At 56.1% G+C, this 113,757-nt stretch carries 117 protein-coding genes and 1 other RNA gene (2 of these 118 running past the window's edge); 46 read left to right on the top strand and 72 right to left on the bottom strand.

Annotation, left to right across the window (positions count from 1 at the left end; genetic code table 11):
* Positions 1-183 carry the 3' portion of a hypothetical protein gene (locus tag G523_RS0116655; protein ID WP_022696204.1) on the top strand. The gene continues 30 nt to the left of window position 1, outside the view, so only the last 183 of its 213 coding nucleotides appear in the window; its start codon lies beyond the left edge, outside the window; its stop codon occupies positions 181-183.
* Positions 184-296: 113 nt separating this feature from the next.
* Entirely contained in the window at positions 297-2,255 is a 1,959-nt protein-coding gene (locus tag G523_RS0116650) for a coiled-coil domain-containing protein (RefSeq protein WP_155802872.1), read from the top strand.
* A 4-nt stretch (positions 2,256-2,259) separates the two neighbouring features.
* Here the strand turns inward: G523_RS0116650 and G523_RS0116645 are convergent, their stop codons facing one another.
* The 4 genes from G523_RS0116645 to G523_RS0116630 are packed head-to-tail and all read right to left on the bottom strand — an operon-like array spanning position 2,260 to position 5,691.
* Positions 2,260-2,865 (bottom strand): ABC-type transport auxiliary lipoprotein family protein, encoded by a 606-nt coding sequence (locus G523_RS0116645; protein WP_199285730.1) that lies wholly within the window; start codon positions 2,863-2,865, stop codon positions 2,260-2,262.
* A gap of 2 nt (positions 2,866-2,867) precedes the next feature.
* Positions 2,868-3,824 carry an MlaD family protein gene (locus G523_RS0116640; RefSeq protein WP_022696201.1) on the bottom strand — a complete coding sequence of 319 codons (957 nt, stop codon included), beginning with the start codon at positions 3,822-3,824 and terminating at the stop codon, positions 2,868-2,870.
* Between the two features lie 2 nt (positions 3,825-3,826).
* Positions 3,827-4,585 carry an ABC transporter ATP-binding protein gene (locus tag G523_RS0116635; RefSeq protein ID WP_022696200.1) on the bottom strand — a complete coding sequence of 253 codons (759 nt, stop codon included), beginning with the start codon at positions 4,583-4,585 and terminating at the stop codon, positions 3,827-3,829.
* Positions 4,582-5,691, bottom strand: a complete 1,110-nt coding sequence (locus tag G523_RS0116630; protein WP_233347319.1) for an ABC transporter permease — start codon at positions 5,689-5,691, stop codon at positions 4,582-4,584. The genes G523_RS0116635 and G523_RS0116630 overlap by 4 nt, the downstream gene beginning before the upstream one ends.
* 248 nt (positions 5,692-5,939) lie before the next feature.
* Between G523_RS0116630 and G523_RS0116625 the strand changes: the two genes are divergently transcribed.
* Together G523_RS0116625 and G523_RS0116620 are read left to right on the top strand one after the other, a co-directional pair.
* Positions 5,940-6,380: a PaaI family thioesterase gene (locus G523_RS0116625; protein WP_022696198.1), complete on the top strand. Its 441-nt coding sequence runs from the start codon at positions 5,940-5,942 to the stop codon at positions 6,378-6,380.
* A 4-nt stretch (positions 6,381-6,384) separates the two neighbouring features.
* A complete protein-coding gene (locus G523_RS0116620; RefSeq protein ID WP_022696197.1) occupies positions 6,385-6,747 on the top strand; it encodes a DUF423 domain-containing protein in 363 nt (120 codons plus the stop codon).
* A gap of 13 nt (positions 6,748-6,760) precedes the next feature.
* On the opposite strand, the gene G523_RS0116615 is transcribed toward G523_RS0116620, so the two are convergent.
* On the bottom strand, positions 6,761-7,285 hold the full coding sequence (locus G523_RS0116615; RefSeq protein WP_155802870.1) for a hypothetical protein: 525 nt from the start codon (positions 7,283-7,285) through the stop codon (positions 6,761-6,763).
* Between the two features lie 186 nt (positions 7,286-7,471).
* Between G523_RS0116615 and pip the strand changes: the two genes are divergently transcribed.
* Positions 7,472-8,446: a prolyl aminopeptidase gene (gene pip / locus G523_RS0116610; RefSeq protein WP_022696195.1), complete on the top strand. Its 975-nt coding sequence runs from the start codon at positions 7,472-7,474 to the stop codon at positions 8,444-8,446.
* A 62-nt stretch (positions 8,447-8,508) separates the two neighbouring features.
* Here pip and G523_RS0116605 read toward each other — a convergent pair whose 3' ends face one another.
* The 9 genes from G523_RS0116605 to G523_RS0116565 all read right to left on the bottom strand — a co-directional run bounded on the left by G523_RS0116605 (position 8,509) and on the right by G523_RS0116565 (position 18,866).
* Positions 8,509-10,005, bottom strand: coding sequence for a sodium-dependent transporter (locus G523_RS0116605; RefSeq protein WP_022696194.1), 1,497 nt, complete (start codon positions 10,003-10,005; stop codon positions 8,509-8,511).
* 107 nt (positions 10,006-10,112) lie between these two features.
* Positions 10,113-11,258 (bottom strand): rod shape-determining protein RodA, encoded by a 1,146-nt coding sequence (gene rodA / locus G523_RS0116600; RefSeq protein WP_022696193.1) that lies wholly within the window; start codon positions 11,256-11,258, stop codon positions 10,113-10,115.
* A complete protein-coding gene (gene mrdA / locus G523_RS0116595) occupies positions 11,258-13,183 on the bottom strand; it encodes a penicillin-binding protein 2 (protein ID WP_022696192.1) in 1,926 nt (641 codons plus the stop codon). The genes rodA and mrdA overlap by 1 nt, the downstream gene beginning before the upstream one ends.
* Entirely contained in the window at positions 13,183-13,707 is a 525-nt protein-coding gene (locus G523_RS0116590) for a hypothetical protein (RefSeq protein WP_022696191.1), read from the bottom strand. The genes mrdA and G523_RS0116590 overlap by 1 nt, the downstream gene beginning before the upstream one ends.
* Positions 13,704-14,585, bottom strand: coding sequence for a rod shape-determining protein MreC (gene mreC, locus G523_RS20540; protein ID WP_022696190.1), 882 nt, complete (start codon positions 14,583-14,585; stop codon positions 13,704-13,706). The genes G523_RS0116590 and mreC overlap by 4 nt, the downstream gene beginning before the upstream one ends.
* Positions 14,586-14,634: 49 nt before the next feature.
* A complete protein-coding gene (locus G523_RS0116580) occupies positions 14,635-15,675 on the bottom strand; it encodes a rod shape-determining protein (RefSeq protein ID WP_022696189.1) in 1,041 nt (346 codons plus the stop codon).
* A 192-nt stretch (positions 15,676-15,867) separates the two neighbouring features.
* Positions 15,868-17,403 (bottom strand): 2-isopropylmalate synthase, encoded by a 1,536-nt coding sequence (locus G523_RS0116575; protein WP_022696188.1) that lies wholly within the window; start codon positions 17,401-17,403, stop codon positions 15,868-15,870.
* A 216-nt stretch (positions 17,404-17,619) separates the two neighbouring features.
* A complete protein-coding gene (locus G523_RS19805; protein ID WP_022696187.1) occupies positions 17,620-18,378 on the bottom strand; it encodes a TVP38/TMEM64 family protein in 759 nt (252 codons plus the stop codon).
* A gap of 77 nt (positions 18,379-18,455) precedes the next feature.
* Positions 18,456-18,866: a hypothetical protein gene (locus G523_RS0116565; protein ID WP_155802868.1), complete on the bottom strand. Its 411-nt coding sequence runs from the start codon at positions 18,864-18,866 to the stop codon at positions 18,456-18,458.
* Between the two features lie 361 nt (positions 18,867-19,227).
* On the opposite strand from G523_RS0116565, the gene G523_RS0116555 reads away from it, so the two are divergent.
* Entirely contained in the window at positions 19,228-19,698 is a 471-nt protein-coding gene (locus tag G523_RS0116555; RefSeq protein ID WP_022696184.1) for a VOC family protein, read from the top strand.
* 56 nt (positions 19,699-19,754) lie between these two features.
* Here G523_RS0116555 and fumC read toward each other — a convergent pair whose 3' ends face one another.
* Positions 19,755-21,167 (bottom strand): class II fumarate hydratase, encoded by a 1,413-nt coding sequence (fumC, locus tag G523_RS0116550; protein ID WP_022696183.1) that lies wholly within the window; start codon positions 21,165-21,167, stop codon positions 19,755-19,757.
* A 145-nt stretch (positions 21,168-21,312) separates the two neighbouring features.
* Between fumC and G523_RS0116545 the strand changes: the two genes are divergently transcribed.
* A complete protein-coding gene (locus G523_RS0116545; protein ID WP_027441846.1) occupies positions 21,313-21,492 on the top strand; it encodes a CsbD family protein in 180 nt (59 codons plus the stop codon).
* An 84-nt stretch (positions 21,493-21,576) separates the two neighbouring features.
* On the top strand, positions 21,577-21,759 hold the full coding sequence (locus tag G523_RS0116540) for a hypothetical protein (protein WP_027441845.1): 183 nt from the start codon (positions 21,577-21,579) through the stop codon (positions 21,757-21,759).
* Positions 21,760-21,794: 35 nt separating this feature from the next.
* Here the strand turns inward: G523_RS0116540 and G523_RS0116535 are convergent, their stop codons facing one another.
* The 3 genes from G523_RS0116535 to G523_RS0116525 all read right to left on the bottom strand — a co-directional run bounded on the left by G523_RS0116535 (position 21,795) and on the right by G523_RS0116525 (position 24,805).
* On the bottom strand, positions 21,795-22,499 hold the full coding sequence (locus G523_RS0116535; RefSeq protein WP_022696182.1) for an RluA family pseudouridine synthase: 705 nt from the start codon (positions 22,497-22,499) through the stop codon (positions 21,795-21,797).
* A complete protein-coding gene (locus G523_RS0116530) occupies positions 22,499-23,632 on the bottom strand; it encodes a DUF2891 domain-containing protein (RefSeq protein ID WP_022696181.1) in 1,134 nt (377 codons plus the stop codon). Before G523_RS0116530 ends, G523_RS0116535 begins: the two co-directional genes overlap by 1 nt.
* 123 nt (positions 23,633-23,755) lie before the next feature.
* Positions 23,756-24,805, bottom strand: a complete 1,050-nt coding sequence (locus G523_RS0116525; protein ID WP_022696180.1) for an aspartate-semialdehyde dehydrogenase — start codon at positions 24,803-24,805, stop codon at positions 23,756-23,758.
* A gap of 333 nt (positions 24,806-25,138) precedes the next feature.
* Between G523_RS0116525 and G523_RS0116520 the strand changes: the two genes are divergently transcribed.
* Entirely contained in the window at positions 25,139-25,609 is a 471-nt protein-coding gene (locus tag G523_RS0116520; protein WP_022696179.1) for a low molecular weight protein-tyrosine-phosphatase, read from the top strand.
* Between the two features lie 49 nt (positions 25,610-25,658).
* Positions 25,659-26,981 carry an MATE family efflux transporter gene (locus G523_RS0116515; RefSeq protein WP_022696178.1) on the top strand — a complete coding sequence of 441 codons (1,323 nt, stop codon included), beginning with the start codon at positions 25,659-25,661 and terminating at the stop codon, positions 26,979-26,981.
* Here G523_RS0116515 and G523_RS0116510 read toward each other — a convergent pair.
* Positions 26,956-27,357, bottom strand: a complete 402-nt coding sequence (locus G523_RS0116510) for a Dabb family protein (protein WP_022696177.1) — start codon at positions 27,355-27,357, stop codon at positions 26,956-26,958. The two genes, G523_RS0116515 and G523_RS0116510, sit on opposite strands and share 26 nt — an antisense overlap.
* Positions 27,358-27,485: 128 nt before the next feature.
* Between G523_RS0116510 and hemH the strand changes: the two genes are divergently transcribed.
* The gene (gene hemH / locus G523_RS0116505; RefSeq protein WP_022696176.1) at positions 27,486-28,505 is read left to right on the top strand and encodes a ferrochelatase; all 1,020 of its coding nucleotides are present in this window, start codon (positions 27,486-27,488) and stop codon (positions 28,503-28,505) included.
* Between the two features lie 79 nt (positions 28,506-28,584).
* On the top strand, positions 28,585-28,806 hold the full coding sequence (locus tag G523_RS21075) for a hypothetical protein (RefSeq protein ID WP_155802866.1): 222 nt from the start codon (positions 28,585-28,587) through the stop codon (positions 28,804-28,806).
* On the opposite strand, the gene G523_RS0116495 is transcribed toward G523_RS21075, so the two are convergent.
* Entirely contained in the window at positions 28,807-29,142 is a 336-nt protein-coding gene (locus G523_RS0116495; RefSeq protein ID WP_022696174.1) for a zinc ribbon domain-containing protein YjdM, read from the bottom strand.
* Positions 29,143-29,263: 121 nt separating this feature from the next.
* Between G523_RS0116495 and G523_RS0116490 the strand changes: the two genes are divergently transcribed.
* Positions 29,264-29,650, top strand: a complete 387-nt coding sequence (locus tag G523_RS0116490; RefSeq protein WP_022696173.1) for a RusA family crossover junction endodeoxyribonuclease — start codon at positions 29,264-29,266, stop codon at positions 29,648-29,650.
* Here the strand turns inward: G523_RS0116490 and bla are convergent.
* The 3 genes from bla to G523_RS0116475 form a co-directional block, all read right to left on the bottom strand.
* Positions 29,647-30,564, bottom strand: coding sequence for a class A beta-lactamase (gene bla, locus G523_RS19800; RefSeq protein ID WP_022696172.1), 918 nt, complete (start codon positions 30,562-30,564; stop codon positions 29,647-29,649). The two genes, G523_RS0116490 and bla, sit on opposite strands and share 4 nt — an antisense overlap.
* A 91-nt stretch (positions 30,565-30,655) precedes the next feature.
* Positions 30,656-31,114: a PaaI family thioesterase gene (locus G523_RS0116480; RefSeq protein WP_022696171.1), complete on the bottom strand. Its 459-nt coding sequence runs from the start codon at positions 31,112-31,114 to the stop codon at positions 30,656-30,658.
* Between the two features lie 6 nt (positions 31,115-31,120).
* On the bottom strand, positions 31,121-31,627 hold the full coding sequence (locus tag G523_RS0116475) for an SspB family protein (protein WP_022696170.1): 507 nt from the start codon (positions 31,625-31,627) through the stop codon (positions 31,121-31,123).
* 269 nt (positions 31,628-31,896) lie between these two features.
* Between G523_RS0116475 and G523_RS0116470 the strand changes: the two genes are divergently transcribed.
* The 8 genes from G523_RS0116470 to G523_RS0116435 all read left to right on the top strand — a co-directional run bounded on the left by G523_RS0116470 (position 31,897) and on the right by G523_RS0116435 (position 39,903).
* On the top strand, positions 31,897-33,312 hold the full coding sequence (locus G523_RS0116470; RefSeq protein WP_022696169.1) for a chloride channel protein: 1,416 nt from the start codon (positions 31,897-31,899) through the stop codon (positions 33,310-33,312).
* A gap of 76 nt (positions 33,313-33,388) precedes the next feature.
* Positions 33,389-33,808, top strand: coding sequence for a hypothetical protein (locus G523_RS0116465; protein WP_022696168.1), 420 nt, complete (start codon positions 33,389-33,391; stop codon positions 33,806-33,808).
* On the top strand, positions 33,805-34,500 hold the full coding sequence (locus tag G523_RS0116460) for an HTTM domain-containing protein (protein ID WP_022696167.1): 696 nt from the start codon (positions 33,805-33,807) through the stop codon (positions 34,498-34,500). Before G523_RS0116465 ends, G523_RS0116460 begins: the two co-directional genes overlap by 4 nt.
* A gap of 98 nt (positions 34,501-34,598) precedes the next feature.
* A complete protein-coding gene (locus G523_RS0116455) occupies positions 34,599-36,926 on the top strand; it encodes an ATP-dependent helicase (protein WP_022696166.1) in 2,328 nt (775 codons plus the stop codon).
* Between the two features lie 69 nt (positions 36,927-36,995).
* Positions 36,996-37,487: a hypothetical protein gene (locus G523_RS0116450; protein WP_022696165.1), complete on the top strand. Its 492-nt coding sequence runs from the start codon at positions 36,996-36,998 to the stop codon at positions 37,485-37,487.
* 119 nt (positions 37,488-37,606) lie between these two features.
* Positions 37,607-38,080, top strand: a complete 474-nt coding sequence (locus G523_RS20750) for an REP-associated tyrosine transposase (protein WP_081648871.1) — start codon at positions 37,607-37,609, stop codon at positions 38,078-38,080.
* The gene (locus G523_RS0116440) at positions 38,001-39,137 is read left to right on the top strand and encodes a hypothetical protein (RefSeq protein WP_162141069.1); all 1,137 of its coding nucleotides are present in this window, start codon (positions 38,001-38,003) and stop codon (positions 39,135-39,137) included. Before G523_RS20750 ends, G523_RS0116440 begins: the two co-directional genes overlap by 80 nt.
* A gap of 280 nt (positions 39,138-39,417) precedes the next feature.
* The gene (locus tag G523_RS0116435; RefSeq protein WP_022696162.1) at positions 39,418-39,903 is read left to right on the top strand and encodes a DUF3291 domain-containing protein; all 486 of its coding nucleotides are present in this window, start codon (positions 39,418-39,420) and stop codon (positions 39,901-39,903) included.
* Here G523_RS0116435 and G523_RS0116430 read toward each other — a convergent pair.
* The gene (locus G523_RS0116430) at positions 39,900-40,646 is read right to left on the bottom strand and encodes a DUF2971 domain-containing protein (RefSeq protein WP_022696161.1); all 747 of its coding nucleotides are present in this window, start codon (positions 40,644-40,646) and stop codon (positions 39,900-39,902) included. The two genes, G523_RS0116435 and G523_RS0116430, sit on opposite strands and share 4 nt — an antisense overlap.
* A gap of 248 nt (positions 40,647-40,894) precedes the next feature.
* On the opposite strand from G523_RS0116430, the gene G523_RS21070 reads away from it, so the two are divergent.
* Entirely contained in the window at positions 40,895-41,425 is a 531-nt protein-coding gene (locus G523_RS21070; RefSeq protein WP_155802864.1) for a hypothetical protein, read from the top strand.
* Positions 41,426-41,435: 10 nt separating this feature from the next.
* Here G523_RS21070 and G523_RS20535 read toward each other — a convergent pair whose 3' ends face one another.
* Positions 41,436-42,314: a DUF2785 domain-containing protein gene (locus G523_RS20535; protein WP_022696159.1), complete on the bottom strand. Its 879-nt coding sequence runs from the start codon at positions 42,312-42,314 to the stop codon at positions 41,436-41,438.
* Between the two features lie 148 nt (positions 42,315-42,462).
* Here G523_RS20535 and G523_RS20530 point away from each other — a divergent pair, with 148 nt between their 5' ends.
* The 3 genes from G523_RS20530 to G523_RS0116405 all read left to right on the top strand — a co-directional run bounded on the left by G523_RS20530 (position 42,463) and on the right by G523_RS0116405 (position 46,141).
* Positions 42,463-43,194: a M23 family metallopeptidase gene (locus tag G523_RS20530; protein ID WP_022696158.1), complete on the top strand. Its 732-nt coding sequence runs from the start codon at positions 42,463-42,465 to the stop codon at positions 43,192-43,194.
* Between the two features lie 79 nt (positions 43,195-43,273).
* Positions 43,274-44,242, top strand: a complete 969-nt coding sequence (locus tag G523_RS19785) for a 50S ribosomal protein L11 methyltransferase (RefSeq protein ID WP_022696157.1) — start codon at positions 43,274-43,276, stop codon at positions 44,240-44,242.
* Between the two features lie 81 nt (positions 44,243-44,323).
* Complete coding sequence (locus tag G523_RS0116405) at positions 44,324-46,141, top strand: aminopeptidase P family protein (RefSeq protein ID WP_022696156.1); 1,818 nt, start codon at positions 44,324-44,326, stop codon at positions 46,139-46,141.
* A 9-nt stretch (positions 46,142-46,150) separates the two neighbouring features.
* Here the strand turns inward: G523_RS0116405 and ligA are convergent, their stop codons facing one another.
* The 10 genes from ligA to G523_RS0116355 all read right to left on the bottom strand — a co-directional run bounded on the left by ligA (position 46,151) and on the right by G523_RS0116355 (position 58,969).
* On the bottom strand, positions 46,151-48,589 hold the full coding sequence (gene ligA / locus G523_RS0116400; protein ID WP_022696155.1) for an NAD-dependent DNA ligase LigA: 2,439 nt from the start codon (positions 48,587-48,589) through the stop codon (positions 46,151-46,153).
* Between the two features lie 15 nt (positions 48,590-48,604).
* Positions 48,605-50,311: a DNA repair protein RecN gene (gene recN / locus G523_RS0116395; protein ID WP_022696154.1), complete on the bottom strand. Its 1,707-nt coding sequence runs from the start codon at positions 50,309-50,311 to the stop codon at positions 48,605-48,607.
* A gap of 44 nt (positions 50,312-50,355) precedes the next feature.
* A complete protein-coding gene (locus tag G523_RS0116390; RefSeq protein WP_022696153.1) occupies positions 50,356-51,180 on the bottom strand; it encodes an outer membrane protein assembly factor BamD in 825 nt (274 codons plus the stop codon).
* A 190-nt stretch (positions 51,181-51,370) separates the two neighbouring features.
* Positions 51,371-52,294 (bottom strand): UDP-3-O-acyl-N-acetylglucosamine deacetylase, encoded by a 924-nt coding sequence (gene lpxC, locus G523_RS19780; RefSeq protein ID WP_022696152.1) that lies wholly within the window; start codon positions 52,292-52,294, stop codon positions 51,371-51,373.
* Positions 52,295-52,596: 302 nt separating this feature from the next.
* Positions 52,597-54,108 carry a cell division protein FtsZ gene (ftsZ, locus tag G523_RS19775; RefSeq protein WP_022696151.1) on the bottom strand — a complete coding sequence of 504 codons (1,512 nt, stop codon included), beginning with the start codon at positions 54,106-54,108 and terminating at the stop codon, positions 52,597-52,599.
* Positions 54,109-54,198: 90 nt separating this feature from the next.
* A complete protein-coding gene (gene ftsA, locus G523_RS0116375) occupies positions 54,199-55,506 on the bottom strand; it encodes a cell division protein FtsA (protein ID WP_022696150.1) in 1,308 nt (435 codons plus the stop codon).
* Positions 55,506-56,423 (bottom strand): cell division protein FtsQ/DivIB, encoded by a 918-nt coding sequence (locus G523_RS20525; RefSeq protein ID WP_022696149.1) that lies wholly within the window; start codon positions 56,421-56,423, stop codon positions 55,506-55,508. Before G523_RS20525 ends, ftsA begins: the two co-directional genes overlap by 1 nt.
* Positions 56,411-57,322: a D-alanine--D-alanine ligase gene (locus G523_RS0116365; RefSeq protein ID WP_022696148.1), complete on the bottom strand. Its 912-nt coding sequence runs from the start codon at positions 57,320-57,322 to the stop codon at positions 56,411-56,413. The genes G523_RS20525 and G523_RS0116365 overlap by 13 nt, the downstream gene beginning before the upstream one ends.
* Positions 57,323-57,448: 126 nt before the next feature.
* Positions 57,449-58,348 carry a hypothetical protein gene (locus G523_RS0116360; RefSeq protein WP_022696147.1) on the bottom strand — a complete coding sequence of 300 codons (900 nt, stop codon included), beginning with the start codon at positions 58,346-58,348 and terminating at the stop codon, positions 57,449-57,451.
* Positions 58,349-58,441: 93 nt separating this feature from the next.
* Complete coding sequence (locus G523_RS0116355; protein ID WP_022696146.1) at positions 58,442-58,969, bottom strand: gamma carbonic anhydrase family protein; 528 nt, start codon at positions 58,967-58,969, stop codon at positions 58,442-58,444.
* Positions 58,970-59,259: 290 nt separating this feature from the next.
* On the opposite strand from G523_RS0116355, the gene G523_RS0116350 reads away from it, so the two are divergent.
* Positions 59,260-60,066 carry a PhoH family protein gene (locus tag G523_RS0116350; RefSeq protein WP_027441838.1) on the top strand — a complete coding sequence of 269 codons (807 nt, stop codon included), beginning with the start codon at positions 59,260-59,262 and terminating at the stop codon, positions 60,064-60,066.
* 141 nt (positions 60,067-60,207) lie between these two features.
* On the opposite strand, the gene G523_RS0116345 is transcribed toward G523_RS0116350, so the two are convergent.
* From G523_RS0116345 to G523_RS0116315, 7 genes are all read right to left on the bottom strand, one after another.
* Positions 60,208-62,304 (bottom strand): TonB-dependent receptor, encoded by a 2,097-nt coding sequence (locus G523_RS0116345; protein WP_022696144.1) that lies wholly within the window; start codon positions 62,302-62,304, stop codon positions 60,208-60,210.
* Positions 62,305-62,368: 64 nt separating this feature from the next.
* Positions 62,369-62,791 carry a DUF2946 family protein gene (locus tag G523_RS0116340; protein ID WP_022696143.1) on the bottom strand — a complete coding sequence of 141 codons (423 nt, stop codon included), beginning with the start codon at positions 62,789-62,791 and terminating at the stop codon, positions 62,369-62,371.
* 67 nt (positions 62,792-62,858) lie between these two features.
* Positions 62,859-66,275, bottom strand: a complete 3,417-nt coding sequence (locus tag G523_RS0116335) for a tetratricopeptide repeat protein (RefSeq protein ID WP_155802862.1) — start codon at positions 66,273-66,275, stop codon at positions 62,859-62,861.
* Positions 66,265-66,954 (bottom strand): MotE family protein, encoded by a 690-nt coding sequence (locus G523_RS0116330; RefSeq protein WP_022696141.1) that lies wholly within the window; start codon positions 66,952-66,954, stop codon positions 66,265-66,267. The genes G523_RS0116335 and G523_RS0116330 overlap by 11 nt, the downstream gene beginning before the upstream one ends.
* Positions 66,955-66,956: 2 nt before the next feature.
* Positions 66,957-67,244, bottom strand: a complete 288-nt coding sequence (locus G523_RS19765; protein WP_022696140.1) for a DUF6468 domain-containing protein — start codon at positions 67,242-67,244, stop codon at positions 66,957-66,959.
* The gene (gene fliM / locus G523_RS0116320; RefSeq protein WP_022696139.1) at positions 67,241-68,419 is read right to left on the bottom strand and encodes a flagellar motor switch protein FliM; all 1,179 of its coding nucleotides are present in this window, start codon (positions 68,417-68,419) and stop codon (positions 67,241-67,243) included. Before fliM ends, G523_RS19765 begins: the two co-directional genes overlap by 4 nt.
* An 8-nt stretch (positions 68,420-68,427) precedes the next feature.
* On the bottom strand, positions 68,428-69,099 hold the full coding sequence (locus G523_RS0116315) for a flagellar basal body-associated FliL family protein (RefSeq protein WP_022696138.1): 672 nt from the start codon (positions 69,097-69,099) through the stop codon (positions 68,428-68,430).
* 180 nt (positions 69,100-69,279) lie between these two features.
* On the opposite strand from G523_RS0116315, the gene G523_RS0116310 reads away from it, so the two are divergent.
* The 4 genes from G523_RS0116310 to flgH are packed head-to-tail and all read left to right on the top strand — an operon-like array spanning position 69,280 to position 72,343.
* Positions 69,280-70,017, top strand: a complete 738-nt coding sequence (locus G523_RS0116310; RefSeq protein ID WP_022696137.1) for a flagellar hook-basal body protein — start codon at positions 69,280-69,282, stop codon at positions 70,015-70,017.
* Positions 70,018-70,038: 21 nt separating this feature from the next.
* Positions 70,039-70,824: a flagellar basal-body rod protein FlgG gene (gene flgG / locus G523_RS0116305; RefSeq protein WP_022696136.1), complete on the top strand. Its 786-nt coding sequence runs from the start codon at positions 70,039-70,041 to the stop codon at positions 70,822-70,824.
* A gap of 8 nt (positions 70,825-70,832) precedes the next feature.
* Entirely contained in the window at positions 70,833-71,600 is a 768-nt protein-coding gene (gene flgA / locus G523_RS20520; protein WP_022696135.1) for a flagellar basal body P-ring formation chaperone FlgA, read from the top strand.
* Positions 71,601-71,602: 2 nt separating this feature from the next.
* Positions 71,603-72,343 (top strand): flagellar basal body L-ring protein FlgH, encoded by a 741-nt coding sequence (gene flgH / locus G523_RS0116295; protein WP_022696134.1) that lies wholly within the window; start codon positions 71,603-71,605, stop codon positions 72,341-72,343.
* A gap of 303 nt (positions 72,344-72,646) precedes the next feature.
* Here flgH and G523_RS0116290 read toward each other — a convergent pair whose 3' ends face one another.
* From G523_RS0116290 to G523_RS0116280, 3 genes are all read right to left on the bottom strand, one after another.
* A complete protein-coding gene (locus tag G523_RS0116290; RefSeq protein WP_022696133.1) occupies positions 72,647-73,438 on the bottom strand; it encodes a thioesterase family protein in 792 nt (263 codons plus the stop codon).
* A gap of 80 nt (positions 73,439-73,518) precedes the next feature.
* On the bottom strand, positions 73,519-73,935 hold the full coding sequence (gene dksA, locus G523_RS0116285) for an RNA polymerase-binding protein DksA (RefSeq protein ID WP_022696132.1): 417 nt from the start codon (positions 73,933-73,935) through the stop codon (positions 73,519-73,521).
* 96 nt (positions 73,936-74,031) lie between these two features.
* The gene (locus tag G523_RS0116280; RefSeq protein WP_022696131.1) at positions 74,032-74,469 is read right to left on the bottom strand and encodes a flagellar assembly protein FliX; all 438 of its coding nucleotides are present in this window, start codon (positions 74,467-74,469) and stop codon (positions 74,032-74,034) included.
* 140 nt (positions 74,470-74,609) lie between these two features.
* On the opposite strand from G523_RS0116280, the gene G523_RS0116275 reads away from it, so the two are divergent.
* From G523_RS0116275 to G523_RS19750, 4 genes are all read left to right on the top strand, one after another.
* A complete protein-coding gene (locus G523_RS0116275; protein ID WP_022696130.1) occupies positions 74,610-75,722 on the top strand; it encodes a flagellar basal body P-ring protein FlgI in 1,113 nt (370 codons plus the stop codon).
* Positions 75,723-75,724: 2 nt separating this feature from the next.
* Positions 75,725-76,030, top strand: a complete 306-nt coding sequence (locus G523_RS19755; protein WP_022696129.1) for a rod-binding protein — start codon at positions 75,725-75,727, stop codon at positions 76,028-76,030.
* 11 nt (positions 76,031-76,041) lie between these two features.
* Positions 76,042-76,485, top strand: coding sequence for a hypothetical protein (locus tag G523_RS0116265; RefSeq protein WP_022696128.1), 444 nt, complete (start codon positions 76,042-76,044; stop codon positions 76,483-76,485).
* Positions 76,486-76,629: 144 nt separating this feature from the next.
* On the top strand, positions 76,630-77,148 hold the full coding sequence (locus tag G523_RS19750) for a SixA phosphatase family protein (protein WP_022696127.1): 519 nt from the start codon (positions 76,630-76,632) through the stop codon (positions 77,146-77,148).
* Here the strand turns inward: G523_RS19750 and G523_RS0116255 are convergent.
* The gene (locus tag G523_RS0116255) at positions 77,145-77,981 is read right to left on the bottom strand and encodes a hypothetical protein (RefSeq protein ID WP_022696126.1); all 837 of its coding nucleotides are present in this window, start codon (positions 77,979-77,981) and stop codon (positions 77,145-77,147) included. The genes G523_RS19750 and G523_RS0116255 overlap by 4 nt on opposite strands.
* A 166-nt stretch (positions 77,982-78,147) precedes the next feature.
* Between G523_RS0116255 and G523_RS0116250 the strand changes: the two genes are divergently transcribed.
* Both G523_RS0116250 and G523_RS0116245 read left to right on the top strand, forming a co-directional pair.
* Complete coding sequence (locus tag G523_RS0116250; protein ID WP_022696125.1) at positions 78,148-78,618, top strand: GNAT family N-acetyltransferase; 471 nt, start codon at positions 78,148-78,150, stop codon at positions 78,616-78,618.
* A complete protein-coding gene (locus G523_RS0116245) occupies positions 78,615-80,078 on the top strand; it encodes a RimK family protein (RefSeq protein ID WP_022696124.1) in 1,464 nt (487 codons plus the stop codon). The genes G523_RS0116250 and G523_RS0116245 overlap by 4 nt, the downstream gene beginning before the upstream one ends.
* Before the next feature lie 9 nt (positions 80,079-80,087).
* Here the strand turns inward: G523_RS0116245 and G523_RS0116240 are convergent, their stop codons facing one another.
* The 5 genes from G523_RS0116240 to G523_RS0116220 all read right to left on the bottom strand — a co-directional run bounded on the left by G523_RS0116240 (position 80,088) and on the right by G523_RS0116220 (position 84,925).
* Positions 80,088-80,675 (bottom strand): hypothetical protein, encoded by a 588-nt coding sequence (locus G523_RS0116240; RefSeq protein ID WP_022696123.1) that lies wholly within the window; start codon positions 80,673-80,675, stop codon positions 80,088-80,090.
* A gap of 36 nt (positions 80,676-80,711) precedes the next feature.
* Entirely contained in the window at positions 80,712-81,509 is a 798-nt protein-coding gene (locus G523_RS0116235; RefSeq protein WP_022696122.1) for a class I SAM-dependent methyltransferase, read from the bottom strand.
* Positions 81,510-81,569: 60 nt separating this feature from the next.
* A complete protein-coding gene (murB, locus tag G523_RS0116230) occupies positions 81,570-82,511 on the bottom strand; it encodes a UDP-N-acetylmuramate dehydrogenase (protein WP_022696121.1) in 942 nt (313 codons plus the stop codon).
* Positions 82,511-83,920 carry a UDP-N-acetylmuramate--L-alanine ligase gene (murC, locus tag G523_RS0116225; RefSeq protein ID WP_022696120.1) on the bottom strand — a complete coding sequence of 470 codons (1,410 nt, stop codon included), beginning with the start codon at positions 83,918-83,920 and terminating at the stop codon, positions 82,511-82,513. The genes murB and murC overlap by 1 nt, the downstream gene beginning before the upstream one ends.
* 84 nt (positions 83,921-84,004) lie before the next feature.
* Positions 84,005-84,925 (bottom strand): hypothetical protein, encoded by a 921-nt coding sequence (locus G523_RS0116220; protein ID WP_022696119.1) that lies wholly within the window; start codon positions 84,923-84,925, stop codon positions 84,005-84,007.
* Positions 84,926-85,140: 215 nt separating this feature from the next.
* On the opposite strand from G523_RS0116220, the gene G523_RS0116215 reads away from it, so the two are divergent.
* From G523_RS0116215 to G523_RS0116200, 4 genes are all read left to right on the top strand, one after another.
* Entirely contained in the window at positions 85,141-87,621 is a 2,481-nt protein-coding gene (locus G523_RS0116215; protein WP_022696118.1) for a M1 family metallopeptidase, read from the top strand.
* A gap of 116 nt (positions 87,622-87,737) precedes the next feature.
* Positions 87,738-87,893 carry a hypothetical protein gene (locus tag G523_RS21065; RefSeq protein WP_155802860.1) on the top strand — a complete coding sequence of 52 codons (156 nt, stop codon included), beginning with the start codon at positions 87,738-87,740 and terminating at the stop codon, positions 87,891-87,893.
* Between the two features lie 94 nt (positions 87,894-87,987).
* Positions 87,988-88,887: a pentapeptide repeat-containing protein gene (locus G523_RS0116205; RefSeq protein WP_155802858.1), complete on the top strand. Its 900-nt coding sequence runs from the start codon at positions 87,988-87,990 to the stop codon at positions 88,885-88,887.
* A 4-nt stretch (positions 88,888-88,891) separates the two neighbouring features.
* Positions 88,892-89,422, top strand: a complete 531-nt coding sequence (locus tag G523_RS0116200) for a DUF6702 family protein (RefSeq protein WP_022696116.1) — start codon at positions 88,892-88,894, stop codon at positions 89,420-89,422.
* Here the strand turns inward: G523_RS0116200 and murG are convergent.
* From murG to rnpB, 11 genes are all read right to left on the bottom strand, one after another.
* Complete coding sequence (gene murG / locus G523_RS0116195) at positions 89,419-90,522, bottom strand: undecaprenyldiphospho-muramoylpentapeptide beta-N-acetylglucosaminyltransferase (RefSeq protein WP_022696115.1); 1,104 nt, start codon at positions 90,520-90,522, stop codon at positions 89,419-89,421. The two genes, G523_RS0116200 and murG, sit on opposite strands and share 4 nt — an antisense overlap.
* Positions 90,523-90,558: 36 nt before the next feature.
* Positions 90,559-91,686 (bottom strand): FtsW/RodA/SpoVE family cell cycle protein, encoded by a 1,128-nt coding sequence (locus tag G523_RS0116190; protein WP_022696114.1) that lies wholly within the window; start codon positions 91,684-91,686, stop codon positions 90,559-90,561.
* Entirely contained in the window at positions 91,683-93,104 is a 1,422-nt protein-coding gene (murD, locus tag G523_RS0116185) for a UDP-N-acetylmuramoyl-L-alanine--D-glutamate ligase (RefSeq protein WP_022696113.1), read from the bottom strand. Before murD ends, G523_RS0116190 begins: the two co-directional genes overlap by 4 nt.
* Before the next feature lie 12 nt (positions 93,105-93,116).
* Positions 93,117-94,271, bottom strand: coding sequence for a phospho-N-acetylmuramoyl-pentapeptide-transferase (mraY, locus tag G523_RS0116180; RefSeq protein WP_022696112.1), 1,155 nt, complete (start codon positions 94,269-94,271; stop codon positions 93,117-93,119).
* A complete protein-coding gene (locus G523_RS0116175) occupies positions 94,271-95,683 on the bottom strand; it encodes a UDP-N-acetylmuramoyl-tripeptide--D-alanyl-D-alanine ligase (RefSeq protein WP_022696111.1) in 1,413 nt (470 codons plus the stop codon). The genes mraY and G523_RS0116175 overlap by 1 nt, the downstream gene beginning before the upstream one ends.
* Positions 95,680-97,113 carry a UDP-N-acetylmuramoyl-L-alanyl-D-glutamate--2,6-diaminopimelate ligase gene (locus tag G523_RS0116170; RefSeq protein WP_022696110.1) on the bottom strand — a complete coding sequence of 478 codons (1,434 nt, stop codon included), beginning with the start codon at positions 97,111-97,113 and terminating at the stop codon, positions 95,680-95,682. Before G523_RS0116170 ends, G523_RS0116175 begins: the two co-directional genes overlap by 4 nt.
* Positions 97,110-98,771: a peptidoglycan D,D-transpeptidase FtsI family protein gene (locus G523_RS0116165; protein ID WP_022696109.1), complete on the bottom strand. Its 1,662-nt coding sequence runs from the start codon at positions 98,769-98,771 to the stop codon at positions 97,110-97,112. The genes G523_RS0116170 and G523_RS0116165 overlap by 4 nt, the downstream gene beginning before the upstream one ends.
* Positions 98,768-99,076, bottom strand: coding sequence for a cell division protein FtsL (gene ftsL / locus G523_RS0116160; RefSeq protein WP_022696108.1), 309 nt, complete (start codon positions 99,074-99,076; stop codon positions 98,768-98,770). The genes G523_RS0116165 and ftsL overlap by 4 nt, the downstream gene beginning before the upstream one ends.
* Positions 99,073-100,062 (bottom strand): 16S rRNA (cytosine(1402)-N(4))-methyltransferase RsmH, encoded by a 990-nt coding sequence (gene rsmH, locus G523_RS0116155; RefSeq protein ID WP_022696107.1) that lies wholly within the window; start codon positions 100,060-100,062, stop codon positions 99,073-99,075. Before rsmH ends, ftsL begins: the two co-directional genes overlap by 4 nt.
* Complete coding sequence (locus G523_RS0116150; RefSeq protein WP_022696106.1) at positions 100,062-100,538, bottom strand: division/cell wall cluster transcriptional repressor MraZ; 477 nt, start codon at positions 100,536-100,538, stop codon at positions 100,062-100,064. Before G523_RS0116150 ends, rsmH begins: the two co-directional genes overlap by 1 nt.
* Positions 100,539-100,936: 398 nt before the next feature.
* Positions 100,937-101,302: RNase P RNA component class A (rnpB, locus tag G523_RS20560), an RNA gene on the bottom strand.
* Positions 101,303-101,411: 109 nt separating this feature from the next.
* On the opposite strand from rnpB, the gene G523_RS19745 reads away from it, so the two are divergent.
* Positions 101,412-101,858 (top strand): MarR family winged helix-turn-helix transcriptional regulator, encoded by a 447-nt coding sequence (locus G523_RS19745; protein ID WP_022696105.1) that lies wholly within the window; start codon positions 101,412-101,414, stop codon positions 101,856-101,858.
* A gap of 4 nt (positions 101,859-101,862) precedes the next feature.
* Here the strand turns inward: G523_RS19745 and G523_RS19740 are convergent, their stop codons facing one another.
* A complete protein-coding gene (locus G523_RS19740; RefSeq protein ID WP_022696104.1) occupies positions 101,863-103,188 on the bottom strand; it encodes a hypothetical protein in 1,326 nt (441 codons plus the stop codon).
* Between the two features lie 272 nt (positions 103,189-103,460).
* On the opposite strand from G523_RS19740, the gene G523_RS0116135 reads away from it, so the two are divergent.
* On the top strand, positions 103,461-103,796 hold the full coding sequence (locus G523_RS0116135; RefSeq protein ID WP_022696103.1) for a glycine zipper domain-containing protein: 336 nt from the start codon (positions 103,461-103,463) through the stop codon (positions 103,794-103,796).
* Between the two features lie 171 nt (positions 103,797-103,967).
* Entirely contained in the window at positions 103,968-105,983 is a 2,016-nt protein-coding gene (locus tag G523_RS20515; RefSeq protein ID WP_051134879.1) for a gamma-glutamyl-gamma-aminobutyrate hydrolase family protein, read from the top strand.
* A gap of 57 nt (positions 105,984-106,040) precedes the next feature.
* Here the strand turns inward: G523_RS20515 and G523_RS19735 are convergent, their stop codons facing one another.
* The 6 genes from G523_RS19735 to G523_RS0116100 form a co-directional block, all read right to left on the bottom strand.
* A complete protein-coding gene (locus G523_RS19735) occupies positions 106,041-106,601 on the bottom strand; it encodes an MlaC/ttg2D family ABC transporter substrate-binding protein (protein WP_022696102.1) in 561 nt (186 codons plus the stop codon).
* A 3-nt stretch (positions 106,602-106,604) separates the two neighbouring features.
* Positions 106,605-106,823 carry a hypothetical protein gene (locus tag G523_RS0116120; RefSeq protein WP_022696101.1) on the bottom strand — a complete coding sequence of 73 codons (219 nt, stop codon included), beginning with the start codon at positions 106,821-106,823 and terminating at the stop codon, positions 106,605-106,607.
* A 153-nt stretch (positions 106,824-106,976) separates the two neighbouring features.
* Entirely contained in the window at positions 106,977-107,327 is a 351-nt protein-coding gene (locus G523_RS0116115) for a hypothetical protein (RefSeq protein ID WP_022696100.1), read from the bottom strand.
* A 52-nt stretch (positions 107,328-107,379) separates the two neighbouring features.
* On the bottom strand, positions 107,380-107,691 hold the full coding sequence (locus G523_RS19730; RefSeq protein ID WP_162141068.1) for a DUF883 family protein: 312 nt from the start codon (positions 107,689-107,691) through the stop codon (positions 107,380-107,382).
* A 73-nt stretch (positions 107,692-107,764) separates the two neighbouring features.
* Positions 107,765-108,343: an exopolysaccharide biosynthesis protein gene (locus G523_RS0116105; protein WP_027441832.1), complete on the bottom strand. Its 579-nt coding sequence runs from the start codon at positions 108,341-108,343 to the stop codon at positions 107,765-107,767.
* 108 nt (positions 108,344-108,451) lie between these two features.
* Entirely contained in the window at positions 108,452-109,243 is a 792-nt protein-coding gene (locus G523_RS0116100) for a response regulator (RefSeq protein ID WP_022696097.1), read from the bottom strand.
* Between the two features lie 167 nt (positions 109,244-109,410).
* On the opposite strand from G523_RS0116100, the gene G523_RS19725 reads away from it, so the two are divergent.
* The 3 genes from G523_RS19725 to G523_RS20510 all read left to right on the top strand — a co-directional run bounded on the left by G523_RS19725 (position 109,411) and on the right by G523_RS20510 (position 111,925).
* On the top strand, positions 109,411-109,623 hold the full coding sequence (locus G523_RS19725; protein ID WP_022696096.1) for a NepR family anti-sigma factor: 213 nt from the start codon (positions 109,411-109,413) through the stop codon (positions 109,621-109,623).
* A gap of 2 nt (positions 109,624-109,625) precedes the next feature.
* Entirely contained in the window at positions 109,626-110,213 is a 588-nt protein-coding gene (locus tag G523_RS0116085; protein ID WP_367119630.1) for a sigma-70 family RNA polymerase sigma factor, read from the top strand.
* Positions 110,214-110,302: 89 nt separating this feature from the next.
* The gene (locus tag G523_RS20510; protein ID WP_155802856.1) at positions 110,303-111,925 is read left to right on the top strand and encodes a sensor histidine kinase; all 1,623 of its coding nucleotides are present in this window, start codon (positions 110,303-110,305) and stop codon (positions 111,923-111,925) included.
* A gap of 90 nt (positions 111,926-112,015) precedes the next feature.
* Here G523_RS20510 and G523_RS21150 read toward each other — a convergent pair whose 3' ends face one another.
* The 3 genes in view from G523_RS21150 to G523_RS0116065 are tightly spaced (at most 60 nt apart) and all read right to left on the bottom strand, a layout consistent with a single transcriptional unit that may run on beyond the window.
* Positions 112,016-112,165 carry a hypothetical protein gene (locus tag G523_RS21150; protein ID WP_022696093.1) on the bottom strand — a complete coding sequence of 50 codons (150 nt, stop codon included), beginning with the start codon at positions 112,163-112,165 and terminating at the stop codon, positions 112,016-112,018.
* A 60-nt stretch (positions 112,166-112,225) separates the two neighbouring features.
* Positions 112,226-112,984 carry a metallophosphoesterase family protein gene (locus G523_RS19715; RefSeq protein WP_022696092.1) on the bottom strand — a complete coding sequence of 253 codons (759 nt, stop codon included), beginning with the start codon at positions 112,982-112,984 and terminating at the stop codon, positions 112,226-112,228.
* Positions 112,984-113,757, bottom strand: the 3' portion of a protein-coding gene (locus G523_RS0116065; RefSeq protein ID WP_022696091.1) for a diacylglycerol/lipid kinase family protein. It continues 63 nt past the right edge of the window; only the last 774 of its 837 coding nucleotides appear in the window; its start codon lies beyond the right edge, outside the window; it ends in the stop codon at positions 112,984-112,986. Before G523_RS0116065 ends, G523_RS19715 begins: the two co-directional genes overlap by 1 nt.

The following is a 113,757-nucleotide window of genomic DNA, read 5'->3' as shown; positions in this document are numbered from 1 at the left end:
GTAATCCTCGTCACCGTTCTAAGCTGGATCGGTGTTGATTACACATCGCAGCCAGACCGCTCTTCAGAGCAGCGTCAGGCCGCAAAAATCTACATGCAGACGGAAGCCCCTGTTCAGCTGATCTCTGCGCCGGTTTATCGCAAAGATACACCGCTGACACAGCACGAGCTTTTCCGGTCTTAATTCAACTCCGGCCCGCAAGCCGCAGAATCCGGACAGTTTTGTTAACACAAAATTAAAAAAATACTGTGTTTGCCGGTCGCATGATCCCGCAAAATATTGCAGTATCTGTCCCCATGTCCCAGTCGCGTGATGAAAACTATCTGAAAGCCCTTCAGGAAACTCAGGAAGAGCTTCAACAGATCCGAACAGCCGGTACCTGGATGGTTACCGCAGGCTTTGCTGCAGCCGCATTTCTGTATGTGGGTGCTGTTTTGACGGCCTGGGCCGCGATGGGCACGCAAGCTTTCCTTCTCATGAACCCGCTCTGGTTCGCAGCTGGCGGCACTATTCTGGCCGGTCCTGCGATCGCAATTATTCTCGCTGGCTTTATGGGCCGTCAGTCCATGCGCCATGCGCGCGCAAACACGCTGGTCCTGCGCGCTTCACAAATGCTGCTCATGCCAGCTGACGCGGCAAGCTCACGTATCGAGACGCTGACTGATAAAGTGCGCGAAGAAACACAGAAGGTCGATGAACTGGTTGAAACTGCTCACGCCTCACTGGTTGAGCTACGCGCCACTCTGGGCACTGAGCGTGAAGAGTTCTCAGAACTCGTCACCAAGAATACGAAAACCATTGCGAGCATGATGAACAAACTCGCAGAAGAGCGCCAAGCCCTCGGTGAGCTTTCCAGCGCCGTAGAGACACAAACTGCGGCTATTTCCGAAGCTATTCCACGTCAGGCCCGCGCCATGGCTGAGGCAGCACGCCTTGCCCAACACGAGGTCGCGCAAGCCGACAAGGCGCTGGATGACCGCCTGACGTCTCTCAACGATTCAACAATGACGCTGACCGACAAGCTGGCCGCGCTCAACGCGATGTCTGCAGATGCGGAAGCGCGCTCTGCGCGGATTAACGCTTCCGTGGAAGAGATCGAGCAACGCCTCACGGAGTCTTCCAAAACTGTTGAGACGGCCATCCGTGCGAGCGAGCTTGCGGCAACCGCCGCGACCGAGACTGGCGACGCCCTCAATTCTGCGGTCGCGAACGCGCTTGATGGTACACGCGAGGCTTCTGAGTTCATCCGCGCCCAATCACGCGAAGCCGTTCAGGAAGCCCTCAAAGGCCTTGCCGAACTCAAGACAGCTGGTCAGCAGGCCGAAGCGGCTACGCGCGCCGCAGGCGATGCTGCGCGCTCTCAAGCCGATGAAACAGAACACCGCATCATGGCGCTCTCGCAGATGCTGTATGACGCAGCAACGCGTGCGACATCGACCGCTGAAGCCGGTCTGGAACGCGCGCGCCAGCGTATTGAGCGCGCCTCTGCGTTACTGAACGGTCTGAGCGACGGAGACATTCTGTCCGCAGCGCCTGCTATGCCGGAGCCACCGGCCCAGCCTGCAGCGCCGCAGCCTCAACCGCCTGCGCCAACGCCAGTACCAGCACCGCCAGAAAATCTGCGCCGCCGCCAGCCTGATACGGATGAACCAAAGCCATCCTACGAGACGCTGGGTGAACCAGATAAGAGCACCTCTTCCATGCTCTTCTCGCAGCCAAGGCAAAAAGCTGCACCGCAAAACGATGGCGAGACGAGCGTTCAGGAACGCACTACTGCACCGGACAGCGCTGAAGCGACCAGCGAGGAAAGCTCTCTTTTCGATCTCGCTTTCGACAGTGCATCGCAGAAAGAAATGGGCCTGTCCTGGAAAGACCTTCTGGCCGGCCTGTCCTCCGATCCTGAAGAACGCGATGATGCAGCCCGCATCATTCTGAGCGAAGTCGAGGATATGGGCATCGCGCTGACTGATGCGTTCACGATGAAGGAAACGCGAAAAATTGCGGGTGCGTCACGTCGCAATGAACGTAATCGCCGCCGCGCTGTCCGCGAGTTTGCCGGATCGAAGGTTCAGGAACTGCAATACCGTATTGAAGATCAGGAACATTTCCACGCAGCTGTCGAGCGCTTTCTCTCAGAAGAAACGACGGATGCGATGCGGTCTCTGAGTGAGGCTGATCGCAGCCGCACCGCCGCTGCCAAACGCCTGACAGCCTTCCTACTTCTGGACGCTGCGTTTCACAGCCAGAACAACTAGCAGATCAGCTTTCTGACATCAGGTCGGGCAGCTCCAGAGCAACCTGATCTATCACGGCGCGAGCTGCGCGAATGAGAGCACGAGTACCTTCTGTGTCCGCTCTGCCAGTATATGGCTCGCGTCGTGTGATGAAGGTCTGGCCGACAATGCCGCCCGTGCGGCCGTTGAGAACCTCAACGCGCGCTGTGACTACGGCATCGTCCTCGCCAATGACCAGGTCTCGTACAGTCCAGTGCAGCTCATACGCCGCGCTGAGCGTCAGGCGCTCATCCACAGCCACACCTTCACTGTCAGAGGCCTGCAACGACAACCGATCCAGAAGCGCGGACTGTAAAAGGCGCGAGGCGGACTCGGTCCATTCGGCTTCCGGCAGAACGCTCAGCGCGCCGTCTTCACTCTCGTAAGCAATATTGCGGCCCAGCAGCAAAGACGATCCTTCAGGCTCGAACACGATGATATTGGCAGGCAGTGACACCAGCGCACCACTCATCGGCTGTGAGGTGCTGGTAAAACGATAAAGCGCATCCGGGACGACAGGCTCAGGAAGAACCGAGACACATCCGGCAAGCGATAGAGCCGTGAGGCTGAGAACGGTTGTCTTCAGTTTCATCATCAATCCTCTCGGTAAGGCCGCGGCTGGCCCTGAATGAAGCTCTGCGGGTTCTGCTCGACTTCGCGTGCGATACGGTCAAGGCGGCGCACGAGCGAGCGCAGATCGGTCGTCAGGCGCTGGATTTCCTGCAGGGTCTGCTCTGCGGGTTCCTCGACGGCTTCACGCACACCACGCATGCTCTCCTGTGTTTCGAGCACGGCCGTTTCAGATGTCTGGATCAGACGCCGTGCATCATCAATCAGCGCATCTGCGCTGTCGGCAATGTCTGTGAGCGCTGTCTGTATGTCAGATTCCAGAGAACCGAAACCACGTGCCGCGTCCGCAACGGCTTCACCTGCATCGGCGAGAGAGCGCAGCGCAGCCCCCGCATCCTGCATCAGCTGTTCGTCTTCAGCAAAAGCGTTTGTAATACGCTGGATATTGCCCAGCGTCTGGCGGAAGGCTTCAGCGTTCTCCGCGTCCAGCACCGCATTGAGACGCGACAGCGTCACCTGCGCATTCGCCATCAAATCCTGACCGCCCTGAAAGATTTCCTGTAGCTGGGTCTGCTCTGTTTCAAGAATAGGTGGATTAGCTGCGCTGCCCGGCATCAGATCAGCCTGAGGAGACCCCGGACGGATCTGAATGAAGGTCACACCGGTAAGGCCTGCAAAGTCCAGATAGGCCTTGGAGTCCGTTCGCACCGGCGTATCAGCGTCAACACGAATGCGCGCGATGACGTTCTCGGTATTCTCGCGATCAAGTGAGAGGCTGACAACCTCGCCGACATTAATGCCGAGATAGCGGACCTGCCCACCTTCCGACAGGCCGTTTACAGCACCTTCGAACACAACGTCGTATTCGGAAAACTCACGATCAAACTCGACCTTGCCCAGCCAGATGGTGAAGGCAATGAGTGCAGCGAAAGCAGCCAGAACTGCTGCGCCGATCAGGGCATAACTGGCACGTGTTTCCATAACTATCCTACCACCGACCGCCCGCGTGGGCCGCCAAAATATTCCTGCACCCACGGATCATCGATCCGTGAAACTTCTTCGAGCGTTCCGGTATACTTTACCCTCTTGTCGCCAAGCACCGCAATCCGGTCACATGTCGCCTTCAGCGTGTCGAGATCGTGCGTCACGAGGAAGACTGTCAGACCGAGAAGCCGACTAAGCTCACGCACGAGCGAGTCAAAACGCCCGGCTGTAATCGGGTCGAGACCCGCCGTCGGCTCGTCCAGAAAGACAAGTTCAGGATCAAGCGCGAGCGCACGCGCCATTGCCGCCCTCTTACGCATACCGCCAGACAACTCGGACGGCTTTTTGTCCGCAGCATTGAGCGGCAGGCCGGACAGGCTGATCTTGAGGTCAGCCAGATCGTGCATCAGATCATGGGAGAAGTTTGTGTGCTCTTTCATCGGCACCATAACGTTCTCGCGCACGGTGAGGTTGGAGAAGAGCGCGCCGTCCTGAAACATTACCGACCAGCGCCGCTCAATGGCCTGACGGTCTCTATCGGACAGCTCGGATAGCGTCTCGCCAAAAACGGTGACGGACCCAGCCGTGGGCGTCAGCAGACCTACAATCTCGCTCAACAGAACCGACTTGCCGCAACCGGACGGGCCGATCACGCCGATTGTTTCTCCGCGATAGATATCAAGGTCGAGGTTCTCATGAACCACATGATCGCCGAACTGGGTTTTGAGCCCGCGCACCTGAATGATCGGATCGCTCATATGCCGAGCTCCATATACATCATAGCGAAGATCGCATCGACGACGATAATCAGGAAGATGGCATGGACGACCGACGCCGTGGTCGCCTTGCCAAGCGACTGTACATCACCCTGAACAAGCAGCCCCTGACGGCAGGCAATCATCGCAACCACGAGCGCGAAAACAGGCGCCTTGGACATGCCCACCCAGAAGTTCTGGATAATCACAATCTCCTGAATGCGGGTAATGAACAGGATAGGCGAAATATCCAGCGCCACCCATGAAATCATCAGCCCGCCCAACAGGCCTGAAAGCGTCGCGCCGAATGCCAGAAGCGGCGTCATGATCAGCATGGCCAGAATACGCGGCGTCACCAGCGCTTCGATCGGATCAATGCCGAGCGTTCGCATGGCATCAATCTCCTGGCGCATCTTCATGGAGCCAATCTGCGCAGTAAACGAGGAATTCGTCCGCCCAGCCAGAAGAATACCCGTCAGCACCACGCCGAATTCACGCATGACAGCCCAGCCGACCAGTTCGACAGTGAACACTGTCGCGCCAAGCGTCTGCTGAAGCATGGTCGCGCCGATAAAGGCGATCACCATGCCGACAAAGAATGAGAGGAACGACACGATTGGCAGCGCATCCAGCCCGGCTTCTTCCATAACCGCGAACACGCTGGTCCAGCGGATTTTGTGCGGCTGCAGGAGCAGTTTGAACGTCGTCAGCATGGCTTCGCCGATAAAGCTCAGCGTGCCAACAGCCTCGTCCATGAAGTGAACGCTGCCCTTACCGACACGGGCCAGAAGATCGATGATGGAAAGTGGTTGGGACGCGACCACCTTCTCCTGACGCTCACGTCCGGATACAAGCTCCAGCAAGGCTTTGGCCTGCGCATGCTCGCCAATCAGTTGATAGGTTTTGTCGGCCTCGATGCCACCATCTTCAAGCATGGTATGGATGAGGAAAGCGCCCGCGGTATCGACAGCACCAAGCGCGCTGACATCAACACGCTGCGGCGTCGCCTCAAAACGCGCACGGCGAATCTCACGCTCCAGAGACCCGACAGTTTTTACCGTCCAGTCTCCTTCAACGTGAAGCACTGCCTCACCGTTTTGTTTGTCCACCCGGAACGCGCTCAAACTCAAAAAATCCACTTTGAAAATACGAACCCCGAAAATACGAACCCCGAAAATACGGGAATCACTGTGTCTAAACCATGTCTCTTCTACATACAGGCGAGTTTCTGCTCACAGGTGTAGTAAATTTACCAAGGGAGCGCACAGAATTCGTACACCGCATAGCTGCGGCTAAATGTATGCTTTCCCTGCGCGTCAGTCCCGTTAGTTTGCTCGAAAAAAATTGGAGGACTCCCGTGACGTTAAAAGTGCGCGCAGAGGAGATCAACGCCTTTCTGACCACGGCGTTTGGAAGCGAGAGACAAAACCCGCGTATGGAAGTTACGCGTGTCGGGGACGGCGAAGTCACCGTGCGCATGCCGTATGATGACAACATGCTGCGTCCTGGCGGCGTCATTTCTGGTCCGACACAAATGGCGCTCGCAGATTGTGCTGCTTACTTTGCGATCTTCACCCGCACGGGCATCGAACCATATGCAGTGACATCCAACCTGAACATCAATTTTCTGAACGCCTGCAAGGCTGGCAATGTGCTCGCTCAGGGCAAGGTTCTGAAAATTGGGAAAAAGCTTGCTGTCATCGAAGTTGATGTACGCGAAGAAACAATGGACGAACCGGCGAGCCACTCGATTGTGACCTACGCTCTGCCCTCAAAGAAAATGTCCGACGGGAACTGACCAGATGCTTATTCTGACACTTGGCGCGATTTGCGGATTTATCAGCGTAGCCTGCGGCGCGTTCGGCGCGCATGGTTTGAGTGATATTCTGGTCGGTGATGCGGGCGACTGGTGGGATACCGCGACGCTTTACGCCCTCACCCACTCTGTCGCGATGATAGCTATTGGCCTGAACAAGGCCCGCGCGGAACTCCTCAGAGGCCCGGCACTTGCGTTCTTTATTGGTATTCTGGTTTTCGCGGGCACGCTCTACAGCATGGCTCTCGGCGCGCCGCGCTGGCTTGGCGCTTTCACGCCGATTGGCGGCACAAGTCTTTTGATTGCATGGGCGTGGCTTGCCTTTGAAGGCTATCGCTCACGCCTTTAATCGCGCGCTTAGCTTAGGACGTTGCGACGTCCTCATTGCGCCAACGTTCAACCAGCTGGTCAGCAAGGCCGCTCATACGGTCGATCTGCTCATCAAGGCCTGAGAGCGCAATTTCAGTTTCAACGGTTACGGTAGCATCGCGTTCAGCCAGCGCATCCGCTGCGTGATTGAAAGACCGGCGACAGTCCCGCGCTGTGATCAGCGCATCTTCAAAGCTGGATACATCACCGCGAACAATTTCATTTTCTGAAGACAGAAGCGCATTTGCCTGAGCGTTGATCTCTGTCAGCTTGACGAGCGTCTGTTCTGTATCTGCCTGAAGACGGCGTTGGACATCAGCGACCGGTGCAGAGCTTGCCTGAATGACTTCCACATAGTCAGCCGCACCGCTCTCGTCGTCATTATTTCCGAACAGACTGTTAGTGATGAAGGAAACAGCATCGCGACTCTGTACCCAACCAGCGTCGGCAGCGTCGTCACTGAAGACTTCAGCTGTTTGCTGAAGGTCAGACTTCGGTCTGACTATTGAAGCTGTCATGCTGGCCGGCTGCATAGACACCGTCGCACAACTTGCGCAAAGTACTGCGAGAGCCGCGGTACCCAAAAAACGCAAAACCATATCGCCCTAAACTCTCATTTTATGTTCTGTAATGGTACAGAACTGGAATTTTTAACGCCCGTCCAGTCTTTATCTATGTTTTGACCTACTATAGGTGAAGCATGCATGAATACTAAGCCCGTTTCCCGAAGAAAACTCTTCCCGCATACAGATCCCAGACGCGCAGGTCGCCTGAGGGTTTCATCCCTTCATGAACTCTACTGGGAGGATGCCGGTCCTGTGAACGGCATTCCGGTGCTCGGTCTGCATGGCGGCCCGGGCGGTGGCGCGAGCGCTGAGATGCGCCGCTTTTTTGATCCACGCCATTATCGGGTTGTGCTGTTTGACCAGCGCGGATGCGGACGCTCTTCGCCCTATTCCTCACTTGAAGACAACACGACATGGGATCTGATCGAAGATATTGAAAAACTTCGCAAAGAACTCGGCATTGAGAAGTGGCTGGTCTTTGGTGGCTCATGGGGCTCCACGCTGTCACTGGCTTATGCGGTGACACACCCGGAGCGCGTTAGCGGCCTGCTTCTGCGCGGCATCTTCCTGCTGACACAGCGCGAGCTGCGTTGGTTCTATCAGGAAGGCGCGAGCCATATCTTCCCTGACGCCTATGACCGTTATATCGCGCCAATTCCGGAAGACGAGCGCGATAACCTGCTGGAAGCCTTCTACAAACGCCTGATGTCAGACGACAAACAAGCCCGTCTTGAAGCCGCGCGTGCATGGGCCTGCTGGGAAGGTGAAACCCTGTCTATTCGCGGGCCAGCTGTACGCCCGCCGCGCTTTGACGACAACGCCTTCGTTGACGCCTTTGCCCGTATCGAGTGCCACTATTTCCACAATGGCGGCTTTTTCGAAAAAGACGGATGGCTGCTCGATCAGGCACATATTCTGAAGGACATTCCGGGCGTGATCGTGCATGGCCGCTATGATGTTGTGACGCCAATGTCGTCAGCCTGGGCACTGCATAAAGCATGGCCTAAATCCCGCCTGGAAATCATTCCTGATGCAGGCCATTCCAGCCTTGAACCGGGCATTGTGAACGCCCTGATCAATGCGACGGAAGAGTTCCAGCAGATCCTCGGCTGACCTGAGACCGTATAACCAGATACAAAAAAGGGAGGCCTGAGCCTCCCTTTTTCTTTTTGGTATCAACCAAAGAATTTGGTGTAGATACCTGAAATCAGGATCAGCGTGATAAAGACCGGAATAATGAAGCGAAGCAGGAGCAGCACCAGCTGCAAATGTTTTCCGGTGCCGAGCTCTTTTTCCAGAATGTGCCGAGGCACGACCCATCCCGCGAAGATGCCAATCAAAGCACCGCCTAGAGGGAGCATCACTGTGCCACTCAGGAAGTCGGCATGGTCGATGAGATCACCACGGAAAATATAGGCTGTTGCAAAGGCCAACATCACCAGACCAAGGCCAATGGCCCCCTTCACACGGCCAATGGACTTCTGGTCCTCAAGCCAGGACACGCCGACCTCCAGAAGTGAAATCGCGGACGTGAATGCAGCAAACAAGGCGAGCGTGAAGAACACGGCGCCGATGAATGTTGGCATTTGTCCAAACGCAATCGGCAACGTCACAAACAGCAGGCCGGGACCGCCCGCTTCATTCAGTCCAAATGCAAAAACGATTGGAAAGATTGCAAATCCCGCAATCAGTGCGACGAAGGTATCGGCGCCTGCAACCAGACACGCATTCTTAGGAATGCTCGTCTCGCGCGTCAGATACGCACCATAGGTGAACATGACGCAGCTACCGACGCTCAAAGAGAAGAAAGCCTGACCTACGGCCGCAAGCACTGTGTTGAACGTCACCTTGGTGAAATCTGGTGTCAGCAAGAAGCTCGCTGCACCTGCAAAGTCACCAAAAATGCATGCATAAACCACAAGGCCGAGTAGCATGATAAAGAAAGCAGGCATGAGTATCTCAGCTGCTCTCTCGATCCCGCCCTTCACGCCTCGCGCCAGAATGATCACATTCAACGCAAGAAACGCTGCGGTGTAGAAAAAGATCTCAAGCTTGTTGCCGGTCGTTTCAGCAAATCGGCAACCTGAAACGTCACCAACTGTGATGTCTCTCAGAACTTCTTCACCATTCACCATCTCAGGCACTTGAGTGATCACGCCATCGCTTACGAATGCACAGGCTGAGGACAAATGTACCGTTGTGATCTGGCTATTAATTGAGGCGACTGTCTGACCAATGCTTGCATTCAGCAGCTCGGTTTCCGATGCAAAATTCGAGAATGCTCCGCTGAAACTCTGCGGGATGTAGTCAAAGACCCAGCCGGAAATGACGATGTAAAACGAAAACAGTAAGAGCGAGGCGATCGCGCCCAACCAACCCATGCCAATCCACGCTTTTGGCTTGTTCTCTTCGGTAGTGATCTTCCGGAGAGTCGCGATTGACGAACGCTGACCATGCCGGCCGAGCGCATATTCCGCCATCAGCACCGGCAAACCAAAAATCAGCACACTGATCAGGTAGATCACAATGAATGCGCTGCCGCCGTTCTCACCTGCAGTGAACGGAAAGCGCCATAAATTCCCCAGACCAACCGAGGAACCAACCGCTGCCATGATAAAACCGAATCGGGATCCCCAATGATCCGACTTACCGGCGACTACCGGACCCGCCATACTGCTACTCCGCACTCGTGGACGCAGAGGTCAGCCCTGCGTCATCCCACCGCATAACTTGCAGCGCTTCGTGAAAAGGTCAATTGGCGTTGCACGATCTTGCCCGATCAGAAGAAACCGCTGATCGAAAGATGCTTGTCTCTGTCGAGATTGGTAGCACAAATTACCGCGAAGGCGGCCATCACGGTCAACATCGCTGTCCCGCCATAAGAGATCAGCGGCAAAGGCACGCCGACAACGGGCAACATACCGCTCACCATGGCGATGTTCACAAATACATAAAACGCAATTGTAACTACAGCGCCGCTGGATGCCAGATATCCAAAATGTGAACGACTGCGACCGGCAACCATCAGCCCCAGCGCAAAGAGTGCGATCCATGCCCCTATAAGGCCGACAGACCCGACAAAGCCGAATTCTTCCGCGATCACCGTGAAGATGAAGTCGGTGTGCTGCTCGGGAATATAATCGAGCTGGCTCTGCGTACCCTGCATATAACCGCGCCCTTCCGCGCCGCCGGAACCGATCGCAATTTCAGCCTGCTGGATCTGATAGCCTGCGCCCAGCGGATCACGGCTCGGATCAATCGCCGTCAGAACGCGCTCGCGCTGATAATCCTTCAGAACGTAGAAGTAAGCGAGCGGCGCACTAAGCACGACAGCCACAAGACCGGCAATGATGATCCAGTAGCGTATGCCTGCGAAGAACATGACCGCAAACCCCGTTGCCGCCAACATGAGAGAGGTACCCAAGTCCGGCTGTCGAAAGACCAGCATGACCGGTGCACCAATCATCATTAGCGCAAAGACATGATGAAAAAACTTCACTTCGCCAGACGCACGAACCTGATGATAGAACCGCGCCAGCGCCAACAATAAGGCGAGCTTCATAAACTCCGATGGCTGCACGCGGATGGGACCAATATCCAGCCAGCGTTGGGCACCGCCGCCCATCGCGCCGAAAAACTCAACCCCGACGAGAAGCAATAATGCGCCCAGGTACCCAGTGTAGGACACAGCAGACCAGAAGCCGAGCGGCGTCATGGCCAGCGCAAACAGGAAGACGAATGCAATGCCCAGACGCACGGCATGTTTGGCTGGCAGCCCCGCTTCAATCGGGTTGGTGATCGTGGACGAATAAAGAACCGCCACACCGAAAATCCCCAGGCCCATCATAATCAGGATCATAATCCACGGCAGTCGGAACACCCGTGAGACAAAATCATCATTAGTCTGTGCAAATGATGTTGGCATCAGATCGCCTCAGTGTCTGTTGCGTTCGCCGCAATCTGGTAGGACGCGGCCCGGCCCGAATCACGCACGAAAGCCTCATGCATCAGATCACGCGCAATCGGATAGGCAGAGCTTGAGCCGCCACCATGCTCGACGACGACGGCAACCGCGTATTTGGGATTGTCATAAGGTGCAAAGCCTACGAAGAGGCCATGGTCACGTAAGCGACGTGGCAGGTCGGCGTTATCAATCACGCCTGTTACCCGCTCAGCGGCCGAGATCACGCGCACCTGCGCCGTACCCGTCTTACCAGCCATCCGGTAGCCGTTGAAGTTGATGTCACCGGCACGCAGCGCTGTACCGCCCGTTTCAGATGTCACGGCAAACATGCCCTCGCGCAGTTGCTGCATGATAGCTGCATCTGGCATTGAGCCATTTTGAGGGTTCTGAGGCACCGCATCGCCTACGCCAACCATACGCGGCATAACCGCTACGCCATCTGTTCGTGCAAGCCGCGCCGTCATCACAGCAAGCTGAAGCGGCGAAACAGTGAGATATCCCTGCCCGATGCCATAGTTCAGCGTTTCGCCATCATACCATGGCTCGTTGAAGCGACGGCGTTTCCACTCATCATTCGGAACAACGCCGCTCGCGCCGCCCGTCATGCCGAGCTCATAGCTGATGCCGAGACCAAATGTGCGCGCTTCGGCAGCAATACGCTCCGGCCCAAGGCGGCGCGCAATCTCGTAGAAATAGACGTCACACGATTTCTGGATCGCGCCCTTCAGATTGACGCTGCCATGGCCCCGACGTTCCCAGCAGTGGAAGCGACGACCGCCAAAGTCATAATGCCCCGGGCAATATACCCGCTCACTTGCATCGGTCAGTCCCGCACGCAGTGCCGCGGCACCCACAATCATCTTGAACGTCGAGCCAGGCGGATAAACGCCGTCATAAGCTTTGTGATAGAGCGGCGAAAGTTCATTCTCTCGCAGCGCGTTATAGTCCACGCTGGAGATACCGTTCACAAAATCGTTCGGATCATACGTCGGGTTAGACGCGAGGGTGAGGATATCACCCGAATTGACATCCATAAGAACCGCGGCGCCGGATTGGTCACCAAAAAGGCGGATCGCCTCTCTCTGCAGGTCTGCATCAATAGTCAGATGCACGTCCTTGCCCGGCTTTGGCGCGTTCTCGTCATCATCCAGACGACGGATAGTCCTCCCCTGCGCGTTACGGACATAGCGGTGATTGCCCGGCGTGCCACCAAGCCAATCATCCATTTCCTTCTCCACGCCCAGACGCCCTACTCGCATGTTCGGGTGCTTCAACACGCCCTGAATTCGCGAAATGCGTTGACGATCAACTTCAGGGTCCAGCCCTTCAAGCGCTGCATCGATCTCAGACTGGTTCGCACGAGCAACATATCCGACCACGTGCGCGAAATCCCGTCCGCGCGGATAGGACCGTGCATGCGATGCTTCAATGGTCACGCCCGGCAATTGCGGACGCATCACGCTGAGGCGGGTGAACTGCTCGTAAGTCAGATCGGTGAGGATCGAGACGGGAATGAAAGGCTGCTCGCGGCGGAAATTCTGGACGAGACGTTCCTGCCGTTCCGGAGACAGATCTACGACTTCAGCGATCCGCGCGAGTGTTTCTTCCAGATCAGCCAAATCTTCACGCGCAGCATACACGTTCCAGCTCGTCCGGTGCGTAGCCAGCGGTTCGCCAAAACGGTCGAAAATCAGCCCCCGACGCGGAACGCCCGGCACAAGGCTGATTTGATTGACCAGCGCGCGCGCCTCGAATTCTTCCTGATTGAGAAGCTGCAGATTGACCAGCCGACCAACGATGACGCTGGACACAAGACCACCGGCCGCGCCGGCAATAAACAGGCGACGTGTTGTATCGAGTTCTTTGACTTCGCGTTTACGGCCCATCAGTCCACTCGCTCATCTGTGGTCAGTCTGAATAATGGTCTCAGAGGGTAATATAGTAGTGCTGCGGAAAGGAACCCGCCAATAATCTCACGGGTCTCCACGCTCCCAAGGTAAGAGCCCATCAGCCAGCGGGCGAACATAAAACTCAGTACAAATCCGGAAACGTCACCGAAAAAGCGGATGATACCGGTTTTGTCTGTCAGCGCCTGCTGGCGGAATATGGATGCCGTCAGAAAGGCAACCAGCAGGATTGAAGACCAGCAGCCGACAGGCGCATCCGTTACCAAATCCATGATCAGCCCGAGCAGCGCCAACGCCCCGGCAGGACGGAAGGAGAGGCGGCTTGCCCCCCAGCCAACAGCGGCCCAGAGCGGCGCATATGGCCAGAATACATCAAGCCCGGTCGGTGCGATAAAAACCACACCGATATAGCCGACAAAAAGAACGATAATAGCTCCGATAATGAGGCGGGCCGTACTTCCAGTACGTCCCCATGCAGACGGCTTGTTCGCAAATCCGCTCATCTCTGCCCCATCTCGGCGCTTGTTTCCGGCTCGGCCTCTACCGCTTCTGGCAGCGGGTCTTCTTCCGGTGTCGGAATGGTTTGCGCTGGCAAAAGACGTACAAAATCGACAGGTGCTTCAGAGAGGGACAATTGCGCCACCCATTCTTCGCCGGAAAGAACAGCGCGTCCGATACGAAGGCCACGTGGAAACGCATTGCCTTCACCGGATGTCACAATGCTCTCGCCCTGAACGAACGGCGCCTGCTCAGGCCGGTCAATCAGTTGTCCGAATTCAGACCCCGATCCACCGGCAAGAATAGCGCGCACGCCGCTAATCTCACCCATGACAGGTACGCGGCTGTTAAAGTCGGTCACAAGAAGAATACGGGACGATCTGTTCCCGACACGAATGACACGGCCAATCACGCCCTGCGTATTCACAGCCACATGCCCGAGACGCACGCCATGCAAAGCGCCCGCATTGGCAAGACGTGTTTCAGCGAACGGACCATCAGTCTCCGTCACGACGCGGGCGGAAATACCCTGTGGCAGAGGCTCGCTCGCGAGGTTTAGAAGCTCTTCATAACGTTGGAGACGTTCCGTCATGGATGTCGCTGCGTCACGCCAGATGGCGAGTTGACGGTTTTCGACCTGCAGGCGCTCAATTTCGGCCTGAAGCTCTTCGTCATTGTTGAAATCGAACAGTGAGCCCTGACGGCTGGAAGAGGCGGACTGGACAACGATATCGTCCATGCCCGCACGCAGAGGCTGGCTCGCCCCGCGAATGCTTGGCGCGGTCTGGAACAGGACCAGAGCCAAAGCAGCGACAATCGCAACAACAACGAAGGTCCTGACGACCTGGCGCTTTGCCTTACGGTCACGCCCTAGCGTTGCCATGCTTTAAACCCTTCTGGTCTGGCCACTCATCAGGCCGGTGGTATTCAGATCAGACGTCCGGAGACAGGACGCCGCGCATCGCTGAGTAGTTCTCAAGCACTTTACCAGAACCCAGAACAACACATTTCAGCGGATCATCAGCAATCGTGACCGGCAGCTGAGTACGCTCGCGGATCACGACATCGAGGTTACGCAGAAGCGCGCCACCACCGGTCAGCACGATGCCCTTATCAACGATATCGGCAGCCAGCTCAGGAGGCATTGCTTCAAGCGCTGTTTTGACAGCGTCGATAATCGCCTGCACAGGCTCGCTCAGAGCATCAGCGACCATCGCTTCGGAAATTTCAGCTTCTTTCGGCACACCATTCATCAGGTCGCGACCTTTGATTTCCAGAGACATGCCCATAGAATCGTCAGGCGCTTTGGCTGTACCAATTTCTTTCTTGATGCGCTCGGCAGACATTTCACCGATCAGCATGTTCTCGTGACGGCGCAGGAAGTTCACGATCGCTTCGTCCATACGGTCACCACCGACGCGGACAGAGCGTGAGTAAACAATACCGCCAAGAGACAGAACGGCGACCTCAGTCGTACCACCACCAATATCTACAACCATAGAACCTGATGGCTCATCGATCGGAAGACCAGCACCGATAGCGGCGGCCATCGGCTCTTCAATCATCTCAACATGGCGGGCACCTGCCTGAAGCGCGGACTGGTGAATTGCACGGCGTTCAACTGGTGTCGCACCAGTCGGAACACAGATAATAATCAGCGGGGAAACGAAAGCGCGGCGGTTGTGAACCTTGCGGATGAAGGCCTTGATCATTTCTTCGGCAACTTCGAAGTCGGCGATCACACCGTCTTTCATCGGGCGGATGGCTTCCATCGCAATCGGCGTCTTACCGAGCATGGCCTTCGCCTGCGCACCAACCGCGTAAGGGATCTTCCGGTTACCCTCTTTGCGATAAGCCACAACCGAAGGCTCATCGATAACCACGCCCTGATTTTTTACGTAAACAAGAGTGTTCGCCGTACCAAGGTCGATGGCCATATCCGTCGACAAGAGGCCAAGAAGACTACCAAGCATATTTTACCGCCGCATTCTGCAGAGAATCACTAACCCTGCGCTTCATTCACAACACTTCCCCTTCTTTGCTTGTGCCGGTTTACAATTTGTAAAGCAAGGGGGTGTTTCTGCATAAAATCATCACAGACGGAACACATCGTTCCGCCTGCATATTTTTCAGTAATTACGGCGCTTTTAAGGCTTTAGGATTGATCAGGCGGCCATACGCTTCTGACGACGCGCTTCAAGCTTGTTCAGCGCATGCAGATAAGCTTTTGCGCTCGCACACAACGTGTCCGGATCAAATGAGCGTCCTGTCGCGACAATTCCATCCTCGGAAAGACGAACGCTGACCTCGGCCTGAGCATCCGTGCCCTGCGTGACGGCGCTCACCTGATAGAGCTCCAGAACGGCCTCGTGAGGAATGACTTCGCGGATCGCATTGAAGACGGCATCAACGGGACCATTGCCACGCGCCGTTGTCCATTTGTGCTCGCCCGCGATTTCCAGATCGATCTCGGCTGTTTGCGGACCTTCAGAACCAGCAACCACACGCAGACGCTTGAAGACGATGCGTTCACCTTCGGCTGAGAGCTGGTCATCAACCAGCGCCATGATGTCATCGTCGAAGACATGCTTCTTGCGGTCGGCCAGATCCTTGAAGCGCTTGAACGCATCGTTCAGTGCATCATCAGCCAGATCATAACCCAAGATTGCCAGCTTATCGCGGAAGGCGTGACGGCCAGAGTGCTTACCCATAACCAGAGAGGTTTCAGCAACGCCGACATCTGCCGGGTTCATGATCTCATAGGTTTGCGCATTCTTCAGCATGCCATCCTGGTGGATGCCGCTTTCGTGCGCGAACGCATTCTTACCCACAATGGCTTTGTTGTACTGAACAGGGAAACCCGTGATCTGGCTCACCATTTTCGATGCGCGGGACAGCTTGGTCGTATCAACACGTGTCGTCGCCTGAAGCGTATCGCGACGGACTTTCAGCGCCATGACAATTTCTTCCAGCGCAGCATTGCCCGCACGTTCGCCAAGACCATTGATCGCACACTCGACTTGACGCGCACCATTCGTGACGCCAGCCAGCGAGTTCGCGACGGCCAGACCAAGGTCATTATGGCAGTGCGTAGACCAGATCACTTTGTCGGAATCAGGCACAGCTTCAATGATACGGCGGAACAACGCGCCATATTCTTCCGGGTGCGCATAGCCGACCGTGTCCGGCAGGTTGATCGTCGTCGCGCCCGCCTGAATGGCAACGTCTACTGCGCGGCACAGAAAGTCGAAGTCGGAACGGGTCGCGTCTTCTGCGCTCCATTCCACGTCACCAACCAGATTGCGCGCCTGAGCAACAGAACGGCCAATGGCTTCGAGAACTGCGTTTTCACCCATTTTCAGCTTATGCTCCATGTGGAGCGGGCTGGTCGCGATGAAAGTGTGGATACGCGGGTTTGCGGCGTGCTTCACTGCTTCCGCGCAGCGATCAATATCGCCCGGCGTCGAGCGGGACAGGCCGCAAATGATCGTATCATTCTGCGATTGCTGGGCAATCTGGCGAACGCAATCAAAGTCACCCGCAGAAGCTGCCGGGAAACCAGCTTCGATCACGTCTACGCCCATCTCGCACATGAGTTCGGCCAGATCGAGCTTTTCGCGCAATGTCATGCTGGCGCCGGGTGACTGCTCACCGTCGCGCATTGTGGTGTCAAAAATTCGGATATGTGGTTCGTTTGTCATTTAGGTTCACGCTGGTTCTGAAGTTGCATCGAAACGACACCCCCTGACCGCGCGGACCCACACCGGGTCCTAGTTCAGACGCGGACAGGGGCTTGTAAGCCCCTTGAGCAGGAGAAGAAGTTCAAGAACCATATTCATGTTGCGCATAACGCAAATAATTGCCCGATAAGTCAAGAAAAATAGGCACTGAAACCCGTATTTTCCCTCAATTCGAACTTATAGAGTATTTTCTACCTTATCAGAGGTGTTTTCAGAGGAAGCTGGTGCGCATTCCTGCGCAAGATTAGATCGTGCGAACAGCATAAGCGGTATCCAGAGCAATGCCCCTGCCGCAACGGAAGCAATGGCAAATACCGGGTTGCCAGTCAGACTTTGCGCCACCGCCTGCCCGAACAATGCAATCAGGAGCGTCTTCGGAATAATGCCGATGGCTGTACCCGCGAGGAACCAGCTATACCGGGCTTCTGTCGCTCCGAACGCCATGTTCACAACAATTGCCGGCGCCGTTGGAACATTACGCACGATCATGCTGGCGATGAACACGTTGCGCCCCATAAAGCGAGACAGGCGCAGAATGGAATCACCGCCATAGCGTTGAACCAGCTTCATGCCGAAGGACCGGCCAATCCAGAACGCCATGCTGGCTGAACAGAGCGTCGCCAGCCATGAATAGGCAAAGCCCATCACTGTGCCGAAAGCGAGCACCGTCATCCCAATCAGACCAAATTGCGGCGCGCCCAGAAACGCCAGCGCACAATAGATCGCCACGACCACGAAGAACATGATCGGATTGGTTCTGTGTTCGATGAGGAAGGATTGGAGATCCCCCAACAGGCCGCGTTCAGACCCGGAGAAGAGATATGTTTTCCCGACAATCAGCAAACCGAGAACGCCCGCGAGCAGCAAAGCTGTCACGATCACCGCACGCCAGGCGGATTTATCCATTCGGTTCAGAAACTTGATAACGGGATTCATTTGCGCCCTTTGCGCCTTCCCCCGATTTTGGTCAACCGGTCAATTACATCCACGCAGTCACATCTGCGTAGATGCGATCAGGCTTCGAAATCAAAGCGGAAATCTTCCACCCATTCAAGCACGCGGCTGTTGAAGCCTTCATCGCGCAGAAAATCGACGAAGATTTCGCGCATATTCCCTGCCGTCCCGCATTGCTGAGATATGGCCCGCAGTTCCGGTACGACATCGTCATCAAATCCGGACGCGACGCGGCGCAGCGCGCTCACAGCCTGCGCGATGCGCATCGTGCCGAGCACTGTCTCGCCGTCAAAGTAAGCAACGGCCCGTTTAACTTCATTAAGGTCAGCCCGGTTCGCTCTGGCAAACTCGCTGAGCGTTGACGATACGCGGCGATCAATCCCCGCCGTCGAGCACGGATCAACAGTTGTCGCGCACCCTGCGACGACGCTCATGGCCAGCATGCCAAAGGCAGCCAGCGGAACTGACATTCTCATTTTCATGCGGCGACGCTAACGCGCGGCGGAGCGTCTGTCATCTTACAAGAATGAGAACTCTAGGACTGTTTGGACAGTTTCCAGAAAACGACCACAACGCCCACAGATACGATAATCAGCGAGGCAAATCCGACGAGTGCTGCAATCGCAAGCGGGTCTACGGTAACGTTTGGCATGAACTAGCCCTCCTAAAACCATAAAGAAGTTATGGTCTTAAAGTTGAGGCATCACAAGCCTCTAAAAATGGCCATAGCGTCGCAGCCTGAACACGATGCCTGCGGACAAAATTTGAACCATCGGCCCGCTTCTGGTGTTCTTTTAGCTGAAACGAAAAGTCTGCGATTCGGAGGGGTACATGGTCAGGGTCTGGTTCGGGAATGAAAGTCAGGGGCTGCAACGCGACCGTGACGAGTTCGTCGCCACGCTTCACACCGCCATCACCGACACTGAAGCCGCGAAACGCTTTTACTGCGAAGGCATCGGTTTTGCGGTTGTCGGCACGACCCGCCGCGACGGACGCCGCCAGACCTTTCTAAACCATACCCGCCTGCCAAGCCTGTCGCTTTGCCTCAATGAGTTTGCTGACCATCCCGACATTGAGAGGCGCGAACATATGCTTGAGATTGGCATGTGGGATCTGGAAGAGTGGCAGACGGCGCGCGACCGTATGGCGAAGCTCGGCTATCACGTCTCAGCCGAAAAGACTTCGAATCCGCATCAGATGTTTGCAGAATGGCGCGACCCGGATGGCGGCGGCATTCGCCTCACTTATACCCAGCGCCCCGCCAATACGGGCAATGGTCCGGATTTCGGTGAAAACCAGTAAAACCAAAAAAGGCGGCCCAGTGAGCCGCCTTTCTCTTAAATCGATGAAGCCAGGTCCTAGCTCGGCTTGATCATATTCGCAGGAACAACCCACTCGTCGAACTGCTCAGATGTCAGCAGGTCGAGCGCGATCGCAGCTTCTTTGAGAGTTGTGCCCTCTTTGTGAGCTTTCTTCGCAATCTTCGTAGCATTGTCATAGCCGATGTGCGGGTTGAGCGCAGTCACCAGCATGAGAGAGCGGTTCATCAGATCAGCGATATTGTCTTCTCGCGCTTCAATGCCAACGACACATTTGTCAGTGAAAGACTTACACGCATCAGAGATCAGGCGAACAGACTGGATCATGTTGTAAGCCATAACCGGCTTATAAACGTTCAGCTCGAAATGACCTTGTGAGCCGGCAACCGTCATCGTCGTGTTGTTGCCCATAACCTGCGTGCAGACCATAGTCATCGCTTCACACTGTGTCGGGTTCACCTTGCCCGGCATAATGGAAGAACCAGGCTCGTTCTCTGGCAGCGCTAGCTCCCCGAGACCTGAACGTGGACCAGAGCCCAGAAGACGAATGTCGTTCGCAATCTTGAAGAGAGACGCTGCAACCGTGTTCAGCGCGCCGTGCGCATAAACGAACGCATCATGTGCCGCGAGCGCTTCGAACTTGTTTGGTGCTGTTACGAATGGCAACTCAGTGTAGGCAGCAACTTCTTCAGCAAAAGCTTCAGCAAAACCGACTTTCGCGTTGATGCCTGTACCAACAGCCGTACCTCCCTGCGCGAGTGGCCAAAGGTGCTCAAGGCCTTCCTGTACGCGCTTAATGCCAAGGTCCATCTGCGCCACATAGCCTGAAAACTCCTGACCGAGTGTCAGAGGTGTCGCATCCTGGGTGTGCGTACGACCGATCTTGATAATGTCTTTGAACGCTTCAGCTTTATCGTTCAGCGCGTTGCGCATGTATTGCAGCGCAGGCAGAAGACGGTGATGGATTTCTTCAGCCGCAGAGATGTGCATCGCTGTCGGGAACGTGTCGTTAGACGACTGTGAACGGTTACAGTGGTCGTTCGGGTGAACAGGGTCTTTAGAACCAACCGTACCACCCATGATCTGGATCGCACGGTTTGAGATGACCTCGTTAGAGTTCATGTTGGACTGCGTACCAGAACCCGTCTGCCAGATAGAGAGCGGGAAGTGATCATCCAGCTTGTTCTCGGCAACTTCAGAAGCCGCCTTCACGATAGCGTCTGCAATCTCCGGCTCGATATTGTCGAGCTTCTTGTTCGCGAGCGCCGCTGAGCGTTTGATGATGCCAAGTGCGCGAATGACCGGCGCTGGCATTTTCTCTTCACCGATAGGAAAGTTGATCAGAGAGCGCGCTGTCTGTGCCCCGAAGAGTTTGTCTTCCGGAACTTCCAATGGACCAAAGCTGTCCGTCTCTGTGCGCATTTTATCTGATTTGCCGCCAAACAATCCCATAGGTTTGCTCCTCTCAGCCTGTGGATGAATTCGTGCGCGCTGCTTAGCGCGGCCTGATGGGGCTGGCCAGTGGAAAAACGTCGAAGTGACGGAACTTCCCGCGCTCCGCCTTGTTGGTTCTGTGTAGAAAGAAAGGACAGACACAATGGATAAAGAACATCTGAAAGGCGCAGCCAAGGAAGCCGAAGGCAAGGTAAAGGAAGCTGCCGGTAAAGCGACAGACAACAAGAAACTGGAAGCCGAAGGCGAAGTTGATCAGGCAGAAGGCAAAGCCCGTAAAGTAGGCGGTGATGTCAAAGATGCCGTGAAGGACGCCACTAAGTAACACTTACCTCCTTTGATCCACCCTGCTCTGGCCAACCGGCCAAATAGGGCGCACACTAAAGACACTGATACGGAGGGACCTAGTATGAACAAGCCAACGCCACCACAGCTCAGCCCTGAGGAACAGGAGCAAATCCGCCGCGCGGCTGAAGCGAAAAAAGCTGCCGCAGCTAAAGAGGCACGCGAGTTCGAAGAATTCACGAAAGCCTCCGAGCACAAAAAGGCTATGGACGCCAAGCGCGCCGCAGCCGCTGCTGGTAAGAAGTAAGATGAAAAGCCGGGGTTCGCCCCGGCTTTTTCATATCAGAAATCAGGCTCGGACCTGAAGCTCACCGTCTCGCCTGTTTCCGGATGCTCGAATGAGAGCTCGGTGGCATGGAGCAGCAAACGCGGTGCCGCCTCATAGGCCGGGTCTGGCGCGTAAAGCTCGTCGCCCAAGATCGGGTGCCCGATGTGGAGCGTGTGCAGGCGCAGCTGATGCGTGCGCCCCGTCTCCGGATATAGCTCCAGCAAAGTCGCGCCCCCGCCCCGTTCCAACACTTTCCAGCGCGTGACGGCCCGTTTGCCCCGCTCATAGCAGACCATCTGGCGCGGGCTATCTTCCCAGTTTTTGCGAAGTGGCACGTCAATCACGCCCTCTTCCTCGGTGACCTCGCCCCAGACGCGCGCCCGATACACTTTCTTCACTGTCCGCTCCTGAAACTGGCGCGAGATGAGAGATTTGAGCGCTTCAGTTCCCGCAAACAGGATGAGGCCCGACGTGGAATGGTCCAGCCGGTGCACCGCTGTCGCCTCCGGATAGGCATCCTTCACCCGAAACTCGAGGCAGTCCTTATGATGCAGAGGTTTGCCCTGCACCGAGAGCAGCCCGTAAGGTTTGTTGAGCACTAATACAGCATCATCTTCATAGACGACGTCCAGTGGCACATCCGGCGGATTGTATTTAAACGGCCGCTGGTTTTCCGGCGGCACATAATCATCAATCGGATTATTCCACGGGTCAGGCATTACTCTGCTGCGATACCGCGGCGCGTGGCCAGGTAAGTCGCAAAGCTCGCCAGCCAGTGACTGCCGGAATAGTGCTCGTCAGACACCGATGCGATGCCGACTTCTTTGTGTATGTCAGCGGCAGCCTGAAGCGCCGCGATACGCGGGTCATCCTCGCTCAGCGCGGACGCGATGCCTTCCAGCGCCCAGGCGCGCGAGAGGTTTACCCCATCCAGATGCACGAGCTTGCCATCAGACGCATCCAGCACCACACCAGGCTCCAGCCAGTCGCCTGCACCGTCGAGCGGAATTTCCGGCAGGAAGCTTCCTAGCCACGCTGCGAACTGGCCGCGCGGCATGATACGGCGCATCAGGTCGGCTTCCATCAGACATGGCGACAGAAAGTCCTCACCAGACGGCTCATAGCCAATCGGACAGTTGCGATCCTCGCTGAAGAAGTCGGTCGACTTTTCAACGATCAGCGTTTCAAGCTCCGTGTTGCCAACGGTGCGCGCGTAATCCAGCATCAGACCGAGCGCAAAGGCGGACTGGTTATGCGTGCCGAGACGCACGGGATAAGCGAGATTTGGCAGCCATGCAGAGAAGCGCTCGACGATTGCATCTTCCAGCGGGCGCAACGTTTCACGCCATTCGGCCAGCTGCGGATCTTCACTCTCTTCAAGTTCGGCAACGAGCTGCAAATACCAGGCAATGCCATACGGGCGTTCAAAGCCGCCGCGATCCGGGTGCGAATAATACTCCAGCTCACCGGCCAAATTCTCTGCTGTGAAAGACTGCGCCAGAGCTTCACGGATCGGCGCGGCAAACTCACTGTCCGGCTGGGTGCGCAGAATACGCGTCAGAAGCCAATGGCCGTGAACCGCCGAGTGCCAGTCAAAACAACCATAGAAGGCTGGCGTCATCTCACGCGGCGTGGCGATGTCTTCATCAGACGTCATGACATGGGAAATCTTGTTCGGGTACGGGCGATGCACACACTCGAGCGCGAGCGTGGCAAACCGTTCTTCCACCGTCTGCGGTTCTGGCAGTTCAACCATGGTCGCTTCCCCCTGTCCTGTTCCAGACGAAGATCCGTTACAGGCAGCCAGCGCAGCACTGAGGACCAGAGCGGAAACGGCTTTGTAAAACGTCATGAAACTCTCCTGAAATACGTGCCGCGAAGATAGCTATACCGGTGGCGAAATACAGCCCTCGGACGAATAAAAAACGGCAGACTTTCGCCTGCCGTTTCTTTGAATTGAATTTCGCTACTGCGCTTATTCAGGGAATCGCTTCAGAAGCACTTCACCGACCTGAATAGCGTTGAGCGCAGCGCCTTTGCGAAGGTTGTCACCAACCACGAAGAGCGCGAGGCCGTTCGCCACAGTCGGGTCCGGACGGATACGACCGACGAAGACAGGGTCCTGTCCGGTCGCTTCCAGCGGGTTCGGCACATCATGCAGAACTACGCCTTCAGCTTTACCCAGCAGTTCAGTTGCCTGCTCTACAGAAATCGGACGCTCGAACTCGACGTTCAGAGAGAGTGCATGACCGGAGAAGACAGGCACGCGAACGCAAGTGCCGGACACCGGCAGGTCAGAAATGCCTAGAATTTTGCGGCTCTCGTCGCGCATTTTCAGCTCTTCTTCGGTATAGCCGTCTTCGCCCAGAACATAGTTCAGAGGCACAACGTTAAAGCCGATCGGAACTGCCCATTTTTTTGGAGCTGGCAGGTGAGAGGCATCGTTGGACGTAGAAAACGCGGCGCCGTTTTCAGCGCCTGCTTTGATCTGCTCGTCCAGCTCGTCAACGCCGGCAACGCCGCCCCCGGACACAGCCTGATAGGTGCTCGCAACCATACGCTTCAGGCCTGCTGCATCATGCAGAGGCTTCAGCACAGGCATAGCCGCCATCGTCGTGCAGTTCGGGTTCGCGATGATACCTTTTTTGAGGTCATCAAGATCGTAAGGGTTCACTTCGGAAACGACGAGCGGCACGTCCGGATCGGAACGATAAGCCGAAGAGTTGTCGATTACGACAGCACCAGCCGCAGCCGCTTTCGGCGCGAGGGCTTTCGATGTTGAGCCACCGGCAGAGAAGAAGACGATGTCGAGGCCGGAAAAGTCCGCCGTGCTCGCATCCTCTACAATAATCTTTCGGTCCTTCCACTCAATTTCCTTGCCTGCAGACTTTGCAGAGGCGAAGAGGCGCAGCTCATTAAGCGGAAAATCACGTTCCGCCAGAATTTCGCGCATCATCTCGCCAACCATACCAGTTGCGCCGACAACGCCGACATTCGGATTGGAAGGGAAAGAGCGGGTGCTCATGAATAGGTCTCCATAGGTTTCGCGCAACAAAATTGCTTGCCGCACGCAAGTCGCGCCTTCTAGCGAGCAAAACAATCCAAGTAAATGGCTTTCCGGCGCAATCCATTCCCTGAAATCGGATTATTTCAGTGCCATATGACAAATTCTGTTGTCGCGACGGAAACAAACAGACGACCAGATGATGAAAATTGGTCATCCACCACCTGTAGTCCGCCAATTTTTTGATCAAATTTACAGAGAATCCCGGCATTTTAGGAATTCGGCATAGTTTCGCCCAATTGCGTCGCCAAACTGGCGAAACTTAAGCAACACGTAGATTTTAGTGGTTCTTGTATGGTCGGCTCAGTCCTGTTCGTTTGTCTTGGTAATATCTGTCGCTCTGCTGCTGCAGAAGGCATAGCAAAACAACAATGCGAGAAGATGGGACTTTCACTCAGGATAGACAGCGCGGGCACATCCGGCTGGCATATCGGTGAACATCCCTACGCCCCGATGCGCGCTGCAGCCCTCTCTCACGGATACAACATCAACGGCCTGCGTGCCCGTTTATTCAAGCCGGAAGACTTCGAAAAATTCGACCTCATTCTCGCTATGGATGAGGACAATCGTAAAAAGATCGAGAAGCAACGTCCTGCTGGCAACAACACACCCGTGAAGCTGTTCCTGGACTATGCGCCCGAACAGCCGCTCCGTGAGATGCCAGACCCGTATTTCACCCGCACATTCGATGAAGTGCTGGAACTGATCGAAGACACAGCGCGCCGTCTGCTTGCGACACTCGAAGCGTCTCCGGCCGCGGCTTAAACACCTCGCCCGAATTGCCAATGACGCGTCCCTCGCCTAAGCCGCTTGGATGACGTCGAGCACACTCACCCGTTCTAAAGTTATCGCACTCGCCGTGCCGGTCATGCTCGCGCAGGCCGCGACCGCATCAACGGGCGTCGTCGATACCGCCGTCATGGGCCTTACCGGAGACAAAGTAGAGCTTGGTGCTGTAGGCGTCGCCGCAGTGGCCATGAACTTTCTCTATTGGGCATTCGGCTTTCTGCGCATGTCGACGACAGGTCTCACCGCGCAGGCCAATGGGGCATCCGATACTGCCGAAGTGAATGCCCTGCTCCAGCGTGCTTTGCTTGTGGGCGGCGGCATGGGGCTCATTATTCTCTGCCTCTCGCCTCTGCTTCGCCAGCTGGTATTTACGCCTTTTGCCGCGAGTGACGATGTGAAGTCGCTCGCGCTCTCCTATTGGGATGCGCGTATCTGGGGCGCACCAGCGGTGCTGATGGGATATGGCATTACCGGATGGCTGCTCGGTACAGGGCGCACGGGCTGGCTGCTCGCTTTTCAAATCGTTATGAACGGCGTCAACGGCGTGCTGGATGTCTGGTTTGTTGCAGGCCTCGACTGGGGGCCTGCCGGCATTGGTGCAGGCACGGCGATAGCTGAATGGGTGGCGCTCGCTTTTGGTTTGTTCGTTGTGAAAGCGGGCCTCTCACGCTCTGCCAACCTGTTTGACAAAGCGCGGCTGATCGCGCTTTTCAACGCCAATCGTGACGTGCTCATCCGTACGCTCGCGCTCCTCTTCACATTCGCCTGGTTTGTGAATTCAGGCGCCACGCAAGGCACAGCTATTCTGGCAGGCAATGAGATTCTGCTGCAGTTCGTGAATGTCGCCGCCTTCATTCTCGATGGCTTTGCCTTCGTCGCCGAGAAAGAGATCGGTGAGGCCTATGGCAATCGGAACCGTAAACGGCTTGTCCGCGCCATGCGCGTCACGACAGAACTCGCGCTCCTGAGCGGGGCAATTATCTCCGCGCTTTACTATTTCGGCGGCGGCTGGATCATCACCAGCTTTGTGAATGATCCTGAAGCCCGCTCCGTCGCGCTCGCCTTCCTGCCCTTCTGCGCGGTCATCCCGTTCATCGGCATTCCGTGCTGGCAGCTGGACGGTTTCTTCCTTGGCGCAACGCAGGGCAAAGCGCTGCGCAATGCAGCCGTCATCACGACAATTCTTTATGTAGCGAGCGATATCATTTTACGCGGGCATTTCGGAAACACCGGCGTCTGGGCAGCGTTTCTGGGGATGTATGCGATACGCGCCGTATCGTTAGGCGCGTATCTGCCAGGCCTCGTTCGTCGGATTGAGACGCCTATTCAGGCGAATGTGTCAGCGTAGAGTCGAGAACGCGCACATTTTCCCAGTTGTCACGGAACAAGCCTACAAAGGTAAGGTGCGAAGGATCGCCATCATAAGCAACATGCGCCGCCTCATCCGCCAGCGTGACCGTCAGCGCCACGTCATAGTCCGTTGCATTTACGCCGCCTGTACGGTCCGCCTGGCGCACACCTACATTGATCTCATACACGCCATCAATATCAGCCAGATATTCATAGCATCCGTTCACCAGCGCATCGACGGCAGCCTCGCTGTCATCGACCAGATCGAACAACACAATGTGTTGAATCTGATCGCGATAAATCGTCTCCGCCTGAGCGGCGCTCGCACTGACGACCATGCCGGCGGCAATTGCGCCAATCTTCAAAAGTTTCATCTAGTCCCTCCTTTTCGTGATCAGGCATACCGCCGCGCCAATCAAAAGCAAAAGAAAATATCATCCGCCCTTGCGTTCCCTGCGTAATCCCTAAATCAAGAGAACGTAATCAAGCGGGCTGAACTCTCATGGCGGACATGCACCTTCCTTCCGGACACCCACCTGTAAAGCAGGGCAAGATTGGCGTTCTTCTGATCAATCTCGGCACACCGGACGGCACGGACTATGGCTCCATGCGCCGCTATCTGTCGGAGTTTCTGTCCGATCCGCGCGTGATTGAGGTGCCTCAGCCGATCTGGCAGCTCATCCTGCAAGGCCCGATCCTGACCTTCCGCCCGTCAAAATCCGGTCGCGCTTACAAGAAAGTCTGGATGGAGGATGGCTCGCCGCTTCTCTTCTATACCCGCGCACAGGCCGAAAAGTTAAACCAACGCATCGGGTCTGACTCGTTGATCGTCGATTTTGCGATGAATTACGGAAATCCGAGCATCAAGTCGAAGATCGACGCGTTGAAAGATCAGGGATGCACACGCATCCTCACCGTGCCGCTCTACCCGCAATACTCGGCAACAACAACCGCCAGCGTGAACGACCGCACCTTCAAAGCCCTCATGAAATTGCGCTGGCAGCCTGCCCTGCGCACGACGCCGGCCTTCCATGATGACCCAAACTATATCGACGCGCTCTGTGCGTCCCTGAAGGACAGCCTGTCGAAACTCGACTTCGAGCCGGACGTGCTGCTCATGTCCTATCACGGCATTCCGAAAAGCTATTTCGACAAGGGCGACCCGTATCACTGCCACTGCCACAAGACGACGCGTCTGGTGCGCGAGAAAATGGGCTGGGATGAGAACTTCATCCGCACGACCTTCCAGTCCCGCTTCGGGCCGCAGGAATGGCTCCAGCCATACACAGACAAAACACTTGAAGCTCTGCCGGAAGACGGTGTGAAGAAAGTCGCCGTCGCTGCGCCTGCCTTCATATCAGATTGTCTTGAAACACTGGAAGAGATCGCCATGGAAGGCCGCGACAGCTTCCTTGAAGCGGGAGGTGAGAAGTTTGCGTCACTGCCGTGCCTCAACGACTCCGACATTGCGATCGATCTTCTGGAAACACTGGTGAAGCGCGAGCTGGGCGGCTGGCTGTAACCAGCCAGTTTGCACATACAATTTCTTCGGAACTTTCAGAACGATCGCGGATTATTTCTCTGCAACAAGGAGAATAATCTTGAAACAACCAGACAAAACGGGCCCTCTTTACACTGCAATCTGCTGCGCACATGCGTGCACGGCTGGCGGCATGGCAAGTCTGAGGTTCGTCTGGTTCGCCGTTGAAGCGGCACTGGTTTCAGTGATTGTATCCGTCATAAATATGGCACGCCAGAAGCGCCTCAAACGGAACTCCGTCCATCTGCTTCCACACGATCCGGCCGCCTCACAAACCGTCTGATCAGACTTTTTTGACGAACTCCGTCTTCAGGCCCATCGCGCCGAAGCCATCAATCTTACAATCAATGTCATGATCGCCTTCAACAAGACGGATATTCTTGACGACCGTGCCGACTTTGACAGGCTTTGAAGCGCCTTTGACCTTCAGGTCTTTGATGACAGTCACCGTGTCGCCATCCTGCAGAATATTACCATTGGCATCGCGCCAGACACGGCCTTCGGCTTCTGTTGGCTGGGCGTCAGACCATTCATGCGCGCATTCCGGGCACACGAACAGAGCGCCGTCTTCATAGGCATAATCACAGCCACATTTCGGGCATGCAGGCACATCAGTCATCGGGTCGCTCCGGCAGAAAATCAGTCCGCGCACATCGCGCCTTCGCCCTGCAAAGGTCAAGCCGCTGGTCGTGCGACCTAAAGCCCTGTATGCACAAACCAGTGAGAGGGAATGTGCACGCATGAGCGAACCGGAATGGATCGGAAAAGGGAAAGTCCGCGCGCGGATTCTCGATGACGGCACACTGGAAGCCAAGTGCAATGGCATCACCACTCAGGCCAAATACTATAAGCCGCTGTTCAAGGATTTCTTCCGCAAGGACTTCACCCGAGTTCGTCCTGGATACGGCGATTATGAAGTCCATATCGTGATGGAATTCACCGGCGACCCGCCAATCATGGACCTCGACAATCTTGCCAAAGCCCTTCTGGACAGTCTGACAGGCGCAGCTTTCCATGATGACAGTCAGGTCGCCCGCCTGCTGGTGGAGCGCCGCGAAGGCGAACGCGAGCGGATCATTGTCCGCTCCCGTGCTCTGGACCGTTTTGAAGGTCCGGAACTGACCTAGGCCAGCGCCCACATAATCTGACGCCCGATGGTGGCGTGCAGCTCATCTGTCTCTGCACCGATCGGGTTTTCGACATTCAGATAGCTGGTGATCAGGATTGGATCATTCGGCGCATCAGGTCGGTAGGCAAAGGCAACGTCATTACTCTGATTGTTCGAGCTGGTGCCTGTTTTGTCACCACCAATCCACGGTGCATCCATGCCACCGCGCAGACGTGCAAGACCGGTCGTTGCGCCGATCATCCAGTCTTTCAACAAGGTCTGATATTCGGCGTTGAGCCCCCCACCGAAGAGATAATATCCCATCAGGCTGACCGTGGCGTTCGGCGTGCTGGTGTCTTGCGGATCGCCCGGCGCATTCTCGTTCAACATCGGCTCCCACCGGTCGAGACGCGTTGTCATCTCGCCATTATCGCGCAGGATTTGCGTGAAGCCTTCCGGTCCGTCCAGCGTCCGCAGCAACAGGTTGGCTGCCGGATTATCACTCGTCTGAACCGTTCCACGACAAAGCGCTTCGACACTGAGACGGCCCTCACCAAGAGCAGGCTCGGTGATCGGCGCATGCATCACCATGTCAGCTTCTGAAAACTCGATCATGCGCGACAGGTCTTCCTCACCCGTCTGCACCTGCTGAAGCACCAACGCTGCGAGCAACCATTTAAAGCTGGAACACATAGCAAAGCGCTCATCGCCGCGATGAGTAATCGTCTGCCCTGTCGCAAGGTTCACCGCAGATACGCCAAACCGGCCACCATTCTGGCTCTCCATATAGGCTATGGCTGTATGCACACCCTCAATGCGCCCCTCATTTTCCGGTCGCGCGAGAAGCTCATCTTCCGATGACGAACAGGCTGCAAGCAATGGAAGGCTCGCGGCGCTCGCAATCATGGTTCGGCGTGACAGTCTGAAACTCATGAAATCCCCCGATTTTGAAACAGCCTTACTCAAACCAGCCAGTAAGGTGATTTCAGGCGAAAAACGAGGTCAATTTCAGGCAGAGAGGCAATCAGAACCGTTTGAACGGTTTCGGCGCAGCCGTAGCGCTTGCTTTAGCAACCATGCGACCTTCAGGATCGAGAAGCTCGGCTTCCATGAAAGCGGTCGACTTACCGAACTTCAGAATGCGTGCGACGGCCTCAGCCCGCCCCGGAAAGAGCGGACGCATATAGCTTGTCTTCAATTCCAGTGTCGGTGCGGTCATCGTCACATTCGACGCGATAATGCAGCAGGTAGACATGGCCTCGTCGAGCATCGCTGTGAGAAAGCCGCCCTGAATAGCGCCTGTCGGGTTGGAGAATGACGGGTTGACGTCAAAACCCATACGGATTGTCATCGCATCCTGATCAACGGCCAGAAGCTCCATGCCGAGCGTATCAGAGCATGGCGGGCGCTTTTTCGAATTGCGAAAGCGCGCCAGCATCTCTTCATCGCTGATACGCGGCTTTTCCGTTGGGGCTTCACTCATAAAAGCTTACTTCCGGCGGAATGCATCAATGCTGACGACGGTGCCATCGCTGGCCGGGCGTGACGGTTCAGCATCATCGCTTTCTTCTGCTACGGTTTCAGCAGGCTCGGCAGGTGCCGGCGTATCTGAAATGTCGAGCGTTTCAGCGGTGTGCATGTGCGCAGGCGGAATTTCCATCGCAAAATCGACGCTCGGATCGAGGAAGCGCGTCACTGCAGCATACGGGATGTGCAGGTGCTGTGGCACGCCCGAGAACTGAAGCACGATTTCGAAGTGATGATCATGCACTTCCAGATCCCAGAACTGATGCTGGATCACAATTGTCATATCTTCCGGAAAACGCGTCAGCAGATGCTCGGCGATTTGCACGCCAGGCGCTTTCGTACGGAACGAAATGTAGAAATGGTGGTTGCCCGGAAGGCCAGCTGGTGAAGCTGCCACTTTAAGCGCTTCTTTCATCACACCGCGTTTCGCAGCTTCGAATAGCGCCTGATAGCCAATGTCATCGGTCATAAGCGAATGTATTCCCCTTTGGCCCTTAGTTAGCGATCCAAACCATATCACACAATGGGGTTCATTTCATAAGCGAACTGGATTCGCCTTTTTGGGTTAACGACGGATACCGGACACGGACGGGTTTTTAAACTGTTGTCACTGAATTCCGGCTCGTAACAAAATCTGCGGAAAGCAAATTTAGTCCGCTCACACGAGTTTGAAAGACTCTCCTGATATATCTCCCTCAATCAACTTGACGTTCCGCGGCAATAGGCGTTTTTGAGGGCATGGGTTCACCGAACAGTCCACTGACAGAAGAGATCAAAAAACGCGCCTCGCAATCCAAAGCGATGGTGTCGCGCTATAGTCGGCGCAGCCTGATCTCCGAGAGTAAAGTCTGGTTGCTTGCACTGTTCTGCGGCCTTCTGGTCGGGCTTGTCATGGCGGGCCTGCGCGCCGCGATTGTCGGCATCGAGTTTATTGGTTTCGGCGCTCAGGATGAACGCATCACCAGCGCTGTGACACAGCTTCACCCGCTGCGCGCCCTGCTTATTCCGGTCATTGGCGGCTTTGTTGTATCTGCCCTGCTCTATATCGGCCTCAAGCTCGGCATTCGCGGCGACCCTCGCATTGGTGGCATTCGCGACGTCATCGAAGCCCGCCGTCATGTGCTGGATCGGCGCGGGCGCACAACGCCGCTCGTTTCCCTGCATATGTCGTTGAAAGACGGTCTTCAGACCTTCCTTATCGCCGTCGCATCGCTCGGTTCAGGCGCAAGTGCAGGCCGGGAGGGACCAGCCGTTCACGTGGGCGCTGTGCTGTCCGGCTTTTTTGCCCACCGCTTCAACCTGACGCCAGCCCAGATCCGCGCCCTACTCGGCTGCGGCGCAGCAGCCGCCGTCGCCAGCTCGTTCAACGCGCCGCTCGCAGGCCTGCTCTTTGCGCACGAAGTCGTTCTCGGCCGCTACCGGACGTCTGACATCGGACCAATTGCCGTTGCCAGCGTATCTGGCTCGCTCGTCACCCGTCTGATCTTTGGCAATAATGCAGTCTTTGCGCCGCCCGTATTCGATGACCCACCGGTGATCTTCTTCATCGGCACGCCATTTATCGGCCTGATCGCAGCTGGCCTTGCTATTGTAATGATCCGCGCATGGGTTGCCGCGCCTCACATTGGCAGCCGGTTCGCAGACAAGATCAAAATTCCGCACTGGATGCTGCCGCCAATTGCCGGCCTTATTATCGGTGTCTTTGCCCTCGCCTATCCTCAGGTCCTAAGCGTTGGCTATGAGGCAACAGCGACCTCGATTGCAACGGGCTATAGCGCTGCCTTCATGCTGATCCTCGCCGTCGCAAAAATCGCAGCAACGACCATCTGTATCGGCGCGCGGTTTGGCGGTGGCGTATTCTCAAGCTCTATCTTTGTCGGCGCTATGGTTGGCGGCGTGTTCGGAGCGATTATGGCCGCGCTTACCGGTCATGGTGAAATGGCCCAGAGCTTCTTCACACTGGTCGGCATGGGCGCGATTTCAGGGGCGGTCCTTGGCGCGCCAATCTCGACGACGCTGATCGTCTTCGAACTTACCGGCTCATATGAAACCTCAGCAGCGGTTCTGATCGCCGTGTCCATGGCGACCGTGATCGTGCAGGCAACTGTTGGCGGCGGCGTGTTCGAGAAACAGATACGCGCAGACCGGTTCTGACGGTCGCCAACGCGAAAAGCTTCTCTTAACCGGCTCGCACCATGATGCGTCGGACCTCTTCAAGGCCTGACGTTTCATGCTCCGCACTGTCCAGCTCATTCTGCCCGCGCTTATTCCGTCCTGGAACTTCTTTGACGTGATCGCACCGTCCCCGCGGATTGAGCACCAGCTGCTGGATCACGCCGGTAAGCCGCACGGCGACTGGCAGGCCTTTCGCCCAAGGCCGGACAACATCTCGCTCCTGACGATGTTGCGACGCCTCATCTGGAACCCACGCTGGAATGAGAGCCTGTTCCTCGTCTCATGCGCCGAGCGCCTCTCACAAGACATCACGCCAGAGCACTCGGAACGCGAAATCCTCACCCGTATGAAGCGGGACCTGCAAGCCGAAACAGACGCCGCGCAATTCCGCTTTCGCCTAGTCTTCATCCACCGCGAGGATGAAACACTGACGCAGGAAATCCTCTACACCTCCGCGCCGGAGCCGCTCGCATGACGCTCGACCTTGCCATGCGCTGGACGGAGACACTCCTCGCCATCGCACTCATCATGCCAGGCGTGGAGCATATCCGCGCGGGCGGCAAAGAGCGCCCACTCTTCGGCCTGCGGCTTATTCTGTGCCTGTTGCTGCTCTATCCGGAGATCGGGGCATACTCGGCCTGGATATGCCTCGCCATGAGCGGGCTCGCCGTACTCATTCTGCACCGCTTTGAAGGCCCGTATAATGGCGGTTCGGACAGGATGAGCCTGCTCATCCTGTTCTGCCTGACGCTCGCCCACTGGCTGCCGCAGGAGAACTGGAAAGAACTGGCCTTCGGCTATCTCGGCCTGCAGCTCACCCTCTCCTATTTCATTTCAGGCTGGGTGAAGATCAGAAATCCAGACTGGCGGACAGGCCGCGCACTGCGCGATGTGTTCGCCTTCTCGGCCTATCCGGTTGCAGAGAATTTGCGCGGGCTGGCAGACAGGAAAACCCTGCTTCTGGCGGGCAGCTGGCTCGTCATGGTCTGCGAGCTTTTATTCCCGCTCAGCCTCGCCTCGAAATACACGCTCATCCCGTTTCTGGTGCTGGCAGCGAGCTTTCACCTCTCCAATGCCATGTTCTTCGGCCTCAACCGGTTCGTGCTGGCATGGATCGCGGCCTATCCGAGCATTATCTGGCTACAGGACCGGTTTATCGGAGGGTAATTCGCGCACTGAAAACCTACAGTGACTTTCCCCGTTCTCACCCCATGTTAGAGTAGAACGAAACGCGAATCATTCCCTAGAAAAATCGTACGTACAGAATGTCAGACCAGATCCCGCTTTCCCAGATGGCCATGGCGCGTCCAGCCGGCCAGCCGACCTCCTATCTTGAGGGTTTGAACCCGGAGCAGAAACGCGCTGTCGAAACCGTCGACGGGCCGCTTCTCGTTCTGGCAGGTGCGGGCACGGGCAAAACGCGCGTTCTGACGACCCGCCTTGCGCACATCATCCGCACAGGCCGCGCCAAGCCATGGCAGACGCTGTGCGTGACCTTCACCAACAAGGCCGCCCGCGAGATGCGGGAACGCGCGATGAACCTGATCGGGCCGGAAGGCGAAGGCCTGCGCTGGCTCGGCACTTTCCACTCCATCTCCGCGCAAATCCTTCGCAAACATGCAGAGCTGGTCGGCCTCAAATCCACCTTCACCATCATCGATACAGATGACCAGATCCGCCTCTGCAAGCAGATCATCGAAGCCGAAGGCATTGACCCGAAGCGCTGGACGCCGCGCTTCATGGCTGGCCTCATTGATGGCTGGAAGAACCGCGCGCTGCTGCCGGGCAAAGTGCCGCCGGACGAGGCCTATCAGTTCGCAGACGGCAAAGGCATCAAAGTCTATGACATTTACCAGAAACGCCTCAGCGTTCTGAATGCCTGCGATTTTGGCGATCTTCTGCTTCTCACCATCCGCCTGTTTCAGGAAAATCCGGATGTGCTGGAGGAATACCTCAACAAGTTCCGCTACATCCTCGTAGACGAGTATCAGGATACCAACATCGCCCAGTATTTGTGGCTGCGGCTTCTGGCGCGCGGCACGGGCAATATCTGCTGCGTGGGTGATGACGACCAGTCCATCTATGGCTGGCGCGGCGCGGAAGTGACAAACATCCTCAAATTCGAGCAGGATTTCGACGGCGCGGAGGTGATCCGCCTTGAGCGCAATTACCGCTCAACCGGCCATATCCTCGCAGCGGCCTCCCACATCATTCAGGAGAACCGCGGACGCCTCGGCAAAACGCTCTGGACCGAGGGCGATATGGGCGAGAAAGTCCAGCTGCGCGGCATCTGGGATGGTGAGGCCGAAGCCCGCCTGATTGGTGAAGATATTGAGCAATGGCAGCGCGGCGGTGGCCAGCTGGCCGATTGCGCTGTGCTGGTGCGTGCCTCATGGCAGATGCGGGCGTTCGAGGAACGCTTCATCATGCTGGGGATTCCGTACAAGGTGATTGGCGGCCCGCGCTTCTTCGAGCGTGCTGAAATCCGCGATGCCATGGCTTATTTCCGCCTCATCCGCTCTGAAGATGACGACCTCGCCTTTGAGCGCGTGGTGAACCAGCCAAAGCGCGGCGTCGGTGCAGCCTCCTTGCAAAAGCTGCAAGCCATTGCCCGTGAGGATGGCCGCTCGCTCAACACGATCTGCCGCATGGTTCTGCAGACAGACGAAGTCAAAGGCGCGGCGAAGCGCGGCCTGACGAGCTTCATGAACCATCTGGATATGTGGCGCGACAAGCACCATGCCGGCATCAGCCATACGGAGCTGGCCGAGCAAATCCTCGATGAGAGCGGCTATACAGACATGCTGCGCGCAGACCGCTCGCCGCAAGCGGCAACGCGGCTCGACAACCTGAAAGAGCTCGTCAATGCGATGGGCCAGTTTGACAGCCTCGCTGCCTTTCTGGAGCACGTTCAACTCGTCATGGATGCCTCCACCGAAAGCGGCACAGATGATGAAGTCCAGATCATCACGCTCCATGGCGCGAAGGGCCTTGAATGGCCGCTCGTCTTTCTGCCGGGCTGGGAAGAGGAAGTCTTCCCCTCCAAACGCTCTATCGATGAGAACGGCAATAAAGGCCTCGAGGAAGAGCGCCGTCTTGCCTATGTGGGCATTACCCGCGCGCGGCAGAGCTGCCGGATTTCCTTTGTCGCCAACCGCCAGATTTATGGCCGCTGGCAGTCTGTCATTCCGTCCCGCTTTGTCGACGAGCTGCCGCATGAAAATGTCGAAGCCGTCAGCGAGACCGGCTATGGCCAGAACCAGGGCTATGGCGGGTTTGGCAGCTCAGGCTTTGGGGGCAAAACCTCTGACAGTTTTGAAGATCTGGGCGAGCGTAGCTCTTACTCATCGCCCGGCTGGCAGCGCATGAAAAAGACAGAGCGTAAGCGCTCTGCCCCGCCAACCATTGATGGCAAGGCCGAACTCATCGCCTCCTCAGCGCCCGGCAAATCCAGCTTTAAAATCGGCCAGCGCGTCTTCCACATCAAATTCGGCTATGGCCGCGTGGAAGTCATTGAAGGCGCGAAGATGACGGTGGAGTTCGAAAAAGCCGGCACGAAGAAGGTCATCGCGACGTTCCTTGAGGCGGCTTAGGGGGTAGAGTGGGCCTCGCCCTCCAACTCCTCGCGCAATAAAGGCCTTACATGAAAGCAGGAGGGAGAGATGATCGTTTGGGGTAAACTGAAGACCGCTAGAATTTTGACTTTTTCGATGCTTTTACTCATCTGCTCCGGGTGCTCGACGTCGTCGTTTATAGAGCTCCCCGGCGAAGTTGTTACTGATTTCAATCGTGCTTGCGGCCCTGTTCGTGATGTTCGTGCCCATATGCGGCGATTGCAGATAGCATTGTCCGACAACTGTGGAGCGGTAATTAGCTATTTTACGGTTAGAGAACGCGGATCGGTCGATCAATTTTTAGCGTTCTCAAATTTAGCTTTGTCCGACGATTATCACCCATATTTAGGTCTAAGACAGAGCAGATGCGAGATAGTCGCTCGATATTTTCAGTTGGTTGAACTGGGGGAAATTCCGCGAGAGGAATTGGATGTTTGGTTAAACGGTATCGACGCCATAATTGCTTTTGATGGGCCACGTGAGCGCCCAAACGGTGATATTTTTCCGTTGGAAACAGCATGCAGTATTCAAGCGCCGTAGGGTGCATTAGACGCAACGTCGTAATGCACCACAAACTTGAACATTGGTGGATTACGCTGCGCTAATCCACCCTACATTTCATCTTTTCAATCACAAATGTTCTTGGTATGTTCCAAATCATGCCAAATTATCGTCGTCTCTTCGTGCCGGGTGGCACTTATGCTTTTACTGTTTGTCTTGATGACCGATCATCAAGACTGCTGCTGGACGAACTTGGTCTCCTGCATCAATGCTTTGAAAAAGTCCGTACTAAATATCCCTTCGAGACAATCGCTTGGGTGTTTCTCCCCGACCACTTTCACACAATCTGGCGTATGCCGGAGGATGATCATGATTTCGCGAAACGACTGCGACTGATCAAAACGCATTTCACCAAATCTCTGAGACACACACCGACTGGTCGCCGCCATGGCGAACGTAGCATATGGCAACGCCGATACTGGGAACATCTTATCCGCGACGATGCCGACCTCGGCGCGCACATGGATTACATCCATTGGAATCCGGTGAAACATGGATATGTGGCCGATCCAGCCGACTGGCCACATTCGTCATGGCATCGGTACAAGGACGAATGGGGACGCGCCGCATAACCCGTCTTTCGGTGGATTACGATCTTTCGATCTAATCCACCCTACATTTCTCCAACAAAAACAATCCAACACCGCGCACTCCACCCACACACTTCCCGTCATGTCGGATGTGTCTGCCCCTGAAGAAATTCTGTCCTATGAGCCGCGGGAAATTGCCCGCCGGTTGAAGGGCTATATTGCGGGCGCGCATCACAGCGCGGAGGGTGACTGCGAGGCCCCTCCAGAGGGCATTCAAACCAGGCGCCCTTATATGCAGCGCCGCTTCATGAGCGACGGCCTCACCCATGTAAAACGGCTGGAATATCTGCTGCGCTGTTTCATACTATTTCTGACCGCAGAGCTAATCGCGCTCGGCCGGTTCACGCCAGCCAAGTCACGCGAGCGCCATAACGCGCCACAGGAAAAACGCCTCGCCGAGCGGGAAGATGAAACCCTGCGCGACCAGCTTCGCGACCTGCCACGCCTGCCCGCATTCAACGTTCTGACACCTGTCATCGGGGCACACGGGCGCAAAAGCCGCCGCAGCACGCGCCGTTATACCTTCCTGCCGGATCGTCTGCAGCTTGTAGAGGCCGGGCACCTCTTTGCTCGGCTGAAACGCCTCTCTCATGTGCTGGAACACGCTGACCGGTTTGCGCTCAATCTCGCGCGGCGGGTTGCAGTTGAACTCCCCTCTCCGCCCTCTGGGGGGAGAGGCTTGAGAGGGTCAGAAATCGTACACGATTTCCCTATCAAGGGGGGTGAGGTGGGCCAGTTAAAACGCCTGAAGGCTAAACCGGTCTCCAACCTTTCACCCTCATCCCAAACCCTTCTCCCTGAGGGAGAAGGGCCTCCCCACCCGCTCTGGTTCGCGCCGTTGGCAAACTTCTGCCCGCCCGAAGAATTATGGGCCTCTGCGACCACGCAGGCGGAGCGCAAAGACGTGAACTTCATTCACTATCTGGCGTCTGCAAAGCTGGAAGAGATCGGCTACGGTATCCGGCCCAATCCTTATGCCGGCCTGCCGGACTTATCCTGTCTCGACCCGCCACCTCCCCCGAAAATCAGAAGCCTCTGATTTTATGCTCGGGCGCGTCGCTCGCTGCCTCGCTCGCCCTGCGCCTGCGCGGTCGCTTGTGTGCATCTTTGTTTGACCGCCCGCTCCGGCTCCGCCTTCGCGATGGGTCACGCTCAGGGCTGCCCGCTTTTCTCGAACGTCAGTGTTGGCCGCTCCACGAGCAACGCGAAGGCGCAGGTGCGTTGAGCCGGAGGCAAAACAACAGCACCGAGCAAACCACTCCCCACTTAAACCACGCACCTCCCCGCCCCATATCCACTACTGACGGAAGGGACACATCATGAAATATCATCTGGCAGAGCTGAATGTCGGGCGACTTGTTGCGCCGACGGATGATCCTCGCGTGAAGGATTTCATGGACAATCTCGATCTCATCAACGGGCTGGGCAAACGCATGCCGGGCTTTGTCTGGATGATGGAAGGCTCGGGCGAACCGGGCACCGGCAATACCGATGCAAAGATTGAGGGCGACCCGAAACATGTGACGAACCTGACCGTCTGGAAGGATGTCGAAAGCCTTGACCGCTTTGTCTGGGGCACGGTCCATAAGAAATTTTACGAGCGTCGCGAGGAATGGTTCGAAGTGCTTGGCGAGATGCATTTCGTCATGTGGTGGGTGCCTGAAGGCCATGAACCCACTCTGGAAGAAGCGCTGGAAAAGCTGGAGCTGCGCCGCGCCAATGGCGATAGCGACGAGGCATTCGGCTGGGACTGGCTGAAAGAGGCGAAGATGCACCGCACCCACGCCTGCGCGCCAGCGGCCTAGACGAAATCTGTCAGCATGACGTGCATGCCATAGTCAGAGGCTGCGCTCGGCTGGGCTTGCAGGAATTTCACTGACGGGTTCCGCTCTTTGGCGCGTCGGGCAATCTGCTGTTTAGCCTCATCGCTGATCGACATGCCGAACATGACCTGATTGAGACTATCCAGCGGCAGTCGGAAATTAGTCTTCTCATGCGCGAGCAGGCGGACTTCCTGTTCATAGGCCCAGGCTATGCCTTTGGTGGTGACGGAACGCACAGCGGCATTATCGACGATAGAGCCACCCGTTGGCGCGTAGAAATCGCCATGCACCAGCCATTCAGTCACGGCGTTATTGCCGTATTTCACCGGCTGAACACCAAGGAGGACAGACCCGACGTCCGCGCGCGGAAACGGGCGAATGATATAATCGTCAGGCAGGCTGTAGGTCAGGCAGACGCCTTTATGATCATCTGCGCGGCGGGACCAGTTCACGGTATTGTCCGGCACAGCGCTGAAAAAGCAGACACCCATGGCGCTGCGCTTTTCCTCATACCGGTCGAGGCGGCGTTCCAGAAAGGCAATCTCTTCGAGGCGTTCGCGGTCTGTCACAACAGCGCGGGCGCGGGCGATGGCCGCTTCCATATCAATCCGACACTCGGGCGGATCGTTTATATTGAGCCCGTCCGCATGGCCGCAATAGAGCTCTGATCCTGTCAGTTCGCGCCAGAACGCATCATCAATCGGAAGATATCGAAATAGCTTCATCGGTAGTCACCCTGTCCCCGCCGGTTATGGTCCGACTTGTTTCAGACCATCAGGCCCGACGAGCCTTAAGATTTCATCAAGCTCTGGTAACGTTTGTTAAAACTTTTGAAGATAGTCTTAATCCCATAGACCGACGTATCGGCAGTGACAGAAGTCACCCAGCCCGAGCGGAAGGCAGATATGGGTATGGCGAATGCCGCTCTGATGCCCTCCAGCAGATGCGCCTTGTAAACACGAGGAGCAACAACATGGTTGATAGTATATCGCGAGCCTCAGCTTACGCTGCATTGCAGCCGTTTGGTGGTTCCGCCCCCGTCCAGCCTGAACAGGCTGCACAACGCCCGAGCCAGCTCGATCTTCCTCCACCCCCAGGACCATTAGAGCAACTTCGGGAATCTATTCGCAGTTCCGAGATTGATACAGAAGCACTCTCTACCCGCCTGACCGATGCATTCGGCCAGGGTGCCGACGGAGTAGTCTCGGAGTCAGGCGTCGTGGATCTCGACGCGCTGACTAACCTCATCGCAGAAGAACGGACCGCCACCACCCGCACAGACCTTGCGGCCCGTTTTGGCGATGAGGCTGCGAATTTCGTGTCGGATCGGGGCGATGTCGATTTAGACGGCCTTCGTAACTTTGCCCAGGAACGAGGGTTCGACGTCCGCGATGAAGATCTGGAACCCCAGACAGGCTTCAGCGGCGCTCAGATTTCCGGCTACTCTCCGCGTGGTCAGGCGACAGTCACTGCCCCTCAGAACTTCCTTAGTGTCGTCGCCTGACCCGCCTTTTTTAAGGCAAGGTCCCCATCAATGTGAGTGCGTGATCGCGTAAGGCGTTCATCGCACTCATCTCACTGAGATCGCCGTGCAGATACAGGGCATAGGCAAAGAATTTGGTGTTATGTAGCGCTGCGAGGCCCGCCTCGGACGCATGGGGATCCTGCCAGCGCGGATCGCTCTCATCCGGTGCGATCATCGCGAAGAACTCGTTCCATGTCTCTTCGCTCACCTTGCCGGACCGCGCGAGAAACACGACAGGTCGCGCAAGTCTTTCCGGCTCGCCTGCAGTATAGGCCGGTGCATCCGGCGGCGCTATCTTGCTTGCAATGGCGGCAAGGATCATCAGCGCATCATCTTCGGTGATCGCCTCGTTCAGCGACAGCTGCTTTAAAAGGTCTGCGCCATGGGCGACGCCGTGCCGCCAGCCCTCGTCGTCATCAAAGGCGCGGTAGTCACTCAAGCCGGAAAGATATTCAGCGCCTATTGTAACGAGGTCTGACCGCATATCGGCGCTCATCCAGCCATGTACGCGGTCGGTCCGTGCAATCTCGGCCAGCGCCAGCGCGACGAACGGGCCCTGAAAGCCGTTCGGGTCACTGCCTGCTTCATCCAGACGCTCGACCAGCATGTTCATCAGCTCGAAGAGTTCCGGCGCATCGGGTGTGTGGTTGCGCAGAATTTCAACAATGGTGGTGTAGGCGATTTCGTCTCTGATGACCGGATCAGGATCGGCCAGACAGTTCACCATCAGGAAGACTTCGGTAGAGTCTGTATAATCGATCGAATAGCCCGGCGCGTAATGGCAGGGTGGATATCCGTCTGCGAAGGCGCTCTGCGCGACCAGCGCGCTCGTCGCGCTTACACAAGCTGCCATCAGTATATGCTTCATATTGCACCCTCCCCTGTCATTCAGTCACCTTAGCCGAATTTTCCGTACTTGCACGCAGCAACATTTATCGAACGTTCACCCCCTCAGGGTTAATCTGGCGTTTCCCATAGCCACACCACGCCACGCGAAGAAATCCTGAGGGTCAGACATGTTGCGTTCGATAGCCGTACTTTCCGCCAGCGCTCTGTTTCTCGCCGCCTGTGCGAGCAATCCGGCACCTGTCAGAAACGGACGCACGCAGGCCACAGTCCCGCCTGCAAGTGGACCGGTCATCCAAGCAAACGTGGAACGCCTCTATCCGAACGAGCGGCTCTTTCTGTGCTCTGGTTCGCGAGTTTCAAATGCGCCCGACACAGACTCCAATCGTGAAGTGATTGAATATTCCCGCCTGGTTGTTGTGAACGGCGTTCCGCTTGTGACAGCCCCGGCCAACAATGCATGCGTCAGCTCCGGCTTTGGCATTCGTACCCTGAATGGAAGAACGCGCCCTCATAACGGGCTGGATATTACATCCCGTCCGGCCAGCCGCGTATTTTCCGGCGGTGCGGGCACAATCCTTGAGGCGGGCTATAACTCCGGTTTCGGTCTGTCCATCCTCATTGATCATGGCAGCGGCGTCTACACGCGCTATGCCCACCTCGAATATGTCGAAGACAATATCGAAGTCGGCGAGACCGTTCACTATGGCGAGCCGCTTGGCCGCATGGGGGCATCAGGACACGTAACAGGCATTCACCTACACTATGAGGTTCTGACCGGTACCTATCAGGCGGGCGTTTGGGGTCGCGGGCTTACACCGCGTAATCCGTTCGATTTCCCGCCATGGATCGACCCGCGCCTTGCGCTGACCGACACCCAAGCAGCTCCGCTCAGCCGATAGGCAATTTTCGGACCGCATCGCGAGACGAAAAAAAGGTATTCCACCAACGCCCGTTCCGTAGTTTATGGGCGTCATGTACATGGTATCTGCAACTGCACCCCGTAAAGTGATTGAAGCCGTAGCCGACGCGCTGACATGGCTCGATCCGTCTCCTGCCGACGCTGTCGACACGAAGGAAGAAAGCCGTACGCTCTGGCGTATCGATGCGTATGCCTCCGACTTCGACACGGCTTATGGCTGCGCAGGCATTATGGAGCTTATCGCGCCGGATCTGAGCCCTGTGGTTCAGGAATTGGAAGACATGGACTGGGTTGCCATGTCTCTTGAAGGGCTTCCTGCTGTTCATGCTGGCCCGTTCGTTGTCGCCGGCGCGCACCAGCTCGCTAAAGGGCATCCGGGTCGTATTCCGCTCTGGATCGAGGCGGGTCTTGCATTTGGTACAGGCCACCATGGCACGACTGCAGGCTGCCTGCTCGCGCTGGAAAACCATGCCCGCCGTCGCAAGATCGGCAAAGTGCTTGATGTCGGCACAGGCTCTGGCGTTCTGGCCATCGCAGCGGTTAAGCGCGGCGGCACGTCTACGATTGCCAGTGATATCGACCCGGTTAGCGTTCGCGTCTCTCAGGTGAATGTCGAAAACAACAAGGTCGCCAATCAGGTCAAACTCGTAGAGGCCAAAGGTACAAAGGCGAAACTTATCCAGACGTCGGCGCCTTACGATACAATCTTCGCGAATATTCTCGCAAAGCCGCTGATCAGCATGTCCGGTGATCTGACACGCGTTCTGAAGCCGGGCGGCGTTGTCATCCTCTCCGGCCTCCTGACCTTCCAGGAACCAAGCGTGCGCGGCGCATTTGCCGGTCGCGGCCTGAAACTGGTTGACCGCATCCGCCGCGATGGCTGGTCTACTCTGGTGTACCAGAAACCGCTGACGGTAAAACCGGCGAAGAAAACCACGCGCAAAGACGATCTCGCCGATCTCGTCAAAGCGCTTGAGGCTGGAAATGTCGACGCGCTAAAAACTTTTGAAGGGTTTGAGGACGCATAAGCGGCGTCTTCACGCCATTCTGGTGAGGTTTCCCAAACACTGGGCATTTACAGGCGTTTTATCCCTGCTATCTCCTAGTGTATGAGACAAACATTCGACGTCCGCGGCGGCCCGGAAATTGGCCGCACTCACCTGCCCCTGCTTCGCGAAACGATGAAAGCACGAGGCGTTGACGGCTTTTACCTGCCGCACGAAGACGAATATCAGAACGAGTATCAGCCGGAGGCTAACCAGCGCCTGACATGGGCGACCGGCTTCACCGGTTCAGCTGGCGCCGCGTTCATCCTGTCTGACCAAGCCATCGTCTATGTCGATGGTCGCTACTCCATTCAGGTGCTCGAACAGGTCGATCAGCAATTGTTCGACATTCAGAAGTTCGATCCGCCCGGGCCGTTCGATCTGATTGCAGACATGGACCTTGAGGGCAAAGTCATCGGCTATGACCCGCGCGTGATGACGCCCCACACGGCCAAGGCGCTTCGTCTTGCCCTGCAGAAGGCGGGCGCGGTCGCAAAGGCGCTGCCAAAGAACCCGATCGACCAGTCATGGAAAGGCCGTCCACGCCAGCCTATGACACAGCTCGTGCCGCAGGACCTCAAATACGCCGGCACTAGCTCGCCGGAAAAGCGTGAAGCGATTGCTGCGAAACTTCGCAAAGAAGGCGCAGATGCGGCCGTGATCACCGCGCCGCCAAGCATTGCGTGGCTGTTCAACATTCGCGGTAGCGATGTGCGCTGTTCCCCACTGCCGCTGGGCCGCGCCATTTTGCATGCCGACGGGAGCGCCGAGCTATTTGTAGCGCCGAAAAAAGTCACGGACGAAATCCGTGAACATCTTGGTAATCAGGTGTCTATCCGCGACATCAACGAGCTCAATAAAGGGCTGGCTGATCTGAAAGAGAAAACAGTCTGGGCAGACCCTGCGACAGCATCTGAATGGGTGTTCTCAACCCTGAAGCGGAGCAAGGCGACCATTATGGAAGCAGCCGACCCGATCGCGCTGCCGAAGTCCACAAAGAACTCTGCTGAGATCGCTGGAGCAGCACGCGCGCACGAAATCGACGCCGTTCCGATTGCGCGTTTCCTTCACTGGCTGGAGACTGGCATTGAGCCGGGCAAGACCACTGAGATCGACGCTGTGCGCAAGCTGGAAGGCTTCCGCAATGACACGGGCGTTCTGAAGGATATTTCCTTCGAGACGATTTCAGCCTTCGGGTCTAACGGGGCGATGGCTCACTACCGTGTCAGCAAAGCATCCAACGCGACCTTCACCGAGGGTAATCTCTTCCTCGTAGACTCCGGCGGCCAGTATTTCGAAGGCACAACGGACATCACCCGTACAGTCGCCATTGGCGAGCCGACGGCGGAGATGATCAAGCACTACACGCTGGTGCTGAAAGGCCATGTAGCCATGTCCATGATCCGCTTCCCTGAAGGCACGACCGGCACGCATCTCGACGCGATTGCCCGTCAGCCGCTCTGGATGGCTGGTCTGGACTATGATCACGGCACAGGCCATGGCGTTGGCGCATATCTCGGCGTGCATGAAGGCCCGCAGCGTATTGCTAAAGGCTGGAACGCAACGCCGCTCGCGCCGGGCATGATCGTGTCCAACGAGCCGGGGTACTACATTGAAGGCCAGTACGGCATCCGTATCGAGAACCTTCAATACGTGACCGACTTCGAAGAGCTGCCGAACAGCTTCCGTCCGGTTATGGGCTTCGAACCGATCACATTGGCGCCATATGCGCGCAACCTGATCGACACGTCGCTTCTTACGCCGGAAGAGCTAAGCTGGGTGAACGACTATCTGAAGAAAGTCGCTGACACGGTCATCCCGATGCTCTCCGATTATCCGGACGTCGCTGACTGGATGAAAACCGCCTGCGCGCCTTTCTAATAGGCGCGATCAGGAAATCATCTCGATCCAGTCGGCTTCAGAAATCACACGTACACCGAGGCTTTCAGCCTTGGTGCGCTTGGAGCCGGCTTTTTCACCTGCGATCAGAATATCGGTCTTTGCGGACACCGAACCTGAGACTTTTGCGCCCAGGGCCAGTGCGCGTGCCTTGGCTTCATCGCGGGTCATTTCTGTCAGCGTGCCTGTGAAGACGAGTGTCAGTCCTGCCACCGGCGAATCCGCGCTCGCTTCCACGACTTCAACATCCTCAACGGCGACGAGCCCACCCCCGCCATCTGGCGCACCGACAAGATCACGCAAGACATCGCGGTTATGAGGCTCTTCATAGAAGGCGATCAGCGAATTAGCCGCCGCCATGCCGAGGCCATCGACACCCTCAATTGAACGGAAGGCGGCATGAACAGGCTTCAAGCGTTCCATTTCGCCTTCAAAGGCAGCGCGGTCTGCGAAGAGCGTGCTCAGCGTCTCAGAGATATCACCGCGCCAGGTCAGTCCGGCACCGTGCAGCGCTTCAATAAGCGGGTTCGGCCACGCCTCGCCTTCATCCTCGCCAAGTTCGATGTCGAACAGCGCGAGCGCTACTCGGTCCGTCAGCCGGTTCCCAAGACGAATTGCTTCATAGGCCTGAAGCCCTTCAGAGACCTCACCTGCTGCCCACATGAGTGCGTGGAAATCATTCCATTTGGCAAAACTGGTGGCGATACTTCTTGCGACCACATCGCCAACGTGGCGAATGCCAAGGCCTGTCAGTAGGCGCGCAAACGGTACAGACCTGCGCGCATCGATAGCCGCGAACAGATTACGTGCTGACGTTTCGCCAAAGCCTTCCCATGTCCCAAGCGGATCAAAACCTTCGCGGGCGATTGCGTCTGGTAGACGGAAAATGTCGGCTGGCGTTTTGACGATGTTACGCGACCAGAACAGCTCGATCTGCTTCTCGCCGAAGCCATCAATATCGAGTGCCTTGCGCGAAACGAAATACTTCAGACGTTCAAGTGCCTGTGCAGGACAGATCAGTCCGCCCGTACAGCGCACGCGAGCGTCTTCCTCGCCGGTCTTGGTATCCACGTCTCGTACAGCGAGCGATCCACAACGTGGACAGGTATCGGGAAACTCGAAGACATCGCCGCGGTCCGCGCGATCTGGGTTCACTACATGCAGCACTTGCGGGATCACATCCCCTGCCCGCTGGATAAGCACCTTGTCGCCAATCCGGATGTCATGAGTAACTTTTTCGGTTCCCTTATCCGTCCGGCGGTAACCGGCGATATAATCCTGATTATGCAGCGTCGCATTGGACACAACGACGCCGCCAACCGTAACCGGCGTCAGGCGGGCAACCGGCGTCAGGGATCCTGTTCGACCGACTTGAATGTCGATGGCTTCGACTGTCGTTTCGGCCTTTTCGGCGGGGAATTTATGCGCAATCGCCCAGCGCGGCGCACGCGACTGCATGCCAAGGCGCAACTGATATTCAAGGAGGTCTGCCTTATAGACGACACCATCAATATCGTAGCCAAGCTCGGAGCGTTTCGACTGGATCAGATTGTAATGCTCAATTAGGTCTTTGACCGTCTCACATCGCTTTACGAGCGGATTTATCGGAAGGCCCCATTTTCCGAACTTCTGAAGCGCCTCAAACTGGCTTGTCGCAAACGGTTCGGAGACGCCCCCCCAGCCATAGGCGAAGAAGTCGAGAGGTCTTGACCGCGTCACTTCAGGATCAATCTGGCGAAGAGACCCGGAGGCTGTATTACGCGGGTTCACGTAGGTCTTCGTGCCGTTCTTCTCGGCCTGAGCATTGAGTGCCTGAAAGGACTCCCAGCTCATATAGACTTCCCCGCGGATTTCGATTTCTGCAGGAAAGTCGTCACCCGTGAGCTTGTCCGGAATGTCTTTTAGCGTGCGAATATTGGCTGTGATGTCTTCACCGACCCGGCCATTTCCGCGCGTCGCAGCACGAACCAGTTCACCGTTTCGATAAAGGAGGTTTGCAGAAACACCATCAATCTTAGGCTCGGCCATAACAGCGAGTGCATCACTGCCATCCAGCTTCAGAAACCGGCGCATTCGCGCCACAAAGCTTTCAACATCATCGTCAGAGAAGGCATTATCGAGCGACAGCATCGGTACGAGATGCTCGACCTTGGCAAAATCATTCGATGGAGCTGCGCCTACGTTTTCCGTCGGGCTGTCTTCGCGGACCAATGCCGGAAAGTTGCGTTCCAGCATGCTGTTGCGCCGCCGCAGGGAGTCATACTCTGCATCTGTGAAGAGCGGCTCGCTTTCATCGTAATAGGCTTTGTCTGCCCGGGAAATAACGTCGGCCAGATAGGCCAGTTCGGTAGCGGCCTGCGCCTCATCCAGAGATGAGGCTTTCTGGTCGAGCGTTGCAGGCCGTTCAGGCAGAGAAGATGAATCAGTCATGCCAAGAGAATTGGCTTAAACTGTCTCTGCCATCAAGCGATCTGCGGCTGCACGCGCCTCATTTGTTATCTCGCTGCCAGAGAGCATACGCGCAACTTCTTCAAGACGCGCTTCGCCCTTCAGTTCGTTGAGCTGCGAAACAGTACGTTCGCCATCATCAACCCGTTTAGTGACGTGCCAGTGCTGGTGTCCGGATGCCGCAACCTGCGGGCTGTGCGTGATGGCCATAACCTGACGCATATCGGCCAGACGTCCGAGGCGTTCACCAACTGCTGCCGCAACCGCGCCGCCAACGCCCTGATCGACTTCGTCGAACACAAGCAGAGTCGCAGAGTGGACATGAGCCAGACACACACGAAGCGCGAGCGTGAAGCGGGCAAGTTCGCCGCCGGACGCAATCTGGTTCAATGGACCGAATGGTGCGCCAGGGTTCGTTTGAACCTCAAAGAGAACGCGGTCCTGACCGTTCGGTCCTGCTTTCTCGATTTCCAGATGGTCGATACGGACACGGAATTTCGCATGCTCAAGCTTCAGAGGCGCAAGCTCTTTGAGCACAAGCGAGCTGAGCTGTTCACCGCTGGATTTCCGGAGCGCTGACAGTTTGTCAGCCCGTTCGCAGTAAACCTTTTCAGCCTCAGCCATGGCTTTACGCGCTGATGCAATGACATCGTCAAAGGCTTCCAGTTCGGAGAGTTTAGAGCGAGCCTCGAGATGCAGGGCCGCGAGGCCATCCGGATCGACATCGAACTTACGCGCAGCTGCCCGCAGACTGAAGAGGCGCTGCTCGACCTGCTCAAGCGTATCGGGATCATGATCAAAGGCCGTCATGGAGCTTTCGACCGCAATGCTCGCCTCGTTGATTTCAATAAGCGCCCGCTCGACGGCGTCCTGTGCCGTTTTCAACGCTACAAGCTGCGGATTATCTTCTGGCGCTTCTGCAAGCTCTGGCAGACGCATGGCGCGATCAAGATGGCGCGCGGCCAAACCGAATGCGGACGCGCCATCAGACTTGCGAAGCGCTTCGTCAGCGTCCGTCATACACTCGATCAGCTTCTGGCTGTTGAGAAGCATGGCGCGCTCCAGCGCGAGGCGGGAGGCCTCCTCCTCGCCCGGGCTCAGACGATCAAGTTCTTCCAGCATATGTTCGAGCTGTGCGATTTCAGCGTCCTGAGAGTTCTGGCGGGCTTCGACCTCTTCGACGCGGTCACGCGCTTCGGCCCAGAGGCGGTAGCTTTCCGCGACGCTTTTCAACAGAGGGCCGGCCTGAGCAAACTCGTCGAGCACATCGCCATGAAGTTTCGGGTTCAGAAGCGCAGAACCGTCATGCTGACCATGGATCTCGACGAGATCCTTGCCGAGCTGCGTCGCAAGATCCGCACTTACAATCTGGTCGTTTGCATAAATCCGCGAAGGACCGCTTTGAGATAGCAAGCGACGGAACGTGACCAGAGTCTCATCATCAGAAAGGAGGCCGCGTTCCAGAAGCTCCAGCCGTGCCGGATGGTCCGCCTCAAGTTCGAAGCTTGCCGATACGCTGGTGCGCTCAGCGCCATGCCGGATGAAGCGTTTGTCAGCCTTCCCGCCCAACACAAAGCGGAGCGCATCGAGCATGATAGATTTACCGGCACCGGTTTCACCGGTGACAGACGTAAAGCCCCGGCACACATCAAGGTCCAGGGCATCAATTAAAACGAAATCACGGACAGAGAATGCAATTAACATGCACCCTGCATATCACGAGAACAAAATACGAACAAATGATTCTTTTAGAAGAGACCGAAGAAACCGCGACGGTTTGATTCTGGCTCTGCACCTGGCGTATTGCCTGTGTCTTCCATCAGCGCATAAGCGTCTGCATACCATTCGGTCGCTGGATAGTTATATCCAAGTACGGACGCAGCAGCCATTGCTTCTGATTCGAGGCCGATAGACAGATAAGCCTCTGTCAGACGGTACAGCGCCTCAGGTGTGTGGCTTGTCGTCTGGTACTCGTCCACAACTTCGCGGAAACGGTTGATCGCTGCGAGGTGCTGGTTGCGGCGCAGATACCAGCGGCCGATTTCCATTTCCTTGCCTGCGAGTTGGTCCTGGATCATGTCCATTTTCAGACGCGCATCAGCAGCGTATTCGGTTTCAGGATAGCGACGGACAACATCGTCAAACGCTGCATAAGCGTTCTCAGTGATTCCCTGATCGCGGCCGACATCAACGATCTGTTCAAAATAGCAGATGCCAATCAGATAATAAGCGTAAACAGTCTCGTCATTGCCCGGATGCAGCGAGATATAACGGCGCGCTGCATTGATCGCTTCTTCATAGTTGCGCGCCTGATAATTGGCGAAAGCGGACATTATGTTGGAGCGGCTCGCCCATTCTGAATACGGGTGCTGACGCTCAACTTCATCGTAAAGGAGCACAGCCTGGTCATAGCGACGCCCCGTCAGAGCATCGGAAGCGTTGTTGTAGAGCTGCTCCACCGGACGCGCGACGTAAACAAGGTTTTCATTCCGCGAGCTGTCGAACACACTACAGCCAGCTGTTGCGAGCGCTGCGGCTGAAATTAGCAGAATTGATTTCGCCCGAGACTTCATGAACTACACCTTACATCGTCACTGTTCCATGGTGATAGCCTGTTGTTCCTGCCACGCCAAGACGTTTCCCCATGAAAGGTCTTTAATAGAGGGCTTCTTGCCCCATTGGTCGCATCAGCAAACTTCTAGAAAACAAAAAGGCCAACCCTGATCGGCTGGCCTTATAATGATGTTTGAATTGCAGGACCGCTTAGAGCGCGTGCGCGAGTGCGGTCTCGGCGTGATCGGTGCTTTCGCTTTCCAGCGTATCAAATTCCCACGCATCCGGACGGTTCAGAACCTCACGAACAAGCAGGTTATTGATGGAGTGACCCGGCTGCTCACTCACATACCGGCCAATCAGACGGTGACCGACAAGCGCCAGATCGCCGACAGCATCGAGGATTTTGTGGCGAATGAATTCGTCTTCAACGCGCAGGCCTTCCGGATTGAGGATTTTATCGTCCTCAACAGCAATCGCGTTTTCCATAGATGCGCCCTGACCGAGGCCCATTGAGTGCAGCTTTTTGATATCGCGGTAAAAGCCGAATGTGCGCGCAAAAGCCAGCTCGCGAGCAAAGCTACGCGGCGTCAGCAGAATAGACTTACGCTGACGGCCAATCGCTTCTGAGTCGAAATCGATCGTCGCGTCCAAGTGAAAGCCATTGTCATCAGACGGCAAAAGCATGGCTGATTTAGGCCCGTCCTGAACCTCAATCGGCTTCAGAATACGGATGTAACGGGCACGACGCGCCTGCTGGCGAATGCCGGTGCGGAGAATCAGATCGGTATAGAGAGACGAGGAGCCATCCATAATCGGCACTTCCGGACCATCGACTTCGATAATCATGTTATCAATGCCAAGGCCATAAACGGCTGCAAGCAGGTGCTCTACAGTAGACAGTGTTGTGCCATATTCGTTGCGGAGTTTTGTACCGAGCGCCACATCATGCACGAGGTCGCCTAGCGCATCGATCCAGCCTTGCGCTTCCGGCACATCAACGCGGTGGAAGCGGATGCCAGTACCAACCGGTGCCGGTTTCAGAGTGAGACGCGCACGTTCGCCCGAATGCACACCGATGCCGGCGCAAATCGCGGAACTCGCTAATGTCTGCTGAAATTCGATACTGGTCACGCAACATACTCCTGTTGAGAGTAATTTGCGGTTTGAGCGCCGTGGCTCAACACACGCTTTGTTTCGATTCGTAACGCTTTTAACGCCCCGAAGGCCCGGGAGCCCGAATTTACGAAACAAGCATCTGAATTTATTACGATTTCTGTATCATGGTAAATATTCTCGAATGTAACAGTCCGTGATCAGTCCGCTGCAATAAGCTGAAAATGTAGCATCCGTGCCACACAGAAGGGCACTGTATTGAAACAAAAAAACGCCCCGCATCTCGCGGGGCGCTTTCTTTCCGGGTTGAGCGTTAGCTCTTAATTGTTCGCCGAGCGTCGCAGGAATGCCGGGATTTCCAGATCGGAATCATCTGCTGGCATGCCGCGCCCCATTGAGTCGTTTGATGTGTCATTCACATCTTCAAACGGCGCATCTGTTTCGCCTGAAGGACGGCGCCAACCGAAGAGGTTGTGAAGGCCGCTTGTGCGTTGTTCGATAGACCGGTCTGTCTCTGAAGAGCGACGGCCGTCATTCTTGTGGCTTTTGCCGAAAATGTCTTCCGCGCGCACACGGTCCTGACCATAGGAGGAAGCGCCCACTTCATAATCGTATGGCGCAGTGTCATCGATACGTCCGACGACTTTACCACGGCGAACCGGCTTTTCTTCAGCTGGTTCAGGTGCAGTTTCAGCGACAACTTTTTCTTCGACAGGTGCTTCAACAGCTTTAGCTGGCTCAGACACGACGATGGATGGCTTAGGCGCTTCAACTTCTGCCGTTTCAGCAACAACTTCCGGAGCCGGAGCTGGCTTTTCAGCAGGTGCCGGGCGCTGGTTGAGAGATGATGCAAAGCCAGAAATGCTTTCCGCAGGCTTCGCTGCAGGTGCTTCATCGTCGATACCTGTTGCAACAACAGATACGCGCATTTTGCCTTCGATATTCTCGTCGAATGTGGACCCAAGAATGATGTTCGCTTCAGGGTCGACGAGATTACGGATCTCATTAGCCGCTTCGTCAACTTCGTACAGCGTCATGTCGTAGCCGCCAGTGATGTTGATCAGAACGCCTTTCGCGCCTTTCAGCGAAATGTCGTCGAGAAGCGGATTCGCGACAGCGGCTTGAGCGGCCTCGAGCGCACGGCTCTCGCCAGCGCTTTCGCCTGTGCCCATCATCGCTGCGCCCATTTCCGCCATAACGGTACGAACGTCAGCAAAGTCGAGATTGATAAGGCCTGGCATAACCATGAGGTCTGTAATACCACGAACACCAGAATACAGAACGCGGTCTGCCATTTGGAAGGCGTCAGCAAATGTTGTCTGCTCGTTCGCAACGCGGAACAGATTCTGGTTCGGAATAATGATCAGAGTGTCGACGTGTTGCTTGATGTCTTCCAGACCTTGCTCGGCAAGGTTCATGCGGCGTTTGCCTTCAAATCCGAACGGCTTGGTCACAACGCCAACTGTCAGGATACCGCGCTCGCGAGCCATGCGTGCGATAACTGGCGCAGAGCCAGTACCGGTACCGCCGCCCATGCCAGCCGCGATGAACACCATGTGCGCACCGTCGAGGTGAAGGTTAATTTCTTCGATGGATTCTTCGGCTGCAGCTGTGCCGACTTCCGGACGAGCGCCAGCACCGAGACCTGAGGTCGTTTCGAGCCCCAGCTGGATTTTGTGTTCGCAGGATGAACGCGCCAGCGCCTGTGCGTCCGTGTTCGCAACAACGAACTCAACGCCCTGAAGCTGCGCTTTAATCATATTATCGACCGCATTTCCGCCAGCACCGCCGACGCCAAACACTACGATCCGAGGCTGTAAATCTAAACTCATATGACTTGCCCTATCGAACACAAAAATCCCGGAAATTGGGTTAATGGTCGTTTAGCAGGCTTAATTCAGCGTTAACGAAGCGAGAAAAAGTTAAAAGTTTTCCTTTAACCATTCGACAGCTTTTCCAAAGATGCCTGTTTCGCCTGACTTTTCGCTGTTAATCTTAGGTGTCTTTTTTGCCGCCTTCGGATCACCGCCGCGGGTATGATCAAAAGTCAGAAGACCGGCAGCCGTCGCAAAAGTTGGTCGCGCGCAGTCGTCGCCAAGCTGTGCAGCCTTAACAGGGCGTGCGAGGCGAGCCTGCATTGCAAGAATCTTAGACGCCAGATCACGAACACCCGGCAGCTCGCTTGCGCCACCCGTCAGAACAACCCGGCGCGGGAGACGTCCGCCAAGACCAGACTTGGAGAGCGTTTGGGAAATCAGCTCAAATGTTTCTTCCATACGCGGCTCGATCACCTGAACCAGATCACCGCGGGACATTTCAGCCGCTTCAAGGCGACCTTCATCACCGATACGCGGCGCATCAATGATTTCCTTGCGCGCTGTTTCCGTCGCCATAACAGCGCCGTTCAGTGTTTTGATACGCTCGGCTGCCGGCAAGGTTGTCCCAATACCCTGGGCGATGTCGGAAGTAACATGATTGCCACCGACCTGCAGCGTTTCCATGAAAGCCAGGCTACCATCGAGATAAACGGTAACACCCGTAGATCCGCCGCCCATATCAAGGCAGACAACGCCATTATCCATCTCGTCATCAACGAGCACAGCTTCAGCGCTCATAACCGCGCCAGAGGACGCGCTCTCGACTTCAAGATGCGCGCGAGACACGCAGAGTACGATGTTCTTGTAAGTCGCATCCGGCATGGTGACGAGGTTCATCACAACGCCGAGGTCTTCTGCGAACATGCCGCGCGGGTCACGCACACCATCATTGCCGTCTACGATGTAAGAGAACGGGATGGCGTGGAGGATTTTCTGCTTTTCGTTCTGACCGCTTTCAAGAGCGCGGTTCAGAAGCTTCATCACATCCTTCTGGGTGATCTCGCGACCATCCATTTCGATGTTTGCTTTCACGCGCTGGGTCTTCATGCTCGGGCCGGAAATAGCCAGACGTACAGAACTCACTTGCTGCCCAGCCATGCGCTCGGCATCGGCGACGGCCAGACGGATGGACCGCTCAAGACCCTCAACGTCGATAACCGTGCCGTTTTTCAGGCCTCGGCTGGACTGCTGGCCATAGCCCAGCAGCTCGAAACCGCCCTGAGACGGATCGGTTGTACGGACGATAAGGCAGGCAATCTTGGTCGCACCAAGATCAAGCGTCGCAACCACCTGACCGGCTTTGCGGACCTTCGGAACGTTTCCCGCTATCAGTCTCTGATCGAGGCTCGACATTAACCTGCCCTTTCCACGCCAGCGAGCCCTGCTTCGAGCTGACGTCGTCTTACGTAAACCCGCGCAGGATCGCGCAGATCAATCATTTCTACCTGACGGTCCAGAACGCCCGTCTCACGCTGCAGCGCCGCCAGCACAGCCAGCGCCTCGCCTCGCGCATCACCGGATGGCAGTTTCACGCGTGTGCCGGACACCATCACAAGATCCCAGCGACGCTCGCCCCGGCGCTCTGCATAATCGAGGCGCGTGTCTATCGTTGGAAAATCCTGAAGTTCACTGTGCAGAACCGGATAAGCCTCTAGTGCACCTGCGCCCTGAATTGTGTGATAAAGCGCCGTCTGGCTAACCTCGTCAGCGATTTCGCCTGTCATGTGAACCGGAACGACATTGCCTGTCTGATCATCACGATAAAGAACCGAAGCTTCCAACGGGGTTGCAACGACTGTAATCTGGTCTGGCCAGAACCGGTGCACTTGGATGCCACCGAACCCCGGCAAATCGTCCAGACGCTCTTTCAGCTGATGCGGATCAGCGCGAAACATATTGTCACCCTGAACGACGCCCAAGGCATCCAGAATACGGCGCTCCTGATCAGGGTTCACATCATCAACGACATGGATTGTCTGAACCGAAAAGCCGAACGTCTTCGCGACACCGTCAGCGATCTCGTTGGCTTTGTCCTCAACAACAGAAATGGAATTGCCCATCCACGCCGCTGCACCGATGAGAATGGCGACGAGAAAAAAGATGCCCATAAAGACAGAGCCGACATCAGCCGACTGCTTGGCGACCGCATCGCGCGCAGGTGTATTCGAGGCGCGACCGCCGCTTGTGCGACTTCCGCTGCTCTTTCCTCGTCCACTACCACCGCCCTGACGGCCACCTTGCTTCTTATCGCCACCCTTCACCTGGGGCATGATGCATCCTCAATCATCCACTCGACCAATTCCGGGAAGGAAATTCCCAGATGAGCCGCCTGTTCGGGGACGAGAGAGGTTGGCGTCATGCCTGGCTGTGTATTGGTTTCCAAAATCACGAGCCGGTCTCTCTCGTCGTCATAACGAAAGTCGGATCGCGTCACACCGCGACAGCCCAGCGCCTGGTGTGCTTTGAGACTGGCTTCAAGCGCACGTCTCGTCACATCCTCGGGCAGGTCAGCCGGCACCACATGGCGCGATCCCCCACTCGCATATTTTGCGTCAAAATCGTAAAACTCTCTTAACGTTACGATCTCGGTAACACATAAAGCGCGATCACCCATGACTCCGACCGAAAGTTCGCGGCCCGGAATGAACTCCTCAGCCATGAGATTATCGCCGTAAGTCCAGCTTTCAGACATCAGAATATCGGCTGGTGCATTGGTCCCTTTTTTCACCATCACAACGCCAAAACTGGACCCTTCCGCAATTGGCTTGATCACATATGGCGGCTCAAGCGGGTGCTCAGCAGACGCTTCCGCACGCGTGACTTTCACGTCTTTCGCGATTTCGATGTCGTTCTGCGCATACACAGCTTTCGACTTGCGCTTGTCCATTGCAACAGCGGACGCCGCCACACCACAATGCGTGTAAGGAATGCCCAGAACCTCAAACAGACCCTGAACACAACCATCCTCGCCGCCAGGGCCATGCAGGCCGTTCAGGACCACATCCGGTGCAGCATCTTTCAGTTGCTGCGCCAACTCGCGCGTCGCGTCAATTTCGATGACGTCGTATCTGCCGGTCTCCCGCGCAGCCTTCGCCATAGCCGTGCCCGACGAAATAGAAACGTCCCGCTCTGAGGACCAACCGCCATACACTACTGCGACGCGTTTCATCTGCGCTCTCCTGACTGACACTACTGAAGGGTATTCTCCCGCCAATTCAGGCAAGCCTGAGGCGAATTCGCGGAATTTGGGAAGAGGTTTACACCTATTTGACCGACAATTCCCGCTTTTCAGGACTTAGCCCCAGATGCGATGCTTCCGGTGGGTCGGCCGGTGAAACTCGCGGCGGCGCTCAAACGGTCTGGCGCCGGTGAAGTCATTAAGTTCCGGACGCAAACGCTCGATCAGGTCTTCGCAGACCTCCGCGCGACCAATTAGTATCGGGAAGAAAGAAACACGACACGATCGCAGAAATGAAGAGACTTCCAGTTCTCCACTCTCGGTGAAAGCCTGCGCACCGGTCGCCGAAGTTCGCAATGGCATATTGAGGAACCGCTCACCAATGCGCTGGCGCAATGTTGAAAGCTGGGTACGCCTTGCATGCATGATATATTGCGCAGGAATGTCAGCAGTACTGTCGATAAAGATGACATCATCATGCCGGTCCTGCACGATCAGAATGCCGGGGCCTGACACCCAGGACGCTCCGCCCCACCTAACCGGGTCCACATGAAGCGCCTGACTGCCGCCTTCCTCAATAAGCTCACGATGCGTCAGCATCATGCGCTGCCAGATATCCGATGCGCGGTTCTGATAGTGACCGGTCTGGTCTCCCTCTATACGGCGCCAGAATGACGACAAATTCATCGTCAGGCACTCAGCCAGTTCACGACGCCCGAACGGCGCTTCGGCAATATGCAGAGAAAAGTCGCAGAGCTCTGGCACATCGAATTCGGCATTTCGCACAAGCTCATTATACCAGCTCGAGCACCGCGGATTCGTGTTAGACTGTGTGAGCTTCCGGAGATTGCGCGTGTCAGCGGCATGAAAGAGCCTTGCGTCGAAGCGTTGTACAACAACGCCCGGCTGCTCAGGCAGACTTTCGATACTGCTGTCCTCACTGTCCTTGAGGAGGCTGAATGCACCGTCTACCAAAAGGTAACCCGCATTCTGCTGCGCAATATTCCAGAAGCTCATCTGTATTCATCCCATCCATCTACAGGATAGGAATGGCGGACAAACAAAGCGTTAAGAAATCACGTCAAATTCTTAACCCGTACTGTTACGACGTTACACTTTTTTCAATCCGGTGACGTAGCGCTTCCAGTTCTCGACATAATGGAGCGCTGAAGCCGTCAGCATTTGTTCGCCGCCTTCATCAACCTGACGAATGACCTTACCCGGCGCGCCCATAACAAGTGAATTGTCAGGAATTTCTTTGCCCTCAGGAATGAGCGCGTGTGCACCGATAATGCAGTTCTTGCCAATCTTCGCGCGGTTCAGAACAGTCGCACCAATACCGATGAGCGAATTGTCACCAATCGTACAGCCGTGCAGCATCGCCATATGACCAACGGTTACATTCTTCCCGATGGTCAGTGGCACGCCCGCATCTGTATGCAGTACGCTTCCGTCTTGCACATTGGAGTTCTCGCCAATGGTAATCGGGTCGTTGTCACCCCGAATGACGACGTTAAACCAGACACTTGCACCTTCTTTAAGCACTACGCTGCCTAGTACTGTGGCATTGTCTGCAACCCAGTACTTGCCATCACCCGGCGTAGAAACCTGTTTATCTCCAAGGTCATAGATCGCCATATTCAACTTCCCCATTCAGTATTCACACAAAATTCGCAGTAAAACGCGTCTTGTATATCTATTAACTGTTGTATGGTGGACTTGTCTAAGGATTCGCGGAGATTCGCTCTCAAGCCGATCTTCGCACCAGTCAGAAGAGGTGCATGTGGCAGCATTATTTGCCTTGCCAGACGGGCCCGGCCCGGACACTCGAGCGGCAGCAGCCGCCGCTTCTTTTCCCGCTTTTTTCGAACGCCGCAGCGCCCACAGGCCTGCGGCGTTTTTCTTTGTGCAAAGCCAAGGAGAGTACCATGGGTAAACGAACTGCAGTCCGCAAAATTCGCAATGCCGAATTCAACACGGAAGCCTATTTCGACGACGAAGCCCGGAACAACTCCAAAGGCCTGTACGCCATTGATGGCGGCTGGTCCCCGGACGACGAAGAGCGGGGCCGATCATGGAACCGGAAGCCAAAAGAACCACAGCGCGAGCAGCGCTACACCAAGAATGTAAAACCAAGATCTGAAGGTCAGGCCGAGCTGATGAAAGCCATAGACGGACACAACCTCATCTGCGCGCTCGGCCCTGCTGGTACGGGCAAAACCTATCTGGCGATCACCAAAGCCGTTGAAGCCCTGCAGAAAAGCGAAGTGGGCCGGATTGTCCTTGCCCGACCTGCTGTTGAAGCTGGCGAGCAGATCGGCTTCCTGCCAGGCGCAATGGAAGACAAGCTCGCGCCATACCTGCGCCCTCTCTATGACGCGTTATCGGACCGTCTTTCACCGAAACAGCTGAAAGACATGCTGGCTGAAGGTGTAATCGAGATCGCACCGATCGGCTTCATGCGCGGACGGACGCTCAACAATGCCTTTGTTGTCGTCGATGAGGCGCAAAACTGCACCTACACACAGCTGAAAATGCTGCTTACCCGTCTGGGCTGGCACTCCACAATGGTTGTGACAGGTGACCCTGCCCAGTCAGACCTTCTTCCCGAAATTTCCGGACTGGCTAAAGCCGCAGACAAGCTTGAAGCCATGTCGGATGTCGCCGTCGTTCGCCTGCAAGCCGAGGATGTGGTTCGCCACCCGCTCGTCGCGCAGATGCTCGACACCCTCTAACCTCCAAACACTCTCTCAACATACGCAGAAACCCCGCCAATAACTGGCGGGGTTTCGTTTTTCGGCGCGCCCGTCCTGAGGGCAATCTGGCATAGGTTGGGGAACAGGACGAAGGCGCGCCTATGCTGGCTGTTACGGAGTTCAGCCAACAATTCCGATACGAACAAACGCGCTGCGCCCTGCCCCGGGCAGACGGGTGCCAACGGTGACGTCGGATCCGGAATTCCGGTTATAGCCGGACAGGTGATCGCGATAGACGTGGTCAAACAGATTCTCGACCCCCACACTGACGTGGACGCTTTGGGTCATATGCCAGTCGGCAAACAGGCCCAAAGTGACATAACCCGAAGTTGGCTGCTCGCTGTTGGTCGCCGAGACTTCGTCCTGCTCAGCGACCGCACGCACCTCCATTGAGGCCGACCACATATGCTCCTGCCAGGTCAACGCGCCTGTGAGGTTGGGGGGAGCTATGCGATAGAGGTTGTCGTCGACGTCTCCGCGTTTGCCGCGCACATAGTTAAGAACGCCATCAAAACGGAGCGGACCTTCAAAGTCATACCCGAAGTCCATATCCAGACCGTAGAACTCGGCATCAACATTAGCCCAACGCAAAGGTGTCGGGTCGCCATTCATGTTCGAGATCATTTCTTGTGGCGTATCAATAACGCCCGGCGTGCTATCAAACGGCCCGCCCTGTACGAAATTGCTCACCTGACGGGTATACACCGTCGGCCGCGCATAGAAACGGTCGCCGAGATAATCGAATCCCACTTCAGCGATCAGTGCCCGTTCGAGCTCAAGATCGAGATTGCCGACATAAGTGTTGCCATCAGCCAGGCCGCCACTTGCCGGGATTGGCATCCAGCCATAGCGCTGCAAATAGGTCGGCGCATGAGTTTTGTGTGCCAGCGTGAAGCGCCATACAAAGCCATCGCGTTCATCTGTGAAGAAACGCGCAACGGCATCAACACCCGTATCCTCAAAACTACGATCAACACCGTTGTACGCCATGGCAAGCATGCCAGGAGCAGGAGGCAAAGCAGACCCGACTGAAGCCTCACCCACATCCGAGGTATGGCGGTCCACACGCAGGCCAAGCTCTGAATTTAAAGAGCCTACAGCGCCCCGCCATTCCGCAAACATTCCGAAACGTTCAACTTCGGCATCGGGAATCGCTGCAACGAAGAAATTAGAATTGTTCGGATTCGTAATCGTCGCGCTGTGCTCAGCGCGGTATGCATCCAGACCAAGTTCAAGGCGACCGCCCCATTGATTGAAACTGGCAGACACATCGCCGGTGGTCGTGTCAGCATAGGCTGGGGTTTCCCGCCACATCATGGGTGATGCCGGTGCCGGACGCAGATCGAAATTATTCATCGCGTGTGCGACGCTCACCGATCCCAAATTTGCTTCCAGCGTGAATAGGTCAAACTCGCCGAGATATCGCGCTTTCGCGAAGTCGGTATCCATGTAGCGAATATCCATCGGGAATGGCGGATTGCCCGCCGGACCGGCTTCATGTCGACGAATATCCGCACTGACCTCATGTGCCCCAAAGCGAACACCGCCTGAAGCGCCAAGAACCGCGCGCGTATAGGACGTGCCGCCTATTGTGCCATCGCCATACTCGAGGTCATCACCATCTTCATATGAGCCGAGCAGATTTAAACGCCAGCTATCGGTAGAAAGTCCTGCAACACCGCCATAAGAATAGCTGCTGTCAGCCGTGCGATAGCCAGCGGACAAATCATAAGCCAATGTCGGTGCAGCATCACCAGAGTAATCTACCCGTTTGAACACGGCATCCGCGCCGCCGCCAAGGCCAGGCCCCTCGCTCACCGGGCTGACACCGCGATCAATCACGATTCGACGAACCAGCGGCGCAGGCGCATAATGGAATGCTGGATCCATGAGGTTTGGCCCGCCCGAGCCGAAGTGCTGACCATCTACGCGCAGGTTCAGGCGTTCTCCGAACATCCCCCTATACTGGACCTGCCCCGAGAGCTCCCCATTGCCAATACGGGCTGCACCCGGAGTTCGCGCGATCAGACGCGTGATGTCTGCGCCCTCTGTCGGCATATAGTCAGGCGAAACCCCAATTTCGGTTTCGTCATATTCATGGTGCCCGGTGACAATCACGACATCCTGAAGCGCAGGCGCTTCATGCTGCGCAAATGCCGGATCAGCCGCGGCCAGCAGCGCCGCAAGACTGGCGCCGTAAATCATTTTCGTACTCATTTATAATTTCCCCGGCGCACCTCTTCGGGTGCGCTCAAAACGTCATTTGGATTTGTTCGAAAAATCAGACGTGTGTCGGGGGACCTCGAGCAGGCAGAGGCGGAAGAACCGGTCTTACATGGCTCGCAGCAATGTAGATCGAGCTCCCAAGCATCGGCAGGCCGAACGCGACCGGAAGGGCAATGGCGTTGTCAGAAGGCGCGTCAGCTACGGATGTCAGGATAGAGAATTCACAGACCTCTGACCCGTCACCATCGTGAGATTCAGACGGAATATGCCCGCCTGCATCGCTTTCTACCCATAGGCCAGTTGCCGGATCGACGCTGACGTAACGCATCTCCATACCTGCGGTACAGATTTGCATCGTCATCGCGCCCTGCTCGTCCTGGGCCAGCATATAGCCGTCAGGCACAATCGCCCGAGCGACAAGACTTAGCGTCAGGACGAAAGCAAACGCGGCATTAAGCGCAGCACCTATGGAAGACAAAGCTCTCACACTTTTGCGGATAAGTCGTTTTAGTAAGATTGGCAATGCGACTTTATTACGTCCATTACTAGAGGGCGTCGTCACGTCCAGCATTGAAACGCTCGCGTAGCCCTGCAAGGAAGGCATCAGCCGTCGTGGTATCTGCCAGCTCTCGCACTGTGTCGCTCAGACGACTGGAAGAGACCTGATTGCTACCTGTGAGCAGATTGAACGTGTCGGCCTCATTTGTGCCGGCCATAGACGCGGCATATTCACTACGCAGGCTCGCAAGGCCATCATAGTTGGAATCAAGGCGATAGGCGACGGCGGCGCGAACAGCTGTCTGGATTTGCGCCTGCGTCAGGCGTGAGCCTGGCGGCGGCAGCGTGCGTTGAAGCGCGCGGCCCGCTGCACCCCATGTGCGTGAGCGCCAGTGAACTTCTGCTAACAAGTCCAGCGCGCGCTGGTCATCCAACGGCTCCAAAAGCTCGATCGCATGGCCAAAGCGCTGCAATTCCATATGAGCCGCAGCCTCCAGCAGACGGCGCTCAATACGAAGCTCGTCACTCAGGCCCGGAACGCGCGACGCATTCAGCGTTTGCAGAGCCTGCTCGGGACGGCGATCCAGTAGGTAGATAGACGCCAGATCAGCCGCGATTTGCGCACGGCCTATGCCGATCAGGTTCCGGTTCTCGACCTGATAGGAGAGAAGCTCGGTAGCCGGATCAAGCAGGTCAAAATCAACGAGACGGTTCGCCAGCATGCGCACCATACGGTCACCATCCGGGCCAATCGGCGTCAGATCGCGGAACTCATAGAACAGCGCGAGAGATGAGATCGGGTCGAGATTATCTGCCTGACCGCGCAGATACAGATCCTCAAAGAACTCCATCAGCGTAATGCGTAGCTCGCGGGAGCCCGGCAAATCAGGGAAGTCCTCGGCAAAGTTCTGTGCCAAAACAAGCGCTTCTCGATACTGACCGAGCTCAAAATAGGCTTTGGCCAGCTCAGCCACGATTTCCAGTTCCAGCGCATCGCCGCGCCAGCGGAAGCGCAGTGCATCAAGCCGGTCACTCGCTTCCAGATAAGACATGTCCCCCTGCTCGAGCGCGAGCTGGATGTGAGCCAGCTCAGCGCGCACTCGAACATTCGGGCTGCGATGGTTCATCAACTGCTCGAAGATTGTCGCCGCGTCGGCATATCGCTCGTCTGCAATCGCCAGTTCGCCAAGCGTCAGGCGGGCATGGCCTTCTGCTGTCGAGTCGCCGCTGCGGTTCGCCGCCGCTGCGTGTCGTTCAGCCGCCGCGCCGTCGCCCATGCGTATCATGGCGCGTGCAGCGGCCGCGTGGAAACGACCTGCCCATTCAGACGAGTGCGCGTTGAGCATAGGGTCAGCTGCAATGAACGCCTCACGGGCACGGCGCCAATCACCAAGTTCGGTGAGCGCAAGACCGAGCCAGGCATTGGCCGCAGCATCGCCGCGCGTGCGGGAGTGATCCAGCGTCTCAACGGCTGCAAGATAGCGGCCCATCATCACGTCGGCCGCACCTTTCATAGTGAGCCATTGCGCGTCCTGCCCCAGAAGACCATCGCCTGCCCGCGCCACTTCCAGTGGGCCGTAAGCCTCTGCTGCAAGCTCCCAGGCAAGGAGGAAACGCGCAAGCTCAAGAAGCGCAGACTGGCCGGACCATTCTTCAGGATCAGCAGCAGCCGCAGCGCGTGAATAAACTGAATAGTTTTCCCAGAAGCTGCCAAGATCGCCATGACGCCATGCAGCCACATCGAGGAAGCCCGGCGTCAGCGTCTGACCACCCGTATACTGGGAATCAACGCCCCAGCTGGAGAGCGCCAGACCATCCTCACGGCCAATCAGCACATTGTCTTCGCGCTGGATGAAGTTCAGATCATCTGCACGCGGCACAACAACGAGGCCGTGCAGCGTTTCAGGGAACGCGGCTTCTACGAAAGAAAGCTCCTGCACCATAGAGGTTGCGGGGTTGAAGGCGGGCACAAACACCAGCTGGTCACCGATTTCCGGGTCAGCCAGAGAGAACACCGTGCCCGCATCCGGCACTACAGCCAGAATACCGGACCCACCAGAGTGCGCCGTACGTGTCGGCTGAATGCGGCGTGCTGCGAGTTCGCCCGGTCCGCCTGCTTCAATCGCCCAGGTCCGGCCGCTGGATGTAATCCGCACCAGACGCTCGCGCGCGAGGAAGAGGCGAATAGCCATGCCCGTCTCGGACGTCACTTCATCAACGCGAACGCCAGTCGCTTGCTGGATGCCATTCAGGTCGAAATGACCATTCGCAGGGAATGCCAACCACAGAACATTATTCCGGCGGAATACAGTTGCAGGCACCTGATTGGCGAAGTTCAGCTCTAGCTGGATGACGCCACCCGAAAGGGACCCATCAACGTCGACAACACCAGATCGCGGCAAAGCCTCAGTCCAGACGCGCGGCGGTGTGATCGGCACCTCCGCCATAAGCTGGGAGGCGATATCCTCTTCGCGCTGTGCGTCGTCATCAGCGGCTGTGCCAGCATCATCTCCATCTTCGCTCACCATGGCCAGAAGAGGGCTTTCCTCATATGGCTTACGGCTTGGCGGGGCGAGATAGTTGGCAGGCGGCAGTTCAGCCGCGAGCGCAGCAAGCGCCTCCGGCAGCACAACATCTTCTTCTGGTGTTTCAGGCGGCGGAGAGCCTTCGCGGAAACGCACGAGCACAGCATCATCTGCCGCAACCGCATTGGCCCAGAAGCCTTCAGACAGGTCGAGATCTACGATCCACGTCTCTTCTGTATTCTCAGCCTCAATGCCGAGAAGGCCGCGAGGTGGATCTACCCGCGTGCGGGAAAGGTCTGCATTGGCACGTCGGTCGAAGGTGAGGCGAACACCCTCGTCGGTCGTCTCCATCTCATAGCCGACCAGCTGCGGCCAGTAGAATGCCAGCGTAGTAAAGTCGAGCCCTTCAGAGCCGCGCACCGTTACATCAAGCGGCGGCGGAAGCGCAGCAATCCGCGCAGCTTCTGCAGCGGCGGCGCGCTCTTCTGCACGGGCTTCATAGACAGCAACCAAAGGCGAAACCACATCCGGCGGGTCGCTTGTCATACTTTCAGACACCAGATCGATGGATGTGAGATCAATCGATTCTGACATGTGCACGCGATATTCCCGCGCCAGAGCGATGCGCGCCTCGCGACCGTCTTCACTCAGTCGGGCGACAGCAATGTGCGACGGAAGCTCTTCGCGCAGCGCGTCCAGATCGAGGTCGACGGGTTCATCAAAGCGAAGGATGAGCACCGGCCCCGCCATACGCGCAGAAATATCTGGATTGTCTTCATCTCCATCCGCCCAGCTTGCGATAATCCGGGCATATCCGGCCTGCTGAGCCGTATCGAGAGACAAAGCCCTTCCCTGTGCCCAGGCCGAATGGCCGGTCAGTGATGCTGCGCCTAAGCAAATGAGTGACGCAGTAGAGAGGAAGGACCCCTTAAGGGGCATTCGTACGCGCCTCCAGATCAGCCAGTGTCTCAGGAGGTTCAGAACGGGTCGCCATGAGCGTCGTCAGTGTACGCGCACGATCCTGATCCATGTCCGCGAGGATTGCCGCCATTGGTGCCGGCTTCATACGGTGCGCCAGCTCAAGCATTAGCCCATCATCCAGTGTATTGAAAATACGGGCGGCATCATCAGACCGCATGCTCTCATAAATCGTCACAAGAGACGCGAGCTGCGCTTCGTTCTGCTCGTCCAGCGTATTCAACAGACCTGCAATGCTATTCTCAAGACGCTCCAGCTCAGCGATCTGGTCGTCGAGACGGGCCTCAGCCGCAGAGATCGTCATTTCACGGGTATCAAGCGTAGCTTCGCGTGCTTCAAGGCGCTCACGTCGTTCCGACAGAGACCGCAGAACCTGAATTTCATATTGAGAGAGGCCTGCCTGCTCAGCCAGAAGATCAGGCGCCGGACAGGTCTCGCTTTCAGCCGGGGCAGTGGTTTCAGTCGTCTCAGGTGCCGGGACGGGCTGGTTTTGTTGAGCCTGCTGAGCCTGAGCCGAGGCGGCCTGCGCATTGGCCGTCGCTTCGCCAGCGGCTTCCGCGATGGACACTGCTTTAATCGCGAAAGCACACGCTGCAAAAATGCCAATCACCGGAAGAAGCCGGACCTGAGACTTAGCCATGATCAATACCCCCTGCGCGTCGGGCCACGCTGAAGTGAATTCGAAAGAGAGCGTGCCTCATCAATACGAGACTGAAGCTCTTTGCCGGTTTCGGTTGCCGATTTACGGAGCCCCTGCACGGCCATTTCAGCCTGCGCGATGGTCTCTGCCAGCTCGCGCGCGGCTTCAATCATACCGTCATTGCCTTTGCGCAGCTGGTTAAGGCGCTGATCCAGCCGCCAGCAATAAACGATGGTTAACAGCAGCAGCACTGCGAGGCCGATTTCTACGAAGAGTCCGTAATCGCTCATTGTTCTTTCAGCACGCTCGCTTTGGCTCGATCAGAGATCGGGCTCTCAACCCGTACAGCAACTTTGTGGCCCATTCGGCCCACGCGTCCATCTGTCAGGCGAATGTCACCGCATTTAAGCTGCACTTTTGAATCGGGCGCTGCATTCAGGAAGATTGTGTCGCCGACCTCGAGATCGAGCATCTTCTTCAGCGGCACCTGCATTTCATCGAGCACGGTCTGAACTTCTATTTTAGCGGCCCAGAGCTCGGATGCGAGGTGGCTTTCCCAGATGTTATCACGGCCGAATTTCTCGCCCATGAAGTTCTGGAGAAGCATTTTACGGATCGGCTCGAGCGTCGCATACGGCATGAGAAGCTCGGCGCGACCGCCGCGATCTTCCATGTCGATGCGCAGTTTGACGAGGATCGCCGCGTTTGCAGGACGCGCGATTGCCGCAAAACGCGGGTTCGTCTCGATACGGTCGAGTTCGAAATCAACTTCCGTCAGCGGCGCAAACGCCTGTTTCGCATCCTGCAGGATCACTTCGACAAGACGCGTCACCAGAGAGCGTTCAATGGTCGTATAAGGACGTCCCTCAATACGCATCGCCACCGTGCCGCGACGACCACCCAGAAGAACGTCCACGATGGAATAAATCAGGTTGGAATCGACGGTCAGCAGGCCGAAGTTATCGAGCTGCTTTGCGCGGAAGACGGACAGGATCGCCGGAAGCGGGATAGAGTTCAGATAGTCGCCAAAACGGATCGATGTAATCGCATCGAGTGAGACCTCGACGTTGTCAGACGTGAAATTCCGAAGGCTGGTCGTGAGAAGACGGACGAGACGGTCAAAGACGACCTCGAGCATCGGAAGACGCTCATAAGACACCATTGCTGAGTTGATGATCGCCCGAATACCGGATGTATCGTCTGCGTCTTCATCATCAAGAGAGAAGCCGAGAAGACTGTCGATCTCATCCTGGTTGAGAATGCGTTCTGTGGTCTGACCATTACCAATGACAGCAGTCGCGAGATTGGTCTTCGCTTCTTCTTCTTCGTTGGCGAGCGATGCTTCCCATTCGGCGGCAAAGTCGTCGCCCATATCGTCATCGCCGCCGCCATTGGCAGCGTCGTCAGCCTCAAGTTCCGCAGCCCATTCTGCGGCCAGTTCTTCATCTGTTTTATCGTCAGACATACTAAGGCCTATTGAACAATAAATTCCTCGATGAGCACGGCATCGATAGTTTCAGGATAAACGCTCATATTCACGCGGCGCAGAAGTTCGCGGCGGATACGATAGTCACCGGCTGATCCGCTCAGATCGTCAATACGCATTTCACGCAGGAACATCTGGAACTGGTCTGTAATGCGCGGCAGATAAGCATCCAGACTGTCAAACACAGCAGGGTCATTTGCTTCGAGCGTCAGCTTGAGCAGGAGCTGGGAGCGACGTCCGCCACCGGCATTCACAGTCACGATAAGGTCTGGAAGCGTGTAGAAAGACGGATTACCCGGCGCGCCAATCTGGATAACCGCGCCATTGCCATCTGATTCTGTTGCATGGCCGACAGTGGATTCGCCATGGCCGTCGTCCGATCCATGATCGTCGCCGCCTTCACCATGACCATCATCTGAACCGTGATCATCTGATTCGCCATGAGAATCGGCAGGCGGTTCAGATGCTGCAGCCTCTGCAGATCCGCCACCAAACAGCATCATCGCGGCACCGCCGCCACCGCCAAGAATCAGCAGGGCAGGCAAAACAATAAAAAGAATCAGCGTCTTACCAGACATCTTCTTCTTTTTCGTGCCACCTTCGCCGACACCATCAATGTCGGTTTCACCGTCCATTTCACCTTCGATATCGTCGGCCATGGTTCCAGAGTCCTTGTTGATCAACTCGGCAAAAATGACCCAGCTTGGTTAAGGAAGCGTGGAGATAGGAAGTTTTTACCGGCCTAATTACAGTTCGTATTTTGGTTATTGGATCGCAGGAAAGCGTTAACCTTGAAGGGATTATCTTCGGCCTGAACCAAAGTGGGCTGGTATTTTTTCATGGACAATACGCTTCTTGTCGGCATTAACACCCAACAATCCCTCCGTCGCCGGATGGACGTGGTGGCCAACAATCTTGCGAATATGAACACGGCCGGCTTCAAGGCGGAGGTCGCTCTTAACGATCTGATCATCGAGCGCCCGTCTCACGCAAACGATACGCCGGAAGATATCCGCTTTACATCCGTTGGCCGGATGCAGCGGGATATGACGACCGGCACGCTACGCCCGACAGGCAACTCTCTTGATTTTGGTATCGAAGAAGCGAACGCCTTTTTCTCGGTCAGGGTGGGCGGCGAGACTTATTACACGCGCGACGGACAATTTGCGCTTGATGAACTTTCCAGACTTGTGACGCATGAAGGCGCGCTTGTTCTGGATGATGCCGGCAATGAAATGGTGTTCGATCCGGAAGGCGGCCCGCCGACCGTGAGCGACACTGGCATTATCCGTCAGGGAAATATCGAAATCGGACGTCTTGGTGTTTACGGGTTCGAAACACCAGGTGCGTTAGAGAAGATTGGAAGTAACCTCTGGTCTCCTGGAGACCAACAAGCAGAAGCTGTGGAGCTGCCAAAAGTGCAGCAGGGTGTTGTGGAGCAATCCAACGTCAACGCCATTCTTGAAGTCACCCGGATGATCGAAATCTCTCGGGCCTACACCTCAGCAAGCCGCCTCGTAAAAGACGCAGACGAGCTTCGCAAAACCGCAATCAACAAGCTGGGCTCCGCTCAGTAATAAGTATTTTAAGGTGATGTGATGCGCGCACTCAGCACAGCCGCGACCGGCATGCAGGCTCAACAGCTCAATGTTGAAGTCATTTCGAACAACATTGCCAACATGAACACGACTGGCTTCAAACGCCAGCGCGCTGAATTTCAGGATCTGCTCTATATGAATGTCGAGCGGATGGGGGTCACCTCATCAGATGGCGGCACAATTGTACCAACCGGTGTTCAGGTCGGTACGGGTGTAAAAGCCGGCTCCGTTTATCGCATTACCGAACAAGGTAACGTGACGCAGACCGAAAATGATTACGACCTCGCGATTCAGGGCGAAGGTTATTTCGTCATCCAGAATCCGGATGGCACACAGTCTTACACCCGCGCAGGCAACTTTTCTGTTAGCCCGGATGGCCAGCTCGTGACCGAAGACGGCTTTGTCGTTTCACCAGGCATCGCGATACCTGAAGAAGCGGTCGACGTTGCCATCAGCGCAGTTGGTATGGTTCAGGTCCGTATTGCTGGCGAAGTGGAGTATCAGGAGCTCGGCCAGATCGATCTGGCCCGCTTCATCAATCCAGCAGGCCTTGATGCGATTGGTGACAACCTGTTCCTCGAAACCCCGTCTTCCGGCCCCGCAAACATTGCTCCCCCGGGCGCAGTCGGTTTCGGCACCGTTCTTCAGGGCTTCCTTGAAACATCCAACGTCAACGCCGTGAACGAGATCAGCGCTCTGATCGTCGCACAGCGTGCTTACGAGATGAACTCAAAGGTCATTACAACGGCTGACGAAATGCTCGGCGTCACAAGCCAGCTCCGCTAAGGTGATCCATGACTAAGCTAAGCCGCACCCTCTTCGCCTCACTCGCACTGACAGGCCTCGCGCTGACACAATCTGTCGCTGCCGAAGACGTTGTCATTTCGGGCGACTGGGTACGCCTTAGCGATGTTTCCAACGTAACGGGCACCCCCGGCGACCGCCAGATTGCAGCGGCGCCCCTGCCCGGCCAGCGCCTTCCGCTCGCATCTGAATTTATTGAAGCGCAGGCAGCTGCGGCTGGATTTCCGATCGATCTGCCTGATGGCGAGATGGTCTGGGTGACGCGGTCCGCAAATGCCGTGGCGACACCGCAACCGGTTGCAGCCACACCGCAACAGGCTGAACCAATACCCGTCATTTACCAAGATGAACCGGCGGAAAACGAGGTCCCTATGCTGATCACAGATGCGCGGCGCGGCGATGCAATCACGCCAGACATGATCAGCTATGAAGCGATGAACCCGAACCGTCGAATTCAGGGTCTGATCCGCGCCGCTCACGTGTTGGATGGCATGGAAGCAACCCGCACAATCCGCGCCGGTCAACCGATTGCCATGCGTGACATTCGCCCTGTCTCAGTTGTCCGTCAGGGTGATCCTATCCAGTTGGTTTATCAGCGAGGCGCACTGCGCCTCGTTGTCAGCGCACGCGCCCTCAATGATGCCGCCGAAGGCGAACCGGTTCGCGTACAGAACCTTCAATCCAACCGTTCAATGGACGCAATCGCCTGGGGACCGGGCGAAGCACGCGTCGGCTCACTCTTCTCACAGGAAGGCTAATCATGTTTCAGAAAGCTTCCCGTCCGTTCGCAGTGATTGCGCTCGCAGCCAGCCTTGCAGCCTGCGCCACCGTCAGCGACGCTGTTCAGGAGCCCCAGCTGACGCCGATCACGAATCCGCAGATGATTGTGGGCGCGATGCCGGTTTCAGCACCAACGCCGCCGCCAATTGCTGACGATTCCTCGATGAACTCGCTCTGGCGCACAGGCGCGACGGGCTTCTTCAACGACCACCGCGCAAGTCTGGTTGGCGATATCCTGACCGTGGATATCAACATCACAGACACAGCCACGCTGAACAATTCGACCTCGACTAGCCGCACTGGCAGCCAGGATGCCGCGGTTACTGGTCTGTTTGGCCTTGAACAACCTATCGAGCGCTTCCTTCCAGGCACTGACAACCTCGGAACAGGTCTCGGCACAAGCTCGACAAGCTCCTCGCAGGGGGTTGGCACGGTCAACCGGTCCGAAAACATCCAGATGTCCGTCGCGGCGGTTATCACAAATGTTCTTCCGAACGGCAATTTTGTGATTGCAGGATCTCAGGAAGTGCGCGTGAACTCTGAAGTGCGGGAACTCATCATCTCCGGCGTGATCCGCCCTGAAGACATTTCCGCGACCAACACAATCCAGCACACCCAAATTGCTGAAGCGCGCATCTCATATGGCGGTCGCGGCGATCTGAGCTCAGTTCAGCGCCCGCGTGTTGGCCAGCGTGTCGCAAATTCCATTCTGCCATTCTAGAGCAGACACCTGCACACACACGGCAGGAATTATCAAGAACACACCAGCCGGAAATCATTACCGGCACAAATTGCCCGGCAGGAAATATCTGCCGGGCTTTTTATTTGTTCTTCGAAATCATTACTATGGTAAACAGAATCAGTAAGAAGTTTTCTTTCAAAGTAACCTTTTGAAAACTTCGTGGTAACCGCCTGTTTTCTTTCTCAGCGTAATACTATACCTGCTGGCGGGCAACGCCGAGCGTTGGGTGTAAGCGGCGGTCCCATTGAGAGACCGCCGCACTTACATCCGGACCAGTCTTCCCTAGAAGAAAACCGTTACGCTCTGGCGCGAAGCGATGACAGGACGCCCCTGACGGTCCCACATATACATAGCCTGGCTTGAATAACCGTGCGCCGTATGCTCGGCGACTGAGCTCAGCAGAAACCACTCATTGCCGACCTCAATATCAGAGCGCAGAAACTCCAGCGACCATGTCACAGTGCTGACCGGCGCACCCTCTTCCATCATCGTAAAACAAGCGGGTGGTATGACATCCGCGAGCGCCAGAAGCGCTGCTGTATGGTCAGCGCCTGTTTCGGTTGCATGGCGCACCCAGACCAGCATGTCGCCCCGCTCTTCTCCGCCCATAGGTTTAAGCCCACCCGCACGACGGATTTCGAAATTGCGGGCAAAATTGGCCGGCTTACGTTCCCCCCAGAAAGGTTCGCAGTCTTCGGGTGGCGGAGCATTGGAACATACGAGGCCGGACTGGTCGAGCTTGCTATCGCGGTCATCGCCATAGACCAGCAAGGTCTTCGTACCGATGCCCCTTTCTCCGTGCAGAGTAGCATCCATCATAATCGTGGATTTGCCCTGGCGCATCAGTGCGGCCTCTCCTGTCAGATGTCCCGACGACGGCCCCACGAATGCGACAACTGCAGATTTGATCGGCTTGTCGATCTCAAGCGTTTCTCGCGCGCTCACATGACAGAGTGCGGCAGACAAACCGCCATAGAGTGTGCGCCCCTGCGCCCAGCTTTCCGGCGCATCAAAGCTGAGGCCGTTTTCGCCGCCCGTTTGAAAATCACGGACCAAATCTGCAAAGCTAATCATGCTGGCGTATCTCTCCCCAAAAGAAAGCCCGCCATCTTATAGAAGGCGGGCCATTTGATTTTTATTTTCTGGCCGTAAGATCAGTCGTCCCGGAGTGTCTTCTCGTTACGCTCATGAGCTTCCTGAGCTTCCAGGGACAGTGTCGCTGTAGGACGTGCTTCCAGACGACCAAGAGAGATTGGATCACCGGTCATCTCACAATAGCCATACGTGCCGTCATCAATTCGGCGGATCGCAGCATCAATCTTGTTGATCAGCTTGCGCTGGCGGTCACGCGTACGAAGTTCCAGCGCTTTATCGCTCTCGGCAGACGCGCGGTCCACGAGGTCCGGAAGAGACGCTGAGTCTTCCTGCAGATTACCAATCGTGGTCTTCGACCCGTCAATGATATCCTGCTTCCAGTCTTCCAGTTTTTTCCGGAAGTAAGCCATCTGACGTTCGTTCATGAACTCTTCGTCAGCAGCTGGTTTGTAGCCTTCTAGATCAATCGAACTCATACTCGACTCCCGATGCAGGGCAGATTATTCGCAGGCTCTATATCCCTTATGTTGTTCAGATTCAATTAGTGAATAGAAAGTAAAAGCTGTGAATAATCAGAGATTGCTTCTGCGTTGTGCAGTTTCGAGTTTCGCCAGTTCTACTTCTACCCGCAGTTCAATCTGATCAATGATGGATTCCAGCTCCTGATCGTCACTCTGCGCGCGCTCCGATTCGAGCGCATCTTTGAGGCGTGCAAGTGTCGGGCCAGCGTTTCCGCCCTCTAACAGGTCTATTTTGAGACGGTCGAGGCCTTCCAATAGCTGACGGCCGCGCCTTTCGGCCTTGCGACGACGCTCTAATGGATCTTCTGCGCCCTGCAGCGCCATGAGCGCAGCCACAGAACCGACGCCCAACGTGCCGCCGGTTGTGCTGACCGGTGTTGCAGCTGTCGAACCACCAAGAGCCTGAGAAAATGCAGCGCCATCACCGCCAGCAGATGATTTTCCGCTCGCACGTGATGCCTGTGTAGACCGCGTCTTTTCGATACGCATAACCACAAACTCCGAAGCCCGAACGCAGCACTGCTCCGTTCGTTAAGAAACAGTTATGCATACGCTTTGGTGAAAGAGGCGTTAACCGTTTCTTGGGGTGGCACTGATAAATTTTACTCAAATCCAATGGGGTTTCGAGTATGCGCCAATCTTTTGTATCCGGTTTTTCAGCGCTTTGCCTTGGCATAGCTGCATTTTTGCTGCCGCCTGCGGACGCTGCATCACGCCTGAAAGATATTACAGATGTTGAAGGCGTCCGTGAAAACCAGCTCATCGGTTACGGCCTTGTTGTCGGCCTGAACGGCACCGGAGACTCACTGCGGAACTCTCCCTTCACGCGCCAGAGCCTTGAAGCGATGCTCGAGCGTCTCGGCGTGAATACACGTGACCAGAACCTCAATACACGAAATGTGGCCGCGGTCATGGTCACGGCAAACCTTCCACCGTTTGCGACAAACGGCTCACGCATGGATGTGAGCGTGTCCAGCCTTGGTGATGCAAGTTCTCTGTCCGGCGGCATTCTGCTCGTCACGCCGCTTCTCGGTGCCGACGGCCAGGTCTATGCAGTCGGTCAGGGCCCTGTTGCTGCCGGCGGCTTCGCAGCCAGCGGCGATAGCGGCACATCGGTCATCCGCAATGTTCCAACAATTGGCCGCATCCCGAATGGCGCGCTGATAGAGCGCGAAATCGGCTTCAACCTTGCCAATCAGAGCACGCTGCGCCTGTCGCTCCGTAATCCGGACTTCACAACATCCCAGCGCATCGCGGTCGCGATCAACGCTTATATGGGCATGGATCTGGCGACGGCCGAAGACTCTGGCACGGTTCGAATTGTGCGTCCGCCAAGCATGGATATGACGACGCTCATCACCGAGATTGAAAACCTCGTTGTTGAACCGGACCAGCCAGCCCGTATCGTAATCGACGAAGCGTCTGGCGTCATTGTCATGGGCGAGAATGTCCGCGTCTCAACGGTCGCGATTGCTCAGGGCAATCTGACTATCCAGATTTCAGAACAACCCGCTGTCAGCCAGCCTGCCCCGTTCTCCGATGGCGAAACCACCGTCGTTCCACAGAGCGGTGTTGAGGTTCTGGAAGACGGCACAGGCCTTGCCATGCTCGAAGGCGGCGTTCCGCTGCGCGATCTGGTCGACGGGCTGAATGCACTCGGCGTCACACCACGTGACATGATCTCTATCCTGCAAGCCTTGAAAGCCTCCGGCGCGCTTCAGGCTGATATCGAGGTAATGTAGCCATGAACGAACTCGAAACCATCGCATCCACCACGCCGCGCAACATGCCGAATGTCAGCAATGTGCAGACGCGCGAAGCTGCGCGCGAAATCGCTGAAGAATTCGAAGCCATGTTCATCTCGCAAATGCTCGCGCCGATGTTTGAAGCGCTGGAGACGGACGGCTTAACCGGTGGCGGCGAAGCGGAACGCGCTTTCCGGCCAATGCTGGTCGAACAATATGCCAATGAAATGGCTGCTCAGGGCGGGATCGGCCTTGCTGATCAGGTCTATTCGGAAATCCTGCGCATGCAGGGTCTGACGGACTAGGGAGAACTCAGATGACCATTGCTGCACACGACATTAATGACCGTATCGAACAGCTTATCTCTGTCACCGAACGACTGAGCGAGCTGATGACCGCGGAAATCGCAGCACTCAAAGCGCGCAAGCTGGACGCCTCTTCCACCGACTGGAATGAGAAAGAACAGCTGGCGCACACATATCGCCTCGAAATGACCGATCTTGCGCGTACGCCTGACGCGCTCGTCGCAGCCAATGCCAACCTTCGCAAAATCCTCTTCGAGCGGGTGCGCACATTCCAGTCCATTCTGGCAGAACACAACAAGGCACTGACCGCCATGCGCGAAATCACAGAGGGCCTTGTCGAGAATATTGCACGTGAAGTTGCTGCAGAAACGAATGGCCCTCAGGGCTATGGCGCACACGGCAAAACGTCCGGCAAAACCCGCGCGTCAGGCATTGCCGTGAATGCACGCGCATGATTTGCCGACATTAATACACTGCATGCTGATTGATTTTTCAGCCTGAAGAATACATCTGATCGAATGCCCGCCTCGTAATCACCGTGGCGGGCTTTTTACGAATTCGGTTTCCAAATTCAGAAAATACAGATTAAAACACCGTCCATGCAGAAGCTGATACTCATCCGACATGCCAAAACCGAGCCCTATGCCGAAACCGGTACGGATGAATCTCGCAAGCTGACGGAGCGTGGTCATGAAGATGCTCAGGCGATCAGCATCCAGCTGAAATCCATGGGCCTGACGCCGGATTATGTGCTGGTGTCCACCGCACGCCGCACGCGCGAGACATTTGCAGAAATCCAGAAAGTCTTCGGTCAGCTTCCCCATGCGTTCAGCGATATGCTCTATCTGGCAGAGCCGGAAGAAATCGCGTCCTGCCTGGAAAACATTCCCGATCATGCCTGTGTGGCGGTGGTCGGCCATAACCCGGGCATTCACGATCTGGCGCTACGCCTGACAGAGTTTGGCGGGTTCAAAAACTCTGGCGCCGCCCAGCAGCTACGCGTCAAATTCCCGACAGCCTCTGTGGCGGTCTTCACCGCCAAAGAAGACGACCCGTTCAACGTCTATAACTTTGAACTCTCCGAATTCTTCAATCCGAAATCACTGACAGACGCTTAGCAGTCCGCCGCCTCAAAGTTGCGCTGCATGATATAAGTGCGCTCTGAGATTGGCTGCCCCCAGCGCTGATAGCCCTCATTCACAGGGTCGGACCAGTACTGCACAAAGCGCTCCATACCGGTGACCTGATCGCCCAGATAGGTGCGGATATGGTCTGCATCGACAATGCCCCAATAGTCCTTCACATCGACACGGCAGCTTGTGTAAGCGCGGGCATCCGCCTCCATCAGGTCTGACATCACATCGATATAATCGACATCAATCCCCTGCCCTTCCAGATGCGCACGCATTTGCGTTGTACCGGACGAGTGCATTGAGAAGTCGAAATTATAGCCCATCTGCGCAGTCACAATAGCGAACTGGTTCGGCTCTGCATCGTCTTCCAGCCAGCCATACCAGCGCCCGAACGGGATCATGGTGATGCCGTGAATGCCGATATGGGCTGTGCGGTGGATATAGACTTCATCCAGACCCGGCAGGATGACCATCGCGCAGGCGGACATGCACGGCCCCGCAATGATGGCAGGCTCGCCGCGATTATCCAGAATGGTGCTCATGCCCCGCGCAGTGACGACATTACCGCCCGGGCTTGTGATGACAATTCGGCTGGCAGGACCAAGATCATTCAGCTTCAGAAACTCTTCCGGAAAGATCGCAGAGTTGTAGCAGATGACATCTGTATCCGGCAGAAAGTCAACGCCTTCCTGCTCCATGCACGCCTCAACGAGCGCATCAATTTCAGGGTCCGGCGTTGCCCAGTCATCCTGAGCGGAAGCCGCTAAACCCGACAGGGACAGACAGATTGCAGCAGTCATAGACGCGATGAATTTCATTTGAGCTCCGAAGGGGCAAAACCTGAGTGGAATAGCCCCTAGTAAAGAGCGCTGCGGCCCGTCTGTCACCCTTTGATTGCAGCCGGACGCACACGCAGAATCTGAATGACAGATCCCACGAAAAAGAGTAATTGAAGCGACCTCATTTTGTTGGACTCAGACCTAGTTGATCCCGACCCTTATTCGCCGCGCAACTGCGGCAGACGCAAGCGCCATTCTTGATCTTGAAACGCGCTTTCCGGTCGCTGACCGTATCTCACGACAAAGCCTTTTACGCATGCTGCGGAGCGATAGCTGCGACTGTATCGTGGCCCAGCGGCGCACCGTGCTGGGCGCCGCTATCGTGCTGTATCGTGAGGGCCAGAGCGCGGCGCGCCTTTACTCTATCGCGGTCCATCAGACGGCCATGGGCACGGGCATTGGCCGCGCTTTGATCGATGCGGTGATTGATGCAGCGAGCGAGCGCGACTGCGACCGCGTACGCCTTGAAGTACGGGCCTCAAACGAGTCCGCCATCGCGCTTTATTCACGCGCAGGGTTCGTCCCGTTCGACCGCAAGGTCGCTTATTATGAAGATGGTGAGGATGCCGTTCGCATGGAACGCTTTCTGACCTCCAGACAGGAACAGAAAGCATGAGTGACTGGCTCATCCTCGTTGAGTCCCTCAGCGATATTGGACAGGCTGAAACCCCGCATAAGGTCATGCGGATTTCAGACTATCTGACCAATCCGAAACTCTTCACGGCACGTCGCCCGTATGTGCTGAACCTTGCCCGCTCTTATGGCTATCAGTCAGAGGGCTATTACGCATCCTTGCTGGCCGAGGCGCGTGGGCACCGTGTCAGCCCGACCATCCTCACCATGAAAGAGCTTTCGCAGAAAAGCCTCTACGCGCATGCTTTGCCGGAGCTGAACGCACGCCTGCAGGAAGCGCGCGTAAAAGGCGCCGAGCCTGTCGATACGCTGTTCATCGCGTTTTCCCGTACACCGGACAAAGCATATGAGCGCCTTGCCCGTGAAGTGTCTGACTGGTTCCGCTCACCTGCGCTGGAAATCGAACTCGAGAAGAAAGCGCCGTTCCACATCGCCCGCATCCGGCCTGTGCCTCCGCACAAGCTGAAGGATGAGCGACGCGCCTTTTTCCTGAAGGCAATGGAGACCTATACCGCTGGCCGCGTCAAAGCAGAGAAATCCCGTACGCCCGCGAAATGGTCGCTCGCCATTCTGATGGATGACAAGGAAAAGACACCGCCATCCTCACACGCCTCCATGAAGCGGTTTGCCAGCGTGGCAGACAAGATGGGCATTGAAGTCGAGATTATTGATCCGACGGATCTGCCAAGCCTCTCCGAATTCGACGCCCTGTTCATTCGCGCAACGACGAGCATCGACAACTACACTTATCGGTTCGCCCGCCGCGCCGAGCAGGAAGGCATGCCCGTTATCGATGATACGACCAGCATGATCCGCTGCACCAACAAGGTGTATCTGAAGGAAATCCTCGAGAATGCCGGCCTGCCTATTCCGCCGACCGAAATTCTGGACGAAAAGACAGACCTTGCAGGCGTCATGGCGCGTCTCGGCTCGCCTGTCATTCTGAAGACGCCGGACGGCTCATTCGGCGCGAATATGGTGAAGGCCAAAACGCTGGACGAACTGAAAGCCGGTGCAAAAAAGATGTTCGAGGAAACCGCCCTCGTGATCGCGCAATCCTTTGTGCCGACGACCTATGACTGGCGCGTGGGCGTGCTCGGTGGTGAGCCAATCTATGCCTGTCAGTATGAAATGGCGCGTGGCCACTGGCAGATCGTCAAGCATGGCAAAGACGGCAAAATGACGGAAGGCGGGCACAAAACCTTCGCCATAGAAGACGTGCCTGCGAATGTCGTGGACGTCGCCGTGAAGGCGGCGCGTCTCATTGGCGACGGGCTGTATGGCGTGGACCTGAAAGATACAGGAAACGGCGTCGTCGTGATCGAGATCAACGACAATCCAAGCATGGATTTTGATGTGGAAGGTCAGGTTCTGAAAGACGAACTCTGGCGCAAAATCCTGACCTGGTTCTCGAACCGTCTGGAACAGCGTCTGGGGTTTTAATCGCGGCGACTAATCCTCGCCGCGCCGCCATGCCTCACGCTCTTTAACCCGGTCGCTATCGCCCGTCATTTCGAAATAGAGAAACGCGACCGTGAAAGGCCACATCGAAATCGCCCAACTTCTTTTTTCGTTACTTGACTGAGCTGTGCCGACCCTGTTCAACCTGTCGCCCGGCGGCACCCACGGGTGGTTTTGAAACGGCATGATCCTGATATTGAACGTCTTAAAGAGCGGGTCACCGGGACCAAAATTCTGGTCCGTAGAAATGGTCCGACATGCAATGTAATAGAAGATCATGAACCCAATCAGGCAAAACCGAACGGCATGATCGACATCTTCAGGCACGTCACCAAACATAGACCAGACGATCGGAGCGGCCAGAGCGAAAGTGAAAAGCCCAAACGCACTCAGAATGAAGTAGTCCTTCTTCATGCGCCCCATGCGATACCAAAGGTACATCGGGAAATAGAGCACCATCACGCCCGGAAAAGCGATCGAAGGCGAGTCAAAAGCGTTCCAAGACGTGGCAGTTGCCATGAGCAGCAAGCCACATGGGATCATCGCAATGCCCAGAAGAATACAAAAAGCATGGTGCATGTTATGGAGTCTAATGTTGAGGCTCCATAACGCAAGCTAAACCGCTCTCAGAACACTCATAATGCAGCCACGTGGCAGGCCGTTATCGCCAACCGTCGCCTGATAGACGTCCTCGAACGGTTCACATTTTTGCCAGCCATCGGGCTCTTCAGCGACGCCCACCTGCGACACAAGCTCAAAGCCCGGAAGCGAAGTGAGCGCGGGCCATGTGTCCGGCCCGTATTCCAGATAGGCCGCCCAGCGACCGGTCGAATCTTTGATCTTGCGGGTCGCACCGACGCCGCCCGGAACCGTCAGACAAAGAAGTCCGCCCGGCTTCAGCGCTTTACGGAAGGCGGCGAGCGCATCACGGTCTGCATCGGCAGAGCGATCCGGAAGGTCATCCAGCTCTGTCGGGCGATCAAACGCCGTATCTGCGCGGTCTGATGGCGCATCAAAGCCGATATGCTCCAGCGTGGAGATACAGGTAATCGCGTCAAACGGGTCAGCGGAGAAATCCATCTGGCGCACATCGCCGATATGGACAGGGATTTCCAGAATGCGGTCACGCCAGCCTTCCGGATAGCGCGACTGGACGCGCTCTGGCCGGATAATATCTGCCGCTTCGATCTTGCCGCCCTTCTCGAGGAAGCCCATCAACAGGCCGAGATAATCAGGGTGCGACATGGCAAGGCCGATATCCAGAACACGTGTCGCTTTGGCGAGCGTTTCGGCAGCCCATGGCGTCTCAACGCAGCGCTCGGTCTCGCCCTTGCCATAGGTTTTCGTGAGGTCGAACTCAGCGCCGTTCAGAATATCGAGTGAAAATTCGAGAGTTGGGGAGGTGTAAGACATCGTTCCTACCTTCTTGCCCGGCCGAGCTGCTCAGGAAAGTCCACCTTCGAGCAACCCAACTTAATACCGGCCGATACGCCTGACTTCCCAGCGCAATTCGACCCCGCTTGTTTCGAGAACCCGTGCGCGGACAAGTTCGCCCAGCGCTTCGAGATCACTGGCGCGAGCATCGCCCGTATTGATTAAGAAATTGCAGTGCTTTTCCGAGACCTGCGCTCCGCCAACGCGAAGCCCGCGGCAGCCTGCGGCATCGATCAGCTTCCAGGCAGAACGCTGGTCTGGCGTGCCCGGCGGATCTGGATTCGCAAAGGTGGAACCTGAAGTCTTATCCTTAATGGGCTGGGTCTCTGCACGACGTGCCTGATGGGCTTCAATCTCTGCCTTGAGCGTTTCAGGGTCGCCGACATCGTCGCCGCTCAGAAGCGCGCCGGTGACAATGAGGTCTGTTGGAAAATCAGTGTGGCGATAGCTGAACCCGACCTTCGGATAGCCATAGTCGACCAGCTCGCCCTGAAAGACATGCTTCTCACCCTTACGGTCGATCACCTCGACCTGATTAAGAACGTCTTTGAGCTCCTTGCCATAACAGCCCGCATTGGTGCGCATTGCCCCGCCAATGGAGCCTGGAATGCCGGACAGGAAGGAGAGGCCCGCAATGCCGGATTTCGCCGCAAACCGCGCAACCGAGAGATCAAGCGAACCGGACCGCGCAAACAGTGTCGTTGCGTTCATCTGCTCGATCTGGCCCCAATAGCCACCGGCCAGACGGATCACTACGCCTTCAACACCGCCATCGCGAATGATGATGTTAGAACCCACACCCAGCGTCGTCACCGGCACGTCTTCCGGCAGCTGTTTCAGAAAGTCAGACAGATCGTCTTCGTCCGCCGGGATAAAGAACAGGTCTGCCGGTCCGCCGACGCGGAACCATGTGTAGGGCGCAAGCGGTGCGTTCTCGATCAGCTTGCCGCGAACGGTGAATTGGTCGGCTTTAAGCTCCACTAGTCCAGAGCCCCCAGCTTCTCAGCCAGCTTAGCAGCATGGGCCGTGATATCACCTGCGCCAAGGCAAACAATCATATCACCTGGCTCGACCATACTTTTCAGCGTTGCAGGCAGAGCATCAATGTCTTCAATCGCCTGCGTCTGGCGGTGACCGTGCACGAGAAGGCTTTTGGAAAGCGCTTCATGGTCAATCCCTTCAATCGGGCTTTCACCGGCCGGATAGACAGGCGTGATGATCACGGAGTCAGCCTCGTTGAAGCATGTGCTGAACTCTTCAAAATGCGTTTTGAGACGGGAGTAACGGTGAGGCTGGGCCACAGCGATGACGCGCTTATCGCCCTGCATGTCGCGCGCCGCTCTCAGGACCGCTTCAATCTCGACCGGGTGATGGCCATAATCATCAATGATGGTGACACCATTCCACTCGCCCACCTTGGTGAAGCGACGTTTTACACCGCCAAAACGGGAAAGAGAAGAGCGAATGCCATCAGCTTCAGCGCCCAGCTCCAGCGCGACAGCAATCGCCGCCAACGCATTCAGAACGTTATGGCGGCCAGCCATCGGCAGCAGCATGTCTGAAATCGTATGAGCATTCCCGATACGCGAGCGGATCGCCAGATCGAAATGAACGCCGTCAGCGTCGGTACGCAGGTTCAGTGCGCGGATGTCTGCCTGCGGGTTAAAGCCATATGTGATCCGCCGACGGTCTGAGACGCGCGCAGCCAGCGACTGGACTTCAGGATGATCGGTACAGAGGACCGCAAAGCCGTAAAACGGGATATTCTCAACAAAAGTATCAAAGGCGGCGCGGAGCTTATCCATATCGCCATAATGGTCCATGTGCTCCGGATCGATATTGGTGACGATAGCAATGGTGGAACGCAGCTTGGTAAAGGTGCCGTCGCTCTCGTCCGCCTCAACGACCATCCAGTCGCCCGCGCCGAGCTTGGCGTTGGAGCCATAGGCATTGATTACGCCGCCATTGATAACGGTCGGGTCGATGCCCGCACCATCCAGAAGTGCTGAAACCATTGAGGTTGTTGTCGTCTTGCCGTGCGTACCCGCAATCGCGACCGTCCATTTCAGGCGGATAAGCTCAGCCAGCATGTCTGCGCGGCGCACGACGGGAATGGCCATGGCGCGCGCTGTATCGACTTCCGGGTTGCCGGACTTAATGGCGGTAGAAATCACGACCGCCCCTGCCCCGCGTACATTTTCCGGCTTGTGACCGATATGCACAGTCGCGCCGAGCGCGCTGAGGCGTTCAACATTGGCGTTAGAGCGAATATCCGAGCCCTGCACCTCGTATCCGAGGTTCAGCATGACTTCTGCGATGCCCGACATGCCGATGCCGCCAATACCGACAAAATGCACAGGGCCGAGTTCAAAAGGAGATGGGTTACGCATAGAAAGCCAAGCCAATCAGACAGATGTGTTCAGAGTTTGGCTTGATAGACCAGCTTTCACGATTCCGAAATGGCGGAGTTCAAATCACTTACAAGCTTGCCCATTGCTATAGGTACAAGCCAGACGGCGACTGTCGGCAGCAAGCTCCAGCATATCTCTGGCGAGATCTGATCCAGCTGGAAGATTGTCCGCTACATACGCTTCTGACACGCGGGAAAACTGCAGGCACCCTTCAGCGCTTCTCAGATCACAAGCGGTCGACAGATACCGCATAATTGTTCGTACGCTCTGAACGTCGCCAGCGCCATGTGTCGCCGCAAAGCCGGCCGCATCCAGGCAGTAAGTCGCATCAGCCAAAGCGAGGTCTTCGGGACACGACAGATCATTGGCGAGCATTGCGATTTCCGGGTTTACCGATCCGCCGCGATTGGTGATCATCAGGTCGGCGAGCTGGCGGCAGGACAAGGCATCAACAAGATCACAGCCCATAACGAAGGCCTGACGGGCACGCTGAAGGTTCACCGAGCCGTACGAACCGTCCATCCAGTTATATCCGTTCAGAGCGCACGAATCTGCATCACCGTTTTCACAAGCCGTGTAATACGCGTCTGCGGCAGTTGCCGTGTTGGTGGCCAAGCCCGGTGCTGCGCGCGCCAGACGGCTACACGCATTGGTATAACCGCTTTGACAAATATCTGTGGCGTGCCGACGGAAGGCTTCAGGGTCACCGTCATGTTGGGCACTGTCCGGTTCAACACGAAAACCGGTTGTGCCGTTCTCATAGTAGTCGAGCACAGCACCACACATGAGCTGATAGCCGCTCTCTGTTCCCTGTATGCAGCCTGTCTTCAGCGCATTGAGCGCTTCGGTCGTTTGTCCATTCTCAAAGGAGGACAGCGCATAATCAAAATAGGAGTCGGGCGCCGACTGGGCTGCAGCAATGCCGCTCAATTGAACAAATGCAGTTGTTGCAGCGATTGTCAGGGTTCGGATCAAGAATGACATCTGGCAGCTCCCGGAAATACGTAAATTCCTTTGCTCACCCTACGCTGGCTTGATTGAAGGCCAATCCCCCGAACAGGTGAGAAGATTAAATATTGTTCATTGTCTTCATGCCCCGGTGACATATCATTGCAGTTTTCCCTCGGCGTGGCATGAAGATGCGCACTGTGGGTTAGAAGCGGAATATCGGGGGCGATATTCCAAGGATTGGGAAAAATATGATCAGAACTTTCGGCGCTGTGGTGGCGTCTCTCCTCATAACGGGGACGGCAGCTGGACAGGGCATCCAGCAAACCGTCGGTAACTTTGAAGACCGCTTCCGTCAGCTCGACGAAGTTCTTCCAACTCCAAACGTCTATCGTAACGCTTCCGGTGCACCGGGCCACCAATACTGGCAGCAGGAAGCCGATTATGACATTGACGTGGTTCTGGACGAAGAGGCGCGCCGCCTCACCGCGACCCAGACCGTCACATATTACAACAACTCCCCGGACACGCTGAACTTCCTCTGGCTTCAGCTCGACCAGAACATTTTCCGCTCTGACTCGATCGCGAATGTCGCTCAGGATTTCGGTGGCGCAGGCCGTCGTGGACCAGCTGTATCCGCAGGTGGACTGGACGACCCGACACGCCTTTCAATGGGCGAGCTGCGTCGTCAGCAAGCAATGGCTGATAACGAGTACGGCTATCAGATCAATTCTGTAACCGATACACGCGGCAACGCGCTGCCATACACAATCGTCGGCACGCTGATGCGCATCGACCTGCCGCGCGCACTGCGTCCGGATCAGTCAACGGCATTTGAAATCGACTTCGCATTCAACATTGTTGAAGAAGACGCTGTGTCTGCTCGTTCAGGCTATGAGCACTTCCCTGACGACGAGCGCGAAGGTGGTAATGACATCTTCCTGATCGCGCAGTGGTTCCCGCGCATGGTCGCCTACTCGGACTTCGAAGGCTGGCACAACAAGGAATTCCTTGGCCGCGGCGAGTTCACACTGGAATTTGGTGACTATGACGTCGCCATCACGGTTCCTAACGACCACATCGTGTCCGCGACAGGCGAGCTACAGAACCCGAACCAGGTTCTGACACCTGTTCAACGCGAACGTCTGCGTGAAGCCCGTACGGCTGAACGTCCGGTATTCGTCGTTACGCCTGAAGAAGCACTCGCAAACGAGAGCTCAAACCCGACAGGTAACGTCACATGGCGCTTTAGCGCCGAGAATGTGCGTGACTTCGCATGGGCATCGTCGCGTAAATTCGCATGGGATGCGCAAGGCCACCCACAGCCGGGCGCAGAGCATGACGTTGTCATGGCGATGTCTTTCTACCCGAAAGAAGGCGGCGAGCTCTGGGAACTGTATTCAACAGCGTCCGTCATCCACACAATGGATGTCTATTCTCGCATGTCGTTCGACTATCCATACCCGACAGCACAGTCAGTAAACGGTCCTGTTGGCGGCATGGAATACCCGATGATCACTTTCAACGGGCCACGCACAACACTGCAGGATGATGGCACACGCACATGGACACGCGCAGAGAAGGAATTCCTGATTGGCGTTGTGATCCACGAAATCGGCCACATCTACTTCCCTATGGTCGTCAACTCTGACGAGCGCCAGTGGACATGGATGGATGAAGGTCTGAACTCTTTCCTCGACAGCGTCGCAGGCTATGAGTGGGACCCGAGCATGGAGTGGAACCGCTCTCTGCCGCGCGATCTGACAAGCTATATGACGTCATCTAATCAGGTGCCGATCATGACGCAGTCAGACTCTATTCTGAATCTCGGTGCTAACTCTTACGGCAAGCCGTCCGCAGCGCTTCACATTCTGCGTGACACGATCCTTGGCCGTGAGCTGTTCGACTTCGCATTCCGTGAGTATGCGCGTCGCTGGCAGTTCCGTCGTCCGACACCATCCGATTTCTTCCGCACTATGGAAGAAGCGTCCGGCGTTGATCTCGACTGGTTCTGGCGCGGCTGGTTCTACACGACCGATCACGTCGATATCTCTCTCGACATGGTCTACCAGCTCCGCATCGACACAGAAAATCCTGACATCGACTTCGCCCGTCGTGAGCAGGAAAATGCGGACAAGCCGACGCCAATCGGTGTTCAGCTGAACCAAGAAGAAGGCCTGGAGCTCTGGGTCGATCGCTTCCCTGACGTTCGTGACTTCTACGACGACAACTCCATCTACACGGTCACAAACCGTGAGCGCAACCAGTACAATTCATGGCTCGAAGGCCTTGAGGACTGGGAGCGCACAGCGTTCGAACGCGCTGTTGAAGAAGACAAGAACTACTATGTTCTCGAGTTCTCCAACGTAGGCGGGCTCGTTATGCCAATCATTCTCGGTCTCGAGTTTGCTGACGGCACAGAAGAGCGCATGTACATCCCTGCTGAAATCTGGCGTCGTAACGTACACAACGTACGTAAGCTGCTGGTCTTCGACCGTGATCAGGAACTAGTTCAGGTGACTGTCGACCCTCAGTGGGAAACTGCTGACGCTGACATCACAAACAACAGCTTCCCGCGCCAGATCATGCCATCCCGCATCGAAGCTTACAGCCCGAGCCGTGGCTTCAACTTCGAACGTCGCGACATCATGCACGACATCACGACCGAGCTTGATACTGACGACGAGGAAGAAGGCGGAGAAACAGAAGCCGAAGCAGCAACAGCTGAGTAAGCGCTTCCCAAATCATCCAGAAAACGCCGGGCCATGTGTCCGGCGTTTTTTGCTTCTGGTGCATTTAGGCCTTCCTTAACCGGCCAGCGCGACCTTCTTCGCGAAGGAGAAGACACATGTCTCAAAGGCAGGTTCAGGCGCGAAACAAGCACAGAGCGCGTGTCGCAAACGACAGCGACGCAGCATCTCCGCAAGAACTCGTTCTTATGCCGGGCACGGATCTTCGCGACGCACTGAGTGTGCTCAGAAAGCACGCCGTACGCGGAAAATAGTGCAAAACTCGTTTTAATCCCTCGTTTACCATAAGCTTTGGATGACTCGCTTCTTTCCAATGTGTTAAAAATTTTAACACTTGGAGATTGAATCGTGTCGACAACCACCCTCTGGCAACAAGATTTGGCAGATCTTTGCCCCTGGATTGAGGAATTCCTCGATGCCGGAGAATTGTCGTCATTCGATCGGACGATGATGGCGTCACGCCGTCGACGCGCCAGCATTGAACGCGCCGAATATGGCAGTGAGTTCTGGAACCGCTGGGCAACCCGCATGATGCAATTGCGCTTTGAAAATCAGGGCAATGAACTCATCGACTTTGCCTGCACCACCAACTGGGAACGCCATACCTTCGACGAACGCCTCGATCTTGCCGGCTGCCTGTTTCCCGGAAGTGTACACGCAGACGATATCAGCCTGCTTGCCGGCGGCTATTTCAGCGCCTGCGAGGTGTTTGGCGATTTCAACATGCGCAATGCCTATATCGCCGAAGACGGCGTCTGGCTCGATCAGATGAAGATATACGGCGCGTTGCGCCTGCGTAGTTCACAGATCGATGGCCGTCTGGAAATACGGAACTCCGTCATCGCCCGCGCGACAGACCTGTCCGAACTTCTTGCTCAGAATGAAATCTGGGCCACAGGCTGCCGCTTTATGGAAAAGGTGACAGCGGAATACGCACGTTTTGCAAGCAATGTTAGCTTCAACGCATCCCGCTTCAGTGAAGGCGCGGATTTCTCATCCTGCGTCTTCGAAGACGTGGTCAGCTTTCAGAAATCTCGCTTCGAGGGCCCGGCCTCATTTGAAGGCTGTATCTTTGAAGACAAGCTCTGGCTCACCAATGCCTTCTTCAACCAGGAAGCGCGAATGGGTGAAGCGCGGTTTCGCTGCGAAATCAATCTTGACGGAGTGACGTTTGGTGCACCACATGCAGCGAATGAAAACCGTTTCCTTGAAGACTTCACAGCCCGCTCAGGCCAACGCTCGCTCTGACCAAATGACTGCTTTCATGCGCATTGCCTTCACAGCACTCGCTTGTCTCATGATTGCTGTTACGTCGGCCATGTCTGCTGACGCGCACCCGCGCAAGGAAGCCGAGACAGAGATAAGCTACAACGAGAATGCCAACCGCGTTGAAATCATTCACCGCTACCGCATCCATGATTCTGAGAGCACGCTGCACCGTGTTCACGGAGACACCTCGCTCTCCATCATGACGGACCCGCGCGCGCAGGCTCTGTTTGGCGAATATGTCGAGAGCCGCTTCTCTATTTCACACAACGGCCAAGCTCTGCCGCTCGAACTGGTTGGCGGCGAAATTGAAGATGGCTTTGTCTGGATCTATCAGACCACGCCGGAAATGCCCGCAGACGGCCTGTATGTCATGCGTTCCAACGAGCTGATGGATGTGCATCAGGATCAGACGAACATTGTGCATGTCCGCCTGCATGGCCTGAATGAGACTCTGATCTTTACGCGCTCGACACCGTGGGCGACCTTCCGCCTCGACGGATCAGATACCTACTAGGCTTTACCGACCACCTCTTCAGCGAGATCGGCGAGATCACTAGACGCGTTAAAGCGGCCAACAGACTTCGCGGCCTCCGCGCGGGCAGCAAGCCCTGCCCCGTCTCTCAGACGCTCTGTAAGCAGGTCTGTGACCCGTTCAGGCGTGAACTCACCTTCCGACAGCACATCGGCTCCGCCTGCGTCACGAAGTGTTTCTGCATTGCCGGTCTGGTGATCATCCATGGCAATCGCCAGAGGGATGAGCAGGCTCGGGCGGCCTACGACTGCAAGCTCGGTCACACTTGAGGCGCCAGAGCGCGACATCACCATATGCGATCCGCTTAAGAGTTCCGGCATATTGGAGAAGAACGGCGCCAGCTCGCTATTTACGCCCGCTTCGGCGTAGAGGGCGCGCACGGCCTCAATCTGCTCTTCACGCACTTGCTGAACGATCTTCAACCGGCTGCGAATATCGTCTGGCAACGCACACACGGCAGCAGGAATAACCTCGCCGAACAGCCGCGCGCCCTGACTTCCCCCGATGACTAGAAGCTGGAGCGGCGCATCGCTGCCCGCTGCAGGATATGGCTCGTCACGTACGGCGAGGATTGGCCCGCGAACCGGATTACCGACCACGCGCTTATTCTTCTCTGCGGCCTTTGGCAGACGATCCAGCCGGTCAAACCCGCAGGCGACGACCTTAGCCGTCTTCGCGAAAACACGGTTCACACGGCCAAGCACCGCATTCTGTTCGTGGATGATGATCGGTACACCTTCGCGGCTAGCCGCTGCGAGAGCCGGAAAGGCTGGATAGCCACCAAAGCCTGCCACGAGGCTTGCCTGCTCGGTTTTGAGTTTGGCTTGTGCCTCTTTGATGCCGGCGAGGATTTTAAGGCCGGAAGCAATCAGCTTGTCCGGTCGTTTGCTGGCGAACGTCGCCGCCTTCACATTGATGATCCAGTCAGCCGGAAAACCATCCGTGTAGCGCTGGCCGCGCTCATCGGTCATAAGCCCCACGCGCCAGCCACGCTGTTTCATTTCCGCAGCAAAGGCTGATGCCGGAAACATATGGCCACCAGTGCCTCCGGCTCCAATCACAACGAGTGGCGCATTTGACATGAGATACTCCTTCAGCCGTGTCTCTGGCCGAAACGGTTACTTAATTCCGGGGTGAAATTCAGCCCTTTTACGGGTCAACGCAAGGCCGAGGCCAAGTGTGAGCGCCGTGCCGATCATTGAGGACCCACCATAACTGATGAATGGCAGCGTCATTCCCTTGGTTGGCAGCATACCAACATTCACGCCCACATTGATGACGGCTTGCAGGCCGAACATGAAGAAGAGCGCCGTGCCTGCTGCACGCGGATATGGGTCAGCTCTGCGGGACGCTGCCATCACGCCGCGAAGCGCGATTACAGCGAAAATGATGAGCAAGCCAAGACAGGCGATATAGCCGAACTCCTCACCTGCGACCGAGTAGATGAAATCGGTATGCGGATCAGGAAGGTCCTCCTTGATACGTCCCTCGCCCGGGCCAACACCAAGCAAACCGCCTCGCGCAATGGCTTCATGCGCCTGATCAAGCTGATAGCTCGCCTCATTCGGATTGAGGAAACTCTGAATGCGGTACCGCACATGTTCGAACGAGAAATAAAGTCCGAGCCCTGTCAGCACACCGCCCACACCAAAGGCAGCAGCCCAGATCAGCGGCAGGCCGGACACGAAGAACGCAACGAGGAAGGCCGCCGTCAGAAGCGCCGTTTGTCCAACGTCAGGCTGAAGCAGCAGCAGGCCAACCGTCGGCGCAAACAGGAAGAAGGTCAGAACCTCCCACGGCACGGTCTTAAGGCGCTGACGCTGCGCCAGCAACCAAGAGGCCAGCACGATCAGCGCAGGCTTCACAAACTCGGAAGGCTGTATGGAGAAGCCTCCCAGACTGATCCAGCGTTGACTGCCTTTAACTTCGTGCCCGATCACCAAAAGCACTGCCATCAGCAGAAACGCACCGATGAATATCAGCAGGGCGAGACGCCGTGCCCAGCTCTCTGTCAGCATGGACGAGGCCAGCATGATGATAATCGCGCCAACGACGAACCCAGCGTGCCGAAACACGAAGTGGAAGGTGTTGTTGTAACCGATACGCTCTGCGGCTGTCGGCCCTGCAGCCAATGACAACAGCATACCGCAAGCCAGCAGAACCATGGCGCCAATGATGATGCCGTGATCCACCGTGCGCCACCATTCTGCCAACATGGATGTGTCAGAACGTGCGAGTGTCGTCATACCGTTGCCCGAAGTCTTTCAGTATCGCTCATCAGGCCATGGACGAGCTCTTTGAATTCATCGCCGCGCGCTTCGAAATCCTTGAACTGGTCAAAGCTGGCACAAGCTGGCGACAGAAGAACGATAGGGTCTTCATCACCTGAGTTCGCTGCATCATGCATGGCTTCGGCAACAGCGCGCTTGAGTGTGCCACAATTCATGTGCGGAACATCATCGCTCAGCTCGCGGGAAAACTGCTTCTGCGCCTCACCGATCAGGTAAGCTTTCGTGATGTGGCCATAGAACGGGCGGACATCCGCAAGGCCATCAGACTTGGCCACACCGCCGCCAATCCAGTAGACTTTCGGATAGCTTTTCAACGCCTGAACAGCCGCCTGACCATTCGTGGCTTTGGAATCGTTCACGAAGGTTACGCCGCCAACTTTGCCGACAACTTCCTGACGGTGCGCGAGGCCCGGAAAGGTCGCCATCGCCTCCATGATCACGGTCGCATCCACGCCCACACCGCGGCAGGCCGCATAAGCTGCAGCGGCATTCTGATGGTTGTGCGCGCCCGGCAGAGTTTGAATTTTGCTTAGGTCACCAATCATCATGGCGCGGCCGCTCTGGCTATCAAACAGACGACCATGGACAGCGCTTACACCGCGACCAAGCGCATAGGTGGAAGAGACGCCCACGCAGCGCTGGTGACGCTTGGCCGCCATTTTAGCCATCAGGATCTGCGTCGGCATGGTGTCCATACCGATGACGGCGAGATCTTTTTCTGACTGGTTATCGAAAATACGGGTCTTGGCGTTGATATAGCCCTGCATGCCTCCATGACGTTCCAGATGGTCCGGCGTCACATTGAGCAGCACCGCTACATCGCATTTCAGGCTTTCACACAGATCAAGCTGATAAGATGACAGCTCAAGCACATAGACGGCGTTCGCATGAAGCGGCGCCATGTCCAGAACGCCAATTCCGATATTGCCGCCGACGCGTACGTCCTTACCCGCCTTCTTAAGCACATGGCCGATGAGAGACGTTGTCGTGGACTTACCGTTCGTTCCGGTGACGCCGATGATCTTCGGACGTGAGTGTTCCGGCATGGCATTCACCGCGCGGGCAAACAATTCCATGTCTCCGATAACTTCAACGCCAACCATTCTGGCCATCTGAACCAGACGGTGCGGCTCCGGATAGCGGTATGGAATGCCCGGCGACAGAACCAGCGCAGAATACTGCTGCCAGTCGCGCTTATTGATATCTACAAGATCGAAGCCCTGCTCGGTCGCCCGCTCACGCGCAACCGGATTGTCATCCCATGCGTGAACCTTTGCACCGCCAGCCTGCAGCGCGCGCACGGTCGCAAGGCCTGTGCGGCCCAGACCGAATACGGCGACATACTGTCCTGCGAATTCACGAATAGGGATCACCTGATCAGACCTCTATCTCAGCTTGAGTGTCGCAAGGCCGATAAGGGCCAGAACTACGGATATGATCCAGAAGCGGATCACGACGGTGGATTCAGCCCAGCCCGCTTTTTCGAAGTGGTGGTGGATCGGCGCCATACGGAAAACGCGCTTACCGGTCAGCTTATAGCTGCCCACCTGTACGAATACGGAGAGAGCCTCCATGACGAAAATGCCGCCAACAATTGCAAGAACGATCTCGTGCTTGGTGCAGACAGCAACCGTGCCGACCATGCCGCCCAGCGCGAGTGAACCTGTATCGCCCATGAAGACTTTCGCAGGCGGCGCGTTGTACCAGAGGAAGCCGAGGCCTGAGCCAAACAGCGCACCGAACAGCACAGTCAGCTCAGACGTACCCGGCGTGTTGATCAGATAAAGATAATCGGCATAGCGCGGCGTTCCGCAGATATAAGCGATCAACGCGAACGTGCCGCCTGCAACCATGACCGGCACAATCGCAAGGCCATCAAGGCCATCCGTCAGGTTCACAGAGTTGGCTGCGCCCACAACAACAAACGCGCCGAAAATCGCAAAGCCATAGATCGTCAGATTGATCAGAACGTCTTTGAAGAACGGAATGGTCAGAGATGTCTCGAAGTTTTCAGGGATCAGCACAGGCAGCAGGTTCGCAGCTTCGCGTTCAAGTGCAGACTGGCCCGCAGCGATTGGCGCGTAACGGGCCACCCAGACCACCGCAACAATCGCAATCACAAACTCGGCGAAGAGACGCGCCTTGCCGGAAAGACCACCGGCATGGCCTTTGGTGACTTTCGTGAAGTCATCCAGGAAGCCAATCAGGCCGTAGCCGACCGTCACGAACAGTACGATCCAGATATATTCGTTAGATAAATCCGCCCAGAGAAGCGTGCCGACTGAAATGCCCATTAGAATTAGAAAGCCACCCATAGTTGGCGTGCCTTTTTTCGTCAGCAAATGACTTTCCGGACCATCTTCTCGGATTGGCTGGCCCTTTTTTTGACGCTTGCGCAGCCAGTTAATCATTGGCGCGCCCATAATGAGGCAGAGAATAAACGCCGTCGCAAAGGCAAGCCCTGTCCGGAAAGTGACGTAGTTCATCACGTTCATAAATGAGTAGTCTTCTGTATACATTGATAAAATTTCGTACAGCATTACTCTTCCCCGGCGCCCTTTGAGGTATCGTTATTCTGCGCGCTGAAGCGTCGAAGCGCTCCGGCTAATGTTCCCATTCCGGAAGCATTCGAGCCTTTGATCAAGAGCGCATCGCCATTTATTAACGACTTATTAACCATTTCATGGAGATCGCCGGCTTTCGATGCCCAGCTAACTTCCACCTTCCCGTCGAGCGCTTTTACAAGCGGCTTTATGCCTTGACCCGAGAGGAAAACCCGCGCTGGCTCACAGGCCAGAATTTCGGGTGCGAGGCCTGCATGAAGTGCGTCGGCATCTGGGCCAAGCTCTTTCATCTCACCAAGTGCAATTAGTTTGCGTTTCGCAGGACGCATTGCGAAACCGGCGAGCGCAGCGCGCATGCTTTCAGGGTTTGCATTGTAAGCGTCATCAACCATCAAGGCGCGGCCTTCACCCTCGAGGTTCAGCCATTCAGCATTACCCCGCCCTTCAGGTGGCGCATAGCCGTTCAGGGCTTTTGCCGCCTCAAGAACGCCAAGGCCGGAACAATTGGCCATGAGGAGAGCGGCAGCAACATTCTGCCCCCAATGCTCGCCCACGGCATCGACGGAGACATCTACCGTCTCGCCAAGCACTTCGAGGGTGAACCGTGAGGACACACCATCTGTCTCGTAATCCGTTACGAAGGCCTGACTACCTTCAGTGCCGAACGTCAGAATTTTAGCGTCCGGCGCATATTCAGCAGCTTTGCCGCGGAGGAATTCGTAGAAATTGTCCCCGAGTGGCAGGATCGCGTAGCCGCCCGACTCAAGGCCCGCGAAGATGGCAGACTTTTCCAGTGCAACAGCATCTTCAGAGCCCATGCCCTCAAGGTGAGCTGGTGCAATCTTGGTGATCAGTGCCGCATGCGGGCGAACCATTTCAGAGCGAGGTTCAATCTCGCCTGGCGTATTCATGCCAATCTCGAACACAGCGCGTGTCGTGTCCTGCGGCATACGCGCGAGCGTCAGTGGCACGCCCCAATGATTGTTGAAGGATTTGACGGACCAATGCGCAGGACCGAAAGCGCGGAAAATCTGCGCCAGCATTTCCTTCACGCTGGTTTTGCCAACTGACCCTGTAATCGCGCAGCAGAAAGCATCCGTGCGCGCACGCGCGGCCCGTCCCATGGCTTCAAGCGCTGTCAGCGTGTCATCTACCTGTAGCGCTGGCACATCTTCAATCGGACGTGACACCAGACACGCACCTGCACCCGCCTCATAGGCGTTAGGCACAAAGTCATGTCCGTCACGCACATCTTTCAGCGCAACGAACATGTCGCCTGGCTGGATGCTACGAGTATCAATGGACAGACCACAAATCGCCCAGCGGCCAACGGCCCGGCAACCCGTTGCTTTGGCAGCCTCTTCGGAGGTCCAGAGTGGCTTTGTCATGCGGCGCTCTCCAGAGCCTGAGCAGCTGTATCCTGATCCGAGAATGGAAGGACTTCAGCGCCAATAATCTGACCGGTCTCGTGTCCCTTGCCTGCGATAAGCAGCGTGTCGCCCGCTTTCAGTTGAGCAATACCGGCTTGAATGGCCGCAGCCCGGTCAGCGATCTCAGTCGCTTCGGGGCACGCCGTCATGATGGAGGAGCGAATAGACGCGGCGTCTTCAGTGCGCGGGTTATCGTCTGTCACGATGACGACGTCGGCATGCTTTGCAGCGATCTCGCCCATCATCGGACGTTTGTATGGATCGCGATCACCGCCGCAGCCAAATACCAGAATGAGACGACCGGCTGTGTGCGGACGTGCAGCGCGGAGAAGCACGTCAAGACCATCCGGCGTATGCGCATAGTCAACAAAAACTGCGCCTCCGCCAGACTTTTCGCCGACCAGCTCAAGGCGGCCTTTAACCGTCGTCAGCGTGGCCATAGCCTCGAACACCGCTTCCGGAGCGAGACCAAGACCAATCGCGAGACCTGCGGCTGTGAGCGCATTGAGCGCCTGAAACTCGCCAATCAAAGGCAGATGCACATCGTACGCATTGCCCTGATAGAGCACGTCCATCACCTGACCTGTCGCACGTGGGCTAAGCTCACGAATTTTCAGGTCTGCGCCACGCCAGCCAACAGAAAACAGGTTCAGACCTGCCTCACGCGCAGCGTCTTCGAACACAGGCGTTTCCGGGCTGTCAGCGTTTACAATCGCGAGCGCACCTACAGGCGCCAGCTGGGAGAACAAACGCAGCTTCGCAGAGCGGTAATCGTTGAAGTCCGCATGATAGTCGAGATGGTCCTGCGTTAGGTTCGTGAACGCAACGGCGGCCAGCTTCACCCCATCAAGGCGGTACTGAACGAGACCGTGAGAGGACGCCTCCATTGCGGCATGCGTCACGCCCTCACCTGCCAGCGTGTCCAGCGTTTCGTGGATCATCACCGGATCAGGCGTCGTATGGCCAAGATCGATATGACCGTTCGGACCAACCGCGCCAAGCGTGCCCATGCTTGCGGCTTTCATGCCTGCATGCGCCCAGATCTGGCGGAGAAAATCCACTGTGGAGCTTTTGCCATTCGTGCCGGTCACGGCGACGACATTCTCAGGCTGGCGCGGATAGAATTTCGCGCTTGCATATGCGAGCGCCTGACGCGGCTCCTCGGCAGTCACAAGCGCAGCGTCGCCTGTTTCCGCAGGCCCGCCACAGAGAATAGCCGCAGCGCCTTTCTCAAGCGCCATCGGAATAAACTCGCGGCCATCACGGGCAACACCCTGAAGAGCAGCAAAGACAAAGCCTTCCTCCACTTTGCGGGAATCGGCCGTCAGTCCTTTAACATCAGCGTCTGCTGAGATGTTCTGCCCCTCGAACAGATCCTTCAGCTTCACAGTGACCTCCTGTCTGCAATCATACGCACCGGCGGTCCAGACGGTCTGATGTCTTCGAAGTTCGGCATCACATCCAGAATCGGCGCGATGCGTTCAATCACATTTCCGACTGCCGGGGCAGACGCGAAAGCAGCAGAGATGGCCTGACCTGCCTCATTGGTAGGCTCATCCAGCACGATCAATACGACATAATTCGGGTCATCTGCGGGAAACACAGCGGAGAATGACGTCACATTCCGGTCGTCATCATATCCGCCAGCAGCAGGTTTTTCGGCAGTACCTGTCTTACCGGCAACGCGGTAGCCAACGACGTCAGCATTGCGGCCTGTGCCCTCAGTAACGGCTGTGCGCATCATCTCGACAACGACCTGCGCGGTTGGCGCAGACATAACGCGGCGCGGCTCACGAGGCGCGGCCAGCGGGTCACCTTCCATCAGAATGGTTGGCGCAAGATATTCGCCATCATTTGCGAAGGTCGCAAACGCAGAGGCAAACGACATCGGAGAGACTGCAATGCCATGACCGAAGCTCGCCGTCGCATAAGTCACTTCAGACCAATACTCGGGAAGAAGCGGCGCAGCCGAACCAAGTTCGACCGGAGAGGCATCGAACAGGCCAAGTGACTCAAGGAAGCGCACCTGACGCTCCGGCCCGATCCGGCCTGCCACCTGAACCGTACCGATATTGGAAGACTGGGCCAGAATGGTGGTCAGATCAGCACTGCGTGCATTGTGGAGCGGGTGATCGTCATGAATTGCGTCAGAGCCGATACGGATCGGATTGCGCACATCGAAGGTTTCGCGAAGCGTCACTTCGCCAAGGTCGATGCCGGCGGCAATCGTGAACGGCTTGAACACCGAGCCCAGCTCGTAAACGCCGGAGGATGCGCGGTTGAAACGCGCAACATCATCAGCATCCTGCGGACGGTTCGCGTCATACATCGGCCAGGACGCCATGGCGAGCACTTCACCCGTACGCGCGTCCAGCACGACGCCAGCGCCGCCCTCAGCATTTGTGCGAACGGCCGCCGCGCTCAGCTCGACTTCGAGACTATACTGAATACCAACATCAATGGTCAGCTGGAGCGGCTCGTCAGTGCTGGTAAGGCGATCATTCAGCGCATACTCGATGCCTGAAATCCCGTTGCCGTCGACATCGGTGAAACCGAGAATGTGAGATGCCAGGCTGCGCTGCGGGTAGAAACGGCGCGTCTCCTCGCGAAAGCCCAGCGCCTCAAAGCCAAGATCAAACACAGCCTGACGCTGGTTTGGCGTGAGACCTCGTTTCAGCCAGACGAAACGCCGGCCCTCATCAGAGAGGCGCGCGAGAATGGTGTCGTAATCAAGGTCTGGGAGGATGGACACGAGACCTGCTGCTACATCATGGGCATTCCAGATCGCGCTCGGATCGGCATAAAGCGAGTAAACAGAAACGGACGTCGCAAGACGCTCGCCATTGCGGTCAACAATCTCTGCGCGCCGCGTGCTGACAGCATCGCGAGACGAGCTGGCAACGCGCGTAGTGGCGCTATCACTTCCAGCTAACGCAACAACTGCGCCCTGCAAGCCAACGGCGCAAAACGCAAAGCAAAGGCCCGCAGCCACAAGCCGGGCACGGAGCGGAGATGTACGTTCGGCTTCGAACAGATTCTGGCTCATTCTTCGCTCTCCCAATCGGTGAGCGGACCGAAGAACGCATCAGCAGTTTCTATATCGATCATCTGACGGGATCGCGCAGGGCCCATGCCGAGGCGGCTGGACGCCAGCTCCGCAATACGCGCACGGCCTGTCAGCGTATCCATCTCCGCCTCAAGGAGCTCAATCTCACCTTCAAGCTGGGCAATTTCAGCATTCAGAGCGCGGATACGATCATTGCTCTCGCCTGCGCCGGATTTTGCCTGAAACATCCCGACGGCCAGGAAGCCCATCACAACGATACCAGTCAGAAGCACATAACGGTTCATCGGCAGACCTCACTCAGTGATGGCAGATCAACAGACAGATCGGTGTCAGCATCCCAGACCGGCGCTTCAGTGCGCACAGCGGAACGAAGGCGAGACGAACGCGCACGCGCATTCGCTTCAATCTCGGCGACGTCTGGCGCAGTTACGCGGCGAATCTTTTCAAACGTCGCGGCTGGCCCCTCAGATTGCACTACTGGCATAAAGCGCGAGCCACCTTCGGTTTTGCCGGACCGCTCAGCCATGAATGCTTTGACCATACGGTCTTCAAGAGAGTGGAAGGTCACAACGACGAGACGACCGCCTGGCTTGAGCGCGCGTTCGGCAGCTTCGAGCGCATTCGCCAACTCGACCAGCTCTTCATTCACGAACATGCGCAACGCCTGAAACGACTTTGTTGCCGGGTGGGTCTTCTTGCCACGACGACCCCCGACAGCCTTCTCGATGGCTTCTGCAAGTTGAAGCGTTGTCGTGAAGGCTTCGGCTTTGCGCGTCTCTACGATACGACGCGCAATGCGACGGGAGTCACGCTCCTCACCCAATTGGAAGATAATGTTAGCCAGAACAGCCTCTGGCGCTGAGTTCACCAGATCAGCCGCACTCGGTCCACTCTGGCTCATACGCATATCGAGCGGCCCATCGCGCATGAAGGAAAACCCGCGATCAGCCTCATCAAGCTGAAACGATGAGACACCCAGATCAACAACCACGCCATCGAGCTGCTCATGACCACAAGCACGAGCAACCTCGTCGAGCTCGCCGAAACGGCCACCCGCAAAACTAAAGCGATCAGGATAATCGGATTTGAGCGGTGCAGAGCGTGTTTCAGCATCCGGGTCACGATCCACGCCAATTACATGGCACTTAGCGCTTTCCAGAATGCGACGCGAGTAACCGCCCCCACCGAACGTGCCGTCGAGAAACACCTCGCCAGCCTTAGGCGCGAGGTGCTCAACAACGTGATCCAGCATGACAGGAATATGGCCCATTACGCGCCTCCCTGTCCGTCTTGGCCGAGGCTCTGATAAAACGGCACAGCCAGCGCATCAGGGTTCTGTGTCGCATGGGACGACATTTCCTGACGATAGGACGCAAAGCGCTCAGGATTCCAGATCTGGAAACGGTCCATCGCACCAACGAAGAGAAGCTCTTTCTCAATACCCGCCTCACGGAGCAGGTTTGCCGGAATATTCGCGCGGCCCGCCTGATCCATAGTGATTTCGCTGCCATTGGAGAAAATCGCCATGACGTTTGCGCGGCGGTTCACATCATTCGGGTGCAGGTTGGAGAAGATTTTACGGTAGCTCTGCATCAGATCCATGCCGCCGCCCTCAAGACAGCCGCCACCTTCAGCGATCGGATACAGGAAGAAACGGGATGCCCCTTCTAGAGCCGTGCGGAAGCTGCTCGGAACGAGAACTCGTCCGCGCCCATCAATGCTTCCTTCAACGGTCGATAAGAACATGACCAACCCACAGCCAACTACCTCACCCATTTTGGGGTGTTTTGGTTTAAAATTGGGATAACATGTGCAGAAATGGGCAACAATGGGCTAGACAGGGTTTGTTAACACAATCCACACCCGAAATCCGAACAAATTCAGAACTTATAGGAACATAGGAAGAATATCGTCGCTTGGCGGCAGCACTCCACCTACCCCTGAAATCAATATCTTGTGCCACCCCATGATCACCCAACAATATCGTGTGCCAGAGACACGGCAGAGACACTTATCCCCAGATGGTTAAACAGAAAGCGTAAATTTTTTGCAGTGAGAGTGAGGAAATTGGGCAGCCATGGGCACACAAATGCCAAATCAGCGAACATTTGCCCGCTCGCGCCCAGTTTTGCCCATGAGAGAAAAGGATCAGATGGCCTGTAAGCCGGGTTCTGTTCACCACGTAAACGCGGATTGGCGACCATTCCTCTGCGATGATGATTGCTCATCACCTGACGCGACCGACCCGGAAAGCGACGCGAAGACACGCCATCATGCTTTCCCTATTTGGTCTTGCTCCAGGCGGGGTTTACCTTGCCAGTCCTGTTGCCAGAACCGCGGTGCGCTCTTACCGCACCCTTTCACCCTTACCCCGACGTATCGGGGCGGTTTGCTTTCTGTGGCACTTTCCCTCGGCTCACGCCGGGCGGGAGTTACCCGCCGCCCTGTCCTCATGGAGCCCGGACTTTCCTCCAGCATGCAAGCACGCCAGCGGCCGCCCGGCCATCTGATCCGGCGTGGCTTGTAAATCAGCTGAGCGGATTTGGCCAGTAGGAGGGAACCGAGATCGTGATTGAGAGTTACTTGCACATTCGGGCAATAACATTACCTGTGGAATCCATGACGGTTGAAAAAGAAAAGATCACAGACATAGCGAGCCGTTGCGCCAGCGTTCGAACGCTGATGACAGCCCGCTCGATCACGCGACTTTACGACCAGGCACTTAAGAATGCCGGGATCACAGGAACGCAGTTTTCCCTGTTGGTCGCGATTGGCTCTTACAATTTCAATTCGATTTCCGAGCTGGGTGATGCCCTTAACATCGAAAAATCAACGCTCTCTCGCAATCTCAAACCGCTGATTGATGCAGGTTTGATCGAGCGGGAGAAAGCGAATGTCAGCCGTGCTATCACACACCGTCTCACAGCAGCAGGTCAGGCAAAGCTCGTGGCCGCCTACCCGCTCTGGCAGGCCGCACAATCACGGGTCGAAGAAGAGCTTAGTCAGGACGACCTGCAGGCCGGCTACCGATTTATGGCCCGCTTGCGCCACGCAGCCGATAGCTGATCGCTCACGCTGTCAGCTGATCGACTGACGCAAAGAATCCAGCCGCACCCAGTGCCATGACAATCGCGAACACGGTCGTCGCAGGCTTATCCTTGCGCATGAGGAACCACAGTGTGACCGCCAGCATCAGGTTCGACAGGACGACAAACCACAGGAAGATATCTGTGGCGAAGATCATGGATAGATCGACATTCTCGCCGATGGCGATACGCGCCAGAAGCGGCAGACCGACAGCAAGGTCGATCGAGATAACGAGGCCGATAAAGGCTTTGCCGAGATCACCGAATGTATCGAGAACTGCAGCGCCAATCGTGACGACCTTATGCGTCAGCGCAAAGGCGTATTCGCGGCCCGCAATAAGCCCGAGGAACACCCAGGTTGTGCTCATTGGCAGATCATTAAGCTCCTTGAAGAAGAACAGAAGTGACGCGTAAAGAAAGTCGACAATCGTTGCCGAACGAATATCGGTGACGTTGGACTTGGTGTTGAGAATGCGCTGTACAGGACCACCACGGTTAGCAAATGTGTATGCCAGCAGAAGCGCGATCGCGCCCATAGCGAGGAAGCCTTGAATCGCCGTCAGCTCGCGTGGCAGGAAGACGAAAATGTTCGCGAAATCCTGAATCAGCCAGACCGCCCATAAATAGCCTGTTGTCACCCATTGCAGGACCACCCAATACATGGACCGCGAGTGCTTGAAGCAAAACGCCAGCGCGACCGCTTCTGCAAAGAAAGACAGCCCCACACCGACCAGCACAGATTGCATGTCGCTTGTGGTACCGAACACATAGTATTGTGACAGGAAGAACGCCGTACCGACTCCGGCGATGATGCCGTACGGAATAAACGCATCAACCGGATTATGCTCGAACCAGCGCTCCAGCGTGCGCGCGATGATCAGGTAGACCACGCCGCCTGTAACAAAGGCCAGCGCGTAGCCGAAAAGCGATTTTTCAATCATGGAGCCAAGGCCGCCAATAGAGGCGAAAATGGTCAGAACCATGAACGATGTCGAAACGGGAATACCGAGACGGGTAATAACCAGCAGCACAAGCGGCGGCAGCACATGGTACCACTGCACAACCATTGGCGGATATTTGCTCTCATTCGAGAGGCGACCGTAGGACGGGTCACCGCCATTCACGACCCAACCATAAGCGAAGGTTACAACCAGAATTGTGACTGCAAACCCAAACAGAACGGTCCAGTGCAGGCGCTTGTTGGAATTGATGAAAGTACCGAGCGTCTGAAGCGCGTCATTTCCGACCACGGCATAGGCCGCAAACAGGAAGCCGATCGCGGCGAACATCTCAATTCCGAAAAAGCTCATGGTACTTCCCGATGGCGTCTGGACTCTACGTAGCCCTTCGCTACCCGAACTGTATGAAACTTTTTAGACAAGCAACCCCGCAAAACAGAATAAGCGCGACAAATTTTTGTCATCGGCGGCCGAAAACCCTGAAAATTCCGTCTCCTCGCAATGACAGCGCGTAACATTTTCACGACAGGTCTTCCGATCAACGACAAATCACCAATCTCACGCGATCTTGGAACCTCATCACAAGGGTCACGTTAGTTCGACACAATAACGGAGATCTGACCATGAAAAAGCACATGATGTTTATCATCCCCGCCCTCGCACTTGGTGCAGCAGCCTGCACAAGCACGGGCGAAACAGAACGCAACGCACTTGGCGGCGCGGCAATTGGCGCAGCAGCTGGTGCCATCATCGGCAACAACACCGGCGACGGTGATGCAGCGACAGGCGCAGCAGTTGGCGCGGCAGTTGGCGGCGCGGCAGGCGCAGCACGTGGTTGCACGAATGCAGAAGACTGCGACATGCCGGGCGTAGACGACCAGGCTGATGAGCGTGACTATGACAATGATGGCGTTGCTGACGTAAGCGACCGCTACCCAACAGACCCTTCACGCTGGTAGGATAGATTTGCCACTCTGTACCCGGTACAGGGTGGCACTTTCAAATACATGACAGACACACTCTCGCATGGCGTTAGTCCGAAGCCTGATAATTCGGATCACCAAACCCCTGAAGCCCGCTCTGAACAGAAAATCAGAGGTCGGGCTATTGTTACATATGGGCGAAGCCTCATGTCCCTCGTCATCGCGCGCTCACTGAGCGAACGCGGGATTGAGGTGATCGGATGTGACGATGTCGACCTTACTGTGCTTTCATTCTCCAAACACACCAAAGACTCGTTCACCCATCCCCATTTCGAGCGTGAGCCGGAAGCTGCCCTCAATGCTTTTGAAGAAGCTATCCGCAAATACGCGCCTGATGATGACCGACTATATGTGCTCATCCCAGGCTTCAGGGACGCCAAGCTATTCTCCCGCAATCGCGACCGGTTCGAGCCGCTTATCAAAATAGCGGCACCGCCGGCCGAGTGTATCGACCTCATCCACCCGAAAGACAATTTCGCAGAGTTCGCGACAGATAACGCGCTTCAGGCCCCTGAAACACGCATACTGACGCCGGATGAATTCCGTGATCTGAGCATTGAGGAGATGAGTCTTCCACGCATTGTGAAGCCTGTGGATGGCGTGGGCGGTCGAGGCGTGAGCCTTCTGAAAGACGAAAGCGACGTCACCCATTACCGAGACGAACTGAAAGGCAAGCAAAACCTGCTGCTTCAGGAAGCCATTGAAGGCGAGGACTATTGCGTCGCTATCGCCGCCCGTCGCGGCGATCTGATTGCCATTTCAGCCTATAAAAACATCAAGCAGTTCCCTGTAGAATCCGGCGCTGGCGCGATCCGCGAAACCGTATCCGCAGAACCGTTTGAAGAGACCGCGCGCAAGCTCGTCGCAGCTTCCGGCTGGCACGGGGTCGCCGAAGTTGATTTTCGCTGGGATGAAAACTCAGATCAGCCCGCAAAACTGATCGAGATCAATCCACGCTTCTGGGCGGGCCTGTTCCACTCAACCGAGTCCGGCATTGATTATCCCTGGCTGGCCTTTGCCATTGCGGCCGGCCTCCCACTGAAAGACGAACAGCTGGAAGACGATCATGTTGGTTTCCGCTCGCGCACACCGGCAGCCTGGATCCTGTCTGTTGCGCAGGAAATTGCCGGTTCTGATGAGCATATGGAGAGCGCCTCTTCAGCCTGGAAATCACTGAAGGCCGACGCCTCGAAGGGCGATGTCCTTCAGGCATTGCGCCATTTCCCTGAAGCGCTTTCGCAGTCGGCACTCAGCGCCGGCACGATCAAAAAGCTGCGGGCCGAACTGAAACGCCATGAAGAGCTGCCTTCAGAATTTACGGCGGACCACGATCCGGCAACGGGGCTCGGCATCCTGTTCGCGCTTAGCTCGCTGGTACGGCACGGCGAACTCCCGCCCGAGCTGAAGTTCGATGCAGACGAACCGGAAGAGCCAACAGTACATGAAGATAATGATGATGTGCGTCCGGTAATCGGCATTACACGGCCCGACAAAGGCGACTTCTTTGCTTTCCAGGCCATGAAGCTTGCCGTCTGGATGGCGGGCGGTCGACCCGTTGCCATCACGTCATCGGCGCCGCGTGATCCTCATTCAATCGACGGCCTTCTGTTCGGTGGCGGGTCTGATGTCTACCCAGACCGCTATCAGGGTAAGCCGAAAGAACACGTCCGCTATGATCTTGCGCGTGACGAGATGGAAGCCTCATGGGCACAAGCGGCGTTTGAACATGGTATTCCCATGCTGGGTGTCTGCCGAGGTATGCAGATGATGAATGTGTATGCAGGCGGCACGCTGCATCCTGACCTCAGCGCATATGATGAGGAATATCCGACTGACTTCCTGCAGAGGGTCTTTTATCGCAAACCTGTTGAGGTGCGCACCTCGTCAAAACTTTACCAGATGGTGGAGCGTGACGAGCTATGCGTGAACTCGATCCACACTCAGGCGATCGATGATCTTGGCAAAGGCTTCCATGCTACTGCCCTGGAACCGAACGGATTGATTCAGGGGATTGAGCACTCAGACCATGAGTTCGCCGTGGGCATACAATTCCACCCTGAGTTTTTGCTCTACCGCCGCTTCGCGCGTGACATCTTCAGGACGTTTGTAAATGCGGCTGGCGCCTTCGCGGAGAAACGAAACTCTGAAGTAGCAACAACCTGACCCAACGAAAAAAGCCTCGCAGTTTGCGAGGCTTTTCTTTTGAGGCTGAAAGCTGTTTTAGAGGCTGTCGGCAAGAGCTCCGACGTCACCGCCATTAGCATCCAGCGTTGCCTGGAACTGAGCGCGCTGTTCAATGACAAGCCAGAGACCTTCGAACTCAACGTCGATAATCTGCCAGTCGCCATCAAACGATTTAACGCGCCAGCTGACAGGAAGCTGCTCGCCGTCGGCATTCGTCACAGATGTCTCGACGACAACATCACCGGGCTCACGCGCAACCGTGTCCACGATCTCGAAGCTACCGCCAGCAAAATTGCCCAGATGAGTTTGCAGCTGGTCTGCAAGGTAGGTGCGGAAAGCGGTGTTATAGCTCTCCAGCTCTGCATCGCTTGCCGTGCGAACATATTGTCCAAGTGCAAACCGGCTTACCGCGTCCACATTGACGTTGGACAGCAGATCGCTGGCTTCGTTTTCAGTCAAAGTGTTGTCGGCGAGGTGTGTCATCGCACTCGATGATACAGAGTCGATTACCGCTTCCGGTGTGGACTGGATGCGCGCCTCGGCGCTGAGCGACAGGCCTGCTGCGAGCGCACAGGCAATAAAGCTGGTTCTGATCATGATTTACGCCTCATCGCCGTCACGGACATCTTCAACAAAGTCCTCAGTGGCCTCGCCGATGTTGTCAGCCGCCTCGGCTGTCGCATCTGCGGCGTCAGCAAGAACTGCGTCCATCTCTGCGCCAGCGCCTTCCATAGAGCCGTGCTGAATGTAGAAGAAGCCCATGGCTCCGACGAAAAGTACGCCCGCTACAACGAGCAGAGAAACAAGTGGGTTTCGCATAATCAGATCTCCTGAATTCTATGGAAACTAAACGTTAACCGGCCATATAAGTTCCCCTTTTTGCGCATCTCAGCCCTCAGGTAATCACCTGTATTAAAACAAAAAAAGCCGCCTCAAGCGGGCGGCTTTCATCCGATTAAATAGCGTTCTCTATCAGAGCAGTCCGAACATCAGGCGCTGGGCGTGCTTTGTCGCGTTTGAAGGATCATTAGCAACCGAATAGCCCGCAATTGCGGCGATGCTGACCGAGGTCAGAGGCCGTTTGTCTACGATCGATTTCAATGTATCGAACGGCAGATCTGCAAGCGCATCAGCTGCAGCATCTTCCAGTTCCTGAAACTCTTCATCGATATCCTGGAACGGCTCTGCAAAATACGCGATGCCAAGCCCGGCACCGAGCAGTAACAGAGCGCCGATTGTCAGGATGGCGAAACCCCATCCCATAACGCTGGCCAGAAATACGGCCAAGGCACCCGATACGAACAGAATGCCGGCGAAGCCCATAAGGACTCCGCCTGCGCCAGCTATAATTCTGAGCTTGGCATTTTCCATGTGATTAGCGACGCGTCAGCATTGCGAACAGGACGCCAACGCCTGCGGCGATACCTACCGCTGCTAGTGGCTTTTCACGGATACGGTCTGAAACCGCGTTTCCATAGCCTTCAATCTTGTCTTTTGCTTCACCAGCAAATTCGCGCGTCTGTTCCGGAACTTCACCGGCTTTTGCGCTTGCAAACTGACCGACATGAGACATCAGCGAGCTCACATTGTCTTTAAGAGAGTCGAAGTCCTTGCGCAGGTTGTCAACGTCATCTTTGACTTCTGTTTCAGCTTCGGGTGCGGGGTTTGATACAGTATGTAGTGTCATGTGTGTCTCCTTCATTGCCTATGTAAAATCAACGAAGGCGGCGGCCCGAAGTTCCGAATTTATCGGTATTTTCTCAGAGAAATCCTACAATCGATCCGATTATGACGATAGCGCCCAGAGCAATCGAGATCAGCGTCAGAATTCCATCTTTCGCCATGAGCGCGAGCCCTAAAAGAACCAGCGCACCTGCTGGAATAGCAACGGCAAAAGGCACCAATTCGAGCGGGATCATCAAAAGCGCGAGCGCAATGGAAAGCGCCGCAATCAGATATTCCGACACATCGCCGACCGCCCATTTCAGACGGGGCTTCACCCAGTTATCGACAAACTCGGTTGCAGGCTCGGCTTTGTCGCGAAACTTACCGACCTGATCTTCAGAAATTTCGATGGAGTGCAGGAATTCGGGCGTCCACGGGTGAGACCGACCGATGAGAATCTGCCCTGCCCACAAGATCACCATGCCAGCGAGCACAACCGGGATGCCAGGCACAGCGCCAAGCGGCGACATGGAAAGTATGCCGAGAAGAACGAGGACCGGCCCGAATGATCTTGCCTGAAAGGACTCGAGCAGCGATTTGACGTCGACCTTACCTTTATCTTCGGCGAGGCCTTCAATATCATCGAGAATATCGTGAAGTGGTGCGCTAGACATGCTTGCTTTAACGCACCGACATAGCGCCGGTTCCGGCCCTGCCCGCAACAAAGAAAAACCCGCCCGGAAATCCGGACGGGTTCGCCTCTCTCAGAGAGAAAGCAACGCTTACGCGGCTGCTTCCGCTTTATTCGGGTGGAAGAACAGTGCCTGAGCGATAGCCGCTTTGACTGTAGATTCCTGGAACGGTTTGGAGATCAGATATGTCGGCTCCGGACGTTCGCCTGTCAGCAGACGCTCAGGGAATGCCGTAATGAAGATAATTGGCACGTCGAAATCCTGAAGGATGTCGTGTGCGGCATCAATACCTGAAGAATTATCAGCGAGCTGAATATCGCACAGCACGAGCCCTGGCGGGTTCTTGCGCGCCATTTCAACGGCTTCTTTATGCGTTGTTGCGTTACCGGTGACGCCATGCCCCAGATCGGTCACGAGGCTTTCCAGATCCGCTGCAATCACAGGCTCGTCTTCAATGATGAGAACCTGAGTGCGAAGTTCGCTCTCAATCTCTGTCTGCGCTTCTGCGAGGTAGGACGCTACCTGTTCTGCAGACGCATTCAGGATTTCAGCAACCTCAGAAGTCGTGAAGCCTTCAAGAGAAGACAGCAGAAAAGCCTGTCGGTGGATCGGCGCAAGCGCCTGCAGACGGAAGTCTGCGACCTGATCACCGCCGCCGAACTTATCTTCAAGCTGCGCACCTGTCTGCGACCAGATCAGGTGGAAGTATTTATAAAGCGCGAGGCGCGGCGAAGCATCTTTATCAAAACCGTCCGTATCGCTCGCGAGCGCCGCCAATGATGCTTTAATATAAGCATCGCCGCTGCTCTGCGATCCGGTAAGCGCACGCGCATACCGGCGGAGAAATGGGAGGTGAGGACCAAGTTGAGTTACGAATGACATTTATACCCTCCAAACGTCCTGCATTAATTCCTCAGAAAGAAGTTGGTTCCGAAAAAAAATAATAAATGTCATTTTTTTGGAACCAATGGCCAAAACGGGCATTTCCTTCTTGTAATTCGCGCACCGCTGTTTCAGGCGGCGCACCTTACGGGAAGTATTATATAGGTATGATTATGGAAAAATCCCGGGAAGATTCAGTCGCTCAACGAGCTAGACAGCGTAGACTCGGTCTACAGCTGCGTCAGCTCTATGATGACGTGATTTCTGAAGAAATCCCCGATGATTTTCTGCGCCTTCTCGAAGAAGCAGACAAATCATCTGAGGCCACTTCCGGCCGGGCTGGTGGCGATAATGCCTCTTCATCTCAGCCAGAGAAGTGAGCATTACTGTGGACGATAACAATTTCAAACGTGAGCTGAGTGAGCTCATTCCGCACCTTCGCGCTTTTGCGAGAAACCTGTGCTCTGATGCGACGCAGGCAGACGATCTCGCGCAGGAAACTCTGATGCGCGCCTGGAAGGCCAGAGAGTCTTACCAGGAAGGCACCAACCTCAAAGCGTGGTGCTTCACTATTCTGCGGAACACGTTCTATTCAGAGAAGCGCAGAAGCTGGCGTCGTCAGCCATTGGACCCTGAAGTGGCAGAGGCCACACTGGTATCCAATGATAATCCGTCAGACTCTATGGAGCTGCTCGCTCTGCGTAATGCGCTCAATGAACTGCCGGATGACCAACGTGAAGCACTGATCCTTGTCGGTGCAGGCGGCCTTCCTTACGAAGAAGTCGCGGAAATCTGTGGCTGCGCAGTCGGCACGATCAAAAGCCGTGTGAACCGGGCACGTAATGCACTCGCAGTTATCATGGAATCGAATTCCGTGGGCTTCAACTCAGACTCCTCTATGTCAGCCAGCGAAGCGTTTGATGACCTCATCGCTCAGGCAGACAGTCTGTCGGGTTCAACACCAGCGTGAGCGAAGAACGCGAAAAGCCACGCACAGCCAAGAGTTCTCTCCGGCTGAGGCTTCTTGCTACGCTTGCAGTCGCACTGACACCCATTTTTTTGCTCAGCGGGATTCAAGCCTGGATCAACGCTGAGCAAAGCCTTGATCAGCGACGCGTCGAATTGATGGAAACAGCCGACGACGCAATCGACGATCTTGCACAAAATCTTGCCACCGCCGAAAGCTATCTCCAGTTTTTCGACGCTGAAATTCTGGATGGTGGTTGCTCTACGGTCTTTGAAAGACTCCGTGAGGTTATCCCGTCGCTGAACAATGTTGTTCGCTTCAATATTGACGGAATTTCCGAGTGCACCGCGATTGGTGAACCTGGGTTTCCCATTACCAGACCCGAGGCATTTGAGCGTTTAAGGCTTGGAACGGACATTATCCGCACGGATGCGTTTGAAGGACCGGTCAGTCATACTCAACTTTTTGCCATTCACTCACGAGTAGAAACAGCATTCGGGGCATTTGATGGCTCTGTCAGCTTCGGCATCAATGCTGAACGCCTGGGTGATTTTCTGCATGAAAAACTTCGCGACGAAGACATCGACATCTCGATCGCCTCTCGTGATGGTCGTGTCTTTGGCAGCGACGTCATTTCACAGTTTGAACCGGACTGGCTGAACCAGCTCGAAGCAAATGATGGTAATGCGCTATTCCCCGATGTGCGGATCGGAGGCGAACGTTTTGATGTTGTGATCGAACGTATTGGTCAGGGCGGCGTTTATGTACTACTCACCCGCCCTTCTCCTGGCCTGTTCAGCGAATTTGCTATTGCTCCGGCCTCAGCAATCGGACTGCCCTTTCTGGCCTTTCTTCTGGTTCTTGCGGCCGTTTGGGTCGCAGTTGACCGTCTTGTTCTAAAATGGATCGCGCGTTTAAAACGTATCGCCTTCATATATGGTGCTGGTCGCTACAAAATTCGTGCGGGCGAAAGCTTTAGCAGCGCACCGGAAGAAATTCTCGAACTCGCTCTGACGCTCGATCAGATGGCCGAAAAAATCGAAAGCCGCGATGGTTCACTGCGCGAAGCGCTAGGCAAACGCGACGCGGCAGTTCGTGAAATCCACCACCGCGTGAAGAATAACCTCCAGATCGTGACAAGCTTTCTCAATCTGCAGAGCCGTCAGGTTGAAGATGCAGGAGCAAAATCTGCTCTGGCGTCAGCCCGCCACAGAATTGATGCGCTCTCTATTGTTCACCAGACGCTTTATCAACACGAGCGCCTCGAGGCGGTATCACTGAAACCGTTCCTCGACGGTCTTCTCGATCACCTTTCCGAAGCACTTGGCTTCGAAGACACAGGTATTGAAGCCAGTTGGGACTTACAGGATGCAGACCGCGATGCCGATGATGCAATCCCGTTAGCGCTTTTTGCGTTGGAAGCTGTCACCAACGCCATCAAGCACGGCCCGACCTTTGGCGGCCGAATTCACATCGAAATGCTACGCGACGCCGACGCACGCATGCTGACTCTGAGAATCACGAATACCGCGCGTCCGGTAGAAGACAGCGAAGATGGGACCAATTCCACAGGCCTTGGCAGCAAGCTTATGACGGCATTCTCCCGGCAGCTTCGCGGAGAGCTGTCGAGCGGTCCTGACGGTAATGGCAATTACGTCGTCCAGCTCGACATTCCAGAACCAACCGAAGCCAAGAAGCCATTCTCTGCGGTTTAAGTTTCAAACGAACGATACCGGACCAAAGAAAAACCCCGAGGGCATGCCGCCGTCGGGGTTATCTTTTGCGTTTGAAGCGATGGACAAAGCTTAGTCTGTTGCTTCTTCCATCTCGTCAGTTGTCTCTTCAACTGCGTTATCAAGGTTTTCACCTGCTTCTTCGAGCGGACCGTCATTTGAGTCGCATGCGGCAATTGTTGTAAGCGCAAGACCAGCGACCAGAAGTGGGCGTAAAAGCATGATATGTCTCCTCTTAAGTTACATCTGATCAACGTGGAGGGGGCTCATTGGTTCCCTGCTTCAGAGTGTAAATGTTCCTAATTTACGCGGTACGAATCTCGTGCCCTCGTAGGCATGCGCAATCACCTGTACCTGCCCATTATTCAGCTGGATCTCATTGAAGCTCGGGGGCCATTCACGAAGCCTGTCGGAAAGTGTGCCGGCGCCAATCGCAAGGTATTGCCCACCTTCCTCGCGCCAGTTCTGGATCGCCGGCTGGTGAACATGCCCGGTGAACAACATGCGTACGTTACTTTTCGCGATCGCCTGACTCGCCCGCGCGCCTCGCTTTGTTCGTGTCGTGAGCGGCGCCCCTGGAACCGGACGAAACGGGTGATGGCAGACGAGCGCTTTCAGTTCAGGCGTGTCACCGAGCGCATCCTGAAGATCATCAAGATTGACCGAGCCTTCAGCCCAGTTCCTGCGCACCTGCCAACCACGCGCAGTGTTCAGCCCGACGATTTTTAAGTCGGGGAATTTGAGCGTCTGCATATCCTCGCCAAACAATTCGCAGAACCGTTTGAAGGGCTCATGCGCCCGCGCATACAAATTCAGCATGGGGGTGTCATGATTACCGGGCACTACAATTTGCGGCAGCGGTATTTGAGACAACCACTCTCGTGCAGCCTCGAACTCGCTCGTCTTGCCGCGCTGGGTCAGGTCACCCGCGACGATCAGAGCATCCGCCTGAAGTGAATTGATTGCAGAAATGGCCGCTGTGATAGCTGGCTTGCACTCCCTGCCGAAGTGAAGGTCAGCGACCTGTATCAGCTTCATCATTAGCTTCGAGCGCTCCAGACCGTCGCAGCCTCCGGACAAAATGCGATAGAAAAGGGCGATTTCAGTTCGCGCGGCTCGCCGTCCAGTGTCACTGAAACCGGCTTATCGTCTTTCGTCGCAATGTCGATTTCACGGACAGTGCGATGCTCGACACCATTTGCCGTCTTCCAGTTTCCGATCAGGCTTTCGACACTCATCTCAACGAGTTGAGCGAGATTGTCAGGATCAATGCTCGCTATATCGAGACCGGGCGTGTCATCTTCCGGAACAAATATTCCAAGAGCTGTCGCATCCCAGTTTTCATCTTCACCGTGCACTTCGAGGCGGGTTTTAAGGTTGAGCACATCATTCCCGACGAGTGTTTCAACGGCGGATCCCACTGCTCCGGTACGCAAATGTTCGCGGGAATGGGCAAGGCGCGTCAGCCGGCCAATAAGCACGCCCACATAACACATCTGATCCCCGATCTGCATGCCGGCAAGAGGCTTGGTCTGCCTGTTCTCAAGAGCACTACTCAGGCAGTCACGCCATTCGCAGTCATTGCCATGAATATGTTTCGGCAGAAGGTTCATGGTTCCGCCTGGCAGCGGCAATACAGGAATGTCTGCCCGGCACGCATGCGAGAGGACGAATGAAATCGTTCCATCTCCGCCCCATACGATGATGCCATCGCATCCGGTCAAATCCTGCTGCTTCCATACATCCTCAAGGTCAGCGCCCTCAACGGAATAAATATCGAACTCATGCCCTAGACCGGTGAGTTCCTCGGAGAT

Origin of the sequence: Ponticaulis koreensis DSM 19734 (genome assembly GCF_000420665.1) — a bacterium.
In the GTDB taxonomy this organism is placed as follows: domain Bacteria; phylum Pseudomonadota; class Alphaproteobacteria; order Caulobacterales; family Hyphomonadaceae; genus Ponticaulis; species Ponticaulis koreensis.
This window is presented reverse-complemented; position numbering and strand designations above follow the sequence as displayed.

Coding starts and splice junctions, on each gene's coding strand:
- G523_RS0116650 (WP_155802872.1), top strand. CDS start 297: ATGTCCCAGTCGCGTGATGAAAACTATCTGAAAGCCCTTCAGGAAACT.
- G523_RS0116645 (WP_199285730.1), bottom strand. CDS start 2,865: ATGAAACTGAAGACAACCGTTCTCAGCCTCACGGCTCTATCGCTTGCC.
- G523_RS0116640 (WP_022696201.1), bottom strand. CDS start 3,824: ATGGAAACACGTGCCAGTTATGCCCTGATCGGCGCAGCAGTTCTGGCT.
- G523_RS0116635 (WP_022696200.1), bottom strand. CDS start 4,585: ATGAGCGATCCGATCATTCAGGTGCGCGGGCTCAAAACCCAGTTCGGC.
- G523_RS0116620 (WP_022696197.1), top strand. CDS start 6,385: ATGCTTATTCTGACACTTGGCGCGATTTGCGGATTTATCAGCGTAGCC.
- G523_RS0116615 (WP_155802870.1), bottom strand. CDS start 7,285: ATGACAGCTTCAATAGTCAGACCGAAGTCTGACCTTCAGCAAACAGCT.
- pip (WP_022696195.1), top strand. CDS start 7,472: ATGAATACTAAGCCCGTTTCCCGAAGAAAACTCTTCCCGCATACAGAT.
- G523_RS0116605 (WP_022696194.1), bottom strand. CDS start 10,005: ATGGCGGGTCCGGTAGTCGCCGGTAAGTCGGATCATTGGGGATCCCGA.
- rodA (WP_022696193.1), bottom strand. CDS start 11,258: ATGCCAACATCATTTGCACAGACTAATGATGATTTTGTCTCACGGGTG.
- mrdA (WP_022696192.1), bottom strand. CDS start 13,183: ATGGGCCGTAAACGCGAAGTCAAAGAACTCGATACAACACGTCGCCTG.
- G523_RS0116590 (WP_022696191.1), bottom strand. CDS start 13,707: ATGAGCGGATTTGCGAACAAGCCGTCTGCATGGGGACGTACTGGAAGT.
- mreC (WP_022696190.1), bottom strand. CDS start 14,585: ATGGCAACGCTAGGGCGTGACCGTAAGGCAAAGCGCCAGGTCGTCAGG.
- G523_RS0116580 (WP_022696189.1), bottom strand. CDS start 15,675: ATGCTTGGTAGTCTTCTTGGCCTCTTGTCGACGGATATGGCCATCGAC.
- G523_RS0116575 (WP_022696188.1), bottom strand. CDS start 17,403: ATGACAAACGAACCACATATCCGAATTTTTGACACCACAATGCGCGAC.
- G523_RS19805 (WP_022696187.1), bottom strand. CDS start 18,378: ATGAATCCCGTTATCAAGTTTCTGAACCGAATGGATAAATCCGCCTGG.
- G523_RS0116565 (WP_155802868.1), bottom strand. CDS start 18,866: ATGTCAGTTCCGCTGGCTGCCTTTGGCATGCTGGCCATGAGCGTCGTC.
- G523_RS0116555 (WP_022696184.1), top strand. CDS start 19,228: ATGGTCAGGGTCTGGTTCGGGAATGAAAGTCAGGGGCTGCAACGCGAC.
- fumC (WP_022696183.1), bottom strand. CDS start 21,167: ATGGGATTGTTTGGCGGCAAATCAGATAAAATGCGCACAGAGACGGAC.
- G523_RS0116545 (WP_027441846.1), top strand. CDS start 21,313: ATGGATAAAGAACATCTGAAAGGCGCAGCCAAGGAAGCCGAAGGCAAG.
- G523_RS0116540 (WP_027441845.1), top strand. CDS start 21,577: ATGAACAAGCCAACGCCACCACAGCTCAGCCCTGAGGAACAGGAGCAA.
- G523_RS0116535 (WP_022696182.1), bottom strand. CDS start 22,499: ATGCCTGACCCGTGGAATAATCCGATTGATGATTATGTGCCGCCGGAA.
- G523_RS0116530 (WP_022696181.1), bottom strand. CDS start 23,632: ATGACGTTTTACAAAGCCGTTTCCGCTCTGGTCCTCAGTGCTGCGCTG.
- G523_RS0116525 (WP_022696180.1), bottom strand. CDS start 24,805: ATGAGCACCCGCTCTTTCCCTTCCAATCCGAATGTCGGCGTTGTCGGC.
- G523_RS0116520 (WP_022696179.1), top strand. CDS start 25,139: ATGGTCGGCTCAGTCCTGTTCGTTTGTCTTGGTAATATCTGTCGCTCT.
- G523_RS0116515 (WP_022696178.1), top strand. CDS start 25,659: ATGACGTCGAGCACACTCACCCGTTCTAAAGTTATCGCACTCGCCGTG.
- G523_RS0116510 (WP_022696177.1), bottom strand. CDS start 27,357: ATGAAACTTTTGAAGATTGGCGCAATTGCCGCCGGCATGGTCGTCAGT.
- hemH (WP_022696176.1), top strand. CDS start 27,486: ATGGCGGACATGCACCTTCCTTCCGGACACCCACCTGTAAAGCAGGGC.
- G523_RS0116495 (WP_022696174.1), bottom strand. CDS start 29,142: ATGACTGATGTGCCTGCATGCCCGAAATGTGGCTGTGATTATGCCTAT.
- G523_RS0116490 (WP_022696173.1), top strand. CDS start 29,264: ATGAGCGAACCGGAATGGATCGGAAAAGGGAAAGTCCGCGCGCGGATT.
- bla (WP_022696172.1), bottom strand. CDS start 30,564: ATGAGTTTCAGACTGTCACGCCGAACCATGATTGCGAGCGCCGCGAGC.
- G523_RS0116480 (WP_022696171.1), bottom strand. CDS start 31,114: ATGAGTGAAGCCCCAACGGAAAAGCCGCGTATCAGCGATGAAGAGATG.
- G523_RS0116475 (WP_022696170.1), bottom strand. CDS start 31,627: ATGACCGATGACATTGGCTATCAGGCGCTATTCGAAGCTGCGAAACGC.
- G523_RS0116470 (WP_022696169.1), top strand. CDS start 31,897: ATGGGTTCACCGAACAGTCCACTGACAGAAGAGATCAAAAAACGCGCC.
- G523_RS0116465 (WP_022696168.1), top strand. CDS start 33,389: ATGCTCCGCACTGTCCAGCTCATTCTGCCCGCGCTTATTCCGTCCTGG.
- G523_RS0116460 (WP_022696167.1), top strand. CDS start 33,805: ATGACGCTCGACCTTGCCATGCGCTGGACGGAGACACTCCTCGCCATC.
- G523_RS0116455 (WP_022696166.1), top strand. CDS start 34,599: ATGTCAGACCAGATCCCGCTTTCCCAGATGGCCATGGCGCGTCCAGCC.
- G523_RS0116450 (WP_022696165.1), top strand. CDS start 36,996: ATGATCGTTTGGGGTAAACTGAAGACCGCTAGAATTTTGACTTTTTCG.
- G523_RS20750 (WP_081648871.1), top strand. CDS start 37,607: ATGCCAAATTATCGTCGTCTCTTCGTGCCGGGTGGCACTTATGCTTTT.
- G523_RS0116440 (WP_162141069.1), top strand. CDS start 38,001: ATGGATATGTGGCCGATCCAGCCGACTGGCCACATTCGTCATGGCATC.
- G523_RS0116435 (WP_022696162.1), top strand. CDS start 39,418: ATGAAATATCATCTGGCAGAGCTGAATGTCGGGCGACTTGTTGCGCCG.
- G523_RS0116430 (WP_022696161.1), bottom strand. CDS start 40,646: ATGAAGCTATTTCGATATCTTCCGATTGATGATGCGTTCTGGCGCGAA.
- G523_RS21070 (WP_155802864.1), top strand. CDS start 40,895: ATGGTTGATAGTATATCGCGAGCCTCAGCTTACGCTGCATTGCAGCCG.
- G523_RS20535 (WP_022696159.1), bottom strand. CDS start 42,314: ATGAAGCATATACTGATGGCAGCTTGTGTAAGCGCGACGAGCGCGCTG.
- G523_RS20530 (WP_022696158.1), top strand. CDS start 42,463: ATGTTGCGTTCGATAGCCGTACTTTCCGCCAGCGCTCTGTTTCTCGCC.
- G523_RS19785 (WP_022696157.1), top strand. CDS start 43,274: ATGGTATCTGCAACTGCACCCCGTAAAGTGATTGAAGCCGTAGCCGAC.
- G523_RS0116405 (WP_022696156.1), top strand. CDS start 44,324: ATGAGACAAACATTCGACGTCCGCGGCGGCCCGGAAATTGGCCGCACT.
- ligA (WP_022696155.1), bottom strand. CDS start 48,589: ATGACTGATTCATCTTCTCTGCCTGAACGGCCTGCAACGCTCGACCAG.
- recN (WP_022696154.1), bottom strand. CDS start 50,311: ATGTTAATTGCATTCTCTGTCCGTGATTTCGTTTTAATTGATGCCCTG.
- G523_RS0116390 (WP_022696153.1), bottom strand. CDS start 51,180: ATGAAGTCTCGGGCGAAATCAATTCTGCTAATTTCAGCCGCAGCGCTC.
- ftsZ (WP_022696151.1), bottom strand. CDS start 54,108: ATGAGTTTAGATTTACAGCCTCGGATCGTAGTGTTTGGCGTCGGCGGT.
- ftsA (WP_022696150.1), bottom strand. CDS start 55,506: ATGTCGAGCCTCGATCAGAGACTGATAGCGGGAAACGTTCCGAAGGTC.
- G523_RS20525 (WP_022696149.1), bottom strand. CDS start 56,423: ATGCCCCAGGTGAAGGGTGGCGATAAGAAGCAAGGTGGCCGTCAGGGC.
- G523_RS0116365 (WP_022696148.1), bottom strand. CDS start 57,322: ATGAAACGCGTCGCAGTAGTGTATGGCGGTTGGTCCTCAGAGCGGGAC.
- G523_RS0116360 (WP_022696147.1), bottom strand. CDS start 58,348: ATGAGCTTCTGGAATATTGCGCAGCAGAATGCGGGTTACCTTTTGGTA.
- G523_RS0116355 (WP_022696146.1), bottom strand. CDS start 58,969: ATGGCGATCTATGACCTTGGAGATAAACAGGTTTCTACGCCGGGTGAT.
- G523_RS0116350 (WP_027441838.1), top strand. CDS start 59,260: ATGGGTAAACGAACTGCAGTCCGCAAAATTCGCAATGCCGAATTCAAC.
- G523_RS0116345 (WP_022696144.1), bottom strand. CDS start 62,304: ATGAGTACGAAAATGATTTACGGCGCCAGTCTTGCGGCGCTGCTGGCC.
- G523_RS0116335 (WP_155802862.1), bottom strand. CDS start 66,275: ATGCCCCTTAAGGGGTCCTTCCTCTCTACTGCGTCACTCATTTGCTTA.
- G523_RS0116330 (WP_022696141.1), bottom strand. CDS start 66,954: ATGGCTAAGTCTCAGGTCCGGCTTCTTCCGGTGATTGGCATTTTTGCA.
- G523_RS19765 (WP_022696140.1), bottom strand. CDS start 67,244: ATGAGCGATTACGGACTCTTCGTAGAAATCGGCCTCGCAGTGCTGCTG.
- fliM (WP_022696139.1), bottom strand. CDS start 68,419: ATGTCTGACGATAAAACAGATGAAGAACTGGCCGCAGAATGGGCTGCG.
- G523_RS0116315 (WP_022696138.1), bottom strand. CDS start 69,099: ATGGCCGACGATATCGAAGGTGAAATGGACGGTGAAACCGACATTGAT.
- G523_RS0116310 (WP_022696137.1), top strand. CDS start 69,280: ATGGACAATACGCTTCTTGTCGGCATTAACACCCAACAATCCCTCCGT.
- flgG (WP_022696136.1), top strand. CDS start 70,039: ATGCGCGCACTCAGCACAGCCGCGACCGGCATGCAGGCTCAACAGCTC.
- flgA (WP_022696135.1), top strand. CDS start 70,833: ATGACTAAGCTAAGCCGCACCCTCTTCGCCTCACTCGCACTGACAGGC.
- flgH (WP_022696134.1), top strand. CDS start 71,603: ATGTTTCAGAAAGCTTCCCGTCCGTTCGCAGTGATTGCGCTCGCAGCC.
- G523_RS0116290 (WP_022696133.1), bottom strand. CDS start 73,438: ATGATTAGCTTTGCAGATTTGGTCCGTGATTTTCAAACGGGCGGCGAA.
- dksA (WP_022696132.1), bottom strand. CDS start 73,935: ATGAGTTCGATTGATCTAGAAGGCTACAAACCAGCTGCTGACGAAGAG.
- G523_RS0116280 (WP_022696131.1), bottom strand. CDS start 74,469: ATGCGTATCGAAAAGACGCGGTCTACACAGGCATCACGTGCGAGCGGA.
- G523_RS0116275 (WP_022696130.1), top strand. CDS start 74,610: ATGCGCCAATCTTTTGTATCCGGTTTTTCAGCGCTTTGCCTTGGCATA.
- G523_RS19755 (WP_022696129.1), top strand. CDS start 75,725: ATGAACGAACTCGAAACCATCGCATCCACCACGCCGCGCAACATGCCG.
- G523_RS0116265 (WP_022696128.1), top strand. CDS start 76,042: ATGACCATTGCTGCACACGACATTAATGACCGTATCGAACAGCTTATC.
- G523_RS19750 (WP_022696127.1), top strand. CDS start 76,630: ATGCAGAAGCTGATACTCATCCGACATGCCAAAACCGAGCCCTATGCC.
- G523_RS0116255 (WP_022696126.1), bottom strand. CDS start 77,981: ATGAAATTCATCGCGTCTATGACTGCTGCAATCTGTCTGTCCCTGTCG.
- G523_RS0116245 (WP_022696124.1), top strand. CDS start 78,615: ATGAGTGACTGGCTCATCCTCGTTGAGTCCCTCAGCGATATTGGACAG.
- G523_RS0116240 (WP_022696123.1), bottom strand. CDS start 80,675: ATGCACCATGCTTTTTGTATTCTTCTGGGCATTGCGATGATCCCATGT.
- G523_RS0116235 (WP_022696122.1), bottom strand. CDS start 81,509: ATGTCTTACACCTCCCCAACTCTCGAATTTTCACTCGATATTCTGAAC.
- murC (WP_022696120.1), bottom strand. CDS start 83,920: ATGCGTAACCCATCTCCTTTTGAACTCGGCCCTGTGCATTTTGTCGGT.
- G523_RS0116220 (WP_022696119.1), bottom strand. CDS start 84,925: ATGTCATTCTTGATCCGAACCCTGACAATCGCTGCAACAACTGCATTT.
- G523_RS0116215 (WP_022696118.1), top strand. CDS start 85,141: ATGATCAGAACTTTCGGCGCTGTGGTGGCGTCTCTCCTCATAACGGGG.
- G523_RS21065 (WP_155802860.1), top strand. CDS start 87,738: ATGTCTCAAAGGCAGGTTCAGGCGCGAAACAAGCACAGAGCGCGTGTC.
- G523_RS0116200 (WP_022696116.1), top strand. CDS start 88,892: ATGACTGCTTTCATGCGCATTGCCTTCACAGCACTCGCTTGTCTCATG.
- murG (WP_022696115.1), bottom strand. CDS start 90,522: ATGTCAAATGCGCCACTCGTTGTGATTGGAGCCGGAGGCACTGGTGGC.
- G523_RS0116190 (WP_022696114.1), bottom strand. CDS start 91,686: ATGACGACACTCGCACGTTCTGACACATCCATGTTGGCAGAATGGTGG.
- mraY (WP_022696112.1), bottom strand. CDS start 94,271: ATGCTGTACGAAATTTTATCAATGTATACAGAAGACTACTCATTTATG.
- G523_RS0116175 (WP_022696111.1), bottom strand. CDS start 95,683: ATGACAAAGCCACTCTGGACCTCCGAAGAGGCTGCCAAAGCAACGGGT.
- G523_RS0116165 (WP_022696109.1), bottom strand. CDS start 98,771: ATGAGCCAGAATCTGTTCGAAGCCGAACGTACATCTCCGCTCCGTGCC.
- ftsL (WP_022696108.1), bottom strand. CDS start 99,076: ATGAACCGTTATGTGCTTCTGACTGGTATCGTTGTGATGGGCTTCCTG.
- rsmH (WP_022696107.1), bottom strand. CDS start 100,062: ATGGGCCATATTCCTGTCATGCTGGATCACGTTGTTGAGCACCTCGCG.
- G523_RS0116150 (WP_022696106.1), bottom strand. CDS start 100,538: ATGTTCTTATCGACCGTTGAAGGAAGCATTGATGGGCGCGGACGAGTT.
- G523_RS19745 (WP_022696105.1), top strand. CDS start 101,412: ATGACGGTTGAAAAAGAAAAGATCACAGACATAGCGAGCCGTTGCGCC.
- G523_RS19740 (WP_022696104.1), bottom strand. CDS start 103,188: ATGAGCTTTTTCGGAATTGAGATGTTCGCCGCGATCGGCTTCCTGTTT.
- G523_RS0116135 (WP_022696103.1), top strand. CDS start 103,461: ATGAAAAAGCACATGATGTTTATCATCCCCGCCCTCGCACTTGGTGCA.
- G523_RS20515 (WP_051134879.1), top strand. CDS start 103,968: ATGTCCCTCGTCATCGCGCGCTCACTGAGCGAACGCGGGATTGAGGTG.
- G523_RS19735 (WP_022696102.1), bottom strand. CDS start 106,601: ATGATCAGAACCAGCTTTATTGCCTGTGCGCTCGCAGCAGGCCTGTCG.
- G523_RS0116120 (WP_022696101.1), bottom strand. CDS start 106,823: ATGCGAAACCCACTTGTTTCTCTGCTCGTTGTAGCGGGCGTACTTTTC.
- G523_RS0116115 (WP_022696100.1), bottom strand. CDS start 107,327: ATGGGCTTCGCCGGCATTCTGTTCGTATCGGGTGCCTTGGCCGTATTT.
- G523_RS19730 (WP_162141068.1), bottom strand. CDS start 107,691: ATGACACTACATACTGTATCAAACCCCGCACCCGAAGCTGAAACAGAA.
- G523_RS0116105 (WP_027441832.1), bottom strand. CDS start 108,343: ATGTCTAGCGCACCACTTCACGATATTCTCGATGATATTGAAGGCCTC.
- G523_RS0116100 (WP_022696097.1), bottom strand. CDS start 109,243: ATGTCATTCGTAACTCAACTTGGTCCTCACCTCCCATTTCTCCGCCGG.
- G523_RS19725 (WP_022696096.1), top strand. CDS start 109,411: ATGATTATGGAAAAATCCCGGGAAGATTCAGTCGCTCAACGAGCTAGA.
- G523_RS21150 (WP_022696093.1), bottom strand. CDS start 112,165: ATGCTTTTACGCCCACTTCTGGTCGCTGGTCTTGCGCTTACAACAATT.
- G523_RS19715 (WP_022696092.1), bottom strand. CDS start 112,984: ATGATGAAGCTGATACAGGTCGCTGACCTTCACTTCGGCAGGGAGTGC.